This window comes from Ruegeria sp. YTSA108 (assembly GCF_059610185.1).
In genome coordinates this window covers 1-111,755 of the sequence record NZ_JBXWND010000007.1, presented here as the reverse complement: position 1 = coordinate 111,755, position 111,755 = coordinate 1, and the positions used below count along the sequence as shown (strand labels likewise).

Here is a 111,755-nt window from a genome sequence, read left to right as displayed (position 1 = left end):
GTCAAAAAGCCCTTTTCGCAACGGTTGCTGGTAGAACGGATACGGGCCTTGCTGCGCCGTCAGGAAGCGACCTCGGGTGATCCCGTGGCTGCCAACACAGGCGACGCCAAGGTGATGGAACGGGGCGAATTGCGGATGGACCCCTTGCGCCACGCGGTGAGCTGGAAGGGATCGGATGTCTCTTTGACAGTGACCGAGTTCCTGCTGCTGCAGGCCTTGGCGCAGCGTCCGGGATTTGTCAAAAGCCGCGATCAGCTGATGGATGTTGCCTATGACGATCAGGTCTATGTAGATGACCGCACGATCGACAGCCACATCAAGCGTCTGCGCAAAAAGATGCGCGCTGCTGATCCGGAGTTTTCGGCCATCGAAACGTTGTATGGTATTGGGTATCGGTACAACGAAGAATAAGCGTGGCCTAAGTTAAGGGGTTACTGGGTCTCGTGCGCGATACTGAGCAAGAAAACGAGTTACGCGACGGTGACGTCGTTCTGGGGGATGACTGGGTCATCCCCCAGAGCGACGATTCCGCCGAACTCAGGGCCACACGCGGCCGCCGCAATCTGTTTTCCCTGCGGGGCTCGCCTCTGGCGCGCAAGATCATCACATTCAACATGATTGCATTGGTGATTCTGGTCACCGGATTGCTATATCTGGATAATTCGCGAGAAGAACAGGTGCAGCAGACCGCCCGGAACCTAGTTGGGGATGCGCAGTTGGTCAGTAACGTATTTGAAACCCAACTGCGACAGAATGTGACTGGCATTACCCGCGACGCGGCCATCCTGGATGTCAAAGATACGTTGGCTGGTCTCAGCCTGCCGGTCGGCGGTGAAGTCTTTGTTTACGATGCTCGTGGGACGCTGATTGGTTGGACGCGCGGCGCGCCTGCGGTCTCAGAGATGCCGGTCATGCTGCGCTCAGAAGCTGATGCGCAGACTGGAAGCACACTGATCAGTGATGCCTTGAACGCGGTTTGGACCGGGCTGTCCAAAGTGTTCAAGCAAGATGAAACCAGCGAAGCGCCAACCTTGGCCCAACGCGTTCAGGCCATCATTCCACAGGCGCTGACCGGGCATATTCAGGTTCAGGCGGTTCAGGATGACGCAGGCGAAACGGTTATCGTTGCTGCGGCCCCGATCCAACTGGATGGAAAGCCCGTTGGCGCAGTTGCCATGGCCGGTCCCGCCGGAGAAATCGACGCATTGGCCCGCCGTGATCAAGAGCGGATCCTGCGCATGTTCGTCGTGGCGCTTTTGGTTTCCGTTGGCTTGAGCCTTGTCCTTGCATCGACCATCGCCAACCCGCTGGCCGATCTGGCATCCGCCGCCGAGATGGGCAAAGACCGCGGTGCGGGGGTCAACCCGGGCCGCATCCGCATCCCCGATCTGAGCGCGCGACCGGACGAAATCGGACGACTCAGCCGAGCTTTGCGCGGCATGGTTACAGCGCTGTACAACCGGATTGATGCAAACGAACAATTCGCGGCAGATGTGGCGCATGAGATCAAAAACCCCCTAGCCAGCCTTCAATCTGCTGTGGGCACGTTGCGCATGGTTAAAAGAGACGACCAGCGCGACAAGCTGTTGGGGGTGATCGAACATGATGTCCGTCGGCTGGATCGTCTGGTCAGCGACATTTCGAACGCCTCGCGCCTGGACGCCGAACTGGTCAAGGAGGAAGAACAGCCATTTGATTTGTTGAACCTGATCGGAAACCTCGGTCAGTATCTGGGCGAGGATGCGCGCGCCAAGGGAATCGATTACATCACTGATCTGCCGCCCGAACCAATCACCGTGACCGGGCTTGAGGCGCGATTGGCGCAGGTGTTCGTAAACCTGATCACCAATGCGATTTCCTTCTGCGAAGAAAGCGATGCCATACGTGTGTGGGTACGCCGGCGCGAGGATCGGGTTCTGGTTGTTGTTGAAGACACCGGCCCAGGCATCCCCGAGCAGGCCCTGACCAAAGTGTTCAAACGGTTCTATTCCCAACGTCCCGTTGAGCATTTCGGCAATAACTCGGGGTTGGGTCTGGCGATCTCGAAACAGATTGTCGAGGCGCATGGCGGGGTGATTTGGGCCGAGAATATCCGCCCGACCGAAGCGGACATAACTTCAGACCCTCAGGGCGCGCGATTCGTCGTGGGCCTGCCGGTTTGACGCGGTGAGCACGTCCGCACTCTCCTCTGTTGAACACAAAGATACTGCCATCGTTCACGCCTCTTGCGTCGCGATAGCAGACCGTGCTGTTTTGATCGTGGGGCCTTCGGGCACCGGGAAGTCAGCGCTGTCTTTGCAGATGATGGCGTTGGGGGCCGATCTGGTCGCGGACGATCGGGTTCGGTTGTATATGGATGGCAATCTCGCCCTGGCAGAGGCGGCTCCAAATATCGGTGGACTGATCGAGGCAAGAGGTCTTGGCCTGTTGCGGGCAGTCTCGGTTGGGCCGGTGCCGGTTGGCTTTGTGGTGGACATGGCGCAAGAAGAACCCGAGCGCCTGCCAGAACCCCGTTCAATTCTTATCCTGAGGCAAACTGTTCCCTTGCTTCGGGGCGCTGGCGTCTCCAATTTACCAGCAGCGCTCTTGCTACTGATGAAAAACGGGTGCGCAGACCCGGAATGGCCCAATCAATGACGACCCAAAGACGCATCGTACTTGTCACCGGCCCATCCGGCGCAGGCCGGTCCACCGCAATCCGTGTGTTAGAGGATCTGGGGTTCGAGGCCATCGACAACCTTCCCATGGGTCTTTTGCTGCGTCTATTAGACGGGCCAAAAACCGACCGTCCCATGGCGCTTGGTATTGATGCGCGCAACCGCGATTTTTCCACGATTGGCGTCATCGAATTGCTGGCTAAGCTTCGGTGGATGGAACAGGTTGACCTGACCACGCTTTATCTCGATTGCAGCGATGAAGTCCTGCTGCGCCGGTATTCGGAAACCCGCAGACGTCACCCGGTGTCTGCGGATGCCAGCCCTGAAACCGGCGTGCGCCAGGAAAAAGAGTCGCTGGCCCCAATTCGTGAACTTGCAGATACGTTGATCGACACCACGCCACTGAATGTTCACCAACTGCGCGAAGAGGTAGAGCGTTGGTTTGCACCTCAGGGTGGGCGGCATCTGGCGGTAACCATCGAATCATTTTCCTATAAGCGTGGTTTGCCTCGCGGATTGGATATGGTCTTTGACTGCCGTTTTCTCACCAACCCGTACTGGCGTCCCGAGCTTCGGGCCGAAGATGGTCGCAATTCGGATGTGGCGAGCTATATTCAAACCGACGCGAACTATGCGCCTTTCTTCGAAAGGGTGGTTGACCTGCTGACTTTGTTGTTGCCCGCTTACCGGGCCGAGGGCAAAGCCTACCTGTCCGTGGCCTTTGGCTGTACCGGAGGGCAACACAGATCGGTTGCAATGGCCGAAGCGGTTGCAAGGGCCCTTGCAGAGGGGGGGCAGCAAGTGGCAATTAGGCATCGCGAAATGGAAAGACGATCGTTGAATGTGAGGCCGGATTGATCGGGATCGTACTCGTAGCACATGGTGGGCTGGCCAAAGAATATTTGGCCGCGATGCAGCATGTGGTCGGCAATCAGCCCGGCCTGGCCGCGATCTCGATCGAGGCCGATCATGATCGCGAAGCGAAGCAATCGGAAATCTGTGCGGCCGCCGACAGTGTTGATGTTGGTGACGGTGTTGTCGTCGTGACTGATCTGTTTGGCGGAAGCCCGTCGAATCTCAGCCTGCGTGCCTGCGCGCCGCAGGATCGCCGTATCCTTTACGGCGCAAATCTTCCCATGTTGATAAAACTGGCCAAATCCCGCCACCTGCCGATTGGCGAAGCCGTGCGGCAGGCAATGGAAGCTGGACGTAAGTATATCAATGCGCAAAATGTGACGTTTGACGAGAACCGGACAGATAAAGAATGACCACCCGAAGCTTGAAAATTATCAATGAAAAGGGCCTGCATGCCCGCGCCTCGGCCAAGCTGGTTGAGTTGGTAGAAGGGTTCGACGCTCAGGCCGAGGTGTCGAAAGACGGGCTTTCCGCATCCGGCGACAGCATTATGGGTCTTTTGATGTTGGCAGCGTCTCGTGGAACGACTATTGACGTCGAGACGTCCGGACCGGATGCTGAGGCGTTGGCTGATGCGTTGGAGACTCTGGTGAACGACAAGTTCGGAGAAGGTTTCTGACCGCACCCGCCGTGATACGAAGAACGGGATAACCAGGAATTGGCGGAAACAACGCACGAGACCAAGACAGGCCCGGTGGTGGATGGGACCAAGGACCAGGGCGAGATCTATGATCGTAAGACCCTGACCTACGCAAACTCGTTCGACGACCCTTGGACTGCAACAGCGATCCGCACCATTGAATGGTGTACGGGTAAGTTGACCATTTTGGGTATGGTTAACAAGTTCGAGAAGCAGAATGAACAATTCCGCGGCCAACGGTTCTGGGCAGGTGCGCTTAATATAATGGGCATCGACCTGACCACACCAGAGGAACAGATCGCGCGTATTCCAAAAACGGGGCCCGTGGTCGTCGTAGCCAACCATCCCCATGGCATGGTCGACGGCATGATTCTGGCAGAGCTGATCGGCAGGGTCCGCAGCGACTATCGGATCTTGACCCGTTCGGTTCTGACAGGTTTGGACGAGGCGGCGACGTCGTTCATGATTCCGGTGCCCTTCCCGCACGATCCCGAGGCACAGGCCAAGATGCTTGAGATGCGCGGCAATGCGATGGAGCATCTGAAAAACGGGGGCGTTGTGGCCTTGTTCCCTTCAGGCGTTGTGATGTCTTCGGATGACTGGTTCGGGCCGGTGATCGAGCGTGAGTGGAACGTGTTCACGGCCAAAATGATCCGTCGATCCGGCGCGCAGGTCCTGCCGATCTTTTTCCCTGGCAGGAATTCGCGTGCCTACCAGATCGCCAACAAACTTTCTGCGATTCTGCGCCAGGGTTTGTTGCTGCACGAGATCGTTCGATCCTGCAACAAACCGCAATCCCCGGTGATCGGAGAACCGATCTCGGATGAGGATATGCAGCTGCTGGAGCGAGATCCGCGCGGCTTTATGGCTTGGCTCAGAAAGCACACGCTGGGTCTTGGGCAGGCAACCAAGCTCTGACCTGCAATTTCACCTGATCAGGACAATCTCGTGGCTGCGCCCGGATGAATTCCGGGCGGTGGCCTTTACCGGGTCGGCACTGGCGCCTCGCCCCGATAGTCATAAAAACCACGCTGCGTTTTACGTCCCAGCCAGCCCGCTTCGACATATTTCGTCAACAGCGGACAAGGGCGATATTTGGTATCGGCCAATCCATCATGCAGCACGTTCATAATGGCCAAACAGGTGTCCAGACCGATAAAGTCAGCCAGTTCTAGTGGTCCCATCGGGTGGTTTGCGCCCAATTTCATCGATTGGTCAATCGACTGAACATTCCCCACGCCTTCATACAGGGTGTATACGGCCTCGTTGATCATCGGCATCAGGATGCGGTTGACAATGAAAGCCGGGAAATCTTCGGCGCTGGCGGCGGTTTTGCCAAGGCGGTCTACAACGGCCTTACAGGCAGCAAATGTTGGTTGATCCGTAGCAATGCCCCGGATCAGTTCAACCAGTTGCATCACCGGAACTGGGTTCATGAAGTGAAAACCCATAAAGCGTTCGGGCCGGTCTGTTCGGCTCGCCAAACGTGTGATCGAAATAGATGACGTATTTGACGTCAGGATTGTATGCGGTTGCAGATGTGGCAGCAAACTTTCGAAAATGGCTTGTTTGACGGTCTCACGCTCGGTTGCGGCCTCGATCACCAGGTCAGTCTGGCCCAGCTGTGGCAGCTCCATTGTGGTCGTGATGCGTTTCAGCGCGGATTGCATCTCCTCATCCGAAATTTTTCCGCGCGATGCCTGGCGCGCCATATTTCCTTCAATCGTCGCCATGGCGCTGTTCAGCGCGTCCTGGCTAACGTCGTTCAGCAGAACGTCATATTCCGCCAAAGCCAGTACGTGGGCGATACCATTGCCCATTTGGCCTGCGCCAATCACTCCGACTGATTTTACATCCATTTTTTGATGCCTCTGTGCCACGGGGTAGGATGACACTATCGGCAGATCGGGGCGGGCGGCAAGGGGATCAGACCGTTCGACTTTGCTTCAAATGCGCACATTAGGAGATTCTCAAGACTTGCGGCTGCAAGATGGCATCCGGGTGAAAATTGGGTGAGTGATATGAGCTATCATCAAGCTGGCTCGGGGCGACTCGAGCATGACGTGTGCCAATACGGTGAGTCACGATTGTGGTTTCGTGGGCCAATGCGTTCGCTGGAGAAGTCATTTGTGGCCTGCGCAGGTGGGACCGAAACATTCGGGCGATTCGTCGAGCAGCCATTCGCGGCAGTTCTCGAAGAGAGGTTGGACAGACGGTGCCTGAATTTCGGAAGCCTTTTTTGCGGCGTAGATGCGCTGTGCGATGACACGGAGTTGAGGGGTTTACTGAACCAAGCAGAGCTCTGCTTGGTGCAGCTTAGCGACATATTGGGGCAGTCCAATCGATTCTACCGGGTTCATCCCCGACGCAACGACCGTTTTCTGGCTCCGACAGAGGATCTGAAATCTCTCTATCCCGAGATCGACTTTGCCGATGTCCATTTCGTACATCACCTGATGAATTTGTTGCAGGGCCGCAATGATGCGCGGTTCGAGGTAATCGCAGAAGAGCTGCGACGGAATTGGATCGACCGCATTGGGGGGCTTGTTGAGGCGCTTGAAGTGCCTGTTGTCTTGTTGAATTTGCAGGTCCTGCGTGAGGCAGAAAGTGATCAGCCCAAGCACGGTGCTGATATTCGGATCACGCCACAGATGATCGAGGCCCTGCGCCCTCTCAGCGCCGAGATCGTTGAGGTGACGGTCAGCGTGTCGGGGCAGTCCGATGAGCTTGAAGATATGCTGTTTGGAACACTGCAACAGCCCATGGCGGAATATATGATAGGTCCTGCGGCACACAGGTCGATTGCTGACGCCTTGGTCGGTCCGATCAGAAACCTGCAATGAAAAGGGCCCGCCGATGGCGGGCCCAATGCAAGATTCTTCGTGGAAAAGTCTAGCCCGTTGATCAGCCGAGTTTCTCGGTCAGTTCCGGAACGGCCTGGAACAGGTCGGCGACCAGACCGTAATCGGCAACCTGGAAGATCGGCGCTTCTTCGTCTTTGTTGATCGCCACGATGATTTTCGAGTCTTTCATACCTGCCAGATGCTGAATCGCACCCGAGATGCCGACAGCGACATACAGATCCGGGGCAACAACCTTGCCGGTCTGACCCACCTGCCAATCGTTCGGAGCATAGCCCGAGTCGACTGCGGCGCGCGATGCGCCAACTGCGGCCCCCAGTTTGTCAGCGAGACCTTCGATCAGCTTAAAGTCCTCTTCAGAACCGACACCACGGCCACCCGACACAACAACGCCAGCCGAAGTCAGCTCGGGGCGGTCGCTTGTGGCTACCTTGTCTTCGACCCAGGACGATAGACCGGGGTTCTCGCCGACCGAGATGGTCTCAACTGCTGCCGAGCCATCTTCGCCCGCAGCATCAAAACTTGCGGTTCGGAAAGTGACGACTTTTTTGGCGTCCACAGATTTGACGGTCTGGATCGCGTTGCCCGCATAGATTGGGCGTTCGAAGGTCGAGCCGTCGACGACACCGGACGCGTCCGAGATGACCATGACGTCCAGCAGCGCGGCAACGCGCGGCATAACGTTCTTGGCATCGGTGGTGGCGGGGGCAACGATGTGCTCATAACCATCAGCAAGACCTACGATCAGCGCAGCAGTGGATTCTGCCAGGCGATGGCCCAGCGATTCGTCCTCGGCGACCAGAACCTTTGAGACGCCGGTGATCTTGGCGGCAGCTTCACCGGCAGCAGCAGCGGAACCGCCTGCGGCCAGAACGGTTACATCACCCAGTGCCTTTGCTGCGTTTACAGCTTTGGCGGTTGCGTCCAGCGCCAGTTCACCATTGTTGACTTCGGCGAGAAGAAGAACAGCCATTACACAGCCCCCGCTTCTTTGAGTTTCGCGACAAGCTCGTCTACCGAGCCGACGATGATGCCAGCGGCACGTGCCTGTGGTTCTTCGGTTTTGACGACTTCCAGGCGCGGCGAGACGTCGACGCCGTAATCGGCGGCGGTTTTCTCGTCCAGCGGCTTTTTCTTCGCCTTCATGATGTTAGGCAGCGACGCGTAACGGGGCTCGTTCAGGCGCAGGTCCACGGTCACGATTGTCGGCATTTTGACGCTGATGGTTTGCATGCCACCATCGACTTCGCGAGTGATCTTTGCGCTGTCGCCGTCGATGTCGATGTCGGACGCAAAGGTGCCTTGTGACCAGCCCAAAAGAGCTGACAACATCTGACCAGTTGCATTCATGTCGTTGTCGATAGACTGCTTGCCGCACAGAACGATACCGGGCTGCTCTTCTTCGACCACTTTGGCCAGGATCTTGGCAACGGCCAGGGGTTCGATGTCCTGATGGACATCATCTGCAGCAATGACCAGGATGGCACGGTCCGCGCCCATGGCCAGCGCAGTGCGCAGTGTTTCCTGGGCTTGTTTTACGCCGATAGAAACAACGACGACTTCGTCTGCCTTGCCGGCTTCTTTCAGACGGATTGCCTCTTCGACAGAAATTTCGTCGAACGGGTTCATCGACATTTTGACATTGGCGAGATCGACACCGCTGCCATCCGCTTTGACGCGAACTTTAACGTTATAGTCAATCACGCGTTTGACAGGCACGAGTACCTTCATTTTGCGCTAGCTCCTCACAAAAAACGGCAAGCCGCGTCGCGACTCCACCAATGTTCATGAGGGCTTGAATAGCGATTCAATTCAGGCGGCAACAGGGCAAAATCGTCACGTCATCTGCAACGGACGTCGCGTTTTGCTATTTTTGACGTGACCAAGCACCACACATCCACCCAAAAGGCAGGAAGCTATCGGTTTGCGCCCGCCCGTCGGGCCGGGGCTTCGCCCTTCCGGTCGCCGCCGCGTCCACTGGACGCGACGCCGCTTTCAGCGGTTCGCGCCCGGAACCCACAGAACATCTTGGGTTCCGTTTTCATTGGCACAACGGGCTGCGACGAAGAACCAGTCGCTCAGACGGTTCAGGTACTTGACTGCGGTTCCGTTGACCGGCTCCATGTTGGTCAGCTCAACCGCAAGCCGTTCGGCCCGGCGCGATACGGTTCGACATACATGCAGATGCGCCGCAAGACGCGAGCCACCGGGCAGGATGAAACTGCGCAGTGGTTCCAAGGCTTCGTTCATCGCGTCGATTTCAACCTCCAGCCGGTCAATCTGCGAGGGCACGATGCGCAGAGGCGGATAGTCTGCTTCGGCATCCTTTTCCATGTCGGGACGACAGAAATCCGCGCCCAGATCAAACAGGTCATTCTGAATGCGGGCGAGTGCAGCTTCGACATCCCCATCTGCCTCGGTCCGGGCGACGCCGACAAAGGCGTTCAACTCGTCCACGGTGCCATAAGCGGTGACGCGGCCCGAGTATTTGGCAACGCGTTCGCCATTGCCGAGTGCGGTTTTGCCATCATCACCGGTGCGGGTGTAAATCTTGTTCAATACGACCATTTACTGACCTCCCTGACCGCGCAGCCAGACGTAAAGCACGATCAGAATCACGGCGATGAACTGAAACAGGATACGCAGGCGCATATACTTGTTGCTTTTCAGTGCCGCGTCCCTGCCGCTTTTGCCAAAATTCGAGATGCCAAGCGCCAATACGACGACAACCGCCGCCATGGCCAAAAGCAAAATGACCATCATTAGGTCCATGAGTACACCGTCCGTGTTTCTGTTTGCCTAGGGCTATCATCTAGCCCCGTGCGTGCCAAAAGCGAACGGGTTATTTCGCCTCAGACCCCTGCAAGGATGCGGTCAATCGCACGTGTCGATAGAATGCGGCGCAAACAACCGGCGATAAATGTAGGTGTTGTCACATAGTATCGGGGGCGCGGGCGCTTGGATTCTACGGCGTGGGCCAGCTTGGTCGTAACCGCTGATGCGGGCAGTTCAAACCGATCCGGCCCCGACGATTCGTACAGTCTTTTCAACAAAGAGGACTCATACCGCTCGCGCAGGGCCGAGTTTTGCCAGTTGATGAACCGCTCGAAGAATGGGATTGAGTTTTCGCGGATTTTAGATGTGATCGGGCCAGGTTCGATCAAAATGACCTTGATCCCCGTATCAGCCAGTTCCAGGCGCAGTGTATCCGTCAGCCCTTCGATTGCATATTTCGTGGCCACATAGGCGCCGCGCCACGGATAGGCCACCAGACCCAGCACCGAAGAGTTCTGAACGATTCGCCCGTGTCCTTGACTGCGCATAATCGGGATGACCTGCCTGGTCAGTTCGTGCCAGCCAAAGAAGTTCGCCTCGAAAATCTGACGCAGGCCTTCGGTCGGCAGGTCCTCGACCGCGCCGGGCAGGCCATGTGCGCCATTGTTGAACAGCGCGTCCAGGGTGCCTCCGGTGGCCTCCAACACTTCGTTCAAACCCGACGATATGCTGGCCGTATCGGTATAATCAATGCGCGGGCTTTCAAACCCCTGCGCCCGCAACCGGTCGCAATCGCGCTGTTGTTTGCACGAGGCAAACACGCGCCAACCCCGCGCGCGCATCCCATGCGCCGCATCCAGTCCGATGCCCGATGAGCAGCCAGTAATTAGAATGGTCTTCTGCATGATTTTCCCGATTCTGAACCAGCCCCAAGCTAGTGTGCACAGAGTATGGGGACAATCATTGCTCCACGTCAGTCTGGTGTTTTTCTGACCAAAGAGGTCGAAATCCACCCCACCTGTTGCTGCGGCAACACGCGCAGTCGCAACCATCCGGTGCCCGAGTCACTTAGCACCTCGACCTTCTGGCCGATGCGCGCTTTGCCAACAATCGGGTAGATCGTTCCAGGGCCGTCACGCATGTTCACGCGGGTCCCGGAGATTTCCCGGATATCTTTCCTGGGTTCAGGCTGGGCGGCGGGTTCAGGCTGCACGTCCTTGGTGATTTGCTTCAGGCCAGTTACACCGTCTTCCAGGGACGCAAGCGTGATGCTGGCAGTCTGATCGTCAAACACCGAAAGCGCGTTGAAAGTGTCCAGACTGGCGGGTTCTGCGACAATCGCTGCGACTGCTGGCTGGGGATCAATCGGGCGCTCGCGCACGACCGGCGAGCGCATAGCGACATTTGTCACAAGCTCTTTTGCCGGAGACGGTGCTACGGTTTTGGGGGCCGCTTTCGAGGCGACTCGCACAGGCTGTTCTGACCGCACACCGCGCGGCTCGAAATTAGGCCCGCCACTCATGACGTAAAAGCACCAGCCAAGTGCAGCGAAACTCATTACAATCAGGCGCGTCATGGCGCATCCCCCGGTCGATCAATCGAAACAAAAAAAGGCAGCAGACTAATGTCAGACATCCTAGCATAATTCGCGACCCAAGTCGAAAAACGGGGGAAATCGGGGGGTTGCCTCCCCCTGTTGCAAAAAGCGCCACTTGTCCCCAGTAAAATATGTCTTGCTTGCTTTACCCGCGCGCCCTTGCGTCGTATCACATCATCTATGAATGATACGATCGACGACCCCAATATGGTGGCCCCCGAAAACGGGGGCGAAGTAGCCGAACCGCTGCGCCGCGCGATTGGTGAACGTTATCTGACCTATGCGCTGTCCACCATCATGCACCGGGCCTTGCCCGATGCACGGGATGGTTTGAAGCCGGTGCATCGGCGAATCCTCTATGCGATGCGCGAGTTGCGACTCAGTGCAACGGGCGGGTTCCGTAAGTCGGCGAAAATCTCGGGCGATGTGATGGGTAACTATCACCCGCACGGCGATGCCGCGATTTATGACGCGATGGCGCGTTTGGCGCAGGATTTTAATGTGCGCTATCCGCTGGTCGACGGGCAGGGGAATTTCGGCAATATCGACGGCGATAACCCGGCGGCCTCTCGTTATACCGAGGCTCGGATGACCATCGTGGCCGAGGCTCTGCTTGAGGGTCTGAACGAGGATGCTGTCGATTTCCGTGACAACTATGACGGCACGCTGACCGAACCGGTGGTTCTGCCCGCGCAATTTCCGAATCTGCTGGCCAATGGCTCCAGCGGTATTGCGGTGGGCATGGCGACGAATATCCCGCCACATAACATCTCGGAACTGTGTGACGCCTGTTTGCATCTGATCAAGACGCCGGATGCGCGCGACGATACGCTTCTGAACTACGTGCCCGGACCGGATTTCCCAACCGGCGGCGTAATCGTTGAACCGCCTGCGAATATCGCGCAGGCCTATCGCACCGGGCGCGGGTCATTCCGCCTGCGCTGTAAGTTCGAGGTCGAGGATCTGGGCCGCGGTCAGTGGCAGATCGTCGTCACCGAGATTCCCTATCAGGTTCAGAAATCGAAGCTGATCGAAAAGATCGCCGAGCTGATTCAGACCAAGAAAATCCCGATCCTTGGCGACGTTCGTGACGAATCCGCAGATGACATTCGCCTGATCCTTGAGCCGCGTTCCAAGAATGTGGACCCCGAGGTTCTGATGGGAATGCTTTATCGTAACTCAGACCTTGAGGTGCGGTTCAGCCTGAACATGAACGTGCTGATCGACGGGGTGACACCCAAAGTCTGCTCGATGAAAGAAGTGCTTCGCGCTTTCCTGGATCACCGGCAAGAGGTTCTGCTGCGCCGGTCGCGCCACCGGATGGCCAAGATCGACCATCGGCTGGAGGTGTTGGAGGGCTTTATCGTTGCCTTCCTGAATCTTGACCGCGTGATCGACATTATCCGCTATGACGATGACCCCAAGGCTGCGCTGATGCGCGAAGACTGGGGCATCGACCATGTCCGCGCCACCAATGAGGCCGACTATGTCTCGCCCAAACCGGGCGAGGGCGAGCTGTCCGAGGTCCAGGTCGACGCAATTCTCAACATGCGTCTGCGCAGCTTGCGTCGTCTGGAAGAGATGGAGCTGGTTCGCGAACGCGATGAGCTGATGTTGGAACGTGCCAATCTCGAAGATCTGCTAGCCGATGAAAGCCTGCAATGGGCCAGTATCGCCGAGCAGTTGAAAGAGACCAAGAAAACCTTCGGCAAGGACTATGAGGGCGGCGCGCGGCGCACCCAGTTTGCCGAAGCCGGTCAGGTCGAAGAGGTCCCGCTTGAGGCGATGATCGACCGCGAACCGATAACGGTTGTCTGCTCTCAGATGGGCTGGATTCGCGCCATGACCGGCCATATCGACCTGAACCGCGAGTTGAAGTTCAAGGATGGCGATGGGCCACGGTTTATCTTCCATGCGGAAACCACCGATCGGCTGCTGGTCTTTGCCTCGAACGGTCGATTCTATACCATCAGTGCCGCGAATCTGCCCGGCGGTCGGGGTATGGGCGAGCCGCTGCGCCTGATGGTTGACCTGCCGAATGAGGCGCAGATAATCGACATCCTGATCCACAAGCCGGGGCGCAAGCTGCTGGTGGCCTCGGATGCGGGTAACGGCTTCACCGTGCCCGAGGATGATGTGCTGGCACAGACCCGAAACGGCAAACAGGTGCTGAACGTCAAAGGCGACGAAACAGCGATTATCTGTAAACCGATCGAAGGTGACCACGTTGCAGTGGTTTCTCAGAACGGCAAGTTTCTGGTCTTCCCGACCGAGGAACTGCCTGAAATGACCCGCGGCAAGGGCGTTCGCCTGCAAAAATACAATATGGCGCGCGGGCGGCAGGGGACGCTGGAATTGGACGGCGGGCTGTCAGATATCACCACCTTCAACTGGGAAGAGGGCCTGAAATGGTCCATGGGTGGCGACAAGACCCGGCACGAGGCAGATCTTTCGCAATGGCTGGCCAAGCGTGCCAGCGTCGGGAAAAAGCCGCCATACGGCTTCCCGCGTGATTTTAAATTCTCCTGATCAGGCCCGGTCACAGAGGATTTATGCCGATACCGCTTGGCACAAGCCGTATCGGTGCGTTAGATCAAAGAAAAACAGGCCTATCGAGACGAGATATGTTGCGCATTTTGACACTGATCACCGGATTGGCCCTGATGGGCGCCTGCACCCAAACGCAGGTTTACGAAGAGCCTGAGTCGCTGGGCGAATTCAAGTTGCGGGTAAACTATGCCTTTGCCGATAAGGCGGTGCAGGGACCGGTAAGCCGGGATGCGACGCCCGACGAATGGACTGCTGCCATTCAAAACGCGGTGGACATCCGCCTTGGGCGCTATACGGGCGCTCAGGAATACGACATCGGCATCAGCCTCGAGGGCTACATGCTGGCCCCTCCCGGCATTCCGGTGATCTATAACCCCAAGAGCACTGCGATTGTTCTGGTCAACGTTTATGACGTGAACAAGAAAGAGTTTCTTGCCAAAGGTAAGCAATTCCAGGTGCTGGAAGACACAACCGGCGGCAGTGCCCTGAAAGGGTCGGGCCATGAACGGACAAAGCAAGAGCAAATGAGCGGGCTGGCTCTGAAAGTTGCGGACCGAGTCGAAGAATGGTTGGCCGAGGAACATTTGGAAAACGGTTGGTTCGACCGGCGTCCCGAACTGATCCAGCCACTCGATTCAGGTGTAGCAACGCAAAATCCGGCTTAAAGAACGGCATTTCCCGCAGGATGTGCTTGATTTTCTCCTTTGAACCCAATATCTCGCGCGCGCAGATGTAACCACGGGACCAAGGGTCCCCCAAAGCACAAAAGGGCGCCTGAGGAATGGCAAAGGAAAAGTTTGAGCGTAATAAGCCGCACGTCAACATTGGCACGATTGGGCACGTTGACCACGGCAAGACGACGCTGACCGCAGCGATCACCAAGTATTTTGGTGACTTCAAAGCGTATGACCAGATTGACGGCGCGCCGGAAGAGAAGGCCCGCGGCATCACCATCTCGACGGCCCACGTGGAATACGAGACCGATGCGCGTCACTACGCCCACGTTGACTGCCCCGGCCACGCCGACTACGTCAAGAACATGATCACCGGTGCGGCGCAAATGGACGGCGCGATTCTGGTTGTGAACGCGGCTGACGGCCCGATGCCTCAGACCCGCGAGCACATTCTGCTGGGCCGCCAGGTTGGTATCCCGACCATGGTCGTGTTCATGAACAAAGTTGACCAGGTTGACGACGAAGAGCTGCTGGAGCTGGTGGAAATGGAAATCCGCGAGCTGCTGAGCTCGTATGATTACCCTGGCGACGACATTCCGATCATTGCCGGTTCGGCTCTGGCCGCGATGGAAGGCAACAACCCGGAAATCGGCGAAGAATCGATCCGCAAGCTGATGGCTGCCGTCGACGAGTACATCCCGACGCCTGAGCGTGCTGTTGACCAGCCGTTCCTGATGCCGGTCGAAGACGTGTTCTCGATCTCGGGCCGTGGTACAGTTGTGACCGGTCGTGTTGAGCGTGGCGTGATCAATGTTGGCGACGAGATCGAAATCGTCGGCATCCGCGACACCAAGAAAACCACCTGTACCGGTGTTGAAATGTTCCGCAAGCTGCTGGATCGTGGCGAAGCGGGCGACAACATCGGCGCGCTGCTGCGTGGTATCGACCGTGAAGGTGTTGAGCGTGGCCAGGTTCTGTGTAAGCCGGGTTCGGTTACACCGCACACCAAGTTCGAAGCCGAAGCCTATATCCTGACCAAGGAAGAGGGTGGCCGTCACACGCCGTTCTTCGCGAACTACCGTCCGCAGTTCTACTTCCGTACAACTGACGTGACCGGCACCGTGACCCTGGCAGCTGGCACCGAGATGGTTATGCCCGGCGACAACGTGTCGTTCGAGGTTGAGCTGATCGCACCGATCGCGATGGAAAACGGCCTGCGTTTCGCCATCCGCGAAGGTGGCCGCACCGTCGGCGCCGGCGTTGTGTCGAAAATCGTCGAGTAATTCGCGCAAGCGAATGATCAAATGGAAAGGGCGCCCATCCGGCGCCCTTTCTCGTTTGATCTCGACAAGCCCGCGACGCGCCCATGTCGTACACCAAAGAGTGTTGAGTGATCGGAGGCGGTGATGAGATCGTTCGCCGAATAGTCTCAGACCTAACCGTCGAAACAAAAAAGCCCGCCCCAAACCGGGGCGGGCTTTTTCTGTTTGGAATGCATCTTTATTTCTGGGACTGACTGCGCCTGCGCGCGGTCATTGCCCGTCCGTCACGGATACTCATACCCATCAATGTCAGATTGGTGGCACCAGCGACCAATTCGATGACCTGAACAAGGTAGAAGCTGGTGTCGAAGGCCCCGGCTCCGGCCTTTGCTTTCAGGTAGAGTGCTGCGGGTACCAGAATAAGCAGGCCGTTGGCTGCGATGATCGGCATTCTTTTCTTTTTGGCCAATGCCGAAGCATCTTTGCGCCGGCTTCCCATCGACATTCCTGTGGCGCCGACTATTACCATGGCCGGGACCAGCAAGAACAGGCCATAGACGATCATGGTTTTTACTGATGCCACGGTCGCGTGGGAAGCGAAGATCTCGCTGTACAAAGTAGATGTCCAGAATGTCAGGATTGTTAGAAATCCGATAACTCCAGCGATGGGGTGGATTGTTCTGATCATGGGTCGCCTCCACTTTTTGCCTTAGGCAACACAGTGGTTGTCGACCGTCAGCTTGCGCAGAAGATGTGGTCGCGTCACTGCGCTGTCCGGGTAGTCGGCGATACGGCTTTGGAATTCAGGATTGGTAAAGGCCTGACGGAAACTCTTCACATCTTGCCAGACAGCATAGTTCACGAAGGTCGCGCTGTTGGCGATGCCTTTGTGCAGTTGCGTCGAGATGTATCCCGGTTGCGATTTCATGAAATCCGCGTCGTGGGACCAGGCGGTCAGCAGGGCGTCTTCGTCCTTGGCGTCAACCGTGAACAGGTTGATCAGAACGACGGGGCCTTCCTCGGTTTCCATCTGGTCAGCCAGGGTTGCGATTTCGTCCAGTTCTACGATGCGTGCCATTCTTTGATCCTCTTTCAGAAAATAACATAGCAAGCTATATAATATTGCATAGCATGCTATGCAAGTGTATTTATCCGACATGGATTTCACGAAAGAAGACTCTGCCGGATATCTGGTCAATCACATGGCGCGCTTGTTTGCCCGGGACCTGCAGCAGCGTATCTCTCCTTTGGGGATCGTCGTTGGGCAATTCCCCATTTTGCTGGAGCTTTGGCAAAAGGACGGCGTGTCGCAAAAAGAGCTGCTTGGCAAAATCGACGTCGAGCAGGCGACGTTGGCCAACACGCTCAACCGGATGGAGCGGGACAGTTTGGTCAAGAGAACCAAAAACCCAACCGATGCCAGAGCTCAGCTGATCTGGTTGACCGAAAAGGCGTCAGGGATACGCGCGGAGGCATATGAGGCCGCCCAGACCGTAAACGCGCAGGCGCTTGCGGGGCTGAGCGCCGAGGAACAACGTCAGTTTCTGGACCTCATGCACAGGGTGATTTCGGGCATGCGCCAGGAATAATGAGTTACAGCGCGGAATTCGCAGCGGCCCGCACGGCGCGGATGTTGTCGCCATAGACCCCGGGCTGATCTACCGATCCACCTTTGAACACAGCTGAGCCGGCAACCAGAACGTCGGCGCCTGCGGCCGCGACCAGCGGGGCGGTGTTTGGATCAACGCCGCCATCAATCTCAATATGGACGGGACGGTCGCCAATCATCTGGCGCAGGCGGCGGATTTTGCTGGTCATGTCGATAAACTTCTGGCCGCCAAAGCCGGGGTTTACGGTCATAACGCAGATGAGATCGGTCAGATCCAACAGGTGCTCCACCGCTTCGGCCGGAGTGCCCGGGTTCAGCGCGATACCGGCCTTCATTCCTGCAGCGCGGATGGCCTGCAAGGTGCGGTGCGAATGCGGCCCTGCCTCGATATGGGCGGTCAGGACATCGGCCCCAGCATCCGCATAGGCCTGAATGTAGGGATCGACTGGGGTGATCATCAGATGCACGTCCATCACCGTTTTGACATGCGGACGAAAGGCTTTGACGGCGGGTGGACCAAAGGTCAGGTTGGGGACAAAATGGCCATCCATCACGTCAATATGCACCCAGTCGGCGCCCTGAGCCTCAATGGCCTGAATCTCGGCGCCGAAATTGGCAAAATCGGCGGACAGGATCGACGGGGCGATCTTGATGCTGCGGTCAAAGCTCATGGTTGCCTCGTGTCATCTGAACAGTTGAGGATGCGTATAGCGTTGAGGTCAGTTGATGGATAGCCCCCGCGACAATCGCGCCGTAACAAAACTTTCACCTTACTGACACACAGCCGTTGAACAGTGCCTGTAGCTCACCGCCAAGACGAATTGGGGGTGGCCTGTGCTGCGTATCGACAAACTGACCAAACGCTTCGGCGAAAACATAGCCGTGGATGCGGCGACTTTGGATGTAGACAAGCCGTGCATGATCGGCATCATCGGGCGATCCGGCGCCGGGAAATCCACCCTTTTGCGGATGGTCAATCGCCTGACCGATTCCAGCGAAGGCAAGATCCTGTTCGAAGGCCGCGATGTCACCCAGTTGAAGGGGCGAGAGAAGCGGGCGTGGCAGGCCGAATGCGCCATGATCTTTCAGCAGTTCAATCTGGTGCCGCGCATGGATGTGGTGTCGAACGTGCTGCATGGCACACTGAACCGCCAATCGACACTGGCCACCATGTTCAACCTGTTCCCGATGGAGGACATCCACCGCGCCATCGACATTCTGGATCGTCTGGGCATCGCCGAACATGCGCCGAAACGGGCCGAGGCGCTGTCGGGTGGACAGCAGCAGCGTGTCGCCATCGCGCGGGCTTTGATGCAGGACCCCAAAATCATTCTAGCGGATGAGCCGATCGCATCGCTGGACCCGATGAATGCCCAGGTGGTGATGCAGGCCCTGCGCCGTATCCACGAAGAGGACGGCCGCACGGTCATCGCCAACCTGCACACGCTGGACACCGCGCGCCGCTATTGCGACCGCGTTGTCGGCATGCGCGACGGCCGCATCGTCTTTGACGGGTTGCCCGAACAACTGACCACCGGCGTCGCCCGCGAGATCTATGGGGCCGATGCGAGTTTCTCGGAAGAGGCAACCTCGACCGAGATCGAAACGCTCGACGCCACCCAGAAGGCCCTGATGGAAGCCGAAGCCACCATCTGAGCCACCCCAACCACCTTTCATCGCCCGACCCGATGAGAGGTCGGGGACATCAACCTGGAGAGAGACAGATGAAAAACCTAATTGCTGCCCTTGTTGCGACCACTGCCATGGCCGCGCCCGCTATGGCGCAGGAAATCAGCGAATTCCGCATTGGTATTCTGGGCGGCGAAAACGCCCAAGACCGAATGAGCAAAAACGAATGCCTGCGCGAATACACCGAAGAGTTGCTGGGCGTTCCGACCAAGCTGTTCGCCCCTGCCGATTATAACGGTGTGATTCAGGGCCTGCTGGGTGGCACGATTGACGTCGCTTGGTTGGGTGCGTCGGGTTACGCCAAAACCTATCTGAGCGATCCCGAAGCGGTTGAGCCGGTTCTGGTCAAGGTCAACACCGACGGTGGTTATGGCTATTACTCGGTAGGCTTTGCCCGCAAAGACAGCGGCATCGCCTCGCTGGATGACATGAAGGGTAAGGCCTTTGGTTTTGGTGATCCGAACTCGACCTCGGGCTACCTGATCCCTTCGATCGAGATCCCACAGGCCACCGGCGCCACCATGGACTCGGGCGATTACTTCGGTGAGGTCAAGTTCACCGGCGGTCACGAACAGACTATCGTTGCGGTAAACAACAGTGACGTTGACGGCGGCGTGACCTGGGCCGACGGCCTGGGTGATTGGGAAGATGGCTATCAGTCGGGCGCGCTGCGCCGCGCTGTTGATGCCGGTCTGGTCGACATGAACGATCTGGTCGAGATCTGGAAATCGGCGCCGATCCCGGAAGGCCCGGTCGTTCTGCGCAAGGCCTTGCCCGAAGATGTCAAAGTTCAGGTCACTGAACTGTGGAACACGCTGGATGAAAAAGACCGCGAGTGTTTCTACGGCGTGGCAGCAGGCGAAGCCAAGAGCTTTGATCCCATCACGCATGAGGCCTACGAGGTCATCATCGAAGCGCGCAAGCTGAAGTCCAACTAAGCCTGCACATCACATGATCGGGGTCCGGCGTCTTGCCGGGCCCCGTTTTCTCAGGAGCATTCCATGACAGACCTGACCGCAGGGTCCCACAGCGTCGACCAGATCCGCGACGAATACTCAGCAATGACCCGGCGCAAACGGGCCTATGGTGGCATTCTCCTGATCCTGTTTGTGGCCCTGATGGCCGCAGGGTTCCGCACCGCCGATGATCGAAACGCAGGCAGTTTTGTCGATGGCTGGCACAGGATTTTCGACTATCCGGCCGAGGTCCTCTCGGAAGCGTGGGAAAAGATCGGCGCGATGCCGGAAAATCTGGTTCGGTTCTTTCCGGCCTTGATCGAAACGATCAATATCGCGGCAGCATCAACCCTGATCGGTACGATTGCGGGGACATTTCTTGCCCTGATGTCGACACGGGGCATGGCGCAGTGGCCATCTCTGATCCCATTGTTTCGTCGGATTTCCGATATCTGCAGGGCCATCCCTGAAATCGTTATCGCGCTGGTTTTGATCTTTATTCTCGGCGGCGGTCCGGTTCCGGCAATGATTGCGATTGCCATCCATACCGCCGGTGCATTGGGCAAGCTGTTCTCGGAAGTGAACGAGAACGCTTCGCTGAAGCCGATTGAGGGGCTGCATTCGGTGGGCGCGAACTGGTCGCAACGGATGTATTTGGGCGTGATCCCACAGGTCGGACCGAACTATGTCAGCTATGCCTTGCTGCGGTTCGAGATCAACATCCGTGCCTCGGCCATCCTTGGCTTCGTCGGTGCTGGCGGGCTGGGCTATGAGCTGCGCAACGCGATGTCATGGGGGCAGGGGCGCTACGACGAGGCCGCGGCCATCTTCCTTCTGCTTTTTGTCACAATCATGGTCGTGGATCAGCTGTCCGGCTATCTGCGGGATCGCCTGACCCACGGGTCTGAAAAAGGAGCTTCGGCATGACGACCTTTGCCACTGATCTGTCGACAGATGACCTCAAGGTCGAGGCCGGTCGTCTGTTCAACCGCAAACGGATCGTGAATTTCGGGTTGCCCGGCCTTGTCGCTTTTTACCTGATTTACGTGTTCTTTGCCTTTGACGTGCCTGGTAATGCCGGGCGTGCAAATTGGGAAAACGGCAAGACGCTTGTTGCCGACAGTTACAGCTACAAAACCCATGTCACGCGGGATAACCGCAATGGTGATGTGTCCGTTGCGGTCGAAGGGGACCGCAAAGGCACCTATCCTGACGGGACCGCACCCGACTGGGTGGCGTTGGGCGAAACCACGATCATTGACCTGGAAGATGGTCACGTGGTGCGTTTCGGCCCCGAGACAATCGAATACGATATCCCTGGCTATGGCGTCGTGCGCGCTACGCCCAGCCGGGCCTCTGGGGTGCAAGCCGAGTTACCGGCGGGCGATGTTCCAGACTGGATCAATGTCTCGAAAAATCGGCTGGCGATCACCACCGATGCCGGGCGTCTGACCGTGACCCGCAACCGGTCCGAAGTGTTTCGCTATTTCCCAGGGTGGGAGCTGTTTTGGTTCACCCTCGACAGCCCGTATTATGGCAAATCCTTCCCCGAGTTGGTCAGCCGCGCCACCGCCGGTGAGGCCGGTGCCATTTTCAACGATTTCTGGACCAACAAGATCTGGCGGCATCAGGATGTGGCCTGGGCCATCTTCGAGACGATCCTGATGGCGTTTCTGGGCACCATTGGGGCAGGGATTATCGCCTTGCCACTGGCGTTCCTGGCGACGCGGAACTTTAACCCCTTGCGGTCGGTGCGCTTTGCCACACGGCGGGTGTTCGACTTTGTACGCGGTGTGGACGCCTTGATCTGGACCGTTGTTCTGGCACGGGCCTTCGGCCCAGGGCCGTTGACCGGAGCGCTGGCAATTCTGGTGACCGATACCGGGACATTCGGCAAGATATTCTCAGAAGCGCTGGAGAATGTGGATGAGAAGCAGATCGAGGGCGTGCAGTCGACCGGTGCGAATGCGCCGCAGCGCTATCGCTTTGGGGTGATCCCACAGATCACTCCCGTGCTGTTGAGCCAGCTTTTGTACTTTCTCGAATCCAACACCCGCAGCGCGACCATAATTGGCGCGATTACTGGCGGCGGCATTGGTCTGTTGCTGACGCAGGCGATCATCACTCAGAAAGATTGGGAAGAGGTCGCCTATTACATCGTTCTGATCATTCTCATGGTGATGTTGATGGATTGGTTCTCGGGCTGGTTACGGCGTCGTCTGATCCAGGGCGACAGCGGCAAGAAGAGCAAGCCGAGCAACGCGAAAACCAAAGATTTTATTCTGCCGTGAGCGCAGCTTGAAAGGTCAGGACTATGGCACGATTGCGCGCGGATGAACCGTTCATCCATCCCGATTGCCAGATTACCAACAGCAGCTTTGGTGCATTTGTCGAGATTGGCACCGGCAGCCGGATCGCCAACGCGGTCTGGGGCGACTATTCCTATTGCGACCGGACCTGCGACATCGCTAATGCAAGGATCGGCAAGTTTTCGAACATTGCCAGCTTTACCCGGATAGGCGCTACTGATCACCCGTTGCAAAAGGCCTCGCTGCATCATTTTAGCTATCGGTCGGCTGACTATTGGGACGATGCCGAGGATGATGCGGAGTGGTTTGTCCATCGCGCAAGCCGGCTCGCATATATCGGGCATGACACATGGATCGGTCACGGGGCGATCATCAAGCCCGAGGTGACAATCGGTAATGGTGCGGTCATCGCATCCGGGGCGCTGGTGACCAAAGACGTGCCGCCCTACATGATCGTTGCTGGGGTGGCGGCCCAAATACTCCGCCCCAGGTTCCCACAAGCGGTTGCGGATCGGATGGAGCAGTTGGCCTGGTGGGACTGGGACAACAGCCGCTTGCGTGACGCATTGCCGGATTTTCGCAAACTAGAGGCTGAGGCGTTTTTGGAGAAATACGAATAGCTGGCCCTGTGACCCCAGGTGCTCCGCGCCCGCAGAAGCATCGGTTTCGCCGATCCCCCTTTTGCGGCCTTGGGCCGGGCGCCGCGCTTTGCGCGGCGCTACGCCCAACGGGATGAAACCTCCGATAGGAGGTTGAAGACGGGCGGGAGGCTTACGGGATCAATCCTCGTTCAGGGTCAGCGTAACTCGTTCCCCGGCAAAGGTTGTTCTCCCGTACTCGACAGGATTGCCCTCGGGGTCTGCATTGATGCCGATCGAAAACAAGACTGGTGCGCCCTCGGGCAGGTGCAGGTGCAGAGCTTGAGTTGCCGTGGCGGCGCGCGCGGTCAGGCGGGTTGAGATGCGCGTGTAATCCGGCACATCGCATCTTTGCAGGGCTTTGGTGACGGATTGGGTTTCGGTCAGAATCTGCAGAATGTCAGGAAATCGCTTGGCCGGAAAAACGCTTTGAAACAGGCCGATGGGTTGCCCGTCGGCCAGAGACAGACCGTCATAGACATGCACCGTGTCGCCTGTATCAAGCCCCAATGCTTCGGCCTCGGCTTCATCCGCGGCCCGTGTGGTCAGGGCGAGGATCTTCTTGCCGGGCATCTTGCCGCTGGCCGAGATGCTCTTGTGGTATCGCACCCGCTTACCAATCGGATACTCGGTTGGTCGGGTGGCGACGAATACACCGGCCCCGCGCCTAGAATGGACCAGCCCCTGGTCGGCCATGTCAGACAGCGCCCGACGAACCGTGTGGCGGTTAACGCCATGCGTTGCGGCCAGTTGCGCTTCGGTCGGCAGCCGGTCACCGGTTTGATATCGCCCTTCGGCAATGTCCGACGTCAGGCTTAGGGCGATGCTTTTCCAGATCGGCGTTTTGTTCATGTCACCAAAAATTCACACAGTTGCGATTGCGAGTCGCCGGGCGGCGGTCTATGATTTGTATAGTTGTATAGGATAAGTAGACAACCCCGCCAAGAGGCTTTGATGACACAACAGACAGATTCCGCGACCGAGGCGCGTAAGACCTGGATGGGCCTGCTGGCCCGCGCGCCAGATGAAGCCACGTTGGCGCTGTGGGAGGGTTTCACGGACCGTCCCGGCTTTGAATGGCTGCGCAGCCCCGAAGTGGGCGGCGTGATGGTGCGCGGACGTACCGGCGCCACCGGGGCGCCGTTCAACCTGGGTGAAATGACGGTCACGCGCTGCTCGGTGGTCTTGCAGGATGGCACGGTCGGACATGGCTATGTTCAGGGCCGGTCAAAGCCCAAGGCCGAAGCTGCAGCTGTGATTGATGCGATGATGCAGACTGCGGCAGCAGACCATGTGCGGGAAAACCTGCTCGGTCCGCTGGAACAGAAAATGCAGGCGGTCAAAATCGCGCGGGCGGCAAAGGCGGCGGCAACCAAAGTAGAATTCTTCACGCTGGTTCGGGGAGAAGATTGATGACTGCGCAAACTCAATTCTCGGGCGGGTTCCAGAACATACCGGTTGATTCCGCACATGTTTTTCGCGCGGCGATGACGGTGATGGCACGCCCTGGCGAAATCCGCAGCCTGTCAGGGGCCGTGCCCCCAGCGCCTTTGTCGGTAGCAGCGGGCACCTTGTTGCTGACATTTTGCGACCCGGAAACCAAGGTACATCTGGCGGGTGAGCTCGACACCGACGCTCTGCGCGAATGGCTGACTTTCCACACCGGCGCGCCGCTGGTTCCTGCTGTCGAGGCGGATTTCGCCGTCGGCACTTGGGGCGAACTTGGTGGGCTGGATCGCTATCGCATCGGAACTGCAGAGTATCCTGACCGGTCAACCACTCTGATTGTTGAGCGTGACGGCCTGGATCAGTCCGGTGCCATTTTGCACGGTCCCGGTATCAAGCAGAGCGCAGGCTTGAACCTACCCGATATCCCTGCGTTGCAACGTAATGCGGCTCTTTTCCCTTTGGGATGTGACTTCTTCTTTACCTGCGGTGACAAGGTCGCGGCCCTGCCGCGCAGTACCCAGATCAGCGCGGAGGGTTAAGCGATGTATGTTGCCGTCAAAGGAGGCGAAAAGGCGATTGAGAATGCCCATGCCTGGTTGGCCGAAGAGCGCCGAGGCGCCCCGGATGTGGCCGAGCTTAGCCTGGTCCAGATCCGGGAGCAGCTGAGCCTGGCGGTGAACCGGGTGATGGCAGAAGGATCGCTGTATGATCCGGACCTTGCCGCACTGGCGATCAAACAGGCGCGTGGCGATCTGATCGAAGCGATCTTTCTGATCCGCGCCTATCGCACGACATTGCCGCGTTTTGGTTATTCCGAACCGGTTGAAACGGGCAATATGGCCTGTGACCGTCGGATTTCGGCGACGTTCAAGGATGCGCCGGGCGGGCAGGTGCTGGGCCCGACATTCGACTACACCCACCGCCTGCTGGATTTCAAACTGGCTGCGGATGGCGAAACTCTACCCGCGCCCGAAGGTACGGCGCGACACGAGCCGACCCCGCATATCACCGAATTCCTCAAGGGTGAGGATATCATTCAGGACGAGCCGGTCAGCGATGCTACGCCCGGCGACCTGACCCGCGAGCCGCTTGAGTTTCCGGCGGGCCGTCCGCTGCGGTTGCAATCGCTGGCGCGCGGGGATGAGGGGTTTGTGCTGGGCATGGCCTATTCGACTCAGCGCGGCTATGCCCGCAACCACGCCTTTGTTGGCGAGCTGCGGATCGGCAAGGTCGCGGTCGAAATGGACATTCCCGAACTGGGCTTTGCCATCGAGATCGGCGAAGTCGAGTTGACCGAATGTGAGACGGTGAACCAGTTCCAAGGCTCAAAGACTGAGCCGCCACAGTTTACACGCGGCTATGGGCTCGTCTTTGGCCAGTCTGAACGCAAATCCATCTCCATGGCTCTGGTCGACCGGGCGCTGCGGTGGGAGGAGCTGGGCGAGGACAATCTGGGCGCACCTGCACAGGACGAGGAATTTGTCCTGAGCCACTCAGACAATATTCAGGCAACGGGTTTCCTCGAACATATCAAGCTGCCGCATTACGTGGATTTTCAATCCGAACTGGAACTGGTGCGCAAGCTGCGCCGCGAGGCCGAGGAACGGACTGCATCGAGGGAGGCTGCGGAATGAGCTCTGTACGCTTTGCCCTACAGGCTCGTCCTACGGTTCAAAAACCAGTCGTTGCCCTGATTGGGCGATTTCCTGCCGAATGCTTCGCGCGAATTCACGATTTCAAGCGATTCCCATTCGCACGAAAGGTCGCGGGCCATAGCCCCGAGGCGCCACTTTGCGCGAAAATTGCGCCAGATAAAATAGAGCATAATCGCCAAAAAGAGCGAACAAATACCAAATACGTTCATAAAAACACCAGAAACAAAATAGTTACATCAAATGACTGAATATAACTTCGCATATCTGGACGAACAAACCAAGCGGATGATCCGTCGGGCGATCCTCAAGGGGTTGGCTATTCCCGGATATCAGGTGCCATTTGCCAGCCGAGAGATGCCGATGCCTTATGGCTGGGGTACCGGAGGCGTGCAGGTATCTGCCGCAACTTTGACCCCGGACGATACGTTCAAGGTGATTGATCAGGGCGCGGATGATACGACCAATGCTGTGTCTATCCGTAAGTTTTTCGAAAATACGGCGGGCGTCGCCACCACCGAGGAAACAGAGAAGGCAACGGTCATCCAGACCCGCCACCGCATCCCCGAGGCGAAGCTGCGCGCGGATCAGATTCTTGTCTATCAAGTGCCGATCCCGGAACCGCTGCGGTTTCTGGAACCGCGCGAGACCGAGACACGCAAGATGCACAGCCTCGAAGAATACGGGTTGATGCACGTGAAACTGTACGAAGACATCAGCCAGCATGGTGCGATCTCAACCGCTTATGCTTATCCTGTGATGGTCTCGGACCGTTATGTGATGGACCCGTCCCCCATCCCGAAATTCGACAACCCAAAGCTTGAGATGGACGCGATCCAGCTGTTTGGCGCGGGCCGCGAGCAACGCATCTACGCGGTGCCACCGCATACCAAGGTCGTCAGCCTCGATTTCCAGGACTACCCGTTCGAGGCCACCAAGGCCGACCATCCCTGTGATCTGTGCGGGGCCGAGGACAGCTATCTGGATGAGGTCATCATGGATGATGCAGGTACCCGCATGTTTGTTTGCTCGGACACTGATTATTGCCGGTCGCGCCGCGAGGCGGGCCATATGGGCCGTTTGGCCAGAGAGGATGCCGCATGAAACGAGAAGATGTGCTTGGAATTGACCACCTTGGCCTTACGGTTTCGGACCTCGACGCCACGCGGACGTTCTTTGTCGATGCGCTGGGTTGGGAGGTCTTCGGCAGCAATCCGGATTATCCGGCGGTTTATGTGACCAATGGCGCGGCGAAGCTGACGCTTTGGCAGCAAAAAGGCAAGGGGCTACAGGGGTTTGACCGGCACAAGAACGTCGGGTTGCATCATGTTGCCTTGAAAGTTCCCGATGAAGAAGCGCTGACTGCGGTTTTCGATGCGGTCAAAGACTGGCCTGCCGTCGTTGTCGAGTTTGCACCTGAACCCTCGGGTTCAGGTCCGAAACTCCATTTCATGATCCGAGAGCCGGGCGGCAATCGGATCGAGTTTTCATATGACCCAAGGTGAATGAAATGACACCGCTGCTGAGTGTACAGGATATCAGAAAATCCTACGGGGCCCGTATCGGCTGTACCGATGTGAGTTTTGATCTCTATCCCGGCGAGGTGATGGGGATCGTGGGTGAGAGTGGTTCGGGCAAGTCAACCCTGCTGAACTGTCTGGCGGGTCATCTGGTGCCGGATGCGGGGCAGGTGATCTTTGACACTCGTGCAGACGGTCCGGTGGATACCGTGACCATGTCGGAACCTGAACGCCGGATGCTGAGCCGCACCGATTGGGCATTCGTGCACCAACATGCGCGCGATGGCTTGCGCATGTCTGTCAGTGCGGGCGGAAATATCGGCGAACGACTGATGGCCGTAGGTGACCGCCACTATGGCGATATCCGCGACAAGGCGATCGACTGGCTGGGTCGGGTTGAGATCGAAGCGGAGCGGGTTGATGATCGTCCGTCCGCGTTTTCCGGTGGCATGCAGCAGCGCCTGCAGATCGCGCGGAATCTTGTGACCGGCCCCAGGCTGGTCTTCATGGATGAACCGACTGGTGGTCTGGACGTCTCGGTACAGGCTCGCCTGTTGGACCTGTTGCGCGGGTTGGTTCGGGAAATGGGGCTGAGCGCCATCATTGTCACCCATGATCTTGCCGTTGTCCGTCTGCTGGCGGATCGGCTGATGGTGATGAAAGCCGGTCATGTGGTCGAGGCCGGATTGACTGATCAGGTTCTGGACGATCCGCAGCATGCCTATACGCAACTGCTGGTGTCCAGCGTGTTGCAGGTATGAGGGCCGGGACAATGATTGAACTGAACAATGTCAGCAAAAGCTTTACCCTGCACAATCAGGGGAGCGCGGTGATCCCGGTCATGCAGGGCGCTACGCTCAGGGTTGAACCGGGTGAGTGTGTGGCGCTGACCGGCGCGTCGGGGGCAGGTAAATCCACCTTGATGCGGGTGATCTATGGCAACTATCTGGCTGCCTCGGGTCAGGTTCTGGTCGGTGGTTTAGACGTCGCCAAGGCTGAACCGCGCGAGATCTTGACCCTGCGGCGCGAAACGCTGGGCTATGTCAGCCAGTTCCTGCGCGTTGTGCCCAGAGTGCCGACGCTTGAGGTCGTGGCCGAGCCGCTTCTTGCTGTTGGTTGCGAAAAACAGATGGCACTGGACAAGGCTGCGGGTCTGCTCGAGCGTCTGAATATTCCTGAACGGCTCTGGCCCCTTAGTCCGACGACTTTTTCGGGCGGCGAACAGCAGCGCGTGAACATCGCGCGCGGCTTTGCCCATGAATACCCGGCCATGCTGCTGGATGAACCCACAGCCAGTTTGGATGCGCTGAATCGCGAAACCGTCCTGTCCCTGATCCTTGAGGCGAAAGAGCGCGGAACGGCGATTATCGGCATCTTCCATGATGTTGACGGGCGGAAGCAGGTTTGCGATCGCGAGATCAACGTTTCGCAATTCACGCCGGGAATTGCGGCATGACGCTTGCCCCGGTCATAGCGGTTGTCGGTCCGTCAGGTGTCGGCAAAGACAGTGTGATTGAGGCGTTGGAAGCCCGCGCAAAAGGTATCCAGCGGCTGCGCCGTGTCGTCACCCGCCCCGAAGGCGAAGCGGGGGAAGATTTCAGACGGGTCACAGATGACGCGTTTCGACAGATGGAAGGTGAGGGCGCATTCGCGCTCAGCTGGCATGCACATGGGTTGCTCTATGGTGTGCCGAAAGAGATTGCGCAGCAACGTCAGGTGGCGGAGGCAGTTCTGGTCAACCTGTCGCGTGCTGTGTTGTTGCAGGCGCAAGAGATCTTTGGCGATCTGATTGTTATCTCGTTGACTGCAGACGCGAGCGTTCTAGAGCAACGCTTGTCATTGCGCGGGCGCGAAAGTGACAGCGAACAGGCGCGTCGGTTGGGCCAGGCCAAGACCCCTTTGCCTAAGGGGCTGGTCCGGGTGATCGAGGTCGACAATTCTGGTGCTCTGCAGGATACGGTGGCCAAAATTTTGTCCCGCCTTCAGTTGGAAAGCGCATAGCGATGGATCAGGTGAAACCGTCCATCCTCGGCCTCGCCCATCAGGGCCAGATCCGCAATTCGAAAGGGTTTTGGCAAAAGCGGCCCCAGATGGTTTTCCAGGGTGCGCTGGACCGAATCCAGCACGGGCTTGTCCAACCTGCCGCTCAAGGTGATGTGAAACCGAAACGCGTTCAGCACATAAGGGTAACCCCATTTGACCAGGTTGGCGTCCTGATCCGGTGTCAGTCTGGAGGCGCGGCGATGGTCAAGTTCAGCCGCCGACGGTGGGGACCGGAACATATCAAGCTCTTGAACACAGGCGGCGGCCAACGCGTTCAGCGCGGCTGTGTCGCCCAGTGGTCGCAGGGCCAGAAACCGGCCAAGGCGGGCAATCTCAAGACCTTCCATCATGATTGCGCATTGGCTGGCAGCAAGGGTGGCGCAGGCCTCTTGCAACGCTGTGACGGATTGCCCCTCGCGCAGGCGGAACGGGGGTTTCATGGTCGCGTGCAGCCCGTATTTTCGCGGTACCTCCGTAACCGCTGCAACATCCACACCATCCAGCCCAGGATGGGCGACCTCGGTGCCAGCCTCCATGTCCCAGCCCAGCCAACGGGTTGCGAATTGCGTCCACTCCGCCGTGGCGGGTGGCGCAAAATAGATCGCGTATCGCGTGAATGTCACATTGGCCTCCTATTGCGTGGCCTTCCAATACCTCAAACTGTGTGAAGTTCAGATGACAGAAGAATTGATCCTTGCCAATGCCACGCTGATCCTGCCCGACGAAACCATTAACGGCAGCGTCCGGGTTCAGGGCGACAGCATCACCGAGATCGATACAGGCGCGGCGGTTCCAAGCGGTGCAATCGATTGTGAGGGTGACTATGTCAGCCCCGGTCTGGTCGAGCTGCACACAGACAATCTGGAACGTCATATCCAGCCCCGCCCCAAGGTCGACTGGCCCCATGCGGCGGCAATTCTTGCCCATGACGCCGAACTGGCCAGCACGGGCATCACAACCGTGTTCGATGCGATGCGCGTCGGGTCGATCCCGACTGGTCCGCGCTACAACAAATACGCACGTGGCCTGTCCCGCGAGCTGTGGCAGTTACGAGAGCAAGACGCCTTAAAAATCAGCCATTTCTTGCATTTGCGGGCCGAGTTGTGTTCAGAAACGCTGGTCGAAGAACTGGATGAATTCGGCCTCGAGGACCGTGTTGGGCTGGTGTCACTGATGGACCACACGCCCGGTCAGCGTCAATTCCGTGATATCTCAAAGCTCGAAAGCTATCTGAAAGGAAAGCTGGGGTTGGAGGGCAAGGAATTCCAGCAGCATGTCACGGACCTCAAGGCGATGCGGGACAGGAACGGCGAAAAGCACGAGGTGGAAACCGTAAAAGCGGCCAAACGTTTTGGGGCCATGCTGGCCAGCCATGACGACACCACCCGGGAACAGGTACATGTGTCAGCGGGCCACGGTATCCGGCTGGCCGAGTTCCCCACCACGGTCGAGGCGGCGCGGGCCTGCCATGATCACGGGATCAAGGTGATGATGGGCGCTCCAAACGTAATCCGGGGCGGGTCACATTCCGGAAATGTCGCTGCAAAAGAGCTGGCCGATCTGGGTCACCTGGACATTCTGTCCTCGGACTATGTCCCCGCCGCGTTGTTGCTGTCGGCGGCACGGCTGGGTGAGATTTGGGGCAACATGGCCCGTGGTCTGCGCACTGTCACGATGTCCCCGGCGCAGGTGGTCGGGCTGGATGACCGAGGCGAGCTGTGCGCAGGCGCGCGCGCCGATATCATACGGTTCCGGATGCGCGAAGGGGCGCCTGCCCTGAACGGAGTGTGGTCGCGAGGGCGACGTGTGGCCTGATCAGGCCCTGTAGAAAAGGTATCGGTCGGGTGCGATGGTCTCCGGTCCGGTGATCTGTTCAAACCCAACCAGTGGTTGGCCGGATATCAGCAGCCCACCGGGCAGCATGACCTGAGAGATCAACGGGCTGAGTATCGCCGCCTCTGCCACGTCATCCTGCTTGATACCGCGCCCGAAATCGTAATGTGCCAATGCTATTTTCGGGCCCCCGGCTGCAAGTTTCTTTAACATAGGACCCGCTTCGCCCTGCAGAAAATCCTCTGCCGGAGGGGTGCTGGACGGGTGGCACTGTAAAATCCGGTCCATGACCCAGATGCGCCGGTCTGGTAGAATTTCACGTAGGTGATCATAGGTGCGGCCATTCCCCAAACCCATGTCCAGTATATCGCCGCTCGTATCTGTAATCTGATCGACCGCCCAGTTCAGCCCGTCGCGTTGGGCCGTCAGGCGGCGCAGCATGGAATCCAGTCGGCTCATTCGGGTCTCCGTGATTTATCGTTCTTTGGGGCGGTCCAGATGGTCCCCGGACCATCCAGCAACCGGGTCAGAAGGTCCTGCGTAAAGGACCAGATATCTTCGTCATGCACCAGGTGATGCGTCAGGATGCCAAACGGCTCGGTATTATCCGCAGGTCCTTCGCGCCTGTCCCGCAGCAGATCTGTGGCCTGAGCGATCAGCTTGTCCCGAGGGGCCAACCCCCGTGACCCGCGCCAGTCGATCGGGTCCAGATGCGTGTTGACCTGCATAAGGCCAGGTGCCGCCATCTTTGCCTTTCGGGGGGTGGCGGTGGACAGGATGCGATATCCCAGGCCCGGCAATTCCTGAACCATCTCTGACGCGATCCGGTTCCAGGGTGGCACAAACATAGGGCACAGCTTGTCTGGGAACAGGCTCTGTAACCGGGTCAGCCCGGCCCGTGCATCGTTGCGGATGTCCTGAAAGGGGCGATGCAGTCGAAACTCTGATTTCTTCTCGTTTGTCGGAGCGTGGTTTTGATGGGCCCAGCCATGGACCACCGGTATCAATGCGGGCGAGCCTTCGACATGGGTAACCAGATCTTCATCTGCGTCACGCGGAATAATCGCCAGATGAACCGGCAGTTCCAGTGATGCGGACAGCGCCTCCAAACGTTCCAACTGTGGCGTGACACAGACCGCGTCATCATCCCTCCACCACAGCGGCAGAGACAGCCCGTCCCGCCGCCACATATCAAGCTCGGTCATCAGGGGGTGCCAATCACCGGTCATGGGCGTGATCCAAAAGTGATTGTACAATCTCGACAGATTTTGCGGCCCCGTCAAAACCCTGACCGGCACTTGGCCGCGCGGGGGCGGCTAGAACGGCCTCGACAGCCTGCGCCAGGGTATCTTCGGTCAACTTGTCGCTTGGCAATACGTCTATTGCGCTCAGCTTCGACAGGCTTTGGCCGCGCAAGGTCTGTTCGACTTCGCTTCCGTCGTCGAAGGGGATGAAAACCGAGGGTACGCCAGACTGCAGAATGTCCAACGCCGTGTTGTAGCCGCACATGCTGACCGATGCGGCGGCCAAGGGCAGCATTTGTCGAAAGTCCGGGCGCACCGGTTCCAGCGTGACAGGGGCGTCGCCAACACCTGCTGTCAGGCGTTCTATGCGTGCTGCGGAGTCCAGCCCGCCTACCAACAGGCGCCAGCGCCTGTTGGGCATCTTTGGTGCGGCCTCGATGGCCGCCTGAAAGATAGGCTCGCCCACCGACCCACCGCCAGCGCTTACCAGAATCTCACCTTTACCAATCCCTTCGGGATGCGGGGTCGGTGCCGAAGGGGCCACGAACCCGGTATAGAACAGGCGATGCGCCAGGCGTTCCGAGACTGGCCAGCTTACACTCAGCGGGATCATGCTTGGGTCTGAATGGACAAGGACACCGTCAAAGAGGTCAAGAATGATTTCCTCGGTGCGCTGGGCTTTGGCAGGTTTGGACGGGGGCGCCAGTATGTCCCTGACTGATCCCAAAATAACCGGACGGCGACCCTGTGCGTGGGCAGCATCCAACAGGGCGTCAAACTCATCCGCCAGGGATCTGCGGCCAAAGGGGTAAAGCTCAGTTATCAATACATCCGGAGCAAAGCTCCGCAGCGCCTCTGTCAGGGCAACCTTGCGGGCGTCGAAATAGGCAGGATGCGCGGCCTCATCCGCTTGCGTCAGCAACCGCGTAAAATTGGTGCCGTCCGAGCGTAGTGGCGGCAGACCCAGCACGTCGACCCCGGTATGATCCAGTTGCGGCGCGGGCATTCCGCCCGAGACCAGCAAGACCTTGTGACCCTCAGCGGCAAAGGCCCGGCCCAATGTAAGCGCGCGGCTCAGATGTCCGGTGCCCAGCAGATGGGTCACAACGATCATCACCCTCATATGCGGGTCTCCTGCCGGATCAAACGGATAGGGTCAGTTTCGGGGCGCATGGACACCATGTCCACGATATAGAGGCGGTTGCGCTTGATCTTAAAGGGGGCGGGGCCGTCAAAATCCCATCCCCAGGCGCGGGCCAGAATGACCCGCATGATACCGATATGGCAAACGGCTACGGTATTTTCGCCAAGACTTGTAAGCCAAGGTTCCAGCCGCTGCCAGATTTCGGCGGGGCTTTCACCTCCGGGGGGTAGGAAATCCCAACCCCAATCCTCGATATGGCGATAACCGCTTGCGGGATCGGCAATGAGATCGGTGCCGTGCTGCCCCTCCCAAGCGCCCCAGTTCATTTCCATGAGGGCCTCGGACTTCAACGGTTCGCGCCCTGAAACCAGTTGTGCCGTCTGGGCCGCACGCGCCAAGGGACTGGACCAGACCATAGCCTGATCCCAAGGGGAGGGCAGGGAATAGCATGCCAGTTCTGTCTGTGCCTGTTCATCCAATGGAATATCGCTGCGCCCCTGAATGCGCCCGGCGCGGTTCCACGCCGTATGCCCGTGGCGCAATAGGGCGAGCTTGCTCATGTGGATGCCTCCAGCAAAGGATCAACAGCCGTCCAGAACCGATCAGTTGCATCTGGCATCAGGTGGCGCGCGGCTATATATGCGGCCGATTGGCTGCCCAGGAAAGACCGTAATGCCGGATCGTCCAGAAGAGTGCGCAGCCTTAAGGCCAGCCCCTTGGCCCCTTCAGCAACCAAAGGATAGTCGGACGGCATCAGCACATCCCGGACGCCCGGCCTGTCTTGCGCAACCACCGGGATACCATGTGCCTGGGCCTCTAGATAGATCATGCCATAAGCCTCATTCACGCCGGGCCAGACCATCAGGGATGCAGTAGCATAAGCCTTGCGCAGCGCGTCGCGATCAAGCTGCCCCAGAAACCGGACTTTCGTGCCAAACTTGGCCATCAGCGCTTCGATTTCGGCGCGGGCGGGACCATCGCCCGCAATAGACAGGGACCAATCGCCCTGCAGGTGGCGCAGTGCCTGTTCAAGCACCCGGTAAGAGGCCAGCTTGTCGCCGTGTCGCATCATGCCCACGGCCAGCATCGGGCCATCGCAGCTAGAGGCCTGCGGCAGCGAGGAGGCGGGAAGAAACGGCGGAAGCTCGACAAGCGCCTGATTTCCGAACTGCTCGCGTTCCAGCGTGATGAGGTCATTGGCGGTGTGATAAAAGATCACCCGGGCCGCGTCGCAGGCCTGATGGGCCGCTTGGGCAAACCCTGACCATGGCCCCTGAAGGCGGCTGTAGGCACGGGTGCTTTCAAGCTGAACATAGGGTATGTTTCGCGCCGTACTTACACGGGGTCCAATCAGATCAGGGGCCTTGTAATAATTGTGATAGGTCACCCATAGTGCAGTGTCAGCAGGCAGGTCGCAGGTCAGGCGCAGCACCTCGGCATCAGCCTCATGGCGCAGTTTGGCCTGGACCTCTTTGTCGCCGTGCTTGTCGAATACGCGCAGGTCCGAGGCCAGATCCACCGCATCCCCTCGGGCTTGGATTGCCAGAAGAAGATTTCGGGCCATTTCCCGGTCCCCCGACGGCACCGGGCTATTGGGGGATTTCATCGGGGCGTAGAAGGCGATGCGCGGCATCAGCTCTTATGCGCGCCCAGCGCGCTTAACCTGGAAGACAAAAGCGCTATGCCCGGGTCCATGCGGAAGTCGGCGATCAGACGATCATAGGCAGCACCCGCCATTGCTGCAGCCTGCGCGGGGTTGGCCGCCAGCTGTGCAATCGCATTTGCCAGCGCGTCCGGATCGTCATCCGTCAGGACGCCATGCGTGCCTGTCTCGATAAACTCGGGAATCGCAGAAACGGAGGTCGACAGGATCGGCAGATATTGCGAGGCGGCTTCCATCAGCACATTGGGCAGGCCATCCCGGTCCCCATCTGCGGCGATCCGGCTGGGCAGAACAAACAGGTCTGCTGTGCGCATCGCGGCGATGACCTCGGGTTGGTCACAGGCCCCTTTCCAGGTGATGCGCCCGGACAACCCGGCCCATGCGGCCCGGTTCTGCAAAGTATCACTCAGGCTTCCTCCGCCGATATGCGTCCAGTGCCAGTCAAGATCGTCCGGCAGCATGGCGAATGCATCAATCAGGCGATCGAAGCCTTTCTTTTCGACCAACCTCCCAACGGACAGCATATGAAAAGGGCTGTCAGCGGGGCGTAAGCCGCGTTCCGGCGGGGCTGGAAAGCGGCCCAGGTCCAGCCCGTGATAGATCAGTTCAACCCGTGCCGGATCGTCGGCGAGGCTGCGCAGATGCTGGGCGCCGATCGCGGTGCAGGTTGCACCAAAAGCTGCTCCGTAAGTGTCGGAGTGCAACTTTTCCGATTTTTCCCAGTCCGGTGACGTCCAGATATCTTTTGCATGGGCTGAAAAGCTCCACGGAAGGCCGCGCATGATCGCGGCATAGCGCGCGACCGACGAGGGCGTATGCATGAAATGCGCATAGAGAACCTGTGTGCTGGCGGGCAATTCCGCAGCCAGAACGCAGGCCTGACCGAACCGACGGATGCGGTTGTTCGTGGGATCGCGGCGCAAATCAGCGCGCCAGACCTTATAGGCCGCGCCGTATCCCGGCAGACGCTGCGCTTGTTCGCGGGCAGCCCATATGCGCTGAGGTTCTTGATACAGATATTCCGGCAAGTACCGAACCTGGCCACGAAACCTGTCGTGCAGCGGATGCCGTTTCATATCGGTTGGATGACGCAGGGACCAGATGTCGAACTCATGGCCGGCCTCTTGCAGAGCAACAAGTTCCTGCGCGATGAACGTTTCGGACAGGCGCGGCCACCCTTTGACCAACACCGCCAGATTGGGCGCGCCTGCGGTCATCCGGTTGCCCGTTCCTGTTCCTGATTCAGCAATACCTCAATGCGCCCGGTGACATAGTCCAACCCGTCCAGCAGGCCCTGTTCAATGGCCTGAGACGGCAATGGCTGATGTGGTAGATCGCGAATGGCACGGACCATGGAATCGGTTGTTAGCCCGTCACGGAACTCGTCCAACATCCGGATCAGTCCTAGATCCTCGGCGCGTGAGGCACGGATCCACTGTTCCATACGCGGACTGGTCCGTGGAACAATGACGGCGCGTTTGTCAAAGGACAGGACCTCGCAGAACGTATTATACCCACCCATACAGACGACGCCAGCCGCGCCGTGGAACAGCGTTTCGATCTGGGATTCAAAGCCGACGGCGGTCACACGCCCGTTCAAGGCGGCCACACGTGTTTCGAATTCGTCCCGCAGATCACCAGACAGGAACGGGCCATAGACCAATACCGCGCGTGGTGACAGGTCGGGGTCCTTTTCGTAAGCCGAAAGAACCAGGTTCACCATCGCCTTGCCGTCCCCACCACCACCTGGGGTAATCAAGATATAGGGCTGTTCCGGTGGGGTACCGATTGGCCCCAGATCACGACGCAAATAGCCAGTCCAGTGAATGCGCGACTGGGCCGCGTGATTCAGAGGGAGCCCCTTGGTCGGATCATAGATCGAACGCAGCCCGTAAACCCAGATTTCATGATAGAATCTTTCGGTCGCTGCAGTTGCCTCTTTCCGTTCCCACTCTGCGGCCAGAACTTCGGGTTCATCCAGAACATCACGCAAACCCAGCACCAGTTTGGTGCGCTGCGAGAGCAAAAGGTTTTCGAGTGTTGGCAATAGCTCGCCGCGGAACCCGGTGGGTTCTTTGTCTACGATCAGAATGTCCGGGTCAAACTGCTGAACGGCGGTCTGAATCAACCCCGATCGCAACTCGGTCACCTCGTCGATCCCCATCCCGATTGTCTGAGACGCGTATGACCCGTCCGCCCGTTTGGTCACGCCAGGCAGACGCACGTGGTCGACCCTGCGCGGAAATGTGAACCGGCCAGCGACAGGCGATCCGGTCAGGATCAGGGATGATGCCGTTGGATCCGCCTGCGTAATTGCGGCGGCCAGTGCACGAGACCTGCGCAGATGGCCCAGCCCGAACGTGTCATGGCTGTAGAACAGGATCCGTGGCGCGCGGCCAGTAGTATCGTTTTGTCTTCCTAGGCTCATGCCTTCGCCTGTCTTAAGTGTCTTGGTGTCGGTCCGCGCATCGGCACCTGTTAGCTTATCGTCTTTCACCCGTCTTGCCAAAGGGCCTTGTGACCCGCCGACTGGAAGGGACTGCGTAAAACGTCAGCCATTCCTCGGGTAAGCCGCAAGGTGCCTTTTCGTTTTTGCGCAAAGACCTTAGCTGCTTGCCCGAAAGTGTATGCCCAGCCCGTCATATTCAGTTTTGAAGCGGATGAAAACATCCGATTCCAACTCATTGCACCCGGAACACGCCTGTGCACTTTATCGGGACCGCAGCAGCGCACAAATTGAAGTGTTCGGAAAGCTTCTGTAACCTGCGACAACATGCGACCCGGAAGCGAGAATTCATGAGATTTAACCTATTGGCTGCAATGGCCCTGTTCGTCTGGGTGGCTATGCTATCTCTGGGGTCGGAAGCGACGGCGCAGACTTCGCTTATACCCGGGTATGGTTCGGGGTCTGGCACGACATCTGAAGCAGATAAGGAAAGCGAACTGGCTGACGCGATCCGATCAGCCACCGAAGCGGGTGCAAGCGTCATCGTCATCGACAGCGCCGGTCAGCTTGTCTCATCTGGTGGCAATACCGCCTCGACGCACGACGATATCGCCCATGACCCGATGTCCGAAGGGTCACAGTTGATGAAGGCGCAAGAGCGGTTCTCGAAGTTCCGCGAGTCGATGGAGTCGCGCCTGCAGGCTTTGCCGTATTCGATCTTCGAAGTGCAATATGTTTTGCGAGAGACCAGCCCAGACGGCCGAATACAGACCTATGTCGAAGTGTTGGGCTGGAATATACTCTTCCTTCTTCTGGGGCGCTGGCTGTCGATAGAAATCTACGGCAAGCGTCTTGCAAAAAGGCTGGTGGTGGCGCGGTCAAAAGAAGATCCGCAGGGCTATCGCGAAAAAATGCCCTTTCTGGTCTTTCGCTTTTTCATGGGTGTTGGGGCCACGATCTTCGCGATGCTGATGGCCCTGATCGTGGGCTATCTGATCTTTGGCGAGGCTGAAGATCTTTCGATTCAGTTCACGACCACCGCCATATTTACGGCATTCTTTCTTGCACGCACAGTTTCCGATCTTTGGCGTATGGTGTTGTCTCCTTACCTCAGTCAATACCGGCTGCCGCCCTTTTCCGACCGGGAGGCAAAACGCCTTTACGTCTGGGCCTCGGCAATCGCGACATATGATATCTCGGTGGTATTGTTTTCTACCTGGGTTGCGGATTTTGGTCTGAACTACAATGTCTATGCGATGGTCTATGGCGGCCTGACCATGTTTGGCGCCTTGGGCAATGTTCTGATGATTCTGTTCAACGCGCGCGCCATCTCGAACGCGATCCGAGGCGGGCGGTCAAAGGAACAGGTATCCTGGATTTTGCGCCTGATATCGATTGCCTGGGCGCCGGTTCTGGCAGTTTATATCGTGTTCAGCTGGTTCAAACTGGCTGTTGATCTGGTGCTTGAGAACGAGAATTCCATTCCGATTGTTGCCAGCAGCTATGCCATCTTCATGTCTGTGGTAATTGCCTATGGCGCGATGAACTATCTGCTTGAACGCTACTTCGTCCGCAATCGCCAGATTGAAGAGCTGAACGCAGAGACTGGTGCCGGTGTTGAAGAGGATGAGGTTCCTCAAACCCCACAAGCGGAAAAGAGAAAGCACTCGATCGTCACCTATGAGGATCTGGCGCGACGTGTGGCCGGTATCCTGGCATTTGTCGTCGGGTTATATGCTCTGGTCGTAATCTGGAATCCGGACGCAAGCTGGAGCGAAGACCTGCCTATTGAACGGGCTCTGGACGTGATGGTTATCCTGTTCATGGGCTACATCTTGTTCCATTTCTTTCGTGTCTGGATTGATACCAAGATTGCTGAGGAAGAAGACGTAGCCGGTGGAGAGGTTGAACTGGGCGACGAGGGCGGGGAAGGCGGGCAAAGCCGTCTTGCGACACTGCTGCCGTTGTTCCGTGGCGCAATTCTGGCGGTTGTTGTTGTGACCATCGTTCTGATTGTCCTGATGGAATTGGGTATCAATGTCAGCCCGCTGTTCGCCGGTGCCGGTGTCGTGGGTCTGGCCGTTGGGTTCGGGTCGCAAACGCTTGTCCGGGATATATTCTCGGGCGCGTTCTTCCTGATGGATGATGCCTTCCGCAAAGGCGAATATATCGACATTGGCGATGTGAAGGGGACGGTCGAGAAAATCTCGGTCCGGTCGTTCCAGTTGCGGCACCATCTGGGCGCACTGAATACGATCCCCTTTGGCGAGATCAAGGTTCTTACCAACTATTCGCGTGATTGGGTGATCATGAAGTTGCCCCTGCGGGTGACCTATGACACCGATGTCGAAAAAGTACGGAAACTCATCAAGAATTTGGGCCAAGAGCTTTTGAGCGATCCGGTGATTGGGGATAATTTTATCCAGCCGTTGAAATCGCAGGGCGTGATCGAAATGCAGGATTCGGCGATGATTATTCGGGTCAAGTTCATGACCAAGCCGGGCGATCAATGGCTGGTGCGTAAGAAGGTCTATCAGGATATCCGCGAATTGTTTGCCCGCGAAGGGATCAAGTTTGCGCATCGTGAGGTGACCGTCAGGCTTGCTGACGGAAAAGAGGCCGAAAACCTGACACCGCAGGAACGCGAAGCGGTGACCGGTGCGGTGCATGCGGCCATCGACGAGGATTATCTGGACGATATCGGTCCTGGAGGCGACGACCGCTAGGGACCGCTCCCGCCTCTTTGGGCTGCGTCTCTGACGAGACCCCTTCCAAAGCGTTGGGCCGGACCGCGCGGCTGCCGGCGAGGGCGTAGGCGTAGGGCTATGACCAGGAGGCGCTCGACGTGCCCAGTTTGCTTGCGGGTAGGTCCCACGACATCTGGGCCGGACCAACCGAGAGTGCGGGCTTCAACCTGTGGCCAGGTCCCCATCCAGAGGTTTCGGTCTTGGTCGTGAAATCCGCAGGAACCGAAGCGCCAATTTCTGTCTTGGTGTCGAACTTGCCTAGAATGGTCAGCAGGTCAGCCGTGCGTGCCAGCGACAATCGGGCCTGCATGATCGGCGCACCCATCGCGGCTTCGGACAATGCTGACAGGACGGCGGCAGCCATCAGATATCCAGTCGCGTGGTCCAGCGCCTGCACCGGCAGGGGTGTCGGCTTGTCTGCACCGGCCCATACCCGACCTGCATCGGCAATCCCGCTGCTCATCTGTACGAGGCTGTCAAATCCGCGCCGCGAAGACCAAGGGCCTTGCCAGCCATAGGCATTCAGCGTGACTTCTACTCTGTTCGGGGCAATCTCGTCCCGTTTGGCTTGGGTGAGGCCCAGCGCGTCCAATGCGCCAGGGCGATAGCCGTGAATGAAGACATCCGCCTGGGTCAGCAAGCCGTGTAGCAACTCGATCCCTGCGGGGGATTTCAGGTCCAGATAGGCACAGCGCTTACCCAGAGAAATATCCGGGATCACACCCGGCTCGTCCCAGTCCGGAGGATCAATGCGCAAGACCTCTGCCCCGAACCCCGCCAGAGTTCTAGTTGAAACCGGACCGGCTAGAACGCGGGTCAGATCAAGCACGCGCAGACCTGCCAGCGGGCGCTTGGCGGTTGCCTCTGGCCGGTCGCGAAGCTTAATCTGTCGGGGTTTGTGCCACCCGATCAGCGGGTCCCGTGAAACCGCGCGCCCCTGTGGATGATCTTGCCATTCCCCACGGCTGCGCATGGCGGCTGCCACACCACCCTCAGCCACGACAGCGTTTTCAAGATTGGCCGCCGACAAAGTTGCAACGGCCTTTGTAACCACGTCCCGATCTCCTTTGACCTTCAGGACTTTCAGGGCGGCCGCACGGTGCTGAGGCAGGTTCGTGTGCAGCCTGATCCAACCATCATTGGCAAGGTAATCACCGGCGATACTGTCCCAGAGGTTGGGCATTTCCCAGCCATCGGGTTTGAAAGAATATCCGTACCAAAGAGACGCCAACCGGTGATCGACCAAAATCTCGGGCGGGCTTTGGGTCAGGTTCAGCGCGCCCATCAGGCGTGCCAGTTCCTGACCAACAGCCGCAAAGCTGGCGGTCGCCAGTTCGGAGACTGCATACACGCTGGGTCGCGCTCCGGTGCCGGTTGTCCGATACCCTTCCGGTGATGGCAGTACTGATAACAGCGTCATTGCTGATACGGATCCAGGCTGTCACGAAGCCCGTCACCCAGAAAGTTGAATGCCAGCACGATGACAATGATTGGCAGCATCGGGATGGCCGTCCAGGGGTAGATCTCGATCGACGCAAGGTTCTGCGCATCATTCAGCATCACACCCCAGCTGACGGCCGGGGCGCGCAGCCCAAGCCCAAGGAAGCTGAGCGCTGTTTCGCCCAGGATCATTGCCGGTATCGACAGGGTTGCCGATGCGATCAGATGCGACATGAAGTTGGGCAGCAGGTGCTTGCGGATCACCCGGCCCGAGCTTGCTCCCATCATTTCGGCTGCACGTACGTATTCTTCTTCGCGTAACGATAGGAATTTGGCACGAACGGATCGCGCAAGGCCAGGCCAGTCGAGAATCCCCAGGATAATCGAGATGATGAAGAATACCGCGACCGGGCTCCAATTCGAGGGGACCGCCGCTGATAGCGCGAGCCAAAGGGGCAATTCAGGTAGTGAGCGCAGAATTTCGATTATACGGTTAATCACCCAGTCGATTCTGCCGCCAAAATATCCCGCAATCGAGCCGAACAGGATACCAAGAAAGAAGGACACTGAAATCCCGATCAGACCCACCGTCAATGACAGCTGGGCGCCAAAGAGGATACGGCTGAATACATCACGGCCCAGACGATCCGACCCCCAAAGGAACAAAGTCGCGTCTTCAGGTGCGCAGAACAGATGGGTGTCGGACTTGATCAGACCCGCCAGCTTGTACTCGGCCCCTTCGCAGAAAAACTTGATTGGCCGCGGGGTGTCGGTGTCGGCGACAAACTTCCACTGGAAGGTCTCCAGATCCGCCTCGGCCACCATCGAATAGACATAAGGCCCGATGAATTCGCCCTCATGGAACCAGTTGATGCTTTGCGGCGGGGCATAGAGATGCTCGTCATTACGTTCATTCGGGCCATAAGGCGCGATGAAACCCGCAAAGGGCAGCATGAGATAGCACAGCAATAGGAAGACGCCGGAAATCAGGCCCAGCTTGTGGGTTCGGAATTTGCGCCAGACCAGAATCCAGTTCGGAGCATCCAAATCGGCGCGCTCAAGCTGTTGCAGGGCGGCATCGGGATCGAATGGGGCGTCGTCGACATAGCGACCATCAGGATGTTGGGTCATGCTTCACGCCCCTCATATCGGATGCGCGGGTCCAGCATGACCAGCAGAATGTCAGAGATCATCGTACCGATCAGTGTCAGCAAAGCCACAAACATTAGGATGAAGGCGGACAGGAACTGGTCCTGGGTTTTCAGCGCGGTCAGCAATGTCGGGCCGATTGTCTGAAGGCCCAGAACAACCGATACCAGAACAGAGCCGGAGACCATCGAAGGCAGCAGGTTTCCGATATCCGCGACAAAGGGGTTGAAGGCCACGCGCAGCGGATATTTGGTCAGCATCCGCGACGGGGCCATGCCTTTGGCAATGGCGGTTTCCACATAGGGCTTGCCCAGCTCATCCAGCATGTTCGCCCGTAGTCGCTGCATCATCGCCGAAGCGCCAGATGTGCCGATCACAAAGGTCGGTACGATCAAATGGACGAGGATGGATTTCAGCTTTTCCCAACTCATCGGCAGCCCTTCAAAGGACGGGTCCATCAGGCCTCCGATTGGTAGGTTGAAATAGCGGTGCCCATAGTAGAACAGGATCAGTGCCAGTAGAAAGTTCGGCGTTGCCAGACCCAAATAGCCCACAAAGGCCGAGGTATAGTCGATCCAGGTCCGCGACTTCGCGGCTGCAAGAACACCCAGGGGCAGGGCCACTGCATATACGAACAGGATGGCGGCCAGATTGACCACGACGGTCAGCCACAGCGTGTCGCCCACGATTTCTGCGACAGGGCGGTCAAATTCAAAGGACCAGCCGTAGTTGCCTTGCACCAGCCCATCGAACCCATGCGGGCCGGGCCAGAAACCGATCCAGATCAGATATTGCTCCCACATGGGGCGATCCAGCGCATATTCCGCGCGCAGGAATTCTGCCTTGGCCACACCCGCCGATTGTCCGGACGCCTGTAGTTCAGCGATCTGATTGCTGAGATAGTCGCCCGGGGGCAGGTTGATAATCACGAATACCAGAACCGACACCACAAGAAGGGTCAGCAGCATCGTGAAAAAGCGATAGACTGCATAGCGCAGCATGACCATGTAGCTGCTCCTGATCAGTCGGCGAAAAAGAATTCGTCCGGCCGGTGAATGCCGAAATGTGCGCCGGGTTCCCAGGCCCACATGGCCTGCTCGGGGACGTTGCGCAGGCGGTTCGATACGACGATAGGCTGAGGCGCACCGTTCAGAATGCCAATGGCATAAAGTTGGTCAGCGTGGATTTTCAGCATCTCATCCCATGCGGCCTTGCGTTCCTCATCAGTCGAGGCGACCTCCCAGTTATGGGCCAGTTCCATCAGGCGCTCGGCCTCGGGCATATCGGGTTTCTCACCAACATCGCCTCCGGTCTGATAGTACTGCCCCCATTTTGGCCAGGCCAAAAACACCTGATCGGTAGGGGCAAGATAAGCTGGTGAGGTGTGGTGTTGCGGGATGCCGTCATCCCAGCCGTACCAGACGGACGCCATTGTGCTGCCGGCAAACACCCGGTTGCGCAGAATGTCCCTGTCCAATGGGCGCATAATAAGATCGACGCCAATGTCGCGCCATGTGTCCGTGACGATTTGCAAGGCGTTTTCGACCTCTTGCCGCTCACCTGCAGTTTCGATGACCAGTTCCATCGGGCGGCCATCCGGCAACAGCCGCGTGCCGTTCTTGTCACGTTCGGTCAGGCCGGCCTCGTCCAGCAGCGCATTCGCCAATTCGATGTCGTACTGTGCCCATGCCTTTGCGTTTTCTTCGTTGAAGAAGGGCGAAGCAGGCAAGACCGACATCGCGGCGGGATGGGCCAGTTTGAAATACAGCGCCTGATTTATCGTTTTGCGGTCGATTGCCAGAGACAGCGCACGGCGAACACGCGCGTCACGCAAAACGGCACGCCATGCTTCGTCTTCGTAGTTCAGATTGGGGTAAATCGCGATCTGTGAGGCAACCCCGGTTTTCCACAGCAAGGTTTTGTAGTCTCCACCGGCCTCGCCTTTTTTCAAGATCGAAGCGTCGCGGAACGCCAGTCCGCGCCCCTGTAGATCGGATTCGCCAGCATTGGTTTTTGCAGCAACCAGACCCCCGGCCACGATCTCCATCTCGACCACGTCGATATAGGGAAGCTGCACCCCATGGCTATCGATGCGATGAAAATAGGGATTGCGAACAAAGTTGTGACGGATCTTTTTGCCCGAACTTGCATTCAACCAGGGCTGCAAGGTTGGCAACTCGTGGTTGTCAAACTTGTAAAGGTTGTCGAGTTTGTTGTGTAAAGCTGCCCAGCTTTTGACGCGGGCATCTTCAACCTGAAAGGCAAGCTTTTCTGCGTCAGCGTATTTCTCGTGGTACTGTTTCAGGAACTCGGAAGGGCGGTAGATGAAAGGCGGGCGCGCTTGTGCCAGAGCCTGCAGGAAGCCGGGGTTGGGATCTTCCCATTCAAACACAACGGTCGTTTCATCGGGGAAGGTCACGGTCGGAGTCTTGCCTTCGACGATCAGAAAATCCGGTGGTCCCGACGGGCTGAGCAGTTCATTATTTGCCACATCCTCCCACCAGTATCGGAAGTCCTCGGAAGTGAACGGAGAGCCATTCGACCATTTGTGACCTTCTCGCAGGTTGAGGGTGTATTTGCGGTTGTCGTCGTTCTGGAAGGATTCAAGCAGGTCTGGAACGACCTGATAGGTCTGGTCGAACCCAACAAGGCGGGCATATCCGTAAACCACCATCTGCCGGATGTCTTTGGACCGAGTAATCATTGTGCGCAAAGTGCCGCCCTGTTTGCCGAATTCCCTGCCTTTTGCAGCAAGATCCACAATCAGGGGTTCGGCGGGAATTCGGTCCTGTATGGGCGGAAGGTTCCCCGCATTCACTTCGGTTTCCCAGAAAGTACTTTCTTGCAACTCGGGCATGTCTGCCGTGGCGGGCAGGGCCCATGTTGCGGCCAGCGCAACGGCCAGTAACAGCGGGCGAGTGGTCTTAAACATGGCATCGTACCTTATGGCCGGGCTCCATCTCTACCAATGAAGGTACCACGGAGTCGGTAAATCGGAAGGCGTCATCCCAACTGTCAGGTGAACCAGCACCCAAAGCAACCAAATTCAGGTCGATGGGGCGGTTGATGTCGGGCTCTGGCTGCGCTGCAATCAGTGCCTTGGTGTAAGGGTGACGAGGGTTGTAAAACAGTGTCTCGGGCGGGGCCTGTTCCACGACAAGCCCACGACGCATCACAGCAACTTCGTCGGCAATGCGTGCAACGACCGCAAGGTCGTGCGAGATGAAGAAATACGACAAGTTCAGGCTGTCCTGCAAATGTTCCAGCAATGTCAGGATTTGTTCCTGAACCGACACGTCCAGAGCCGAAGTGGGTTCGTCACAGACAATAAGCTGAGGGTCGAGCATCATTGCGCGGGCAATCGACAGGCGCTGTCTTTGGCCGCCGGAAAAAGCATGGGGATAGCGTTTCAGCATATCGGCGTTCAGGCCAACACGTGTCAGCATCTCGGCCGCTTTTTCGCGCTGCTCGGCGGTCGATCCGATACGGTGAATCTCCAACGGTTCGGTCATCGCATCCTGAATGCGCATGCGAGGGCTGAGCGAGCTGTAGGGATCCTGAAACACCATCTGCGCCTTGCGCTGAAACGCGGTGCGCTGGGTCCGGGTCATCTTGTGAACGGTGATCGCTTCTTCATCGGGGGAGGTTCGAAACAGAACCTCTCCGCCCGGATCAGGCGGCTCAGCCCCTAGTGCGATGCGGGCGGCCGTAGTTTTGCCCGAGCCGCTTTCGCCGACGATCGCCAGCGTCTTGCCCCGCGCAAGGTTCAGATCGACTCCGCGGCAGGCATGGATCAGGCGTTCGCCCTGCCAGCCCTTGCTGGATCGCATCGTATAGGTTTTCGACACGGCCTTCATCTGAAGGATCAGATCTTCGTCGGGCATCGGGATGCCAACCGCGTCCTGATCCGGAATCTCGGGCGCGGCGTTGAACAACTGTTGGGTATAGGGGTGAGCAGGGCTGGTCAGGATCGGTGCCGCTGCTCCAGCCTCCATCACGCGGCCTTTGTGCATGACCACGACCTGTTCGGCCATATTGGCGACGACCCCCAAATCATGGGTCACAAGGATCAGCGCCATTCCCGTTTCACGCTGAAGCTCTTTGATCAGCCCCAGCACCTGGGCCTGTGTCGTAACGTCCAATGCTGTCGTCGGCTCGTCCGCGATCAGTAATTCCGGTTTGGAAACCATGGCCATAGCGATCATGGCGCGTTGGCGCATCCCGCCGGACAGCTCGAACGGGTAAGAATCATAGGCGCGCTGAGGGTCTGGAAAACCCACGCGTTCGAACTGTTCCAGAACCGTTTTGCGGGCCTGTGCCTCGGAGGCATTGCGATGCAGCCAAAGAACTTCGCTGACCTGATTGCCAATTTTGTGCAGGGGAGAGAGCGAGCGCATCGGCTCTTGAAAGATCATCGAGATCCGATTGCCGCGAATGCCGCGCATCTGACGCTCGCTGATCTGAGTCAGTTCCTCTATACCTTTGGAATCATTTAGAGTAATCGTGCCGCTTCGAATTTGGGCTGCTCGGGGAAGAATGCGCAAAGCAGCCCGGCATGAGATCGTTTTCCCCGACCCTGATTCACCCACAAGCGCAAGTGTCTGTCCCGCTTCGACGTCGAAGTTGACGCCTTGAACCACAGACTCTCCGGCACCAAATCCGATGCTGAGGTCCCGGACAGACAACAACGCAGTCATGCGGGTATTCCACCCGTTAGGCCGTAGCTCGGCATAGGCTTGATCAACTCCCTGTGTTTTTTGTCGCAGTTTCGCGCGGTTGTGCCTGTATAGTCAAACCCGTTCTTGGGGTGAAATGTCGCGAAAACGTGAAACTGAGGCCGATTTGCCTACACAATGCCTTGAGGATTTGTCATCACATGCGATGTCGGTCACAGGTTATGTGTCGTCAAATATCAAGGAGAGATTTCCCAGTGCCCGATCCCCAAAGCCGTCTTGACCTGTTCATCGACCGTATGGTGTCGCAGCGTGCCTGCCTGGACCATGCCATTGCACAGACAAGTACCATGTCCGGTCCGGTGTTCGAGCTGGGATTGGGGAATGGTCGTACTTATCATCACATGGTTCAGTACATTCAAAACCGTCCGGTCTATGTGTTCGAGCGCGCCGTGGCCTCCCATCCGGACTCTACCCCGCCCGAGGATCTGGTGATTCTGGGGGATGTGCGTGAGACTCTGCCTGCGGCGCTGGAACGGTTTGGGCCGACGGCCAGTTTGATCCATGCGGATCTTGGCGGCCATAACAGGGACAAGAACGATGCTTTCGCGCGGTTGGTTTCCCCCCTGATAGAACCGTTGTTGGCAGAAGGTGGGCTGATGGTGTCCAGCGACCGGATGTATTTCGAAAACCTGACCGAAATCCCGCTGCCTGAACATGCGGTGGACGGACGTTGCTTTATCTACCGCCGCTAAGCGCAAGAAGGATACCAAATGCTTTTCTATGATTGCACGACCGCTCCAAACCCGCGCCGCGCGCGCATGTTGATCGCTGAAAAAGGGCTGGAGATTGAAACGCGCAATATCTCGATTGCAAAGGCGGAACAGTTGGATGGCGCTTTCCTTGCGGTAAACCCCAATGCGACGATCCCTGTTCTGGTGACGGATGAGGGCGCAACGCTGACCGAAAACCTGGGCATTGCCGCCTATCTTGAGGCGCGCTTTCCCGAACCACCTTTGATGGGACGTACGCCAGATGAAAAGGGGCTGGTCCTGATGTGGAACAGCATTGTCGAGCAGCAGGGTGGAGTGCCTATTGCCGAGGCTCTGCGCAACACCCATCCCGCGTTCAAGGATCGGGCGATTCCGGGCCCGGCGAACTATGCGCAGATACCCGAGCTGGCACAGCGTGGCATGGACCGGGTTGGCCGGTTTTTCGATTTGCTTGAAACGCGGCTGAAGGATAGTGCGTTTGTTGCGGGGGCTGAGTTCACGCTGGCCGATATCTCGACCTTTGTGTTCGTTGACTTTGCCCGCGTGATCAAGATGCGGATTCCACAGGAAAATACCGCGACGCTGTCTTGGTTCGACAAGATCGCATCGCGTCCAAGCGCACAGCTTTAAGGCGTTGAAATTGAGCTGTCTGAACTTGCTCACTTGCACTGTACAGAAATGTCTAGACAGGTGTGAACAGTATCACTAGCGTCTCCCTCGAGTCATGCAGGGGAGAGCATAATGAAATCTCAGTATCGCGTTGTGGTCATCGGTGGCGGCGTTGTGGGCGCCTCGGTTCTGTATCACTTGGCCAAATTCGGCTGGTCAGATGTGGTCATGCTGGAACGGCGGCGATTGGCGTCGGGATCGTCCTGGCACGCGGCGGGCGGTATTCACGCGCTGAACGCGGATCCGAACATGGCATCGCTGCAGGCCTATACAATCGACCTTCTCAGCGAGATCGAAAAGGAATCCGGGCAGAATATCGGCCTGCACATGACTGGTGGCCTGACTTTGGCTGGAACGCCCGAGCGGTGGGAGTGGCTGCAGGCCAACTATCGTATCTTCCAGTCTATCGGTATCGAAGACTGCGAATTGCTGACTCCACAAGAGGCGCAAAAGCGCTGTCCCATCATGTCGACTGACGGCGTTCTGGGCGCGATGTGGGCCGATCGAGAGGGCTATATCGACACGACCGGTACGGTTCAGGCCTATGCAACCGCCGCCAAGAAACGCGGTGCCGAGTATTACGAGGAGACCAAGGTCGAGGAATTGATCCAGACCGATGATGGCTGGCAGGTCGTGACCGACAAGGGCACCATCACCTGTGAACACGTGGTCAATGCCGCGGGGCTTTGGGCCAAGCAGGTCGGGCGCATGGCTGGGGTTGAGCTGCCAGTATCGCCGCTGAAACATCACTATCTGATCACGGATACAGTGCCCGAAGTGGCGGCGGCGGATTTTGAAATGCCGATGACCGTGGACCTCGAGGGGTTCACCTATATGCGGCAAGACCAAAAGGGCGTTCTGGTCGGTATCTATGAGGTCGACCATGAACATTGGGCCATGGACGGCGCGCCGTGGAATTATGGCGAGGAACTGTTTCAGGAGCAGCTTGACCGGATCGAGAATGAACTGACGTTGGGCTTTGAACGCTATCCGTCGATCCAGAATGTCGGCATCAAAACCTGGGTCAACGGGGCGTTTACATTCTCGCCTGATGGTAACCCGCTGGTCGGGCCGGTTCCAGGCAAACGCGGGTATTGGACCGCCTGCGCTGTCATGGCCGGGTTCCTGCAGGGCGGCGGCGTTGGCAAAACGCTGGCTGAGTGGATGATCCATGGCGAGCCCGAGGCCGATGCATGGCCGATGGACATTGCCCGCTATGGCGATTTTGCCCAGAACAAACGCTATATCCGTGAAACCACCGGGCAATTCTATTCCCGCCGTTTCGTGATGAATTATCCGAACGAACAGCTGCCTGCCGGTCGTCCGCTGAAGATGGCGCCAGCTCATGACGCGATGACTGAAGCGGGATGCAAATGGGGTGTCAGCTGGGACCTTGAGGTGCCGCTGTACTTCGCGCCGAAAGGGTTCGAAGAAACGCCGACCCTCAAGCGATCCAACGCGCATGACATCGTGGCCAAGGAATGCAAGGTGATCCGCGAGGGCGTCGGCCTGATGGACATCTCTGGCTTTTCCCGGTTCGAGGTCACCGGACCAAATGCCGAGCTGTGGCTGGATCACGTGATGGCTTCGAAACTGCCCGCGCCGGGACGGGCCAAGTTGGCACCAATGCTGGGTGAGAATGGGCGGCTAAAAGGGGATCTGACCGTTCTGAATTGGGGCGATGGCACCTGGTGGATCATGGGCAGCTATTACCTGCGCGCCTGGCATATGCGCTGGTTCGACGATCATATGATCGACGGAGTCGAGGTTCGCGATCTGGGCGAGGAGTATTGCGGGTTCGGTCTGGTCGGGCCGAAATCGCAGGAGGTAATCCAAAAACTGGCCGAGCAGGACGTCTCGGGCCTGAAATTCATGGGCTGTGGTGATTTTGATATCGGTCTTGTCAGGGCTCGCGTTGCACGCATGTCAGTCACTGGTGAAAAAGGCTATGAGATCAACTGCCGCTATGGCGATCACATCAAGCTGCGCCGGATGTTGCTTGAGGCCGGGGCCGACGCGGGCATCCGCGAGTGCGGTTTCAACGCGATGCTGTCCACGCGGCTTGAGAAGAGCTTTGGCATCTGGTCGGCGGAATTCACGCAAGCGTACACGCCGGGCATGACAGGTATGGATCGCTGGATCGATTGGGACAAGGATTTCGTCGGTAAAGAGGCCGCCTTGGCCGAACGCGATGGCAATGGTCCTGCGCAGGTTCAGGTGACGCTTGAGGTTGATGCTTTGGACGCAGATGCCAGCGGATACGAACCTGTCTGGTCAGGGGCAGAGCACGTGGGTTTTGTCACCTCGGGCGGCTATGGCCACTCCACCGGCAAGTCCCTGGCGATGGCGCTGGTCAATCGTGACAAGGCCGCACCAGGCACTGAACTGTCTGTCCATGTGGTTGGGGTCGAACGACCTGCGCGGGTCATCGCGCCGTCGCCCTATGATCCACAGGGCAAAGCGATGCGGGGCTGACAATGACCAACCCCGAACGTGGACGGCGAAGGCGAGGGCGTGGCGCTGATGCCGCGCCTGCGACCAACCGCAAGGTCGACTACCGCCAGCTGAGGAATCCATTCCCGGTGATGGAGGTGTTTCCGGCGGATCAGATCGCTGACATGCACGAAACCGCGCTGCGTTTGTTGCAAGAGTTGGGCATCAAGGTGCTGCTGCCTGAGGCGCGGAGCATTTTTGCCAAAGCTGGCGCGCGCGTTGATGTCGATAGCGAAATGGTTTTTATTGGTCGCGACATGGTCGAGGCCGCCGTTGCCTCGGCCCCGAAATCCATCACCTGCCGAGCCGGTGCGTCGCACCGGGATTTCACGCTGGAACTGGGTAGCCTTGTGTTTCAACCGGGGGCAGGGGCCCCCAATGCCACCGATCTGGTGCGCGGGCGTCGCCCGGCGACGGGGCAGGATTATCTGGAGTTCCTGAAACTCACCCATCATTTCGACGTCTTTCAAATGATCTCGCCGCAGGTCGAACCGCAGGATGTCCCAACCCCTCTGCGGCACTATTTCACCACGCAGGCGCAGATGGAGCTGACAGACAAGTTCCCATTCTTCTTCTCGCGCGGGACACCGCAGGTGATGGATTGCTTTGAGATGCTGACGACCGCGCGGGGCCTGTCGGATGACGAATTTAGGACCCACCCGCACAGCTATACGATCATCAACACGAACAGCCCGCGCACGCTGGACATTCCGATGGCGCAGGGGCTGATCGACTTTGCTCGGCACGGGCAGATGTCAATCATCACGCCCTTCACGCTGATGGGGGCGATGGCACCGATCACGGTGGCGGGGGCCATCACCCTGTCCCATGCCGAGGCGTTGGCCGCACTGACCCTGACGCAATTGGCACGTCCCGGTGCGCCTGTGTGCTATGGCACTTTCACCAGCAATGTGGATATGAAATCCGGTGCTCCGGCCTTTGGAACGCCCTCGCATTTTCAGGCCTCACTGGCGGCCGGGCAGTTGGCGCGGCATCTGGGCCTGCCGTGGCGCTCGGCTGCGGGGTCGGCTTCAAACATCAATGATGTGCAGGCGGCAAATGAAAACCAGTTTGGCCTGTGGGGGTGCCTGATGGCTGGGGCGACGGTGATCATTCACTCGGCGGGATGGCTAGAGGGCGGATTGACCGTGTCCTTTGAAAAACTGGTCTGCGACGCCGAAGTGTTGAACATGGTGGCCGAGCTGTGCGCCGGGGTGCAGGCTGGCGAGGCTGAAATTGGGTTCGACACTGCGCTAAGCGAGGTTGAGCCCAGCGGACATTTCTTTGCATCCAGCCAGACGATGGAACGCTACAATACAGAATTCTACGAGCCACATGTCCATGATTATGCCAATTTCGGCACCTGGGCCGAGCGTGGATCGTTGGACGCAAACAGTCGTGCGACCGGTGTATGGAAGGAAATCTTGGCCAATTTTCAGCCACCTGAGCAAAACAGCGACCAGATTGGCGCGCTGAAAGATTTTATTGCCAAACGTACCGAAGAGGGCGGCGCGCCGCCGGAGAGTTAAATGAATACGAAACCCATCCTGCACCGGGACGACCCGGAAGCTGAACCGCTGATCGGCAATATCAAGGTCACGCGCGACGACTGGCTGAACGTGGCGTTGGATGTGCTAATCTCGGACGGGGTCGATCAGATCAAGGTGATGAATCTGGCGGAACGGATGGCCGTGTCTCGGTCGTCCTTCTATTGGTACTTCAAATCGCGCCAGGAACTGCTGGATGCTCTTCTGGCACGGTGGCAGGCCACCAATACCGCGGCATTGGTCGCGCAGGCCGAAGCTCCGGCAAAGACGATAACCGGTGCGGTGTGCAATGTGCATCGCTGTGTCGTCAATACCGACCTGTTTGACACCGCACTGGATTTCGCGGTGCGCGACTGGGCGCGCAAATCGGGCAAGGTGCGGCGCGCGCTGGACCAGTCTGACGCCCGACGGTTGCTAGCGCTGCACGCCATGTTTGCCCGCTTTGGCTATTCCGAGGTCGAGGCGGAAACCCGTGCGCGCGTGCTGTATTACATGCAGATAGGATACGATCTGGCGCAGCTGAATGAACCGATGTCCACGCGGATATCAATGGTGCCGCATTATCTATATGTCTTCACCGGGGTCGAGCCGAGGCCAGAGGAAGTAGAAGAATTCAGCGCCTATTCGCGCCATCACTGGAAAGGAGAGCCATCATGAGTCAACCAGATGCAATCATCATCGGAACCGGCGTGATCGGGGCGGCCATCGCATTTGAAATGGCCAAGGCCGGGTGGAAAACCGTATCTCTGGACCGAAACGCTCAGGTTGGCCATGGCTCAACCGCCGGATCCTGCGCGATCATTCGGATGCATTATTCCACCTTTGACGGCACGGCATTCGCCTGGGAAGGCTATCATTATTGGCGCGACTGGGCCGAGTATCTTGGCCTGCCGCAAGGCGCCGATCTGGCCCAATTCCGCGAAACCGGCTGTCTGGTCATGAAGACCGAGGCGAACGGGCTGCTGGAAAAACACATGAGGAACAGCTCCGCGCTGAATTGCCCGTTCGAGGAATGGTCCCCCGAACAGGTCACCGACCGGCTGCCGGTCTATTCGCAGGACAGTTTTGCCCCCGCTCGTCGCATGGATGACCCCGAGTTTGGGCAGCCCAACGGACGCAAGATGCAAGGCGGCGTTTACTGGCCTCAAGCCGGGTATGTCACCGATCCGGCCCTATCCGCACAGAACCTGATGGATGCCGCCAAACAGCACGGGGCCGAAGTGCGGACCGGGGCCGAAGTGGTCGAGATTTTGACTGATGACGGGCGAGTTTCTGGTGTCAGGTTGGCATCGGGAGAAGACATTCATGCGAAAGTTGTGGTTAACGTAGCCGGGCCGGGTTCGGCCATCATCAACGGGATGGCAGATGTTCTGGATGACATGACCATTCAGACCCGCCCCTTGCGCCAAGAGGTCGTTCACGTCCCTGCGCCCGAGGGGTTTGACTTTGAAAATGACGGGACAATCGTGTCGGACAGCGATATCGCCTGCTATTGCCGGCCAGAGCATGGCAACCACATCCTGGTGGGCTCGGAAGACCCCGAATGCGACCCACATCAATGGTGCGAAGATGACGTAACCTATAATCGTGACTTTACCGACCAGTGGACGACGCAAGCGATGCGCTATGCCCAGAGAGTGCCCAGTCTTGGCATTCCTTCCAAGACCCGCGGTGTGGTGGACCTGTATGATGCGTCTACGGATTGGATTCCGATCTATGACAAATCCAGCCTTCCCGGTTTTTATATGGCCTGCGGATCCAGTGGAAATCAGTACAAGAACGCGCCGATTGCAGGCAAGATGATGACGGCGCTGATCGGGTATTGCGAAGACGGCGCGGATCATGACAGTGCGCCGCTACAATTTGAACTGCCCTATATTGGACGCACAATCGATGTCGGTTTCTATTCCCGCAAGCGCCCGATCAACAAAGAAAGCAGTTTTTCCGTTTTGGGCTAGCCGACGCGTCCTGATGCACTAGCATTCACGGGATCGAGTTGAGCCCGGACGCATAATGACCAAATCGAAGAACAAGGTTCTGATCCTCGGCAGCGCCCCCACCGCGCTGCGTGCGCGGGACTGGGCGCGTACGCCGTTCACGCATATCGTCGCTATCAACAATGCCTGGCGGGTCCGCGCAGACTGGGATTTTCTGATCCACCCCGAGGATTTCCCGACCAAGAACATGCCCACATCTGTCAGTGACATCCAGCGTATAGTCACTGCAAATGAATACGTTCCGATACAGAATGGTTTCGGTGGGTTTGTCTATGCCGGGGGAACGATGGCCTTTACCGCCGGATACTGGGCTTTGTCTGCATTACAGCCCTCGGTTCTGGCTTATTGCGGTTGCGATATGATCTATTCCGGACAGGGTCGGACGCATTTCTACGGCAACGGAGCCGCAGATCCGTTGCGATCCGATGTGACCTTGCGACTGCTTGAGGCGAAGTCGGCGCGACTAGGATTGTTTGCTGCGGCGCAGGGCTGTCGCACAGTGCGATTGTTCGAAGGGCCAAGCCGACTGGTTTACCCCCCGGTCGACAGCGAAGATTTGTCTTCGGTCGAGATGCCTTCTACATCGGGGATGGCTGAGATCATACGGTCGGAGTCGGATCTTGGATATTTCGTGGAGTCTGGCCGGTACTGGGAAGTTGAGACCGAGTTCGACCCGCAGAAGATCGATGCCATAGACCAGCGGTGGCTATCGCTCTATCCATCGGCCACTCAGCTCTGAATTGCTGTGGTAATTCTGGTTCAGGCCGCGAATGTCGCCCAGGCCCAGACCATTGCCACATAGGTCAGATTATGCATGCACTGATCCAGCCCGGCTGCCCGCCAAAAGGCTGCCTGGGTTGGCATAAGCTGTTTTTTGTCGGAATAGCTGGCTTTGGCAAAGTCGATGTTGAAATGAACGATCCACTCTAGCCCGGCAATGATTACGATAAACGGCAGCGGGGTGCCGAATACCAAGAAAACCAACACCGACCCAATAACATGCACAGCGGCATGTTGGGCGCGTCCCCAGTGAAAATATTCGCCTCGGCCGGACAGCATCTTAGGCGTCTGGAGGTAAAAATCTGCAAACATATGTTTGATCTGCAATAAGCAGAGCATCAATAACACAGTGCCTAGAGTGGCAGGCAAATGAATCCTCCCGATATCGTCCTGAAGCAAACAGTAGGGGCTAATGTGAGGTTGCGCAAATGAACTTGTTCACATTCGGCAAATATCTGTTCAATTCGGAAACTATTTGCGTCTGCAGGCTTGATTGCGGTAAATTCAGACTGTTGAATTTACGAGAATTTCGTAAAGACCGGGTCAGTGATCCGCAGCAGGGGCAGGTTCCATAGAACGCACGATTTTCCGTTTTATCTGGAAATATTCAAAGCGCGACCAGCTGATTTTGCTGGCCGTAACCACGTCTTTGTTTCCGCTGCTATACCTGACGCTGGAACTGCCCAAGCGCATCATCAATGACGCGATCGGGGCTGCGACCCCTGTTGTTGATGTGCTGGGCTACAGCCTGTCGCAAACGAATTTTCTGATCATATTATGCATTGGGTTTCTGCTCGCCGTTCTGGCGCATGGTTTGATGAAAATGCGCATCAACACCATGAAAGGCGTCCTGAGCGAACGGATGCTGCGCCGATTCCGGTATCAGATGATCAGCCGCGCCTTGAGATTTCCGCAACCCTATTTCGAACGGGTCAGCCAAGGCGAAATGGTGTCGATGATCACCGCTGAAAGCGAGCCGATGGGTGGGCTGATGGGCGATGCGATCAGCCAGCCGGTATTGCAGGCGGGACAGATGATCACGATACTGTCCTTCCTGTTCCTACAGAGCTTTTGGTTCGGGCTTGCTGCCGTTTCCCTGATCCCGTTACAGGCCTGGTTGATCCCAAAGCTGCAGCGCCAGATCAATCTGTTGAACAAAAGCCGCATCCAGGAAGTGCGCGTGCTGGCTGCACAGATTGGTGAAAACGCAGCAGGTGCGTCAACGCTGCGGGCAAATGGCGGCTGGCGGTATCGCCGGGCCATGATCTCGGATCAGCTGGGCCGGTTGTTTGAAATCCGCTTCGATATCTACCAGAAAAAGTTCTTTATGAAGTTCATCAACAACTTCATTTCGCAGCTTACCCCATTCCTGTTCTATCTGGTTGGCGGCATTCTGGTCTTGCAGGGCTCGGTCTCGTTGGGGGCGTTGGTTGCGGCTTTGGCGGCTTACAAGGACCTCAGTTCGCCTTGGAAAGAGTTGCTCACATATTACAACCAGACACAGGATATGTCCCTGCGCTGGGATGTTGTGATCGAACGCTTTGCACCCTCTGGAATGCAGGACGAAAGCCTGTTCGAAGGCGAGCCCGACAAACATCCCAGGCTGGACGGGGATATTGTTCTGAAACATGCGTCTGTTCGTGACATGGACGGGAATCTGGTTCTGGACGACCTCGATCTGACATTCCCAGGCGGTAAAACCATCGGAATCGCTGCGCCCAGCGAAGAAGACCGGCGCGCGATTTCGGAATTGCTGACCCGAGAGATCCTGCCCAGTTCCGGCAGGGTAACGGTCGGGCAGGAAGATTTGTCAAAGCTGCATCAGGGAGTCATTGCTGCGCGGATCGGTTTTGCCTCATCGCGACCGGTTATGTTCCAGGGAACTTTGGGCGACAATGTGATGATGCCGATGCGTCTTCGTCCTCTGTCGACAGAATCAGACGACCCCGGCTTTGCTGAAACAAGACGAGCGGGCAACAGTACCGACCCGTTTAGAGTTGATTGGCTGGACCCGTCGCTGGCTGGTTTGAACACCGTGGAAGACCTGCGCGACTGGTGGTTACAACTGATCGACGGTCTAGGTTCGGGCGCTGCCCTGTTTCAGCGCGGTGCTGAACAGACATTCGAAGCCAACGAGCACCCCGAGTTGGTCAGAAAACTGGTTGAACTACGGCCCAAAGTTCAGGAGGCGGTGGTCAAGGCTGGGCTGCAACAGCAGGCTCTGATCTTTGACCGCAATGCATATAATGCCGCCTTGCCGGTCGCGGAAAACCTGCTTTTCGCGACACCCTGCGTTCCGGTCACTCAGGAAATACTGACCCGTCAGGGCGTGTTTTTGGGGCAGCTGCGCGAGCTGGGCTTGGACGAAACCCTGGTCAGCCTGACGCGCGATGTCATTGATATGTTGCGCCAGATATTTGGGTTGGACGGCACGGACCACCCGTTGTTCCGCAAGCTTGGCCTGCAGGCCGAAGTCTACGAAGCTGCAGTCGAACTGGTAGAGCGCACCCGAAACGAAGGTGTCAGCGGTCTGGATGATGGGCAACTGGCCAACCTTCTGGCGGTTCCGTTTGTCATCTCGGCAGAACAGATTGGCCCCGCGTTTACGGATGAATTGAAAAACCGCATACTTGAATTGCGGCAAAGCCACTCCGAAAAGCTGCTGCAACATCTGAATGATGTCTTCGTGCCGCTGAAGGAAACCGAGTTTGCCCCCGGTCTGACCGTGATGGAGAACGCTTTGTTCGGTAAGGTCAGCCAGATCGGCGGCGCGCGATCAGATGAGGTCCGTAAGCTGATCGTTGATGTCCTTTCTGAAAACGGAGCCCGACCTTTGGTGGTCGAGCTGATTTACGATGTACCGGTCTCGCTGGGCGGGCAGAACCTGCCTGCGGTTTTCGCCGAACCTTTGGCCTTTACGCGGGCTACGATCAAGAAACCCGACATTCTGATCCTGGATAATGCCTTGGCAAGCTATGACATGGAAACTCAGATTGCGGTCTATAAGAACCTGCGCGCCCTGTTGCCAAATGCGACGGTGATTTATCTGAACGATCAGTACGAAAACCCTGACGTATTCGACATGTTCATAGAAATAAGGCAAGGTCGTGTGGTTTCAGACGAAGGACCCGCCGACGTGGAAGAAGATAGCGCAGCATCAGCCGATTTGGCGCGCAAGCTTCGTGCGCTGGAACAGACGCCGCTGTTTTCCGGTCTTGACCGCAGGCAGCTGCGCCTTCTGGCATTTGGTGCGCGCTGGTTCCAGGCTCAACCGGGAGAGGTGGTGTTCCTGAAAGACGACCAGCCCACCGATGGGGCCTATGTCGTTTTGGAAGGCGAGGCAGGCCTGTATTTGCCGCAACCAGAAGGTCCCGATCAACTGATCGCAACGGTTGGCTCTGGCGCATTGGTCGGAGAGTTGGGGTTGATCCGAAAGGAACCCCGCGCCCTGAGCATGATTGCGGAAACCGACCTGTCTTGTCTGCGTATCGGTGAGGAAGAATTCCTGGCCGTGGTCGAAAACGATGCCGCAACCGCTTTCAAGCTGATGCAGGTGATCGCCGGCTATGTTTCGAACTAGGGGTTGGCTTCAGGTTTGCAGAACAGGTCGTATAGCAGCTGGATGACTTTCGCTGTATTTCCGTCCTGCAGGGAATAGTAGATGGTTTTGCCATCGCGCCGTGTCGACACCAGCTGTTCTTCTCGTAGGCGTGCCAACATCTGACTGACTGCGGCCTGCCGGATTTGCAGCAGTTTTTCCAGCTCACCAACCGATTTCTCGCCATCACCCAGATGGCACAAAATCATCAGGCGGCCTTCATGCGCCAGCGTCTTAAGGTACGCGGCGGCACGTGCTGCACTTTCCTGCATGCCGGGCGGAGTTTCGTCCGAATTCAGTGTTTCGTGGTCTTGAACTGTCACGTGCGTATTGGTTCCAAACTTGGCTTTGGCGCAATATGACTCAGAATTTCAGTACTTGTCACCCCTTTGCAGCAGGGGCACCGCCCTGAAAGGCGTTGCCGTTGGCATAGTCGCAAGGTTCTTCCTGCATCTGAAGGTGCAACCCATCGCCGGTATAGGGGTGTGAGCGGGCCAGATCTTCGTCCACTTCGATCCCCAACCCTGGCGCATTAGGTGCCACGACAAAGCCATTTTCAACGCGCAGTGAACCTTTGATCAAAGCGTCGTGATACGGCGTATCAATGGTTTCCAGCAACAGCAGATTTGGGATTGAGGCTGCCAGATGGATGTTGGCGGCCCATTCAACTGGACCAGCATAGAGATGCGGAGCCATTTGGGCGTTGAATATCTCGGCCATGGCTGCGACTTTCTTCATCTCCCATATCCCACCTGCACGCCCAAGGGCGGGTTGCAGGATTTCTGCTGCACCTGCGCGCAAAACTGCACCGAATTCGGCTTTGGTGGTCATGCGTTCCCCGGTTGCCACGGGTATTCGCACGTTGCGAGCGACGCGGGCCATGTCTTCGATCATGTCAGGTGGGGTAGGTTCTTCGAACCAAAGCGGTGAATAGGGTTCCAGCGCCTGACCCAGCCGGATTGCGCCTGCGGTGTTGAACTGACCGTGGGTGCCAAACAACAGGTCGGCCCTGTCGCCGACCGCTTCACGGATCGCTTTGCAAAAGGCAACTGACATCGAGATGTCGGACATAGCAGGCATATGCCCGCCACGGATCGTGTAGGGACCAGCGGGATCAAATTTTACTGCCGTGAAGCCGCGGCTCACCATTTCAGCTGCACATTCCGCGGCCTGGTCGGGCGAAGTCCAAAAGTCGGCCAGGTCATGCCGGGGCAGGGGGTAAAGGTAGGTGTAGGCCCGGATGCGTTGATTAACCAGCCCACCCAAAAGCGCATAAACCGGACGGTCGCGATCTTTACCCAGAATGTCCCAACACGCGATTTCTAGCCCTGAAAACGCACCCATTACGGTCAGGTCGGGGCGCTGGGTAAATCCGCTGGAATAGACGCGGCGGAACATAAGCTCGATGCTCTCGGGGTTCTCGCCGAGCATATGCCGTTCAAAGACATCCCGGATTACGTGACACATAGCTTCAGGTCCAATGGATGAAGCATAGCATTCGCCCCAACCGGTGACGCCTGTGTCGGTGGTAACCTTTACCAGTATCCAGTACCGGCCACCCCAACCCGGAGCAGGGGGGGCCGTGACAATGATATCGAGATCCTGCAGTTTCATAGGATATACTCCAGCCGGGGCTGCTTAGGCCCTGTCAAACATGATGACGTTTCGTTTGGCCGATCCGGTTTTGGTATCCGCAATCGCCTCGTTGATTTGCGACAAGGACCAGCGGCCCGAGATCAGTTCATCCAGCCTCAGCCGCCCCTGTTCATACAGGTCGATCATCCAGGGAATATCACGTTGGATCACCACATCCCCCATCTTTGACCCGATCAGCCCCTGACCAAGTGCGGCCAGGACAACAGGTTCATAGCTTGCCATGTCGCCGGAATGGGGCATCCCGATCATGATGGCCTTACCGCCTCGGCCAAGATAGCGAGCGGCCTGGTCATAGGCCGGGATTGCACCGACTGTGATCAGCACGGCATCGGCCCCTCGACCGCCAAGTGCGCGGTAAGCTGCCTTCCATGGTGCGTCCAAAGTGGCCAGAACGCCGTGGGTTGCACCAAATTCCTTTGCAATGGCCAGTTTGTCCTCGGTCATGTCGACCGCAACGATACGCCGGGCACCCGCAATCCGTGCGCCTTGTATGGCGTTCAGGCCAACGCCTCCGGCCCCGATCACGACGACATCCTGACCCGGGCGCAGACCGGCGGCATTCACGGCAGCGCCCACACCGGTGATTACCCCGCAAGACAGCAGACTGGCCACATCCTTTGGCAGGGCCTCGGGAATTCTCACGATCTGCCGGTGGCTGACCACGACTTTTTCGGCAAAAGCCCCGCACGCCATTGCTTGCTCCAGCGGGCCCCCGTCAGCGGTGCGCAACGGACCTTTTACAGTGTCGTGGGGTGTTTCACATAAGGTTGGCTTGCCACCCGCGCAGGAGGGGCAGGAACCGCATGCACGGATAAGCGTCACCACGACGGAATCGCCAACCTCGAACCCTTCGGTCATGCCGCCCGTTGCGGTGATCACACCCGCTGCCTCATGGCCATAAACAGCGGGCAGGAATCCACCCCAGGCGCCGCTGGCGAAAGAAATGTCGGAATGGCAGATCGCAACTGCATCCAGGGTGACCTCGACTTCGCCGGCGGCGGGCGGGGCGATCAGCACGTCTTCTATGACCAGGGGTTTGTCGAATGCCCGACATACGGCCGCCTTGATGGATTGCATGTTGTCCTCGTATTCGGTTTGAATCACGGTGGCGCGGTTCGGAATGTCCTGCAAGGCCGAAACCGTCATCGTCATGTCGTTGTTATGCAGAAATGGGGCGAGATCTGTAAAAGAGGATAAGGCCGACAATCATAAGGCACATGGCCAGAAGAAACGGCGCGCCGGGAAAATAGATGGCGGTGCCGGGCTTTGCGAACCAGGCAAATACGCTGCTCATGACCAGAGGGGAAATCACCATGGAAAGCGCGTGCAGTGAAGTTAGCACGCCCTGAAGCTCTCCTTGTTGCGAATCTGGTGTTGCGCGCGAGGCCAGAGCCTGGATTGCCGGGGTTGCGACTGCGCCGATAGCCGTGATCGGGATCAGCATCAGCGCGATTATTCCATTAGTCAGAAAAGCCAGAAGCAGAAAGCTGACAATCTCGAACACCATCCCGAGAAGGATTGTTACGCGTTCGCCGAGAAAACGTGTGGCGGGGCGTATCAATCCGCCCTGAACCGCGGCCATTCCAATTCCATAAAGACCTAGCGACACACCAATCATCTGGGGTGACCATCCAAAACGCTCGGCGGTGAAATAGGCCCAAATGGCCGGATAGACGTAGATTGAGACTGAATAGAGGAAATAGACCCACAACATCGGACGGATTCCCGGCAGCGCCGCGATGGCACGCAATGAATTCAAGGGGTTAGCGCGGCGCAGGCTGAACGGGCGCCGGTTCTTATCGGTCACCGTTTCAGGCATCACCATCAAACCGACGCCGAATGTTATGGCCGAAAGCGCTGCGGCAGCCCAGAAGGGCGCACGTGTTCCATATTCGCTCAGCAATCCGCCGATGACCGGACCCAAGACAAAGCCAACCCCGAATGCCGCCCCTAACAGACCGAAGTTCGCAGCTTTTTCGTGGGGTTTCGACACATCCGCCATGAACGCCGCGGCGGTGGAATGAGTTGCGGCTGTGATCCCGCCGACGATCCGACCGGCAAGTAATAGCCAAATACTGCCAGCAAGCGCCATGACCACATAGTCCAGCGACATAACAAACAGCGATACCAACAATACACCCCTGCGCCCGAAAGCGTCAGACAGGTTGCCCAGGATCGGTCCAAAGATAAATTGCATCGCTGCAAAAGCGGTGCTTAGGACGCCGCCCCAGATCGCCGCGCTGGCCAGCGTACCACCCTGAACATCAATAATGAGCTCGGGCATAATGGGCAGCACAAGGCCAATCCCCATTGCATCAATCATGACAGTGGCAAGAACAAACAGGAAAGGTAAGCGCATGGGAACCGACAAAGAAAGTTTCGGGCACCCTATCGGGGGTCAGGTTCAGAGGAAAGCCGCAAGATTTCGCAGATCAGTCAAGAGTATCAAAGCCCTGCGCGATGTCGTCCAATAGATCGGCCAGTTTTTCAGGGTGCGAAAAGAATGGCGAATGAGAGCTTTGGATGGAATGGCGCATTCCCTCGGGCATGCTGAGGCTCATGATGTGCTGGTATTCAGGCGGGATGGTATGGTCGTCGAGTGTTCGGATATATGCTTTGGGCATATCCTGAAAATGTGCTGTCAGGGTAAGCCGTGTCTCCTGAGGTGCAATGGCCTGCGGGCAAAGCCGAGCCAGCGCATAGAGCAGGACCTCTTCCGGGCAGTCGTGGTAAAACAAGGCCTTCACGCTATCGGGTTTGACCGTATAGGACAGCCCGTCAGTCGATTTTTCGACGGCATCAACTATTGTTTGCCGCGGTGATTTCCGGCGCATCTCGACCATCGACAATCCGTTCTCGGGGACGTAGGCGGACAGGAAAATAAGTCCGCGCATCGCATCCGGTCTCAATTCGGCGGCGGCACTAATGGGGTATCCCCCCCAAGAATGGCCGACGATGATCGTATCCGATCTGCTCGCAGCCAGAACGGCGTTCCGGCAACTGTCCAGGGTCACCTGGTCGATCGACGTCGGGTCAGATCCGTGGCTGGGCATATCAATTGCGCGGACCGAATGGCCGCGTGTTTCAAGTGCTGGGATCAAATCTCTCCAACACCAGGCACCATGGCATGAGCCATGGACCAACAGAAAATCCGCCAAAGCAATGCTCCTTCAGATATGACCGATGCCAGTCAAAAAGTCTTTTAGTAGGGCCGCGTATTCAATGGGTTGTTCGACGCAGGGCAGATGGCCCGCTTTGCGTATCAATTCGAAACGGGCACCGGGAATAAGATCAATGGTTTCTTTTACTAGATCCGGCGGGGTAGAGCCATCCTCGCTGCCCGCAATGCCCAAAGTCGGCAAACGCAGGCCACTTGTCGGCGTGTAAAAATCGGTTCCGGAAATGGCGGCGCAACATCCCAGATAACCTTCAACAGGTTGCCGCACCATCATGTTGCGCCATAGCAGGTGCTGGGGCGACGCGTGGAAAGCCCGCGAGAACCAGCGCTCCATAGTTGCGTCGGCTAGCATTTCGATGCCGCCGATCCGGACGGCTTCTATACGGTCCGCCCAAATCGCCGGGGTGGCTATTTTGGCCGCTGTATTTGATAGAACCAGCCCGCGAATCAAATCCAGGCGTTTGACGGCCAGACCCTGCGCGATCATCCCGCCGATGGACAGACCGACAAAAACGCAATCTCGGACCTTTAGGTGATCCAGAAGGCCTTCGGCATCGCGGATCAGCGCCCCCATCGAATAGGGCGCCTGAGGCGCCGAGGACAGGCCATGCCCGCGTTTGTCGTATCGAATGACTCGCAGCCCATCAGGCAGGTATGGCAGCATCGCATCCCACAGGCGCAGATCGGTGCCCAGCGAGTTCGCGAATACGATCGGCGCGCCTTGTGGGGCGCCGTCGATCCGGTAATGAAGCTGTACATCCCCAAGGTCAGCTATCTGCATAAAAATCCTTTGTCTTTGCATGCTGAACTGACACGCTGCCGGAACCGACGGCGGTTGTCAGGTCAGGAACTCCATAGCTTTGGCAAAGACGTCCGGGTCCGCATTGCCACCCGATGCGACAATGATAACGGCGTCTCCTTGAATTTCGGACCTGCGAAACAACGCTGCGGCCAGGGAAACCGCACCGCCCGGTTCCAGCACGATCTTCAGGCGCAGAAAGGCCAAAGCCATGGCGCGCATCGCCTCTTCTTCGGTCACAGACAGGCCGGGACCGCACAGCCGTTGCAGGATCGGAAAGGTGATGTCGCCGGGTTGCGGGGTCAGAATGGCGTCGCAGATATTGCCAGATGTGGCCGCGTTGTTCTGTATTCGTCCCAGTGCCAACGAGCGTTTGACGTCGTCAAACCCTTCGGGCTCGCAGGGGCGAGCGCGCAGACCGGGTGCGTGCCCCTCGAGCGCAAGCGCAATACCCGAGGTCAGCCCCCCGCCGCCGCAACAGACCAGCACATCGGCCTGTTCCACACCCAGAGCAGCCGCCTGACGCGCGATTTCCAGCCCGGTTGTTCCTTGCCCGGCTATCACCAGCGGTTCATCATAGGGGCGGATCAGGGTCAAGCCACGCTTGGCCGCCACGGCCTCCCCGATTTCTTCGCGGCTTTCATTGGAGCGGTCATACAGAACCACCTCGGCCCCCAGAGCGCGCGTGTTGTCGATTTTGAGCTTTGGGGCATCCGAGGGCATGATGATAACAGCCGAAATACCATGCTGTGCGGCGGCATAAGCCACGCCCTGAGCATGATTGCCCGAGGAATAGGCGATCACACCTTTCTTTCGGTCTGCTTCACTGAGGCCCGAAATGGCCGACCACGCCCCGCGAAACTTGAAACTGCCGGTGTGCTGCAGGCATTCCGGTTTTACCAACACGCGGCGACCCGCGATTTCATCCAAAAACGGAGAGGTCAGGATTGGTGTTTCTCTGACGTGCCCTTGCAGACGCAGGGCTGCGGCTTCGATCATTTCAAGTGTGCTCATGCCGCGTCCAGTACTTTGCGAATAACGCCCAATGATTGAGGTTCGTCCAGAAACGGCACGTGTCCGCGATCGGGCACGGTAGCCGAGATCAACCCTGGATGCCGGTTCTGCATCTCGGCCAATGTCTGCGCGCTCAGAAGATCGGAATTTTCACCGCGAATGACACCCGTTGGGATGTCGTGCAGGGCCTCGAAGAATATCCACATATCCGGGATTGCCCCGGCTGCGGCCTGTTCCAGCAGCGCTGTGCGCAGGGCCGGATCATAGCGCAGGGTCAAACCCTCTGTCGTTTCCTGATTTTGAAATTCAGCCATCTGCCGCCATCTTTCCAGCGAAATCCCTGGAAACTGCGGGCCCATCATGTGCTGAAGCGCCTGCGCGGCCTCGTCATACGTTTTCGAGACCGGTTGCTTGCCGACATATTCCATTATTTTGGCGATGCCCGATGGGTTAAAGACCGGACCAACATCATTGAGCACAACAGCCGCCAGCCGCTTTGGGTGGGTGGTGGCCAAGGTCATCGCGATCAGGCCTCCACGTGAGGTCCCAATCACGGTCACCTGATCCAGGCCAAGATGATCCAGCAGATCAATCACGTCTTGAGATTCGCGTAACAGGCTATAGTTCCCGTGATCCGAGTCATGCTCGGATTGCCCGCGCCCGCGATAATCCATCGCGATCATCCGCCAATCGGTTATGTGCGGGGCAAGAAATGAGAAATCCCGGCTGTTTCGGGTAAGGCCAGCCAGACACAGGACCGGCTTGCCGCTGCCGGTGTCTTCGAAATAGAGGCGTTTGCCGTCGTTGGTCGAAAAAAAGGGCATCAGAGTCCTGCAAGTTCCGGAATGGAGGTCAGGTCGGACAGTACATGCGTTGGCTGCCATGGCAACCGATCCATTGGTTCGTTCGCACGGTTGACCCAGGCGGTGACGAAACCATAGCCACTGGCCCCCGCCGCGTCCCAGCCATTTGAGCTGACGAACAAGACTTCGTCGCGCTCGCAGCCGAACCTCTGCGCGACCAGATCGTAAACCTTGGCATGCGGTTTGAAGACGCCGACGCTTTCGACCGACAGAATATCATCCAGAACGCCGCTTATACCTGCGGATTGAACCGCACCATCCAGCATCGGCGGTGATCCGTTCGACAAGATCGCAGTCTGCATCCCGCCGGCTTTCAGGGTGGCCAGCATTTCGGGAACCTCGGGATAGGCCTGTAATTCCCAGTAGAGATCAAGCAGGCGCTGGCGTAGGGCAGGGTGCTGGTCCAGCCCCGTTGCCTCTAGTGCCCAATCCAGACCGTCCTGGGTGACGTCCCAGAAATCTGCATGTGCATCGGCCACCGCACGCAGCCAGGTGTATTGCAACTGTTTCAGGCGCCAGTGATTGGCCAGATCCGGCCATTTCTGCTGTAACGCCTCAAAGCCGGGTTCTGATGCAGCTTGCCTTGCGGCTGCGGCCACATCGAACAACGTGCCGTATGCATCAAAAATGCAGGTTGTGATCGGCATCAATTCCCCTCCGTTCATTCGGTGCAGGTTTGCAAAAGTGCTAAGGGTTTACAATGTTGCTTCATTGCCTAGGTTTGACCGCTCAATTTTTTATCGGCCGGAGGCCAAAATGACAGCGATAAAACAGGGCGACACAGTTTGCATCCACTATACCGGTACGTTGCAGGACGGGAATGTCTTTGACAGTTCACAAGGGCGCGATCCACTGGAATTCGAGGTGGGGTCCGGGCAGATTATTCCCGGATTGGACAGTGCTATGCCTGGTCTGGTGGCCGGGGACAAAAAACGTGTCGAGATCGCCTGCGTTGATGCTTATGGGCCGATCAATCCCGAAATGCGCCAGAGCATTCCACGCGAAGGTATTCCGGACGACATCCCGCTTGAACCCGGCACCCAGTTACAGATGCAAACGCCCGAAGGGCACGCATTGCCGGTAACTGTTGTCGAGGCTGATGAGGTGACCGTCACGCTGGACGCGAACCATCCTCTGGCCGGAAGGGACCTGATTTTCGAAATCGAAGTGGTTTCGGTGAATTGAGTTTCGTGATCTGGATCAGCCTGAAAACAGGCTGGTCCATGATGCAAAGATCTCGCGTACATGCGGCTGAGTGAAGAATACAAACAGCATCAGCAGCATTGTTAGGGTCATCAAGGCGACGCGGCCTCTAAACCCCAGAAAACCCGGTTTTCGGCGGGAAACCCGCTTGCTGCTGGCGATGATTTGCTCTGCTTTGTTCATGCAATTATCCCTGCCTGCGAAAGATGGTCAAATCTTGGCACTGACAGGGAAAGAAATGGTCACATATGGTCCGGTTGAGGCATTCCCAGAACGTGGAAGCCACCATCAACACGAATAACTTCGCCCGAGGTGCATGCTCCCGCATCCGAAGCCAGATAAACCGCGGTGCCGCCGACAGCCTCAAGCGTGGCATTGCTGCGCATCGGTGCGTTCTGGTCGCAGAACTTGAAGGTCTTGCGGGCCCCACCGATGGCCGCACCGGCCAGAGTTTTCATCGGACCCGGAGAGATTGCGTTCACCCGGATTCCGTCAGGTCCAAGATCGTTGGCCAGATAACGGGTCGCTGATTCCAGCGCAGCTTTGGCCACACCCATTACGTTGTAGTTGGGCACAACCCGGTTAGACCCCTGATAGGTCAGCGTCAGGATCGTACCGCCGTTTTCTTTCATCATCGGATAGGCGCGGCGGGCCACTTCGATCAGCGAATAGGCCGAAATATCCATCGAATTCTTGAAATTCGCCCGGCTGGTGTCCAGGAACCGGCCTGTAAGCTCGGACTTGTCGGAATAGGCGATGGCGTGGACCACAAAATCAATGGTCGGCCAGCGCTGGGCCAACTCGTCAAAGGCACGATCCAGCGACTCGTCATCAGTGACGTCCGCATCGACCATGAAATCGCTGCCAAGGCTCTGCGCCAGCGGTTCCAGCCGCTTTCCGAATGCCTCGCCCTGATAGGTGAATGCCAATTCAGCGCCCGCTTCGTGCATGGCCTTTGCGATGCCCCATGCGATCGAACGGTCATTCGCCACGCCCATAACGAGGCCGCGTTTGCCTTTCATTAGATCTGACATTCCATTCACCCGTTATACTTTGAAAGAACCATGGACCCGTTCGTCCCACCAAAGCCGAAGCTGTTGGTCATGACGCTGTCCAAACCTGCATTTTCAACTAGCTGAGTTGCAATTTCTCCGGGCTGGATGCCCTCGGCAAGCGTGTCGACGTTGATCGACGGCGTTATAAAATCATGTTCCAGCATCAAAAGGCAGAAAATAGCCTCCAGCGCGCCAGCCGCACCTTGTGCGTGACCTGTCATCGACTTGGTCGAGGAAATCGGCGGCACGCTTCCCACGCCAAAAATACGGCGCACAGCTTCGACTTCGCCGACATCTCCGACCGGGGTCGAGGTGCCATGGGCATTGATGTAGTCGACCTTGCGGCCTTCGGGCAGGGTGTCCAGCGCCAGACGCATGGCGCGTTCGCCACCTTCGCCAGAGGGGGCTACCATGTCGTGACCGTCGGAGGTTGCTGCAAAACCCGTCACTTCAGCATAGATTTTGGCGCCGCGTGCCAATGCGTGTTCCAGATCTTCCAGCACGACAATACCGCCTCCGCCGGATATCACGAACCCGTCGCGGTCTTGGTCGAATGCACGAGAAGCTTTTTCGGGCGTATCGTTGTATTTCGACGACATGGCACCCATTGCATCGAACAGACAGGACAAGGTCCAGTCCAGCTCTTCCCCGCCGCCCGCGAACATAATATCTTGTTTGCCCATCATGATCTGCTCTGCGGCATTGCCGATGCAATGCAACGAGGTCGAACAGGCCGAAGTGATCGAGTAATTGATGCCCTTGATCTTGAAGGCGGTCGCAAGGTTGGCCGAAATGGTTGAGCACATGCATTTAGGAACTGCAAACGGGCCGATCCGCTTGGTCGCGCCGTTTTTCAGAACGGTCTGATGCGCAGTCAGCATGGCGCTGGTCGACGGTCCGCCCGATCCGGCGACAAGGCCGGTACGTGGGTTGGCAACCTGGTCTTCGGTCAATCCTGAATCGGCAATCGCCTGGCTCATCGCGATATGCGCATAGGCCGCTCCGGGACCCATAAAGCGCAGGGTGCGCTTGTCCACATGTTCGCTAACGTCGATTTTGAGCGACCCGGCGATCTGGCTGCGAAAGCCATGTTCGACCATCTGGTCATTGGCCACGATGCCGGACTTGCCGGCCTTGAGTGAGGTCAGAACCTCTTCGGCATTGTTCCCGATGGAAGAGACAACTCCCAAGCCGGTGACAACTACTCGACGCATGTGCGTGCTCCTTATTTGGGGCCGGTCAGGCTCAGGCTTCGGACAGAACTACTTTCATGTCCTTGACATCGTAAATCATCTCACCGTCGGCTTCGACGATACCATCTGCGACACCCATAGTCAGGCGGCGGGTCTGGATCGCTTTCTTGAAGTCGATTTTATAGGTCAGCATCTTGCGGTCCGGGCGTACCATACCTGTCAGCTTGACCTCGCCCACTCCAACGGCCATGCCGCGCCCTTGCCAGCCGCGCCAGCCCAGGTTGAATCCGGTCAGCTGCCACAAACCGTCCAGGCCCAAGCAGCCGGGCATGATCGGGTTGCCGGGGAAATGGCAATCAAAGAACCAAAGGTCGGGCGTAATGTCGAATTCAGCGAGAATATGACCTTTGCCATGGGCGCCACCATCGGCCGAAATCTCGGTGATCCGATCCATCATCAACATCGGCGGGGCGGGCAACTGTGCGTTCCCGGGGCCGAATAGTTCGCCGCGGGCGCATTTCAGCAGATCGTCCTTGTCAAAGCTGCTTGGGAATTGGGCCATTCTGCGCCTCTCCTGCCAGGGGTCTTTCCATCTAATTTGGTCTCGTCTAGCACCCGTATGCAAGGTCCTGCAAGAGCAGTGGCCTACATCATGTTGTGTTTACATTATTCTCTGCGAATGAAATTCATTTGAAATTACCTGACTACAGCACTTATATATACCTCAGCAACAAATTGGTATTGGACTGATGACAGCAGATTGCCAGAGCATAGCCACAGGTTGGTTGGTTCACGCCGGATTGCGTCCGACGCGTCAGCGCGTAGCATTGGCAGAGCTGCTGGTCGGTGATGGCCGCCATCGCCACGTCACCGCCGAAAGCCTGTTTGAATCGGCCAAACAGAACGGAGATGCTGTTTCTCTGGCGACGGTTTACAACACGTTGCGCGCCTTTTGCGATGCCGGGGTTCTGCAAGAAATTACCGTTGACGGATCGAAAAGCTATTTCGACACCAACACGCATGATCATCCGCATTTCTATTGGGAAGATGAGGGCCGGCTCAGCGATGCTCCGTCCGAACAGCTGGTCATCCAGCGACTGCCCGACGCGCCTGAAGGGGTTGAGATCGCGTCAGTCGACGTTGTGATCCGTCTGCGTAAAAAGTAAATTTACGTCATCAGTCCGGTCAGGATGTGCTGTGCCTTTTCGCTATGCGGATCCATAGGGCCTGTTCCATGCCGTGCCACAACAACGGGTTCTGCTGCGATTTCATCTGACACAGGTATGCTGACCAACGGCATCCCGTCATAGCTGGTCTTGGCAGGAATGTTGGCATAGCTGATGGCAACGCCTTCGCCATGCGCCGCGAGGCTGCGTTGGATCTCGGGCGACGCGGCCCGATGTGCGACATTGGGGTTCTGCCCAAGTTGACGGAAGAGACTCAGGAAATGCTGCGCAGATAGTCCCTCGTTCGACAGGATCAGGGGGTAGGCCACGACATCCTGCAATGATACCTGCGCCCGATTGGCCAAGGGGTGGCCTTTTGTCATAACCGCGATTGGTCGATTGGTGAACAAGGTGGTGGTGGAAAAAGCCGCATCCAGTGTCAGACCATAAGTCAAGGCAAGGTCGATCTCACCATTGACGAGGCCGGAAATTAGGCCCTGAAATTCGTCTACGCGATACGTGATATCAACTTCGGGCATGTTCTGTCGCAGGCTATGCAGAGCCTTTGCCAGCAGGAAAGGCGCGAGGTCGTCGAAACAGCCCAGACGCAGGCGCGTGGTTGCGGTCCCGTCTGTACCAGAATTTTCCAAACGTGCGGCACGTGTTAGCAGGGCCTCGGCGTTTTCAATAAAGCTGCGTCCCTGCGGTGTCAGCGCCATGGCCGCTCCGCGCTTTCGGATAAACAGCGGATAGCCCAACTGGTCTTCGACCCGGGTCAACGCATTCGACAGGGCTGGTTGCGAAACGTTTAGATGCAACGCTGCAGCAGACAGGCTGCCATGCCGTCCGATGGCGCAGACATATTCATATTGGCGTAGGGTAACGTATAACATAAAGTTAACTATACATTTCAAATATATTATTTGAATAGATGAAAATTTCATGAGCAAATTCAGGTTAAATTCGAACGGAGGCGCAGATGGCACACCCCCTGGTTACGCAAGAGATGATTGACACATACCAACAGGACGGCGTGGTTCTGATCAAAGATTTGTTCGCCGACTACGTGGATACGCTGCGTGACGGCATCGCGGCCAATATGGCTGAACCCGGACCATATGCGTCGGACAACCAAAAACAGGGCGAAACCGGTCTGTTCTTTGATGATTACTGCAACTGGTCGCGTATCGAACAGTTCCAGAACGTGATCCACAATTCACCGGCAGCCGAGGTCGCAGCGGATCTGATGCAGTCGCAAACCGTACAAATGTTCCATGACCATGTTCTGGTGAAAGAACCAGGCACGTCGATGGCAACGCCGTGGCACCAGGATGGGCCATACTATTTCGTCGAGGGCAGTCAGACGATCAGTTTCTGGTCGCCATTGGACCCGGTGACACAGGCCACCCTTCGTTGTGTGGCAGGTTCACATAGATGGGAAAAAGAGGTTCTGCCCACGCGTTGGGTCTCGGAAGAAGGGTTTTTCGCGGATGAAGGCCAGTACATCCCCATTCCCGACCCCGATGCCGAAGGTATGAGGGTGGTTGAATTCGAAATGGAACCCGGTGACGCGGTTGCCTTCAACTACCGTACGCTGCATGGCGCGCGTGGAAACCAGTCTGACAGCCGCCGCCGTGCTTTTTCCTTGCGGTTGGTTGGGGAGGATGCGCGATATGTGGAACGTCCGGGGCGCACTTCGCCTCCGTTTCCGGGCCACGACATGCAGCCCGGGCAGCGTTTGCGGGAAGATTGGTTCCCGGTTCTGCTGCGACGCTGAGCTGCCTAGAACCACTGCCCCGATTCGATGAGCCCCAGTTCCAACAGCTGCTGGGATGACCACTGGAACCGAGCCGAGTTGCGCCAGCGGAAACTGGGGATGTCGAAGGTCGACCCCGCGTTGCTTTTAAGCGCCTTGGCTGCGCGGAAGGAGCAGATCGCAGCCGTCAGATTGTGGTGCCAGGGGCAGGAATAGGTGTTGTACTCGGGCTCATTGAACGTGTGGTCGGGCAGTAACAACAGATCATCTCGCGATTTGAACAACCCGATTCTGTCGATGCGGCGGCGTTCATAGGGGATGTGATCTTCGAACCGCCAGCGCAAACCGCCGGATATGTCCAGCTGTCTTTCCAGCGGGTGTCCTTCAGCATTGTGTCGGGCATGTGCGTAATACCCGGTGCGGTCCAGCATGGACTGATCCGGGGCAACCCCGTTTGGAAAGGCGCCAAGGTCATCGGCATAGAGGTCGATCACATGGGTCAACATGGCGTTGCGGCGTTCTTCGGTGTGAAAAGCCAGCAACTCTCCGATCGTGCGCGTTTCACAGAAAGGAAAGAACAGGTATTCGGCATTATAGCAGTAGTACATCCAAAGATCCGGGGCGGCCCGGATGACCTGATTAACCGTGTCAAAGACGACGGTTCTTGGTGCGCAGGTCAGTGTCACTCTGTGGATACGCTCGGTCAGTTCAGGATCCAGCGTAAAGGCTTCGGGCATAAACACGATCAGTGACTTGAAGCCAAGGTTCAGATGGTGCCGGATGGTGCCGTCGATCTCGACATCGTCTTCGGCGAAGATCATCGCAACCGGACCTTTGGCCAACGTGGCCTTGCCGGATTGAATGAAAGAAGTGAGACTGTCGTACTGCATTGCCTGTCCGGCCCCGTCCAACTGGAGTTTTCGGTCAAAATCGGGTAATCGCGCTGGCATTGCAAGCGGCGTTCGTTGGGTATAGATGACGCCGATCCCGCGAACGCAAAGGCCCAACCCCATGTCAGAACCCAAAAAGCTGTACATCAAGACCTATGGTTGCCAGATGAACGTCTATGACAGCGAGCGTATGGCCGAGACCCTGGGGGGGCAGGGCTATGTCGAAACCCAGAGCCCGGATGACGCGGATATGATTCTGCTGAACACCTGTCACATCCGGGAAAAAGCAGCCGAAAAGGTCTATTCCGAGCTGGGGCGTTTCAAAGGGTTGAAAGCCGAAAAACCCGATCTCAAGATCGGGGTCGCGGGCTGCGTCGCGCAGGCCGAGGGCGAAGAAATCATGCGCCGTCAGCCCCTGGTCGATCTGGTGGTTGGCCCGCAAAGCTATCACCGTCTGCCTGAGATGGAAGCCAAGACGCGCGAAGGCGCCAAAGCACTGGACACGGATTTCCCCGAAGAGGACAAGTTCGAAAAGCTCAAGAATCGTCCCAAAGCCAAACGTGGCCCCACCGCTTTTCTGACCGTTCAGGAAGGCTGCGATAAATTCTGTGCCTTTTGTGTCGTGCCCTATACCCGAGGCGCCGAAGTCAGCCGTCCGGTGGACCGTATCATCCGCGAGGCACAGGATCTGGTCGAACGTGGCGTGCGCGAGATCACTCTGCTGGGTCAGAACGTCAACGCCTATCACGGGGCTGGGCCGAACGGCGACATGACGCTGGCGGGACTGATTTGGGAGTTGAACAAGGTCGACGGGCTAGAGCGCATCCGCTTTACCACGTCGCACCCGAACGACATGGCCGACGACCTGATCGAGGCGCACGGCACCTGCGAAAAACTGATGCCCTATCTTCATTTACCGGTCCAGTCGGGTTCGGATCGCATTCTGAAGCGGATGAACCGCAGTCACACAGCCGAAAGCTATTTGCGTCTGATTGAGCGTATCCGCGCTGCGCGTCCGGATATTGTCATGTCTGGTGATTTCATCGTTGGGTTCCCTGAAGAAACCGACGAAGATTTTCAGGCCACCATGGATTTGGTCGAGCAAGTCAAATACGGCTATGCCTATTCGTTCAAGTATTCGACGCGCCCGGGAACGCCCGCAGCCGAGCGGTCTCAGGTTGATCCTGGGGTGGCGGATGACCGCCTACAGCGGCTGCAGGGATTGATCACGCGTCATCAACGCGAAATTCAGGATGCCATGGTTGGACGCAAAGTCCGCGTTCTGTTCGAAAAAACCGGCCGGTTGCCGGGACAGATGGTGGGAAAATCTGAATATCTTCATTCGGTTCACGTCTCTGATGCGGATGTGGAAATCGGCGCGTTGCGGGACGTTTTGATCATCGGATCAGGTGCGAATTCTCTGGCGGGGCAGTTGCTCTGACCCGTCCTTTATCTGTGATGCGGATACCATCGCTGGTATTTGTTTCCAAGATTTACCCTTGATTTATCACTTGGAATTATGTTCCGAGAAAAGTCAGGTTTTTTCGGGGCCTAGGCTAACGCCTCCTGAAACGGCATATCAGTGCTGATCCTGGTGTCGGATCGGGATGACGGAGGGTGCGAGTGAAAAATTTGAGATTTAGTGCAGGGTCTAATATCAGGGTTGCCCTTCCCGCAATGGCCGCGTTGTTTCTGGTACTCAATTCCGCTGCCGCAGGGAATCTGGATCCGGATTTATCTGAACCGCCGGTAATATCGTCAGCACGTTATGGCAGCGATGTTAGCGCCTTCTATCTGGGCTTGACAGCCGGCTATTCGACCAGCGGCTCGGACCGCTTTGGCCTGACGACGCCTACAGATACGTTTGCTGTCGGCGAATTGGACCTCACCGGCAGTTACGGTGGTATTCGGGGCGGTTGGCGCGGTCTCCTGCCCGCAAAAGGCGGGCGTGACTACGTCTATGGGGTCGAGTTGGGCTATGATTTCGGATCTCTGGACGATGAAGTGTCGACGCAGATCGGAACCTCGGTCGTCAATGGCGGTTCAGAGATTTCGGATGTCATCTCAATTCGCTTTCGGAACGGTCTGACAAACCCAAGTGGCAGAGTGTTATACTTTATTTCCGTTGGTTACGTGCATGGCGATATAACCACGACCAGTTCGATTACATCCGGGGCAACAACCCAGTCCTTTCAGGATAAAGACAGTCGAAAAGGGTTCTCGGCCAGCATTGGCGCCGAGCACAAACTGAATGAGAACTGGTCGATCACTGGGGAATATGAATACGTCCGGTTCGATTCTGAAACCGTCGAATTTGACAACGGGTTTACGACCAAATCGACGCCCCGTTACCGTGGTTTGCGGTTTGGCCTGAACTATCAGTTCTAGGTTTGCCTGTATGGAACGTTCGCGGTGCCTCCAACTTGATCGGCGGTTTTACCATTCTGTACGGAAAATTTGAATCTCTGGCTTGCGCCCACCAAGAAATGTTGTCTACGCTTGGGGTGAAACGCCCAGACAGGAGAGCGGATTGGCCATTGGTGCCCTGAACCCACCGCAAAATGAAACGCCCCAGCGGGAAGCGTTTGTTGAATTTCCAGACAATCGGTTATTGATAGATCTTTGCGGCGAATATGACCGCAACCTGACCGAAATCGAACAGAAGCTGACCGTGCAGATCGTGCGCCGTGGCAACCAACTGGTTGTCATGGGTGACGACGAATCCCAAAAACAGGCGATCGAAGTTCTGCAAGCGCTGTATACCCGCCTGGAAGGTGGTCGTGACGTAGAAGCAGCGGATGTAGACCGCGAACTTCGCATGGGCGGGTCGGAGACAGGAACCGGCAGCCGGGATGGCGATCAGCTTGAGATGTTCAAGGGTGGTTCGGTTGAGATCAAAACCCGCAAAAAGCTGGTCGAGCCGCGTACTGACGCCCAAAAGGTCTATGTTCAGTCCTTGTTCAACAATGAGCTGGCCTTTGGCATAGGTCCGGCGGGCACAGGTAAGACCTATCTGGCCGTGGCCGTTGGCGTATCGATGTTTATCGGCGGGCATGTCGACCGCATCATCCTCAGTCGTCCCGCCGTCGAAGCGGGCGAAAAGCTGGGATATCTACCTGGCGACATGAAGGACAAGGTCGATCCCTATATGCAGCCGCTCTATGATGCGCTGAATGATTTTTTGCCCGGGAAACAACTGGCCAAGCTGATCGAGGAAAAGCGCATCGAGATTGCACCTCTGGCGTTCATGCGTGGCCGTACGCTCGCGAACGCCTTCGTTGTGCTGGATGAGGCGCAGAACGCCACGACCATGCAGATGAAAATGTTCCTGACCCGTTTGGGCGAAGGCAGCCGCATGGTCATAACAGGCGACCGGTCACAGGTTGACCTGCCGCGCGGAGTTCAGTCGGGATTGGCGGATGCAGAACGGCTGTTGAGCACGATACCAAATATCAGCTTCAACTATTTCACCTCCAAGGATGTTGTCCGGCACCCACTTGTCGCCGCGATCATCGAAGCGTATGAGGCCGATACGGGCCGTGAAACGGGTTGATCTTCTGGGTCCCGGTATCGGGATTTTGGACATGGTGGCATGAACCTGGAACTATCGGTTGAAGACCCGCGCTGGGACGGGCTCGAATTTTTGGCAGAGCGCGCCACAAGGGCGGTTTTGGATCATTGCGATCTTGATGCGGACCAGTGTGAGGTTAGCCTGCTGGGATGCGACGATGCACGGATCGCCCAGTTGAACACGGAATTCCGCGAAAAGGCGTCACCGACCAATGTGCTTAGCTGGCCAGCCGAAGATTTGGCTGCGGATTCCGCCGGGCAGACTCCGATACTCCCTGAACCCGATTTCTCAGGGGAAATTGCTCTGGGCGATATCGCGATTTCTTATGATACTTGTGCTCGCGAGGCGGCGGAGGCAGGGAAAAACATGGATGATCATGTCACACATCTGATCGTTCACGGCCTGTTGCATTTGCTGGGTTATGATCACATTCGTGATCTCGACGCCACGCTGATGGAGGGTGTTGAGGTGGAGATACTTGGCAAACTGGGTATTGATGACCCATATAATGCTTAGAGCGAGCCTTTCGGCTTATCATTTGGAATGGGAAAATGGGCGAAACAGACGGCAGTTCTATGGCGGCGCAGGGCGCGCAACCGAAGGACGGCAACGAAAATGTCACTGAGAGACCAGGACTTTTCTCTCGAATAGTGGATGCGTTCTCAACGCAGAGTGAAGACTCGGCTTCTGAGGTCAATGGGCAAGAGGTCGATCCGGCTCAACCTCGCGGCATGATTAACCTGCGCCGGATGCGGGTCGAGGACGTGGCGATTCCTACGGTCGAGATCGTGTCAGTACCGTCGACGATATCTAAAGATGAGCTGGCCCAGGTTTTCCGGGAAAGCGGTCTGTCCAGGATACCTGTATATGAAGGAACGCTGGATACGCCTTTGGGCTTTATCCACCTGAAAGATTTCGCTTTGACGCACGGGTTCAACGGCGGCTCGACTGAGTTTGATCTGGTGTCGATGTTGCGGACATTGCTGTTCGTGCCGCCATCGATGCCGATCGGTGTGCTGATGACCAAAATGCAAACCGAGCGCCGCCACATGGCATTGGTGATCGACGAATATGGTGGTGTCGACGGGTTGCTGACGATCGAAGACCTGATCGAACAGGTTGTTGGTGAGATCGCGGACGAACATGACGCGGATGAAAGCCAACTTTGGGTTCAGGAAAAACCTGGATGTTATGTGGTGCAGGCGCGGATACCCCTTGAAGATTTCGAAGCCGAGATCGGGCGATCCCTAACCAGCCACGAGGATGTCGATGAGGAAGAGATCGACACGCTTGGCGGGTTGGTCTTCATGTTGTCCGGACGGGTTCCAGCACGAGGAGAGGTTGTTCTGCATCCGGAAGGGCCTGAATTTGAGGTGATTGATGCGGATCCGCGGCGCATCAAACGGCTGCGTGTCATGCTGCCGGATATCGTTGCATGAACCTGATACGGGCTTGGCCCATTTGGCTTAGATTTGTCCTTTCTGGTTTGTTGGGAGGGCTGGCTGCATTTGGTCTGGCTCCCTTTGGGTATTGGGTGGCTTCTGTATTGGCGTTGGTGTTGGTCGCACCGATATTTCAGAGCACCGAGACACGTGCGCGTGCGGCGTGGATCGGTTGGGCGTTTGGGACCGGGTATTTCGCCCATGCACTCAGCTGGATTGTCGAGCCGTTTCTGGTGGACGCCGATCGTCACGCTTGGATGGCTCCGTTTGCTTTGGTCTTCATGGCTGGTGGTTTGGCGCTGTTCTGGGGGCTGGCATTCTGGGTTGCTCGCAGGCCCGGCACGCGCGGGGTTTCACAGGCGTTGTTTCTCGCCTTGGCAATCTCCTTGGCGGAATGTGCCCGCGGTTATGTTCTGACCGGGTTCCCCTGGGCCGGGCTGGCGCAGGTCTGGGTCGAGACCCCTGTTGCGCAGCTACTGTCACTTTTTGGGCCTTACGGGCTTGGGGCGCTGACCTTGGTGTCGACGCTGCCACTAGGGGCGGCTTTGGCGCTGCGTTCCGGAGTATTCGTGCCCTTGGGCATCAGCGTGGCATCGGTCGCATTGGCTTTGGGCTATGCGGGGACGCGGCCCGCTGTGGTCGAAACGGGACATATCGTTCGCTTGGTTCAGCCCAATGCGTTGCAACATCAGAAATGGGATCCAGAGTTTGCACCTCTGTTCTTCGCACGTCAGATCGAGTTTACTGCCGCCGAACCACAGCCTGACCTGATCGTTTGGCCTGAAACCTCGGTTCCCGCCTGGCTGGGCAGCGCGCAGCCGTATCTGGATGCCATCGCCGAGGCGGCGCGAGGCACGCCGGTTGTTCTGGGAATTCAACGAGGCGACGGGCCGCGTATCTACAACTCGATGATCTACCTTGATGTGGATGGGGCTCAGCAGGGGCTGTACGACAAACATCATCTTGCGCCTTTTGGCGAATATGTTCCGTTTGGCGACGTGATGGCGCGGTTCGGGATCTATGGCATGGCTGCAACCACCGGACATGGGTTCAGCGCCGGGTCGGGGGCGGCGCTGCTGGATGCAGGCCCATTGGGTAAAGCGCTGCCGTTGATCTGCTACGAAGCTGTGTTCACCCAGGATGTCCTATCCGCGCCGGGGCGCGCTGATTTCCTTCTGCAAATCACCAATGATGCGTGGTTCGGAACGCGCTCGGGACCGTATCAGCACCTGGCTCAGGCACAGATGCGCGCCATCGAGCAGGGGCTGCCCATGATGCGTTCGGCCAATACCGGCGTCTCTGCCATGATTGACCCGCTGGGCCGGATCACCGAGGCCCTGCCGCTTGGGCAGGCGGGCTATATTGATGCCGGACTTCCGGCGCCTCAGTCGGCGACAGCATATTCCCGAATGGGGGATAATCCTGTCTTTGCCGTGCTATTGGTGCTGTTTAGCCTGTTATGGTACGGGCTGCGGCGGCGAAACCTATGATTTCGCATTGACCCTCGGTTTCGGGGGGCTTATCCCCTCTTGTGCCCATCACAACGGCTTCCTGGCGTGACGGGGTAATCTTAATGGAGCACTTGTATGTCCCGACAGAACTATACCTTTACTTCGGAATCCGTTTCCGAAGGGCATCCGGATAAGGTTTGTGACCGTATTTCCGACGCCGTACTAGACGCATTTCTGAACGAAGAACCCGAGGCACGCGTTGCGTGCGAGACCTTTGCGACAACGGATCGCGTGGTGATCGGCGGCGAAGTGGGGCTGTCTGATCAGGACAAGCTGCATGACTATATGGGCCGCATCGACGAGATCGCCCGCGCCTGTATCAAGGATATCGGCTATGAGCAGGATAAGTTCCACCACGAGACGGTAGAAGTTACGAACCTGCTGCATGAGCAATCTGCACATATTGCGCAGGGCGTAGATGCGTCGGGTGACAAGGACGAAGGTGCTGGTGATCAGGGCATCATGTTCGGCTATGCTACCACCGAGACACCCGCGCTTATGCCTGCGCCGATCCAGTATTCCCACGCAATCCTGCGCCGTCTGGCCGAGGTGCGCAAGAACGGGACCGAGCCTGCGCTGGGCCCGGATGCGAAATCGCAGCTGTCAGTGATCTACCAGGATGGCAAGCCGGTTGGCGTCAGCTCGATCGTTCTGTCGACCCAGCATCTGGATGAGACGCTGAGCTCGGCTGATATTCGTGCCATTGTTGAGCCGTATATCACCGAAACTCTGCCCGAGGGTTGGCTGACCGATCAGACCGATTGGCACGTCAACCCAACCGGCAAGTTCGTCATTGGCGGTCCGGACGGAGATGCCGGTCTGACCGGTCGTAAGATCATCGTGGACACTTATGGTGGTGCAGCGCCTCATGGTGGCGGAGCGTTTTCGGGTAAAGACCCGACCAAGGTGGACCGTTCGGCGGCTTATGCCGCGCGTTATCTGGCTAAGAATGTCGTAGCCGCGGGGATGGCCGAGCGTTGCACGATCCAGTTGAGCTATGCCATTGGCGTTTCCCGGCCTCTGTCGATCTATGCGGATACGCATGGCACGGGGCAGATCGCGGATGATCGGATTGAAAAAGCCGTCGGCCAGGTGATGGACCTGACCCCACGTGGCATCCGTCAGCATCTGGAGCTGAACAAGCCGATCTATCAGCGCACAGCAGCCTATGGCCATTTTGGCCGCCAGCCGGAAGCGGATGGAGGTTTCAGCTGGGAGCGCACAGATCTAGCAGACGCGTTGAAAGCGGCGGTTTGATCTGACTGTTATTAATAGGTGCGCCCTTGCGGGCGCGCCTATTTCTTGGGAAATGGAAGAGAGGCGGCGGCTATTCTGCTCTGCCGCCGCCCCTTGCCTCTGAGCCGTCCCCGCAGTATGGGCACCGCCATGAGCACCCAGACCCCCCAACGCCCCCGCAGAAACTTTTATGGCCGCTTCAAAGGCAAGACCCTGAAGCAAAGCCAAAAGACGTATCTAAGCGAAGACCTCGATGCGCTGTCTCCGGGTGCTGTGGACTGGGAAAGCAATCCTGAACGCAGTCCGCTGGATCTGAAGGCCCTGTTCGGTGGCAAGGATGTCTGGCTTGAGATCGGCTTTGGCGGCGGCGAGCATCTGGTGCATCAGGCGGCCAGCAATCCCGATATCGGTATCATTGGGGCAGAACCCTATATCAACGGTGTCGCCATGCTGTTGGGCAAGATTCGCAAGGCTGGGGTCGAGAATCTGGCGGTGCATCCCGGCGATGCGCGCGATCTTTTTGATGTCTTGCCCGAAGCCAGCATATCACGCGCCTTTCTTCTGTACCCCGATCCCTGGCCCAAAACCCGGCATCACCGCCGTCGGTTCGTGACCCCAGAGCATCTGGAGCCGTTGGCGCGGTCGTTGAAACCGGGCGCGATCTTTCGCGTTGCCACAGATATTCCCGACTATGTCCGCCAAACGTTGGAAGAGGTGCCGGGCGCTGGTTTCGAATGGTTGGCGGAACGCCCCACCGATTGGCGTGAGCCTTGGGAAGACTGGATTTCCACGCGCTATGAGCAGAAGGCCCTGCGCGAAGGGCGGACACCGCATTACCTGACCTTCCGCCGCAACGACTGATTGCGGCTGGACCAAGCGCCCCCAATTCGCTAATCGGCTTGGGAACTGATAGCGAAAACAGGAGCCCCCATGTCCGGACACGGCACGCCCATCCCGATGACCTCGCACCCTTGCGGTCCGCTGACCGGAGCGGCCGAGGTGCCTGGTGACAAGTCGATCTCGCACCGATCGCTGATCCTGGGCGCGATGGCCGTGGGTGAAACCCGGATCACCGGTCTGTTGGAGGGTGAGGACGTTCTGGACACCGCAAAGGCGATGCGTGCCTTTGGGGCTGAGGTGACAGATCACGGGGGTGGCGAATGGTCAGTCCATGGTGTGGGCGTCGGTGGCTTTGCCGAACCCGATCAGGTTATTGACTGCGGCAACTCGGGCACCGGCGTTCGGTTGATCATGGGTGCGATGGCGACCTCTGCGATTTCCGCGACATTCACGGGGGATGCCAGCCTCAACAAACGCCCTATGGCGCGGGTAACCGATCCTCTGGCGTTGTTTGGTGCGCAATCTGTGGGACGCACCGGGGGGCGCCTACCTATGACGATTGTGGGTGCAGCAGACCCTGTCCCAGTAAAGTACGAGGTTCCTGTTCCCTCCGCACAGGTGAAATCTGCCGTTTTGTTGGCAGGTCTGAACGCACCGGGCAAGACCGTGGTGATTGAGGCCGAAGCGACCCGGGACCATTCCGAGCGGATGCTGGCCGGATTCGGGGCTGAAATCACGGTCGAGGATACCGATGAGGGGCGGGTGATCACCCTGACCGGTCGCCCTGAGTTGAAACCGCAGATCATCGTTGTGCCCCGTGATCCCTCCAGCGCGGCCTTTCCGGTCTGTGCTGCGCTGATCACGCCCGGATCTGATGTTCTGGTTCCGGGCATCGGCCTGAACCCGACCCGCGCGGGTCTGTTTACCACTCTGCGTGAGATGGGTGCTGACTTGACCTATGAAAATGAGCGCGAAGAGGGTGGTGAACCGGTCGCGGATCTACGTGCCCGGTATTCCCCCGATATGAAAGGAATCTCGGTTCCTCCGGAACGAGCGGCCTCGATGATTGACGAATACCCGGTTCTATCTGTGGTCGCGGCAAATGCCACAGGCACCACAATGATGGGTGGCGTAAAAGAACTGCGCGTCAAGGAAAGCGACCGTATTGATGCGATGGCCCGCGGCCTGCGCGTTAATGGCGTCACCGTCGATGAGGGCGATGATTGGTGGTCTGTGGATGGTTTGGGAATTGGCAATGTTCCCGGCGGCGGCACCTGTGAGAGCTTTCTGGATCACCGGATCGCGATGTCCTTTATGGTTATGGGTATGGGGGCGAAAAATCCGGTCGGAGTCGACGATGGCGGCCCGATCGCAACGTCTTTCCCGATCTTCGAACCGTTGATGGCTGGCCTTGGTGCGCGGCTGCAGCGAAACAACCGGTAAATGCGATGGCAGTTGCCAGTTTCACCATAGCAATCGATGGCCCGGCAGCAGCGGGGAAGGGCACGATTTCCAATGCCGTTGCCGCCCATTTCGGGTTTGCGCATCTCGATACCGGCCTGCTTTACCGTGCGGTTGGCCGCAGAACGCTGGAAGGTGCCGACCCGGTTAGTGCCGCGCAAACGCTGACTGCCGAGGACCTGGATCAGGGTGATCTGCGCACGGCTGAAATCGCGCAAGCGGCCTCGAAAGTTGCAGTTATCCCCGAGGTGCGGGCTGCATTGGTCGATTTTCAGCGCGCCTTTGCGCGCCGCGCGGGCGGTGCAGTGTTGGACGGTCGTGACATCGGAACCGTTATTTGCCCGCGGGCCGAGGTTAAACTGTTTGTCACCGCCAGCGCCGAAGTGCGCGCTGAGAGACGGTTTCTGGAACTGGACGCCAAGGGCCATGAGGTTACACGCTCACAGGTGTTGGCCGATGTGCGTGAGCGGGACGCTCGGGATGCCGAACGCAGCACGGCACCTATGAAGCCAGCTGAGGATGCGGTCATACTGGATACCTCGGACCTGAGCATTGACGCAGCTCTCGCCCGCGCGATTGAGGTCATCGAACCAGTTCTGCCCTAGGGCCGTTTGCCAGAGCAAACACAACTTTGTTCACTAAGCTTTGTTTGGCCAGCGCCCGAGGCGTCGATTACCTTTGTATCGACATCTGCCGGAGGTAATCGATGTTCCGCCTGATTTTGATTTTTACCTTTCTCGCCAGTGCGCTTTCAGCGCAAGAGGCAGAACCGCCAATGACCTACGAGCGTTTGGGCAAGATATTGTTTGCGCTTGACCCCGAGACAGAGCCTCTTGGGCCAGGCTTTCAGCTTACCATCGCGGAGGTTCCCGTTCTGGTGATTACCGACGTCAATGCGGACCGGATGCGGGCCATGGTGTCGATCCAAAGTGTCGAAGATCTGAGTGCTCAGGACATGCAACGGATGATGCAGGCGAATTTCGACAGTACCCTGGATGCGCGATATGCGATTGCCAATGGCACCTTGTGGGCTGCGTTCATCCACCCCTTGTCGCGGCTAGAAAGGGATCAGTTGATCTCGGGGCTGGCCCAGACGGTGAACATCGCCAACACCTACGGCACCTTGTATTCCAGCGGAGTTGCGGAATTTGGCGGCGGCGATAGCAATGATCTTCAGCGCGCTCTGATCGAAGAGCTTCTGAAAAAAGGCGAGGATATCTGACGCAGGGCCGGTACTTGCGCATTTCCTTTCTCGCAGCATCCACCATCCTAAAGAAAGTCGCGCAGTGGCGAGCGGCCTGTGTTGCCGGGTCTGATGACCCGGCATGTATGCAGGTTCGGCCGTCATAGTGCCTAGCTGGATGCAGGAAAGCTGTTATAGTTTCTCTCAGGCAAAAAGGGAAAGCTGCTTTACAAGCCCCAAAATCAAAAAGGGCAGGCGGCTAAAAAACCCCAAAACCAACAGGGACAGAAAATATGAATAATCGTTTGCGCAAGATCACCATTGTGGGTGGCGGCACGGCAGGTTGGATGACCGCGATGATCCTGGAAATGGTGTTTTCACGCACGTCAGCACCCAAGGATCGCCCGCGTATCTGCCTGATCGAAAGCCCCAATATCTCGACTGTGGGCGTCGGCGAGGCCACGGTTCCACGGATGCCGGTCACGCTGCGCCAGGCCGGCATTTCAGAGCGGGATTTCTTCCGTGAGACCAACGCCTCGTTCAAGCTGGGCGTGAAGTTTTGTAATTGGAACAAGGACGCCAAGGGCAATCGCATTGATTACGTGAACCCTTTTGCGCATGGCCAGTTGTTAGAGGGGTTAGAGCCCGCAGAATACTTCCTGCGCTTTGGCAATGGCGATAGGGATTTCACGCAGTCCATCTCGCCCCATGATGATCTGGCGCGCCTGTGCAAAGGTGGGCGGCCACTGGGTCAGCCAGAGTTTGAGCAGCGGTTCGGCTATGCCTATCATCTGGATGCTGTGAAGTTTGCAGGCATGTTGACCAGGGTTTGCACCAAGCGCGGCGTTGAGCACATCCAGGACGAGGTGAAATCGGTCGAGCTGGATGAGCAGGGCAATGTCAGTCATCTGATGCTGGAAAAGAAAGGCCGCCATGACATTGAGATGGTCGTGGATTGCACCGGGTTTCGCGGCTTGATTATCAACAAGGCGCTGGGCGAGCCATTCATGGATTATTCTGACTATCTGCCCAACGACCGCGCCATGGCGTTGCAGATCGAGCACCCGGATCCAGAAAAAATTGAAAGCGTCACACGGTCCACCGCACTTGGTGCGGGGTGGACCTGGCGGGTGCCGCTCTTTAACCGTGTGGGCACGGGCTATGTCTACTCATCCGCGCATCGCACGGATGAACAGGCGGCGGATGAATACCTCGAATGGCTGGGCGATAGCGGCAAAGGTGCGACGCCGCGTGTGATCCCGATGCGTATCGGACGAGTGCGCAATGCCTGGGTCAAGAATTGTGTGGCGATCGGACTGGCCGGAGGGTTCATCGAACCGCTGGAAAGTACAGCGATCCACATGATTGATCATGCGGTGCGCTGGTTCGCCGAGCATCTGCCCACGCGGGACATCGAACCGTCGCTGCGGGCGAGATATAACAAGCAAATGGACAAGCTCTATGACGAGGTTCTGGATTTCATTTGTCTGCACTACCGCTTGGGCAACCGCACGGATGATCAATATTGGATCGACGCGCGGACCGAAATGAAGATACCGGATCGGCTGGCCGAGAACCTTGAGCTGTGGCAGCACCGCCTGCCTTTGGAACGAGATATCGAGTTTGCAACGCTTTTCGATTTCCGCGTCTATCAAACGGTTCTTTTGGGTAAGCAGGTCTATGATACGGGCTATGGTGCCGGCATCCGCGATCGCTTGCGGCCGTTGAAGAAACCGATCTGGTTCCAGTGGTGGAAAGGCGCGAAAGTGGATCTTGCGCAGATACTCAGATCAATGCCTGATCACAAAACCCTGCTGCGCGATATCCGGGGTGAGCTAGAGCGCCCAGCCTTTGGAAAGGCCGCAGCAGCGAAGCCAACAGTCGCGATGCCGGGCGCGGCCCCGGTACCTTTGGCGGTCCAGAACATGCCGAATTTCGCCGAAATCCAAAGCGGTTCAAAAGACCTGCAACTGTTTTAGGCGCTCTGTCCTTTCGGAGCTGAAGAAGAATACAAATCGACCCGACCTCAGCCATGCAAGGCTGGGGTTTGCGTGTTATTTTGTGATATGCACGGTAAAACTTGCAGCGCCTGTGCGAACCCGTTATAGAGCGCGCGTCGACAAGGCGATTTGAGCCATAAAACAATGAGACGAGCAGGGTCGGACCAACCGGCCCTCTTTGTTTTGCGGTATATGTCAGATCGTCTGACCAATCCACTAAGACCGGCGGAGACAACCGCTCGGCCAGCAAAAACGTTATGTAAAGGAAAACACTGCCAGATGGCTGATACAACCATGGAGGAATTCGAAGCCCTCCTTAATGAAAGCTTCGAAATGGACACGCCCGAAGAGGGTTCTGTTGTCAAAGGTAAGGTTCTGGCGATCGAAGCCGGCCAAGCCATCATCGACGTCGGCTACAAAATGGAAGGCCGCGTTGATCTGAAAGAATTCGCAAATCCTGGCGAAGCCCCTGAAATTACTGTTGGTGACGAGGTTGAAGTTTACCTGCGCGCCGCAGAAAACGCCCGTGGCGAAGCTGTCATCTCACGTGAGATGGCCCGCCGTGAAGAGGCATGGGACCGTCTGGAAAAAGCATATGCCGACGACCAGCGCGTCGAAGGTGCAATCTTTGGTCGTGTCAAAGGTGGCTTCACCGTCGATCTGGGTGGTGCAGTTGCGTTCCTGCCCGGCTCGCAGGTTGACGTGCGCCCCGTACGCGACGCTGGCCCTCTGATGGGTCTGAAGCAGCCGTTCCAGATTCTGAAAATGGACCGTCGCCGTGGCAACATCGTTGTTTCGCGCCGCGCAATCCTGGAAGAATCGCGTGCCGAACAGCGCGCCGAGGTTATCGGCAACCTGACCGAAGGTCAGACCGTCGAAGGCGTCGTCAAGAACATCACCGAATACGGTGCGTTTGTTGACCTGGGCGGCGTTGACGGCCTTCTGCACGTCACCGACATGGCATGGCGCCGTGTGAACCACCCGTCCGAGATCCTGACGATCGGCGAGACCATCAACGTTCAGGTCATCAAGATCAACAAAGAGACCCACCGCATCAGCCTGGGCATGAAGCAGCTGCAGGAAGATCCGTGGGATCTGGTTGCAGCCAAGTATCCGCTGAGCTCGGTTCATCAGGGTCGCGTCACCAACATCACCGACTACGGCGCGTTCGTCGAGCTGGAAGCCGGTGTCGAAGGTCTGGTGCACGTGTCCGAGATGTCCTGGACCAAGAAAAACGTCCACCCCGGCAAGATCGTTTCGACCAGCCAGGAAGTCGACGTCATGGTTCTGGAAATCGATGGCGCCAAGCGTCGCGTGTCTCTGGGCCTGAAGCAGACTCAGCGCAACCCGTGGGAAGTGTTTGCAGAAACACACCCCGAGGGCACCGAAGTCGAAGGCGAAGTCAAGAACATCACCGAATTCGGTCTGTTCATTGGCCTCGAAGGCGACATCGACGGCATGGTTCATCTCAGCGATCTGTCCTGGGACGAGCGTGGCGAGGATGCCATCCAGAACTACCACAAGAACGACGTGGTACAGGCCGTTGTGTCTGAAGTGGATGTCGAGAAAGAGCGTATCTCGCTGTCGATCAAAGCCCTGGGCGGTGACAAGTTCGCCGAAGCCGTGGGCGGCGTGAAGCGTGGCTCGATCATCACCGTTGAGGTCACCGCGATCGAAGATGGCGGCATCGAGGTCGAGTACGAAGGTATGAAGTCGTTCATCCGTCGTTCCGACCTGAGCCGTGACCGTGCCGAACAGCGCCCAGAGCGTTTCTCGGTCGGTAACAAGGTCGACGTCCGCGTCACCAATGTCGACAGCAAGACCCGTCGTCTGGGTCTGTCGATCAAGGCACGTGAGATCGCCGAAGAGAAAGAGGCCGTGGAACAGTACGGTTCTTCCGACTCGGGCGCATCGCTGGGCGATATCCTGGGTGCAGCGCTGAAGTCGGGCGACTAAGTCCGAGCCTCAGTCAAGCCGAATTTACGGCCCCGTGTGAAAGCGCGGGGCCGTTTTTGTTGCGAATCAACATGTTCGCATTTTCAGGCTAATTGGGTCTTAAGTTCATACATTTGTCAGGCAAATTACATGAACTGGCAAAAAATCGCGTTACTTAACTGTAATTTTCAACCTTTGCCCGCAGAGTTTACGTTCCCCCGAACCCAGTTTTTTCCTATACTGTTCAGAATAATAGGCAAGGTTAACCGGTCGCCTGGGAGGGTAACGCACATGATCCGTTCAGAACTGATTCAGAAAATCGCCGACGAGAACCCGCATCTTTATCAGCGTGACGTCGAGCGAATCGTGAATACCGTGTTCGAAGAAGTAACGAATGCGATGGCGCGAGGGGATCGGGTTGAACTGAGAGGCTTTGGGGCGTTTTCAGTGAAACAGCGCGATGCCCGTGTGGGTCGTAACCCGCGTACCGGCGAAACTGTGCAGGTCGAAGAAAAATGTGTTCCGTTTTTCAAAACTGGCAAGTTGCTAAGGGACCGGTTGAACGGTAAAGCCTAGGCCATGATGCGCTACCTTCGATATGCTTTTCTCGCGGTCCTCGGGATCGTCTTGATTTCAGTCTCTCTGGCCAACCGCGAAGCGGTTGAGCTGACGCTTATTCCCTCGGCTATAGCCGATTTGCTTGGCTTCAATTTCAGCGCCTCGTTGCCGCTGTTCGTGGTGGTTCTGGGTGGCATCGTCGCTGGCTTGGTCATTGGCTTTCTTTGGGAATGGCTGCGCGAACACAAGCACCGCCGCGATGCTACCGCCAGCAAAGGTGAAGTGCGCAAGCTTGAGCGTGAGGTCAAGAAGCTCAAGAAAGCGCAGAACGAAGGACAGGACGAAGTTCTCGCCCTGTTGGATGAGGCCAGCTGAGGCCCGGAATGTCGGATGTATCGGTTAAAATCTGCGGCCTGACTGCACCAGATCACGTGCGCGCAGCAGCTGATGCGGGTGCACGGTATCTTGGTTTCAACTTCTTTCCGAAATCGCCTCGATATGTTTCGCCTCAACAGGCAGCAGCTTTGTTCGAGCATGTCCCCGTTGGGGTTGCAAAGGTCGCCTTGGTTGTGAACGCCACGGATGAGTTGTTGGACAGTATTACCGCAGTCGCCCCTTTTGACATGTTGCAGCTGCATGGCTCAGAATCTGTCGAGCGGGTGCAGGAAATCAAGGCGCGCTATGGGTTGCCTGTTATCAAGGTGGTTGGTGTTGCAGATGCCGAAGACCTGGCCGCCATTGATACTTATTGCGATGTTGCCGATCAGTTGCTGATAGATGCCAAGGCGCCAAAGAGCTCGGTTCTGCCGGGTGGAAACGGGCTGGCGTTTGACTGGCGTTTGCTGGCTGGGCGCAAATACTGGCGCAAGCCCTGGATGCTGGCCGGTGGGTTGAACCCCGGAAATGTGGCCGAGGCCATCCGTATGACGGGCGCGCGTCAGGTCGATGTCGCCTCGGGCGTGGAAAGTGCACCGGGCATCAAGGATGCCGCGATGGTTCGTGCGTTTGTAGACGCTGCAATTCGGGCCGGTTAAGGTATCACATCTAAGGATTCCCATGTGCGTTTTGCCATGGCAAATCCCGCCGCTACCTCCTATGAACAACGGGTACGACGATGGAGACACCCATGGCCAACGATCTTTTCAATTCCTTCATGTCCGGCCCAGACGAGCAGGGCCGTTTCGGCATTTTCGGCGGGCGTTTTGTCAGCGAAACGCTGATGCCGCTGATCCTGGCGCTGGAAGAGGAATATGAAAAGGCCAAGGACGATGCCTCATTTTGGGCCGAGATGGATGATCTGTGGGCCAACTATGTGGGACGCCCCTCGCCACTATATTATGCCGAGCGCCTGTCCGAGCATCTGGGTGGCGCCAAAATCTATCTGAAGCGCGATGAGCTGAACCACACCGGCGCGCACAAGATCAATAACGTATTGGGCCAGATCATTCTGGCGCGGCGCATGGGCAAGACCCGGATCATTGCCGAGACCGGCGCCGGACAGCATGGCGTGGCCACAGCCACCGTTTGCGCCAAGTTCGGTTTGAAATGCGTGGTCTATATGGGCGCGCATGATGTGCAGCGACAGGCCCCGAACGTGTTCCGCATGCGCCTGCTAGGGGCCGAAGTGATCCCTGTGACGTCAGGTCGTGGCACATTGAAAGACGCGATGAACGATGCGTTACGTGACTGGGTGACCAACGTGCGCGATACGTTTTATTGCATCGGTACAGTTGCTGGCCCGCACCCGTATCCGGCGATGGTGCGCGACTTTCAGTCGATTATCGGCAAGGAAGCAAAGGAACAGATGCACAAGGCTGAGGGCCGTTTACCCGACACGCTCATCGCCGCCATCGGTGGTGGATCGAACGCAATGGGTCTGTTCTACCCGTTCCTGGATGATAAATCCGTCAACATCATCGGTGTCGAAGCCGGTGGTAAGGGCGTGAACGACAAGATGGAACATTGCGCCTCGCTGACCGGCGGCCGCCCGGGTGTTCTGCATGGCAACCGCACCTATCTGCTGCAGGATGATGACGGGCAAATCCTCGAAGGATACTCGATCTCGGCTGGTCTGGATTACCCGGGCATTGGCCCTGAACATTCATGGCTGAATGATATCGGCCGCGCGCAATATGTGTCGATCACCGACAAAGAGGCGCTTGAGGCGTTCCAGCTTTGCTGTGCAACCGAAGGCATCATCCCGGCGCTTGAACCTAGCCATGCGCTGGCTCATGTGATGAAGATCGCACCGGATCTGCCCAAGGATCACCTGATCTGCATGAATATGTGTGGACGTGGTGACAAGGATGTTCAGACTGTGGCGAAATATCTGAACTTCGACATGTCGGATACCGAAGGCCGCAGCGCCGATTGACCAGGCGGTAAAATTTGAAATTTCTGACAAAAGCTGTGTGCCTTTGAACGGTGTGCAGCTTTGGTTTCCAGCCTGCGGCTTTTCGAATGTTGCGCAGCTGGGTAATTTTGTTGCGCACCCGCCACAGGTGCATTTCCACCTCTCAGAATATCATTGAGCGAATCCTGCCCCTTCGCCTAAACCCGCCGTTACCGGTCAAAACGGGCCGGACCCTAGCGAGCAGAGGTGATCACTCTCTCGGTGCGGACGGCGCTGCCGAAACCGTATGCCAGGGCCGAAACCGGGGATTGGTACATGCTTTGTAGCTCAGGTGGAAGAGCGGCAGATGGCAAGTCTGTGAGCGAAGGTTCGACACCTTCCAAAGCTCCAAATGTAGCTCATTTTGGTTAGAGCAATCGACTGTTAATCGATGTGTAGCGGGTTCGAGTCCCGCCATTTGAACAAACGCTGTTAGGTCAGCACCGGCCTTCAACGCCGGTCCGTGAAAACGGTCCAAATCATTAAGGTCCGGGTGTTCCCCAGCAGGGGTGGCACCGCGCTACGTCAGGCTTTGGCCGGGCGGGGCAGGGGTCTTCGCTGCTCTGGTCTTGGGCCGGAGGGCAGATGACGGTGTCGCCGGATTGGCGCCCCGCTTGATCCCTTGGGAACAGGCGGCGCATTGGTCCCGTGCCCCTCTCTCTGACCCTCTCGCAAAAGGGCACGGCGCGGGGGATGCCCGGTCTTTCACAGCCTTTATCCGAAGGCTTCACACCTGTCACCCAATCGGGGTGCAACCCACTGAAAACATGAAAAGGAGTTCGCTTTTGCGACGACGATAGAGCGAGACGAAAAGGAGAAATGAAATGACACTATTCCAAGATCTGATCGACCGGCTGACCGGTCATCAACGGCTGACCCTGACCGAGACCCGGCGGATGCTGGTTTTGCGCAAGGGGGTAATTGACACCATCCTCGGCCCCGGGAAACACCGGCTGCCACGCAGGGATGTGCTGACCGAGCTGCACGATCTGGAGGCTCTCTTTTTCGTGTCGCCCTATGAGCGGGCGCTGATGCAGAACCGGCCCGAACTGGCCGAGGCGCACCTGACCGAGTTTCGGGCAGGGCCCGACGAGGTTCTGGTTCTGCTTCGGGATGGCGTGCCCGCTCGAGTGCTGATTCCCGAAGTACGGGCGCTAGTTTGGAAGGATGCCGGCCCCTGGGCCGTTGAGCAACACGCGCTGACCGAGTCCATGGTTGTGCACAAAGCGGTCGCGCAGCGGCTGGTTCGGGTGGGGCTGCAGATGCACCTGACGCGGGTCGAGATTGCCGAAGGGCATGTCGGTTTGCTGACCGTGGATGGCGTACTGGTGGATCGGCTGAACCCCGGCGCCCATGCCTTCTGGAAGGTGGGCCGGTACGTCGAGGTCAAGCAGATCGACCTGCGGCAACGAACCCATGAGGTAACGGGTCAAGAGATTCTGACCAAGGACCGGGTGACCATCCGGGTCAACCTCAGCGCCGATTACCGGGTCGTCGATCCGGTCAAGGCGATGGGGGCGGTGAAGGATTTTGATCAGGCCCTGCACCGGGCCCTGCAACTGGCGTTCCGGAAGACCCTTGGGTCGATGACGCTTGACCGGCTACTTGCCGAGAAGGTGGGCGTTGACGCCGAGGCTGCGGATCGGGTGCGGACACAAATGGCCGGGATCGGCATCGAAGTGGGTGAGATCGCGTTGAAAGACGTCATCCTGCCCGGCGAGATGCGCGAAATCCTGACCGCCGTAGTCGCTGCCGAGAAACAGGCCGAGGCCAACGTCATCCGGCGGAGGGAAGAAACCAACGCCACGCGGTCTTTGCTGAACACCGCGAAAGTGATGGCGGAAAACCCGGTGATGCTGCGACTGAAAGAGCTGGAAGCGCTGGAAACCATCGCCGGCAAGGTCGAGCGGCTGACGGTTCATAACGGAACCGAGGGTCTGATGTCTGATCTTGTGAAATTGCGGGATTGATCCCGAATAAGGGCTGGTCCGGGTGATCCCGGGCCGGTCTGCCTAGTCCTGAACCGCGTGTTGGTTGAGAATGCGCAGAGGCACGATGTCCAGCGCCCGTTGATGTGTCGCCTCAAGATGAACCTTGGGCGCGCATCCTTCGTCATGGGCTTGCAGGAAGCGACCCGCACATAGACACCAGCTGTCACCGGCACGCAGCCCGGGAAAATTAAACTCGGGGCGCGGCGTGCTGAGGTCATTGCCGACATATTTCGAATAGGCCAGAAACTCGACCGTCATTACCGCGCAAACCGTGTGGCTGCCCTGATCCTCGGGGCAGGTATTGCAGGCGCCATCGCGAAAGAACCCGGTCAGCGGATCGCGGGAGCAAGGGGAGAGCACGCCCCCCAGAACATTTATGCTTTCCTGTTTCTGCATAAGAGCATCTTACAGGCTTTGCGCAATCTTGCGGAACATTTCTATGTTGATCTCATTCACGCCAGGGTCTCGAAACTTGCGATCGGCTCCGGTGGACACGATCAGCACCCCGCGCGGCTGGTCGAAATAGATATACTGACCATAGACGCCGCGGGCCATGAACTCGCCCTCATGCGCGCCCACGGGAATCCACCACTGATATCCATAGCCGATCTTGCCCGATGCGGTCGGGGCACTGGGCAGGACCGAAGCGGCGATCCATTCAGCCGGTACCAGTTGCTGCCCATCATGAACCCCGTTTTGCAGGATCATCTGACCGAAACGCGCATAATCGCGGGTGGTGAAATTCAAGCCCCCCAGAACAAAGGCAACTCCGGCCCCGTCGGTCACGTAATAGCCATCCCGCTCCAGCCCAAGTGGCTGTACAATGCGCTCTGTAAGCAGTTCGGCCACGCTGCGACCGGTTGCTCCTCGGACCACCATACCGATAACATGGGTGTCGATTGACACGTATTTCCAGATTTCTCCGGGTGTTGCGAAACTGTCCTGCAGCGAGGCGGCAAAATCGTCCAGTTCTCGGCCTAAGGCGACCACTCGACCCATCCGGTTGATGTCAGAATTGTAATCCAGATAATCCTCGTTGAAGGTCACACCGCTGGCCATGTTCAGCACGTTGCGGATCGTCGTACCATCATAGGCCGTGCCTTGCAGTTTGGGTACGTATTGCACGACAGGATCGTCCAATGAGGCGATTGCGCCTTCGTCCAGCAATATGCCGAACAATGCAGAAAGATAGCTTTTGGCAACCGACCACGAAATGCGTCGATCGTCTGGTGTGGTGCCCAGATAGTATTCCTCAAACCGGATCTGCCCGCCCTGCATCACAAGCAGGGATGTGACCGACCGGTCTTCGATCCATTGATCCGTGCCTGCTGGCAGGTCAAACCCGGGCCCGTAAGGCAATTCCCATGTGGCCCCATCCCCGCGCGGCAAGTTGACGGTTTTGAAAGCTGCATCCATATGCGAGAAATTGTGAACGATCTTTTCGGGGGAAAACAATGAGTTCACCGCCATCAAGCGTTGTATTTCCTCGCGTTTCCAGAACCCGACAACGGCGGCTGCCAGCACAAGCATCAGCGCGATACGCAGCACCCATTTAAACAAAGCTCTCATTTGTCGCCTCCCATGATTGCCGGTATTGGAGCCTGCCCGGGAAAATTCCGCAATCCGGACGTAGGGGCAACGGCAAAGGGCGCTATCTGAACTTGTCCATCAGCTTCTGCATGGCTGACCTGCTGTCCCCGGCGGGTTCGGTAATGGTCTGAGCCGTTGGTTTTGGGTGCTCGGACGGTGACTTGGACGAACGCGGCGGTGCCGTTCGCAGGGCAACGGCGTTCATGAACTTACCGCCATCGCCATTGGCCAGGTGCCTTGCGCCATCTGCAACGCCGCGCAGGACATCTTCCAACCAGTCGCTGTCAGCCTTTGCGAAATCGCCCAAGACATATGGCGAAACCAATTCTTTCCGCCCGGGATGACCGATCCCAAGGCGCACCCGATCATAGGCTGGGCTGATATGTTCGTGGATCGACCGAAGCCCGTTGTGACCGGCATGGCCTCCGCCTGCCTTGACGCGGACCTTACCCGGCGCCAGATCCAATTCATCATGTAGGACAGTGACGTCGGTCGAATCCAACTTGTAAAACCGCATGGCCTCGCCCACCGATTGACCGGACCGGTTCATGAAGGTCTGAGGCTTGATAAGCAAAACCTTTTCTTGACCAAGCCGCCCTTCGGCGATTTCGGCCTGAAATTTGGATTTCCAAGGACCAAAGCCGCAATCCTCGGCGATCCGGTCAACGGCCATAAAGCCAATATTGTGCCGGTTTCGAGCATATTTTGATCCGGGATTTCCCAGGCCGACAAACAGCTTCATCGTCATGTCCTTGTCTCAAGCGCGATATCGCAACTGGTTGATGGCACGGATCGGGGCCGATTTTCCAGCCCAACGGGCAAAAGAAAACGGGACCCCAATGGGGCCCCGTCACAAAAACCGAAACTTTGGGTCCGGCCTTATTCTTCTTCGCTTCCGACGACTTCGACTTCATCGGGTGCGACATCACCCTCTTCGCCCTCTTCGTCATCGCTTGTGGCCAGGCCGGTTGGGGCCGAGATGTTGGCGATCACAAAGTCACGGTCGATGGTCGGCTTGGTGCCAGCAGGCAGATCGACCGACGAAATGGTGACAACGTCGTTGATGTTCAGACCGGTCAGATCAACGGTGATCTTCTCAGGAATCTCACCAGCGGTACACATCAGCTCGACCTCAGGACGGACAACGGTCAGAACGCCGCCTTTCTTGATGCCGGGGGCCTCTTCCTCGTTGATGAAATCAACCGGAATAAACAGTGCGATCTTGGTGGTCCGACGCAGGCGCATCAGGTCCAGGTGGGTCGGCAGGTCTTTGACAACGTCACGCTGAACGTCGCGGCAGATGACGCGAACGTCTTCCTGGCCTTCAACCTTCAGGTTCCACAATGTCGACTTGAACCGGCCCGCTTTCAGGCGCTTGAACAGTTCGTTGAACGGGATCTGGATCGGCAGCGGCTCTTTGTCGCCACCAAAAACAATGCCCGGAACCATGCCGTCGCGGCGTGCCTGACGAGCGGCGCCCTTGCCTGTCCCCGTCCGTTCCAGAGCTACGAGATCAGGAATCTCTCCAGCCATGATATTTCTCCAATGTTAGGGCGGGTATCCTCCAAGGCTGTATACCCGCGTGAAGCCGCGTCCTTAGCTTGATTCATTGAGTTTGGAAAGGGGTTTTTGCAGCTCGTCTATTTTGCGAGGCTCTGTCCCGCGCTCCGAGGTATTTTCGGCCAGATGAAGCAGGGAATCCTTTCTTCAACTGGCTCTAAGTATCTCGGGGGAGGCGGCCAATCGGCGACAAGGACAGAGCCCCCATGCGCGCGATCAATCTGTCCAGCTCCCTCCGAAGTCTTTCGGGACAAGCAAATTGTGCCGGCCTAGATCGCTCACATTGCGTTCACCGCAAAGCGCCATGGTCGTATCAAGTTCTTTCTGAATGATCTCAAGTGCCGTGGTCACGCCTTTCTGGCCCATTGCGCCAAGACCGTAAACAAAGGCGCGCCCGATAAAGGTGCCCTTCGCGCCAAGTGCCAGTGCTTTCAGAACGTCCTGGCCAGATCGGATGCCACTGTCCAGATGCACTTCGATGTCGTTTCCGACAGCGTCCATAATCTCGGGCAGGACACGAATGGAGCTGAGCGCCCCGTCCAACTGGCGTCCGCCGTGGTTTGAAACCACGATGGCATCGGCGCCCAGCTTGGCGGCCATCTTGGCATCCTCGGAATCCAGGATACCCTTGAGGATCACCTTGCCGCCCCATTGGTCCATCAGCTTTTCAACCTTGCCCCAATCCAGGCTGGGGTCGAATTGTTCCGCCGTCCATGTGCCCAGCGATCTTGTATCAGTGATATTATCAACGTGGCCAACAATATTGCCGAAGTTCCGCCGTTTGGCGCCTAACATTTCAATGCCCCAGGCCCATTTTGTCATCAGATTGGCGATGGTCCTAGGCGTCAGCTTTGGCGGCGCGGACAGACCATTCTTTAGGTCTTTGTGGCGCTGCCCGAGTATTTGCAAGTCCAGGGTGATCACAAGGGCCGAACATTTTGCATCCTTGGCGCGTTGGATCAGTCGAGAGACATAGTCCTGGTCCTTCATGGTGTAGAGTTGGAACCAGAAGGGCGCAGTGGTGTTCTCGGCCACCTCCTCGATAGAATTGATTGACATCGTGGACAGGGTAAAGGGGACGCCAAAAGCCTCGGCTGCTTTGGCGGCTTTGATCTCACCATCCGCGTGCTGCATGCCGGTCAGACCAACGGGGGCAAGGGCAACAGGCATGGTAACATCCTGTCCGATCATCTGCGACGCCGTCGTGCGCCCGGTCATATCAACCGCTACTCGCTGGCGCAGGCGGATATCTTCGAAATCCGAGCTGTTATCGCGAAAGGTCTGCTCGGTCCAGCTGCCGCTTTCGGTATAGTCAAAGAACATGCGCGGGACGCGTCGTTCATAGATGTGTTTGAGGTCTTGGATATTGGTGATGACGGGCATGAGATGCGGCTTTCGAAAGATTGGTCCTTTTTCTTTACCAATTTTTCGAAAGCCTCGCAACGCCACGTTTCTGTGCGCAACGTTAGGTGCAATAGAAAAACCGCAGCCGGGTTGCGCCGACTGCGGTCAAGATTGCGAAACCGGTCGTTGGATCAGGACGAATGTGCCCCATCTGCCAGCGATTTGACAAAATCCAGAACTTCACCAACCGACTTCCCGGCGGCGATCTGGCTGACAATGGCCGAGCCGACCACAGCGCCATCGGCAACAGTTGCGATTGCCCGCGATTTTTCCGGGGTATTGATTCCAAAGCCCACGATCACTGGCAAATCCGTGGCGGATTTGATCCGAGAGACCTCGGGGCCTACATTCGTGGCCTGGGCTTCGGCTGCACCTGTGATCCCCGTGATCGAGACGTAATACACAAATCCCGAAGTGTTCTGAAGAACGCGCGGAAGCCGTTTGTCATCCGTTGTCGGCGTGGCGAGGCGGATAAAATTCAATCCAGCCGCCTGTGCAGGCAGACAAAGTTCGTCATCTTCTTCGGGGGGCAGGTCAACGACGATCAGGCCGTCGATGCCAGCCTCAGTAGCGTCCGCCAGAAACCTTTCCACGCCGCGGCTGTAGATGGGATTGTAATACCCCATTAGCACAATAGGCGTTGTATCATCCGTTTCCCGAAAAGCACGTGCAAGATCCAGTGTGCGTTGCAGGGTCATCCCGCCCTCTAGGGCGCGTTGTCCTGCTGCCTGGATGGTCGGACCATCCGCCATCGGGTCGGTGAACGGCAGCCCAAGTTCGATCACGTCGACACCGGCACCGGGCAAGCCCCTGACGATCTCAAGCGAGGTGTCGAAATCGGGGTCACCGGCCATGATGTAGGATACGAAGGCCTTTTTGCCCTCGGCCTTGAGGGCGGCGAACTTGGCGTCGATACGGGTCATCTGCGGTCCTTGCATACGGATTTGAACCTGATGTGCAGAAACTTTGCCCGGAAATCAATCCCGCTGGGCCAGATTGCTTCAGAACCCGTAGTGATAACGCATGAACACTGAGTTGACGCCGGGATTGAAACTGTCCGTGCTCGCGTTCGAATTATGGGTGATGGCCAGCGAGAGCTTGTTTCCGTTTTCCAGGGCATATCCAATTCCGAAAAGGCTGCGGATCTGGAAATTTCCGCCGAGATCATTGTCATCATTTGAGGCGTTGTAGTAGCCAGGCATCACGCTGGCCTCTGCGAACCACCGGTCAGAGATCGTATAGAGACCGACCAAACCGGCGCCAATATGCGTGTCGGCATCTGCATCCACCGTCAGAGCCACACCCCAGCCAGCACTGAGGCGCGTGGCTTCGTGAAACGGGCTGTGCTGGTATTCCAGTGACACGACCGACTGATCATTGCTGCTGGTGTGGGTGAAATCCGCATATCCTGCTCCCAATACGATGGACCGCCCGTGTGCCATGGTCGTGGTGGCCAGCAAAGTGCTCATTAAGAAAAGTGTTTTCATCTCGGTACTTCTTGGTTTTCTCAACTCCCTGTCAGTTGGTGACGTGGCAGTGGCAGAATCAAGTATTCGAAGTACACGTTTGATTAACAGATAAGTGATGTTGCAACTGGGACTCGACCTGTTGCCGCCGTCCGGGTTGCGCATTTGCCCGGACGTGAATAGAAGACGCCGTCGTATCGCTTCAGGAGGCCGAGATGGGCTTTAAAATGGGAATCGTGGGTTTGCCGAATGTGGGCAAGTCGACTCTCTTCAATGCGCTGACCAAGACAGCGGCTGCTCAGGCGGCGAATTTCCCGTTCTGCACCATTGAACCCAATGTGGGTGATGTGGCGGTGCCCGATGACCGGCTGGACAAGCTGGCGGCGATTGCAAGTTCAAAGCAGATCATCCCGACGCGAATGACGTTTGTGGATATCGCGGGCCTGGTAAAGGGCGCGTCAAAGGGCGAGGGGTTGGGCAACCAGTTTCTGGCCAACATCCGTGAGACTGACGCCATCGCTCATGTGTTGCGCTGCTTCGAAGATGGTGATGTGACCCATGTCGATGGCCGCGTCGATCCCGTGGCGGATGCCGATACGATTGAGACCGAACTGATGCTGGCCGATCTGGAAAGTATCGAAAAGCGCCGTGCCAATCTGGTGCGCAAGCTGAAGGGCAACGACAAAGAGGCACAGCAACAGGAACGTTTGCTTGCCGAAGCGCAGGCCATGCTGGAAGACGGCAAACCCGCGCGTCTGGTCGAAGTTAGCGACGAAGACGACAAGGCGTGGAAAATGCTGCAACTGCTGACCACCAAACCGGTTCTCTATGTCTGCAACGTCTCGGAAGAAGAGGCCGCCGAGGGCAATGAATATTCAGCCCGTGTGGCTGAAATGGCCGCAGCGCAAGGCAACTCGCACGTCATTATCAGTGCCAAGATCGAAGAAGAGATTAGCCTGCTGGAAGAGGACGAAGCGCAGATGTTCCTCGAGGAAATGGGGCTGGAAGAGCCCGGTCTCGACCGTCTGATCCGCGCAGGCTACGACCTGCTGAAGCTGGAAACCTATTTCACCGTCGGCCCGAAAGAGGCCCGCGCCTGGACCATCCGCACCGGCACCGCCGCGCCGCAGGCTGCTGGCGTGATCCATGGCGATTTCGAAAAGGGTTTCATCCGCGCTGAAACGATCGCGTATGACGACTATATTACGGCAAACGGAGAGCAAGGCGCCAAAGAAGCGGGCAAGATGCGGGCCGAAGGCAAGGGCTATGTCGTCAAGGATGGCGATGTGATGCACTTCTTGTTTAATACCTAAGCGCCTTGGCATTGCGAACTGCAGAAAAGTCAGATGCGTCCAGTATCGCTGCCATCTCGATTGAAGTATGGATCGGAACCTACCTCAAACATGGTGTCAGTGGGATTTTTGCAGATTTCGCCTTGTCGGAATTCACAACAAGCAAAGTATTAGAACAGATTCAAAACCCGGATGAATTCATTCTGGTGTCCGACAATAATCAGGGGATTGACGGGTTCATCCGTGTTTCCCCTGCACGCATCGCCCCTGTTTCCGGGTGGTGGGGCATGGAGATATCGACATTCTACGTCCAGCCGCGCCATCACGGGAAAGGTATCGGAAGGCGTCTTTTGGCAGCCGCGCTGGAACATTGCCGGGATCAGGGGGCAGATGTGGTCTGGCTGATGACCAATGCTGAGAACGCCTCGGCCATCAAGTTCTATCTGGCCAAGGGTTTTGAGTTCATTGGAGAGACCCACTTTCAGATCGACGATCAGAAGTATTTGAACAACGTCTATGCGTTGCACTTTTCCTGATCAGGGAATGAGGCCACTTTCCAGACCAAATATTCTGTAAGATGGTCTTCTTTCCCTCTGCTTCAAGCGTTCATGCGCTTTGTGGCATCTTCCAGAATGAGGTCCGCGCCGCGCGCGGCCAGCATCATCACAGGCGCATTGGTGTTGCCTGAGGTGATGCTTGGAAACGAGGAGGCGTCGACCACCCGAAGGCCTGCCACCCCATGCACCCGCAGTCGAGAATCCAGAACTGAATCCTGTTCCGATGTCCCCATGCGACATGTACAGCTTGGATGAAATATAGTTCCGGCGTTGGCGCGGAAATTTTCCAACAGCTGGTCGTCATTCATCCGCGTAACATCTGGTTCTATCCGGGTCCGCGTAACACTGCGGATCGTCTCAGTCTGCGCCAGCTTCTGTAACACCCGACCCGCTTTGATAGCCATGTCGCAGTCATGGTTTGTGGAGAGAGAGTTTGGTTGGATGGCGGGTGCATCCATGGGATCTGCCGAACGGATGTTGATCTCCCCTCTGCTTGTCGGCCTGCAGGGCTGGGCGCACAGAAGAAAGCCTGCTTCGGTATCAACGCCCGGTTGTCCTTTGGTGTCGGTCTTATAGGACATCGGATTGCAATAGATTTGCATATCAGCAAATTCGGCGGTTTCGTCCGAACGCACAAAGCCGCTGACCTGGTTGACGGGGACGCTGAGTGGCCCGCTGCGGGTCAACAGATAACGAATACCGGACAACATCTGTCCCAACCGATTGCCAAGCGTATTATTCAATGTCGGCTCGGTCGCATGAAAGAAATGGGATATGCCAAGATGATCCTGCAATCCCTGTCCAACCTGCGACAGGTTATGGCGCACTTTGATGCCGTGCCTTTTCAACAGGTTCGCAGGCCCGATCCCCGAAAGCTGCAAGAGCTGTGGCGAGTTTACGGCTCCCGCAGACAGGATGACTTCACGGATCGCGAAGGACGTAACCACCTGACCCCCAACGTGATAGCGGACACCGGTGGCTTTGCCCTGATCCAGAATGACGTTCTGCACCAGAGCATTGGATACTACCCGCAGATTGCTGCGTTTCAGCGCAGGGCGCAGGAACGCGGCTGCTGATGACCAGCGGCGGCCGTTTTTGACGGTGCTGCGCAGGTTCATCATCCCTTCGGCGTCCTGACCGTTCAGATTGTCCGAAACATGCCAGCCCATCTGCCGTGAGGCCTCCAGAAAGTGGCGCGAAAACGGGTGCATGCCCTCACTGACATCACTGACCACAAGGGGTCCGTCCGTTGACGAAGGTGTTTGGCCTCTTTCGACATGGGTCTCGATCGCCTCATATGTCTGGCGAACCGTTTCCCAGTTCCAACCCTCTGCGCCTGCCTTGGCCCAGTCATCAAAATCATGCGAGAGGCCTCGCAAATATGCCATGGCGTTGATCGAGCTTGATCCGCCAATAACCCGCCCGCGCGGCCAATAGGCCTGACGGTTGTTCAACCCGGGATCAGCCTGGGCAGAGTAACACCAGTTCACCTTGGGATCGTTGAAGGTTTTGCCGTATCCCAGCGGTACATTGATCCAGAAACGGCGATCGGTTCCACCGGCTTCTATCAGCAACACTTTATGGCTGCCACACGCGCTCAGCTTGTTTGCCAGCACGCAGCCGGCAGATCCGGCGCCCACGATGATATAGTCGAAGGTCTGCGTCATCTCGAACCGTTTTGGGTAATAGGCCCCATGATTTGCACGCAAAGATTGTCAATTCAAACAATGTATATTACCCATTAGGCATAATTTTCATTGAAGGTAAGAAATGGCGAAATTGCCCCATGTCACCTGGTTGCGGGCTTTTGAAGTTGCCGCGCGTCACAACAGTTTCTCTGCGGCAGCAGAAGAGCTGGGGCTGACATCAGCCGCCGTCAGTCAGCAGATACGGTTGTTAGAGAAGCACCTAAACGTATCCCTGTTCGAACGCTTGCCGCGCGGGGTTGCCCTGACCGAAATCGGGCGGGCCTATGCGATGCCGGTTCAAAAGACGTTTTCCGAGTTAAGAGACGCAACCAGCGGCCTTTTCACCAATTCCCGCAGGCGGGTGGTCAAAATACGGGCCTCCATCTCATGTGCGGGGCTGGTAATCGCACCAAGACTGTTTGAGTTTGAAAACCTGCACCCCGACATCAAAGTGGACCTCTCCACCTTCGTCTGGGCGAACCGGTTTGGAGAGGAAGAAAGCGATATTGATATCCGGTTCGGCTATGGTGACTGGGATGACGGGATCGTCTCGCATCTGGGCCATGAATGTGCGGTGCCGGTCTGCCATCCCGATTATGCGGCATCTTTTGGCGCAGATCTGAGCATTCAAAATCTGGCCCAGGGCCGGGTCGTCGCAATCAAAGGGTCCGAGAATGACTGGATGAGATTGTCCGATCAATACACGCTCAATTTGGGCGCGCCCTCCAGAACGCTTCGAATGGATTCGTCACTTTTGGCTTTGCAGGCCGTCACGGCGGGGCAGGGCGCGGCCATGGTATTAGAGAGCTTTGCCCATGAGTACATTAAGCAGGGTTTGCTGGTGGCACCCTTTGATTACCGTCTACCCATTCAGCCTTCGCACTATCTGGTTAAACGCAAAGGCGCTGAAGACCGCATCGAGGTACAGGTTTTCGCAAGTTGGGTGACGTCACTCTATTAGCGGGCTATTCCAGTGATACCCAAAGCACACGGGCATCTTCGGTACTGGTTGAAATACAGCCGTGCCCCATTCCACTGTCATAATAGAGCGAGTCCCCGGCTTTCATCGGCAGCGGTCGGTAGTGTTCCGACACAAAAGTCAGCTCTCCGCTGAGGACAAACATGAACTCTTCTCCAGAATGGCGAATCCAGTTTTCAAATTCGGAAATGTCGCGCGCCTTGATTGTCGCGATATAGGGCAGCATCCGTTTGCTGGTCAGCTCTGAACACAGCAATTCATGGATATATGTGGAGGTGTCCTTGATCTCACCGTCGCCCTTGGGCGTATAATCGCGACGGCCTGATATACCCGATTGACCGGACTGTAGAAACAGCTGCGGTGTGCTGAGGTCAAGCGCCTGTGTGAGCCGCCGAACAATATCAAAGCTGGGCTTTGTCTGGTTGTTTTCGATTTTTGACAGGGTTGATCGACCGATCCCGGCAGCACGACCGGCTTCTTCCAAAGTCCAGCCTTTTGCACGGCGCGCGTCGCGGATCGAGCGGCCCAGAGCCATACCCTCGTCCTGTTCGTCCATTCCGGAAACATCCGTTAAATTCTCTTCTGCCACGTGAAATCCCCCTGTTTTATCGATGCTTGCATAATTTCCAATCAAAATCAAATTCACCATTGTAAGAAAAATGTTGCCTTAAGGATGAAAATTCCACTATAGGAAACAAAGTTTCGCGAATTGGATTCGGAACCTTGGGAGGAGACCATGTTTAAAACGTCGCTGGCTGAGGCCGATCCGGTAATCTCTGCGTCGATTTCCCGTGAGGGTGCCCGTCAGGCGGATCAGATCGAACTGATCGCATCTGAAAACATCGTCTCGCAGGCGGTGATTGATGCGCAGGGGTCTGTGCTGACCAACAAATACGCCGAAGGGTATCCCGGTCGCCGGTATTACGGTGGCTGCGAATATGTCGACGAGGTCGAATCAGAAGCTATCGAGCGGTTGAAGAAACTGTTTGGGTGCGAATACGCAAACGTTCAACCTCATTCCGGCGCTCAGGCGAATGGAGCGGTCAAGCTGGCGCTGCTTAGCCCCGGTGACACGATATTGGGAATGTCGCTGGATGCTGGCGGGCACCTGACCCACGGCGCGAAACCCGCGCAATCGGGCAAATGGTTCCGTCCGGTGCAATACGGTCTGAACGATGCCGGGCTGATTGATTATGATCAGGTCGAGGCATTGGCAGAAGCTGAGAAGCCCAAGCTGATCATCGCGGGCGCATCGGCCTATTCGCAAAAAATCGACTTTGCGCGCTTTCGGGCAATCGCTGACAAGGTTGGGGCCTGGCTGCTGGCAGATATGGCGCATATCGCGGGGCTGGTGGCGACTGGGCTGCATCCGTCGCCTATTGGGCACGCTCATGTGGTGACGTCGACCACTCATAAGACCCTACGTGGACCACGCGGTGGGATCATCCTGACCAATGATGAAACACTCGCCAAAAAGATCAACTCGGCAGTGTTTCCGGGTCTGCAAGGTGGCCCGCTGATGCATGTGATCGCGGGCAAGGCTGTAGCCTTTGGTGAAGCTTTGAAGCCTGAGTTCAAAACCTACATGCAGCGCGTAGTCGACAGCGCGGCGGCTTTGGCGAATGTGATGATGGCGCGAGGCTGTGACATCGTTTCCGGCGGAACTGAGAACCATCTGATGTTGGTCGATCTGCGCCCCATCGGCGTGACTGGCAAAGATGCCGAGGCCGCGCTTGAGCGTGCAGGTTTTACTTGCAACAAAAACAGTGTTCCCGGCGATCCGCAAAAGCCAACGATTACCAGTGGTATTCGTCTGGGCACCGCTGCCGGATGCAGCCGTGGATTTGGCCCCGAAGAGTTTACAACGATCGGTCATCTGATTGGCAACGTGCTGGACGCTTTGGCTCAGTCGTCTGACGGGGATGCGACCGTCGAAAAAGAAACTCGTGAAAAAGTCCGCGCCCTGTGCGCGAGCCATCCGATCTACTGAGGTTAAATCATGAGCACCTATGACCTGATCGTTATTGGCGGTGGCCCCGGCGGATATGTAGCGGCCATTCGTGCCGCTCAGCTGGGCATGAATGTCGCTTGCGTCGAGGGGCGGGGTGCTCTTGGCGGGACCTGTCTGAATGTGGGGTGCATACCCTCCAAAGCGTTGCTGACCTCCTCGGCCAAATATGCCGAGATCAGCCATCTCTCCTCCCATGGCATAGAGGTCGAGGGGGCCAGCATCGACATCGGCGCGATGATGGGGCGCAAGGACAAGATCGTTGGTGACCTGACCAAAGGGATCGGATTCCTGTTCAAAAAGAACGGTATCGACCTGTTCGAAGGTTGGGCCAGCATTCCGGCTGCAGGGCAGGTTCAGGTCGGCGACACGATCCATGAGGCAAAGAATATCCTGATCGCCACCGGATCCGAGCCGACCTCGCTGCCGGGGATCGAGATTGACGAGCAAGATATCCTCAGCTCGACCGGGGCGATTGCGCTGGACACCGTGCCGGATCATCTGGTGGTGATCGGTGCCGGTGTCATCGGATTGGAACTGGGTCAGGTCTGGGCGCGTCTGGGTGCCAAAGTCACGGTGGTTGAATATCTCGACCGTGTTCTGCCCGGCATTGATGGAGAGATCGCCAAGCTGGCACAGCGCGCCCTGTCAAAGCGCGGGCTGAAATTCCAACTGGGCAGGGCGCTGAAATCGGTCGGGAAAACCGACGCGGGCCTGTCCCTGATCGTGGACCGGGTTGGCAAGGACAAGGAAGAAGTGATCGAGGCCGACAAGGTCCTGATCGCCGTAGGCCGTCGCCCTGTGACGCGCGGACTGGGGTTGGATGATCTGGGCGTTGCCATCAACCAACGCGGTTTTATCGAGGTCGATGGAGCGTTCCAGACCTCGGTGCCCGGTATCTATGCGATTGGTGATTGTGTGCCAGGGCCAATGCTGGCGCATAAGGCCGAAGAAGATGGCGTCGCCTGTGTTGAAATACTGGCCGGACAGGCTGGACATGTGGATTACAACACTGTTCCGGGCGTGGTTTATACTGACCCCGAAGTTGCCTCGGTCGGATTGACCGAAGAAGCGCTTAAAGAAGCGGGGGCAGAATATTCCGTGGGCAAGTTCGCCTTCATGGCCAATTCTCGGGCGCGTTCGACTGGTGAAACGGATGGTGCGGTCAAGGTTCTGGTTGGCGATGACGGTCAAATTCTGGGCGCGCATATCTGCGGCGCGCATGGCGGCGACCTGATTGCCGAGCTGGTTCTGGCCATGACGAAAGGCGCAACAGTTGCTGAAGTTGCCGCAACCTGTCATGCGCACCCTGCCATGGGCGAGGCGGTCAAAGAGGCCTGCCTTGACGCCCTGGGCCGTGCGATTCACGCTTAACGAGGATCAGCCAGATGACCATCCAGCTTCGCCCTCGTCACCCGGAAAAAGCCAAAAAGGCTGACAGTGTCATTCCGCGTAAACCGAAATGGATTCGGAAGAAACGGGTTGAAAGCGCAGAATTTTACGAAACCCGCCGCCTGATGCGTGACCATAATCTGGCGACCGTTTGCGAAGAGGCGGCTTGCCCAAATATCGGCGAATGCTGGTCCAAGCGCCACGCCACCATGATGATCATGGGCGAGGTCTGTACCCGCGGCTGTTCCTTCTGCAACGTTGCCACTGGCCGCCCCGACGCTCTGGACCAGTTCGAACCCGGCCGTGTGGCCGTTGCGGTGAAAAAGCTGGGCCTGCGTCATGTCGTGATCACCTCGGTTGACCGGGATGATCTGGCTGATGGCGGCGCTGAACATATTGCCCAAACCATCCGTGCTGTGCGCCACCAGAATCCCGGCACAACGGTAGAAGTTCTGACCCCCGACTTTCTGGGCAAAGGGGACGCGGCCGATCTGGTATTTGCGGCCGCCCCCGACGTATTCAATCACAATCTCGAAACGGTTCCGCATCTGTATCCCACGGTGCGTCCGGGCGCGCGGTATTACACTTCGCTGCGTCTGTTGGACGATGCCAAGCGCACCAACCCCGAGATCTTTACCAAATCCGGCCTGATGGTCGGGCTGGGTGAAAGCCTTGTCGATGTGCGGCAGGTGATGGATGACCTGCGCGCAGCGAATGTCGATTTTCTGACAGTGGGGCAATACCTACAGCCGACCGCAAAACATCACCCGATTGACCGGTTCTGGACACCGGAAGAATTCGCCCAGCTTGAGCAGATCGCACGCTCAAAGGGCTTTCTGCACGTGTCAGCCACGCCGCTGACCCGTTCGTCGTTCCACGCGGACGAAGACTTTGCCGCCCTCAAGCAAGCTCGCCAAAGGGCGATTGCTGCCGGGGCATAATCCAAACGCGCTAGGGAGGAATACCATGGAAGCGTTAAATTCAATCGTAGGGGCCATCAATGGCGTCGTGTGGGGCCCGCTGATGCTGGTCCTCATTCTTGGCGTTGGCTTCTTCCTGCAGGTGGGGCTGAAATTCATGCCGATCCTGCGTATCGGCACGGGCTTTAAGCTGCTGTTTGCCGGTCGAGAAAGTCAGGGCGATGGGCAGATCAGCCCGTTCAACGCACTGATGACGTCGCTGTCGGCGACCATTGGTACGGGTAACATCGCCGGTGTTGCTACTGCTGTCTTCCTGGGCGGTCCGGGCGCTTTGTTCTGGATGTGGATGACCGCCCTGGTGGGCATGGCCACCAAATATGCCGAGGCTGTTCTGGCGGTGAAATACCGTGAGAAGGACGAGCTGGGCAACTTTGTCGGTGGTCCGATGTACTACATCAAGAACGGTCTGGGTGCGAAATGGGCCTGGCTGGGTGTTGCATTTGCCCTGTTCGGCGCAGTTGCAGCCTTTGGTATCGGCAACGGTGTGCAAGCCAATGGTGTTGCACAGGTTCTCGAAGCCAATTTCGGCCTGAATACTTCGGTCACCGGTATCGTGCTGATGGTCCTGACCGCAGCCGTAATCCTGGGCGGTATCACGCGTATCGGTGCCGTTGCCGGTAAACTGGTTCCGTTCATGGCGATTGCCTATATCATCGCGGGTCTGCTGGTTCTGCTGATCAATATCGGTGAAATCGGCAATGCTGTGTCGTTGGTCTTCACCTACGCCTTCACACCCTCGGCCGCCGAAGGTGGTTTTGCGGGCGCAGCCGTTTGGGCCGCCATCCGCTTTGGTGTGGCGCGCGGTGTCTTCTCGAACGAAGCCGGTCTGGGTTCCGCCCCGATCGCGCACGCAGCAGCAGAAACCAAAGGTCCGGTAAACCAGGGCCTGATCGCGATGCTGGGAACGTTCATCGACACTATCATCGTCTGCTCGATCACCGGTTTGGCAATCATCGCCTCAGGTGCATGGACCACGGGTGAATCCGGTGCCGCGTTGACTTCGGCCGCCTTCGAAATGTCGTTGCCGGGCATTGGTGGCTATTTGATCGCCATCGCGCTGTCGATCTTTGCCTTTACCACCATCCTCGGTTGGTCGTTCTATGGCGAAAAATGCGTCGAGTTCCTGTTGGGTGTGAAATCTTTGGTGCCGTACCGCGTCTTGTGGATTATCATGATCTACTTCGGCGCAACCGCGGATCTGGGCTTTATCTGGCTGCTTGCAGATACGCTGAACGCCATGATGGCTATCCCGAACCTGATCGCCTTGGCATTGCTGAGCCCAATCGTCTTCAAATTGACGAAAGAGTTCTTTGCCTCCGGTGGCAAGTCAGAAGAGCCGGGCGGCACGCCTGCCGAATAAACCGGGCACTGAAAACCTACGGGGGGCCATTCCGGCCCCCCGACTTGAAACAGAATTCCTATCTCGAGGAGAGGCGTGATGGCCACGAAAATCCTGCTGCCGATTGATCACTCTGACGACCGTTCCTGGAAACAGGCATTGCCGGTCGCATTGGAACAGGCGAAATTCTACGGTGCCGAGCTGCATGCGGTCGCCGTCATCCCCGAGATCATCCAGCTGCCGAACCTGCCCGCCAATTATGGCGCCGGTGCCAAAGAGCATGTGCGCAACGCGGTTCAGGCCATCTTGGATAATGGTGACGCCGCGGGCGTTGCTGTCCATGTCCAAGAGGGCAGCGTCTACCGCGAAATTCTGAAGCTCGCTCACAAAGAGGGCTTCGACATGATCGTCATGGCGTCGACCAAGGGCGATTTCCCGAATTATGAAATTGGTCCGAACCTGGCACGTGTGGTGCGCAATGCGCATTGCACCGTCATGGTTGTTCGTGACCAATCCCGCTGATCGAAAGGTACCTGAAATGACGGATATTAGGCGCACGCCTTTGCATGGTTTGCATGTTGAGTTGGGTGGGAAGTTGGTTGATTTTGCGGGCTG

114 protein-coding genes, 1 tRNA gene and 1 riboswitch (1 of these 116 running past the window's edge) are annotated in these 111,755 nt (G+C 57.4%); of the genes, 65 read left to right on the top strand and 50 right to left on the bottom strand.

Translation table 11 applies throughout. The features are described 5' to 3' along the window. The 7 genes in view from AC2FHW_RS11850 to AC2FHW_RS11820 are tightly spaced (at most 39 nt apart) and all read left to right on the top strand, a layout consistent with a single transcriptional unit that may run on beyond the window. On the top strand, positions 1 to 411 hold the 3' portion of the coding sequence (locus AC2FHW_RS11850) for a response regulator transcription factor (RefSeq protein ID WP_142639269.1). 294 nt of this gene lie to the left of the window's left edge; the window shows 411 of its 705 coding nt (coding positions 295-705); its start codon lies beyond the left edge, outside the window; it ends in the stop codon at positions 409 to 411. A 32-nt stretch (positions 412 to 443) separates the two neighbouring features. Then, entirely contained in the window at positions 444 to 2,162 is a 1,719-nt protein-coding gene (locus tag AC2FHW_RS11845; RefSeq protein WP_281973490.1) for a sensor histidine kinase, read from the top strand. A gap of 4 nt (positions 2,163 to 2,166) precedes the next feature. After that, complete coding sequence (locus AC2FHW_RS11840; protein ID WP_142639273.1) at positions 2,167 to 2,637, top strand: HPr kinase/phosphorylase; 471 nt, start codon at positions 2,167 to 2,169, stop codon at positions 2,635 to 2,637. Further along, a complete protein-coding gene (gene rapZ / locus AC2FHW_RS11835) occupies positions 2,622 to 3,515 on the top strand; it encodes an RNase adapter RapZ (RefSeq protein ID WP_246097304.1) in 894 nt (297 codons plus the stop codon). The genes AC2FHW_RS11840 and rapZ overlap by 16 nt, the downstream gene beginning before the upstream one ends. After that, a complete protein-coding gene (locus AC2FHW_RS11830; RefSeq protein WP_142639275.1) occupies positions 3,512 to 3,925 on the top strand; it encodes a PTS sugar transporter subunit IIA in 414 nt (137 codons plus the stop codon). The genes rapZ and AC2FHW_RS11830 overlap by 4 nt, the downstream gene beginning before the upstream one ends. Then, positions 3,922 to 4,191: an HPr family phosphocarrier protein gene (locus AC2FHW_RS11825; RefSeq protein WP_142639277.1), complete on the top strand. Its 270-nt coding sequence runs from the start codon at positions 3,922 to 3,924 to the stop codon at positions 4,189 to 4,191. The genes AC2FHW_RS11830 and AC2FHW_RS11825 overlap by 4 nt, the downstream gene beginning before the upstream one ends. Positions 4,192 to 4,230: 39 nt before the next feature. Continuing rightward, on the top strand, positions 4,231 to 5,130 hold the full coding sequence (locus AC2FHW_RS11820) for a lysophospholipid acyltransferase family protein (RefSeq protein WP_271951305.1): 900 nt from the start codon (positions 4,231 to 4,233) through the stop codon (positions 5,128 to 5,130). A gap of 65 nt (positions 5,131 to 5,195) precedes the next feature. On the opposite strand, the gene AC2FHW_RS11815 is transcribed toward AC2FHW_RS11820, so the two are convergent. Continuing rightward, positions 5,196 to 6,071, bottom strand: a complete 876-nt coding sequence (locus tag AC2FHW_RS11815; protein ID WP_142639281.1) for a 3-hydroxybutyryl-CoA dehydrogenase — start codon at positions 6,069 to 6,071, stop codon at positions 5,196 to 5,198. Positions 6,072 to 6,233: 162 nt separating this feature from the next. Between AC2FHW_RS11815 and AC2FHW_RS11810 the strand changes: the two genes are divergently transcribed. Then, a complete protein-coding gene (locus AC2FHW_RS11810) occupies positions 6,234 to 7,055 on the top strand; it encodes a DUF6473 family protein (protein WP_496821959.1) in 822 nt (273 codons plus the stop codon). Positions 7,056 to 7,116: 61 nt separating this feature from the next. Here AC2FHW_RS11810 and AC2FHW_RS11805 read toward each other — a convergent pair whose 3' ends face one another. The 6 genes from AC2FHW_RS11805 to AC2FHW_RS11780 all read right to left on the bottom strand — a co-directional run bounded on the left by AC2FHW_RS11805 (position 7,117) and on the right by AC2FHW_RS11780 (position 11,424). Next, complete coding sequence (locus AC2FHW_RS11805) at positions 7,117 to 8,046, bottom strand: electron transfer flavoprotein subunit alpha/FixB family protein (protein WP_142639283.1); 930 nt, start codon at positions 8,044 to 8,046, stop codon at positions 7,117 to 7,119. After that, positions 8,046 to 8,804: an electron transfer flavoprotein subunit beta/FixA family protein gene (locus AC2FHW_RS11800; protein WP_271951297.1), complete on the bottom strand. Its 759-nt coding sequence runs from the start codon at positions 8,802 to 8,804 to the stop codon at positions 8,046 to 8,048. The genes AC2FHW_RS11805 and AC2FHW_RS11800 overlap by 1 nt, the downstream gene beginning before the upstream one ends. Before the next feature lie 264 nt (positions 8,805 to 9,068). Then, positions 9,069 to 9,641, bottom strand: a complete 573-nt coding sequence (locus tag AC2FHW_RS11795) for a cob(I)yrinic acid a,c-diamide adenosyltransferase (protein ID WP_271951294.1) — start codon at positions 9,639 to 9,641, stop codon at positions 9,069 to 9,071. Further along, positions 9,642 to 9,845 (bottom strand): twin transmembrane helix small protein, encoded by a 204-nt coding sequence (locus tag AC2FHW_RS11790; protein ID WP_142639289.1) that lies wholly within the window; start codon positions 9,843 to 9,845, stop codon positions 9,642 to 9,644. Between the two features lie 80 nt (positions 9,846 to 9,925). Continuing rightward, a complete protein-coding gene (locus tag AC2FHW_RS11785) occupies positions 9,926 to 10,753 on the bottom strand; it encodes an SDR family NAD(P)-dependent oxidoreductase (protein ID WP_271951289.1) in 828 nt (275 codons plus the stop codon). A gap of 68 nt (positions 10,754 to 10,821) precedes the next feature. Continuing rightward, positions 10,822 to 11,424: an SH3 domain-containing protein gene (locus AC2FHW_RS11780; protein ID WP_246097307.1), complete on the bottom strand. Its 603-nt coding sequence runs from the start codon at positions 11,422 to 11,424 to the stop codon at positions 10,822 to 10,824. Positions 11,425 to 11,625: 201 nt separating this feature from the next. Between AC2FHW_RS11780 and AC2FHW_RS11775 the strand changes: the two genes are divergently transcribed. From AC2FHW_RS11775 to tuf, 3 genes are all read left to right on the top strand, one after another. Then, positions 11,626 to 13,974 (top strand): DNA topoisomerase IV subunit A, encoded by a 2,349-nt coding sequence (locus tag AC2FHW_RS11775; RefSeq protein WP_281995885.1) that lies wholly within the window; start codon positions 11,626 to 11,628, stop codon positions 13,972 to 13,974. A gap of 95 nt (positions 13,975 to 14,069) precedes the next feature. Continuing rightward, complete coding sequence (locus AC2FHW_RS11770) at positions 14,070 to 14,660, top strand: hypothetical protein (RefSeq protein ID WP_496708269.1); 591 nt, start codon at positions 14,070 to 14,072, stop codon at positions 14,658 to 14,660. A gap of 116 nt (positions 14,661 to 14,776) precedes the next feature. After that, positions 14,777 to 15,952 (top strand): elongation factor Tu, encoded by a 1,176-nt coding sequence (gene tuf / locus AC2FHW_RS11765; protein ID WP_142640426.1) that lies wholly within the window; start codon positions 14,777 to 14,779, stop codon positions 15,950 to 15,952. Positions 15,953 to 16,169: 217 nt separating this feature from the next. On the opposite strand, the gene AC2FHW_RS11760 is transcribed toward tuf, so the two are convergent. Both AC2FHW_RS11760 and AC2FHW_RS11755 read right to left on the bottom strand, forming a co-directional pair. Beyond that, positions 16,170 to 16,619: a hypothetical protein gene (locus tag AC2FHW_RS11760; RefSeq protein ID WP_142639317.1), complete on the bottom strand. Its 450-nt coding sequence runs from the start codon at positions 16,617 to 16,619 to the stop codon at positions 16,170 to 16,172. 21 nt (positions 16,620 to 16,640) lie between these two features. Continuing rightward, entirely contained in the window at positions 16,641 to 17,009 is a 369-nt protein-coding gene (locus AC2FHW_RS11755; protein WP_142639319.1) for an antibiotic biosynthesis monooxygenase family protein, read from the bottom strand. Positions 17,010 to 17,088: 79 nt separating this feature from the next. On the opposite strand from AC2FHW_RS11755, the gene AC2FHW_RS11750 reads away from it, so the two are divergent. Beyond that, a complete protein-coding gene (locus AC2FHW_RS11750) occupies positions 17,089 to 17,520 on the top strand; it encodes a MarR family winged helix-turn-helix transcriptional regulator (protein WP_142639321.1) in 432 nt (143 codons plus the stop codon). A 4-nt stretch (positions 17,521 to 17,524) separates the two neighbouring features. On the opposite strand, the gene rpe is transcribed toward AC2FHW_RS11750, so the two are convergent. Further along, complete coding sequence (gene rpe, locus AC2FHW_RS11745) at positions 17,525 to 18,211, bottom strand: ribulose-phosphate 3-epimerase (protein WP_496678889.1); 687 nt, start codon at positions 18,209 to 18,211, stop codon at positions 17,525 to 17,527. A 163-nt stretch (positions 18,212 to 18,374) separates the two neighbouring features. Between rpe and phnC the strand changes: the two genes are divergently transcribed. The 5 genes from phnC (at position 18,375) to AC2FHW_RS11720 (ending at position 23,114) form a co-directional block, all read left to right on the top strand. Further along, the gene (gene phnC, locus AC2FHW_RS11740) at positions 18,375 to 19,196 is read left to right on the top strand and encodes a phosphonate ABC transporter ATP-binding protein (RefSeq protein WP_142639325.1); all 822 of its coding nucleotides are present in this window, start codon (positions 18,375 to 18,377) and stop codon (positions 19,194 to 19,196) included. Positions 19,197 to 19,264: 68 nt separating this feature from the next. Continuing rightward, the gene (phnD, locus tag AC2FHW_RS11735) at positions 19,265 to 20,167 is read left to right on the top strand and encodes a phosphonate ABC transporter substrate-binding protein (RefSeq protein ID WP_271951510.1); all 903 of its coding nucleotides are present in this window, start codon (positions 19,265 to 19,267) and stop codon (positions 20,165 to 20,167) included. Positions 20,168 to 20,230: 63 nt separating this feature from the next. Next, complete coding sequence (gene phnE / locus AC2FHW_RS11730) at positions 20,231 to 21,112, top strand: phosphonate ABC transporter, permease protein PhnE (RefSeq protein WP_271951512.1); 882 nt, start codon at positions 20,231 to 20,233, stop codon at positions 21,110 to 21,112. After that, positions 21,109 to 22,476 carry a phosphonate ABC transporter, permease protein PhnE gene (phnE, locus tag AC2FHW_RS11725; RefSeq protein WP_496821956.1) on the top strand — a complete coding sequence of 456 codons (1,368 nt, stop codon included), beginning with the start codon at positions 21,109 to 21,111 and terminating at the stop codon, positions 22,474 to 22,476. The genes phnE (AC2FHW_RS11730) and phnE (AC2FHW_RS11725) overlap by 4 nt, the downstream gene beginning before the upstream one ends. 23 nt (positions 22,477 to 22,499) lie before the next feature. Beyond that, on the top strand, positions 22,500 to 23,114 hold the full coding sequence (locus AC2FHW_RS11720) for an LbetaH domain-containing protein (protein ID WP_496821954.1): 615 nt from the start codon (positions 22,500 to 22,502) through the stop codon (positions 23,112 to 23,114). Positions 23,115 to 23,273: 159 nt separating this feature from the next. Here AC2FHW_RS11720 and phnF read toward each other — a convergent pair whose 3' ends face one another. Next, a complete protein-coding gene (gene phnF / locus AC2FHW_RS11715) occupies positions 23,274 to 23,984 on the bottom strand; it encodes a phosphonate metabolism transcriptional regulator PhnF (protein WP_271951515.1) in 711 nt (236 codons plus the stop codon). Positions 23,985 to 24,086: 102 nt separating this feature from the next. Here phnF and phnG point away from each other — a divergent pair, with 102 nt between their 5' ends. From phnG to AC2FHW_RS11700, 3 genes are read left to right on the top strand one after another with little or no spacing between them, the layout of a single operon-like run. Next, positions 24,087 to 24,545 (top strand): phosphonate C-P lyase system protein PhnG, encoded by a 459-nt coding sequence (gene phnG / locus AC2FHW_RS11710; RefSeq protein WP_271951516.1) that lies wholly within the window; start codon positions 24,087 to 24,089, stop codon positions 24,543 to 24,545. After that, the gene (gene phnH, locus AC2FHW_RS11705) at positions 24,545 to 25,120 is read left to right on the top strand and encodes a phosphonate C-P lyase system protein PhnH (RefSeq protein ID WP_496821953.1); all 576 of its coding nucleotides are present in this window, start codon (positions 24,545 to 24,547) and stop codon (positions 25,118 to 25,120) included. The genes phnG and phnH overlap by 1 nt, the downstream gene beginning before the upstream one ends. 3 nt (positions 25,121 to 25,123) lie before the next feature. Further along, positions 25,124 to 26,215: a carbon-phosphorus lyase complex subunit gene (locus AC2FHW_RS11700; protein WP_271951518.1), complete on the top strand. Its 1,092-nt coding sequence runs from the start codon at positions 25,124 to 25,126 to the stop codon at positions 26,213 to 26,215. A 17-nt stretch (positions 26,216 to 26,232) separates the two neighbouring features. On the opposite strand, the gene AC2FHW_RS11695 is transcribed toward AC2FHW_RS11700, so the two are convergent. Next, positions 26,233 to 26,445: a hypothetical protein gene (locus AC2FHW_RS11695; protein WP_271951519.1), complete on the bottom strand. Its 213-nt coding sequence runs from the start codon at positions 26,443 to 26,445 to the stop codon at positions 26,233 to 26,235. Positions 26,446 to 26,476: 31 nt separating this feature from the next. Between AC2FHW_RS11695 and AC2FHW_RS11690 the strand changes: the two genes are divergently transcribed. From AC2FHW_RS11690 to AC2FHW_RS11670, 5 genes are read left to right on the top strand one after another with little or no spacing between them, the layout of a single operon-like run. Beyond that, entirely contained in the window at positions 26,477 to 27,337 is an 861-nt protein-coding gene (locus AC2FHW_RS11690; protein ID WP_271951520.1) for an alpha-D-ribose 1-methylphosphonate 5-phosphate C-P-lyase PhnJ, read from the top strand. Continuing rightward, positions 27,334 to 27,738 (top strand): VOC family protein, encoded by a 405-nt coding sequence (locus AC2FHW_RS11685; RefSeq protein ID WP_271951521.1) that lies wholly within the window; start codon positions 27,334 to 27,336, stop codon positions 27,736 to 27,738. The genes AC2FHW_RS11690 and AC2FHW_RS11685 overlap by 4 nt, the downstream gene beginning before the upstream one ends. A 5-nt stretch (positions 27,739 to 27,743) precedes the next feature. After that, a complete protein-coding gene (phnK, locus tag AC2FHW_RS11680) occupies positions 27,744 to 28,514 on the top strand; it encodes a phosphonate C-P lyase system protein PhnK (RefSeq protein ID WP_271951522.1) in 771 nt (256 codons plus the stop codon). 11 nt (positions 28,515 to 28,525) lie between these two features. Further along, positions 28,526 to 29,209: a phosphonate C-P lyase system protein PhnL gene (gene phnL, locus AC2FHW_RS11675; protein WP_281973437.1), complete on the top strand. Its 684-nt coding sequence runs from the start codon at positions 28,526 to 28,528 to the stop codon at positions 29,207 to 29,209. Further along, positions 29,206 to 29,754 (top strand): ribose 1,5-bisphosphate phosphokinase PhnN, encoded by a 549-nt coding sequence (locus AC2FHW_RS11670; protein WP_142639351.1) that lies wholly within the window; start codon positions 29,206 to 29,208, stop codon positions 29,752 to 29,754. Before phnL ends, AC2FHW_RS11670 begins: the two co-directional genes overlap by 4 nt. Here the strand turns inward: AC2FHW_RS11670 and AC2FHW_RS11665 are convergent. Continuing rightward, positions 29,736 to 30,419, bottom strand: a complete 684-nt coding sequence (locus AC2FHW_RS11665; RefSeq protein ID WP_271951524.1) for a DUF1045 domain-containing protein — start codon at positions 30,417 to 30,419, stop codon at positions 29,736 to 29,738. The two genes, AC2FHW_RS11670 and AC2FHW_RS11665, sit on opposite strands and share 19 nt — an antisense overlap. Before the next feature lie 52 nt (positions 30,420 to 30,471). On the opposite strand from AC2FHW_RS11665, the gene AC2FHW_RS11660 reads away from it, so the two are divergent. Then, complete coding sequence (locus AC2FHW_RS11660) at positions 30,472 to 31,611, top strand: alpha-D-ribose 1-methylphosphonate 5-triphosphate diphosphatase (RefSeq protein ID WP_496821950.1); 1,140 nt, start codon at positions 30,472 to 30,474, stop codon at positions 31,609 to 31,611. Here AC2FHW_RS11660 and AC2FHW_RS11655 read toward each other — a convergent pair whose 3' ends face one another. Genes AC2FHW_RS11655 through AC2FHW_RS11625 form a run of 7 tightly spaced genes read right to left on the bottom strand, consistent with a single transcriptional unit; the run spans position 31,612 to position 38,108 of the window. Beyond that, entirely contained in the window at positions 31,612 to 32,088 is a 477-nt protein-coding gene (locus AC2FHW_RS11655; RefSeq protein ID WP_496692920.1) for a class I SAM-dependent methyltransferase, read from the bottom strand. After that, on the bottom strand, positions 32,085 to 32,858 hold the full coding sequence (locus tag AC2FHW_RS11650) for a polysaccharide deacetylase family protein (protein ID WP_496821948.1): 774 nt from the start codon (positions 32,856 to 32,858) through the stop codon (positions 32,085 to 32,087). Before AC2FHW_RS11650 ends, AC2FHW_RS11655 begins: the two co-directional genes overlap by 4 nt. After that, positions 32,848 to 33,996, bottom strand: coding sequence for a glycosyltransferase family protein (locus tag AC2FHW_RS11645; protein ID WP_271951530.1), 1,149 nt, complete (start codon positions 33,994 to 33,996; stop codon positions 32,848 to 32,850). Before AC2FHW_RS11645 ends, AC2FHW_RS11650 begins: the two co-directional genes overlap by 11 nt. Then, entirely contained in the window at positions 33,993 to 34,577 is a 585-nt protein-coding gene (locus AC2FHW_RS11640) for a histidine phosphatase family protein (protein WP_496821946.1), read from the bottom strand. The genes AC2FHW_RS11645 and AC2FHW_RS11640 overlap by 4 nt, the downstream gene beginning before the upstream one ends. Next, positions 34,574 to 35,650: a glycosyltransferase family 4 protein gene (locus AC2FHW_RS11635; RefSeq protein ID WP_496814380.1), complete on the bottom strand. Its 1,077-nt coding sequence runs from the start codon at positions 35,648 to 35,650 to the stop codon at positions 34,574 to 34,576. Before AC2FHW_RS11635 ends, AC2FHW_RS11640 begins: the two co-directional genes overlap by 4 nt. Then, positions 35,650 to 36,897, bottom strand: coding sequence for a glycosyltransferase (locus AC2FHW_RS11630; RefSeq protein ID WP_496821944.1), 1,248 nt, complete (start codon positions 36,895 to 36,897; stop codon positions 35,650 to 35,652). The genes AC2FHW_RS11635 and AC2FHW_RS11630 overlap by 1 nt, the downstream gene beginning before the upstream one ends. Further along, the gene (locus tag AC2FHW_RS11625) at positions 36,894 to 38,108 is read right to left on the bottom strand and encodes a glycosyltransferase family protein (protein WP_185956733.1); all 1,215 of its coding nucleotides are present in this window, start codon (positions 38,106 to 38,108) and stop codon (positions 36,894 to 36,896) included. Before AC2FHW_RS11625 ends, AC2FHW_RS11630 begins: the two co-directional genes overlap by 4 nt. 368 nt (positions 38,109 to 38,476) lie before the next feature. Between AC2FHW_RS11625 and AC2FHW_RS11620 the strand changes: the two genes are divergently transcribed. After that, positions 38,477 to 40,852, top strand: coding sequence for a mechanosensitive ion channel family protein (locus tag AC2FHW_RS11620; RefSeq protein ID WP_281973444.1), 2,376 nt, complete (start codon positions 38,477 to 38,479; stop codon positions 40,850 to 40,852). Between the two features lie 97 nt (positions 40,853 to 40,949). On the opposite strand, the gene AC2FHW_RS11615 is transcribed toward AC2FHW_RS11620, so the two are convergent. The 5 genes from AC2FHW_RS11615 to AC2FHW_RS11595 are packed head-to-tail and all read right to left on the bottom strand — an operon-like array spanning position 40,950 to position 48,159. Further along, a complete protein-coding gene (locus tag AC2FHW_RS11615) occupies positions 40,950 to 42,293 on the bottom strand; it encodes a CoA transferase (RefSeq protein WP_281973446.1) in 1,344 nt (447 codons plus the stop codon). Beyond that, the gene (locus tag AC2FHW_RS11610; protein ID WP_142639373.1) at positions 42,290 to 43,444 is read right to left on the bottom strand and encodes an ABC transporter permease; all 1,155 of its coding nucleotides are present in this window, start codon (positions 43,442 to 43,444) and stop codon (positions 42,290 to 42,292) included. Before AC2FHW_RS11610 ends, AC2FHW_RS11615 begins: the two co-directional genes overlap by 4 nt. Next, positions 43,441 to 44,469 (bottom strand): ABC transporter permease, encoded by a 1,029-nt coding sequence (locus tag AC2FHW_RS11605; RefSeq protein WP_271951540.1) that lies wholly within the window; start codon positions 44,467 to 44,469, stop codon positions 43,441 to 43,443. Before AC2FHW_RS11605 ends, AC2FHW_RS11610 begins: the two co-directional genes overlap by 4 nt. A gap of 14 nt (positions 44,470 to 44,483) precedes the next feature. After that, positions 44,484 to 46,394, bottom strand: a complete 1,911-nt coding sequence (locus AC2FHW_RS11600) for an ABC transporter substrate-binding protein (protein WP_496678916.1) — start codon at positions 46,392 to 46,394, stop codon at positions 44,484 to 44,486. Beyond that, entirely contained in the window at positions 46,387 to 48,159 is a 1,773-nt protein-coding gene (locus AC2FHW_RS11595) for an ABC transporter ATP-binding protein (RefSeq protein ID WP_271951542.1), read from the bottom strand. The genes AC2FHW_RS11600 and AC2FHW_RS11595 overlap by 8 nt, the downstream gene beginning before the upstream one ends. Before the next feature lie 200 nt (positions 48,160 to 48,359). Between AC2FHW_RS11595 and AC2FHW_RS11590 the strand changes: the two genes are divergently transcribed. The 7 genes from AC2FHW_RS11590 to AC2FHW_RS11560 all read left to right on the top strand — a co-directional run bounded on the left by AC2FHW_RS11590 (position 48,360) and on the right by AC2FHW_RS11560 (position 56,353). Beyond that, positions 48,360 to 48,890, top strand: a complete 531-nt coding sequence (locus AC2FHW_RS11590; RefSeq protein WP_271951544.1) for a class I SAM-dependent methyltransferase — start codon at positions 48,360 to 48,362, stop codon at positions 48,888 to 48,890. Between the two features lie 18 nt (positions 48,891 to 48,908). Then, positions 48,909 to 49,538, top strand: coding sequence for a glutathione S-transferase (locus AC2FHW_RS11585; RefSeq protein WP_271951546.1), 630 nt, complete (start codon positions 48,909 to 48,911; stop codon positions 49,536 to 49,538). A gap of 111 nt (positions 49,539 to 49,649) precedes the next feature. Then, positions 49,650 to 52,052 carry a GcvT family protein gene (locus AC2FHW_RS11580; protein ID WP_271951548.1) on the top strand — a complete coding sequence of 801 codons (2,403 nt, stop codon included), beginning with the start codon at positions 49,650 to 49,652 and terminating at the stop codon, positions 52,050 to 52,052. A 2-nt stretch (positions 52,053 to 52,054) separates the two neighbouring features. Beyond that, positions 52,055 to 53,599, top strand: a complete 1,545-nt coding sequence (locus AC2FHW_RS11575; RefSeq protein WP_271951550.1) for a trimethylamine methyltransferase family protein — start codon at positions 52,055 to 52,057, stop codon at positions 53,597 to 53,599. Next, positions 53,600 to 54,274 carry a TetR/AcrR family transcriptional regulator gene (locus AC2FHW_RS11570; RefSeq protein WP_271951552.1) on the top strand — a complete coding sequence of 225 codons (675 nt, stop codon included), beginning with the start codon at positions 53,600 to 53,602 and terminating at the stop codon, positions 54,272 to 54,274. It begins immediately after the preceding gene. Then, positions 54,271 to 55,575, top strand: a complete 1,305-nt coding sequence (locus tag AC2FHW_RS11565; protein WP_496678922.1) for an NAD(P)/FAD-dependent oxidoreductase — start codon at positions 54,271 to 54,273, stop codon at positions 55,573 to 55,575. The genes AC2FHW_RS11570 and AC2FHW_RS11565 overlap by 4 nt, the downstream gene beginning before the upstream one ends. A gap of 55 nt (positions 55,576 to 55,630) precedes the next feature. Then, entirely contained in the window at positions 55,631 to 56,353 is a 723-nt protein-coding gene (locus tag AC2FHW_RS11560) for a hypothetical protein (protein WP_496678924.1), read from the top strand. Positions 56,354 to 56,373: 20 nt separating this feature from the next. On the opposite strand, the gene AC2FHW_RS11555 is transcribed toward AC2FHW_RS11560, so the two are convergent. Further along, complete coding sequence (locus tag AC2FHW_RS11555; protein WP_416383939.1) at positions 56,374 to 56,763, bottom strand: DUF3307 domain-containing protein; 390 nt, start codon at positions 56,761 to 56,763, stop codon at positions 56,374 to 56,376. 214 nt (positions 56,764 to 56,977) lie between these two features. Between AC2FHW_RS11555 and AC2FHW_RS11550 the strand changes: the two genes are divergently transcribed. Further along, entirely contained in the window at positions 56,978 to 59,974 is a 2,997-nt protein-coding gene (locus AC2FHW_RS11550; RefSeq protein WP_185956734.1) for an ABC transporter transmembrane domain-containing protein, read from the top strand. Here AC2FHW_RS11550 and AC2FHW_RS11545 read toward each other — a convergent pair. The 9 genes from AC2FHW_RS11545 to AC2FHW_RS11505 form a co-directional block, all read right to left on the bottom strand. After that, complete coding sequence (locus tag AC2FHW_RS11545; RefSeq protein ID WP_142639497.1) at positions 59,971 to 60,264, bottom strand: ArsR/SmtB family transcription factor; 294 nt, start codon at positions 60,262 to 60,264, stop codon at positions 59,971 to 59,973. The genes AC2FHW_RS11550 and AC2FHW_RS11545 overlap by 4 nt on opposite strands. Positions 60,265 to 60,373: 109 nt before the next feature. Further along, on the bottom strand, positions 60,374 to 61,606 hold the full coding sequence (locus AC2FHW_RS11540; protein ID WP_271951557.1) for a mandelate racemase/muconate lactonizing enzyme family protein: 1,233 nt from the start codon (positions 61,604 to 61,606) through the stop codon (positions 60,374 to 60,376). 24 nt (positions 61,607 to 61,630) lie between these two features. Then, positions 61,631 to 62,725, bottom strand: a complete 1,095-nt coding sequence (locus AC2FHW_RS11535; RefSeq protein ID WP_271951619.1) for a zinc-binding dehydrogenase — start codon at positions 62,723 to 62,725, stop codon at positions 61,631 to 61,633. Between the two features lie 82 nt (positions 62,726 to 62,807). Further along, positions 62,808 to 64,007: a TCR/Tet family MFS transporter gene (locus AC2FHW_RS11530; protein WP_271951559.1), complete on the bottom strand. Its 1,200-nt coding sequence runs from the start codon at positions 64,005 to 64,007 to the stop codon at positions 62,808 to 62,810. Positions 64,008 to 64,080: 73 nt separating this feature from the next. Then, on the bottom strand, positions 64,081 to 64,806 hold the full coding sequence (locus AC2FHW_RS11525) for an alpha/beta fold hydrolase (protein ID WP_142639401.1): 726 nt from the start codon (positions 64,804 to 64,806) through the stop codon (positions 64,081 to 64,083). 12 nt (positions 64,807 to 64,818) lie between these two features. Beyond that, positions 64,819 to 65,607 carry a 3-oxoadipate enol-lactonase gene (gene pcaD, locus AC2FHW_RS11520; protein ID WP_496821941.1) on the bottom strand — a complete coding sequence of 263 codons (789 nt, stop codon included), beginning with the start codon at positions 65,605 to 65,607 and terminating at the stop codon, positions 64,819 to 64,821. Positions 65,608 to 65,664: 57 nt separating this feature from the next. Then, positions 65,665 to 66,639, bottom strand: a complete 975-nt coding sequence (locus AC2FHW_RS11515) for a threonine ammonia-lyase (RefSeq protein ID WP_281973455.1) — start codon at positions 66,637 to 66,639, stop codon at positions 65,665 to 65,667. Next, positions 66,636 to 67,463 carry an alpha/beta fold hydrolase gene (locus AC2FHW_RS11510; RefSeq protein ID WP_281973456.1) on the bottom strand — a complete coding sequence of 276 codons (828 nt, stop codon included), beginning with the start codon at positions 67,461 to 67,463 and terminating at the stop codon, positions 66,636 to 66,638. The genes AC2FHW_RS11515 and AC2FHW_RS11510 overlap by 4 nt, the downstream gene beginning before the upstream one ends. After that, complete coding sequence (locus tag AC2FHW_RS11505) at positions 67,463 to 68,149, bottom strand: haloacid dehalogenase type II (protein ID WP_496692939.1); 687 nt, start codon at positions 68,147 to 68,149, stop codon at positions 67,463 to 67,465. Before AC2FHW_RS11505 ends, AC2FHW_RS11510 begins: the two co-directional genes overlap by 1 nt. Positions 68,150 to 68,258: 109 nt before the next feature. On the opposite strand from AC2FHW_RS11505, the gene AC2FHW_RS11500 reads away from it, so the two are divergent. After that, a complete protein-coding gene (locus AC2FHW_RS11500; protein WP_281973458.1) occupies positions 68,259 to 68,687 on the top strand; it encodes an FKBP-type peptidyl-prolyl cis-trans isomerase in 429 nt (142 codons plus the stop codon). Between the two features lie 15 nt (positions 68,688 to 68,702). Here AC2FHW_RS11500 and AC2FHW_RS11495 read toward each other — a convergent pair whose 3' ends face one another. Genes AC2FHW_RS11495 through fabA form a run of 4 tightly spaced genes read right to left on the bottom strand, consistent with a single transcriptional unit; the run spans position 68,703 to position 71,515 of the window. Continuing rightward, on the bottom strand, positions 68,703 to 68,888 hold the full coding sequence (locus AC2FHW_RS11495) for a hypothetical protein (protein WP_142639413.1): 186 nt from the start codon (positions 68,886 to 68,888) through the stop codon (positions 68,703 to 68,705). A gap of 59 nt (positions 68,889 to 68,947) precedes the next feature. Beyond that, a complete protein-coding gene (locus AC2FHW_RS11490) occupies positions 68,948 to 69,739 on the bottom strand; it encodes an enoyl-ACP reductase FabI (protein WP_271951566.1) in 792 nt (263 codons plus the stop codon). Positions 69,740 to 69,744: 5 nt separating this feature from the next. After that, the gene (fabB, locus tag AC2FHW_RS11485; RefSeq protein WP_496821938.1) at positions 69,745 to 70,974 is read right to left on the bottom strand and encodes a beta-ketoacyl-ACP synthase I; all 1,230 of its coding nucleotides are present in this window, start codon (positions 70,972 to 70,974) and stop codon (positions 69,745 to 69,747) included. 31 nt (positions 70,975 to 71,005) lie between these two features. Continuing rightward, on the bottom strand, positions 71,006 to 71,515 hold the full coding sequence (fabA, locus tag AC2FHW_RS11480; RefSeq protein ID WP_142639419.1) for a bifunctional 3-hydroxydecanoyl-ACP dehydratase/trans-2-decenoyl-ACP isomerase: 510 nt from the start codon (positions 71,513 to 71,515) through the stop codon (positions 71,006 to 71,008). A 187-nt stretch (positions 71,516 to 71,702) separates the two neighbouring features. Here fabA and irrA point away from each other — a divergent pair, with 187 nt between their 5' ends. Beyond that, positions 71,703 to 72,119, top strand: coding sequence for an iron response transcriptional regulator IrrA (gene irrA, locus AC2FHW_RS11475; RefSeq protein WP_142639421.1), 417 nt, complete (start codon positions 71,703 to 71,705; stop codon positions 72,117 to 72,119). 2 nt (positions 72,120 to 72,121) lie between these two features. On the opposite strand, the gene AC2FHW_RS11470 is transcribed toward irrA, so the two are convergent. Next, positions 72,122 to 73,012: a LysR family transcriptional regulator gene (locus tag AC2FHW_RS11470; protein WP_271951570.1), complete on the bottom strand. Its 891-nt coding sequence runs from the start codon at positions 73,010 to 73,012 to the stop codon at positions 72,122 to 72,124. A gap of 86 nt (positions 73,013 to 73,098) precedes the next feature. Between AC2FHW_RS11470 and AC2FHW_RS11465 the strand changes: the two genes are divergently transcribed. Then, positions 73,099 to 73,896: a phytanoyl-CoA dioxygenase family protein gene (locus AC2FHW_RS11465; protein WP_496678936.1), complete on the top strand. Its 798-nt coding sequence runs from the start codon at positions 73,099 to 73,101 to the stop codon at positions 73,894 to 73,896. Positions 73,897 to 73,901: 5 nt separating this feature from the next. On the opposite strand, the gene AC2FHW_RS11460 is transcribed toward AC2FHW_RS11465, so the two are convergent. Continuing rightward, positions 73,902 to 74,765: a glycosyltransferase family protein gene (locus AC2FHW_RS11460; protein ID WP_496821989.1), complete on the bottom strand. Its 864-nt coding sequence runs from the start codon at positions 74,763 to 74,765 to the stop codon at positions 73,902 to 73,904. A 121-nt stretch (positions 74,766 to 74,886) separates the two neighbouring features. Here AC2FHW_RS11460 and miaB point away from each other — a divergent pair, with 121 nt between their 5' ends. The 19 genes from miaB (at position 74,887) to AC2FHW_RS11365 (ending at position 94,864) form a co-directional block, all read left to right on the top strand. Beyond that, on the top strand, positions 74,887 to 76,206 hold the full coding sequence (gene miaB / locus AC2FHW_RS11455) for a tRNA (N6-isopentenyl adenosine(37)-C2)-methylthiotransferase MiaB (protein ID WP_281973461.1): 1,320 nt from the start codon (positions 74,887 to 74,889) through the stop codon (positions 76,204 to 76,206). 236 nt (positions 76,207 to 76,442) lie between these two features. Beyond that, a complete protein-coding gene (locus AC2FHW_RS11450; RefSeq protein ID WP_281973462.1) occupies positions 76,443 to 77,153 on the top strand; it encodes an outer membrane protein in 711 nt (236 codons plus the stop codon). A 142-nt stretch (positions 77,154 to 77,295) separates the two neighbouring features. Continuing rightward, complete coding sequence (locus tag AC2FHW_RS11445; protein ID WP_142639428.1) at positions 77,296 to 78,318, top strand: PhoH family protein; 1,023 nt, start codon at positions 77,296 to 77,298, stop codon at positions 78,316 to 78,318. Positions 78,319 to 78,357: 39 nt separating this feature from the next. Beyond that, entirely contained in the window at positions 78,358 to 78,852 is a 495-nt protein-coding gene (ybeY, locus tag AC2FHW_RS11440; RefSeq protein ID WP_142639430.1) for an rRNA maturation RNase YbeY, read from the top strand. A gap of 35 nt (positions 78,853 to 78,887) precedes the next feature. After that, positions 78,888 to 79,775: a hemolysin family protein gene (locus tag AC2FHW_RS11435; RefSeq protein ID WP_142639432.1), complete on the top strand. Its 888-nt coding sequence runs from the start codon at positions 78,888 to 78,890 to the stop codon at positions 79,773 to 79,775. Beyond that, complete coding sequence (lnt, locus tag AC2FHW_RS11430; protein ID WP_496814393.1) at positions 79,772 to 81,268, top strand: apolipoprotein N-acyltransferase; 1,497 nt, start codon at positions 79,772 to 79,774, stop codon at positions 81,266 to 81,268. Before AC2FHW_RS11435 ends, lnt begins: the two co-directional genes overlap by 4 nt. A 42-nt stretch (positions 81,269 to 81,310) precedes the next feature. After that, positions 81,311 to 81,359: riboswitch (SAM-SAH riboswitch) on the top strand. A gap of 5 nt (positions 81,360 to 81,364) precedes the next feature. Continuing rightward, the gene (metK, locus tag AC2FHW_RS11425) at positions 81,365 to 82,546 is read left to right on the top strand and encodes a methionine adenosyltransferase (RefSeq protein WP_142639436.1); all 1,182 of its coding nucleotides are present in this window, start codon (positions 81,365 to 81,367) and stop codon (positions 82,544 to 82,546) included. Between the two features lie 129 nt (positions 82,547 to 82,675). Next, positions 82,676 to 83,386 (top strand): tRNA (guanine(46)-N(7))-methyltransferase TrmB, encoded by a 711-nt coding sequence (gene trmB / locus AC2FHW_RS11420; RefSeq protein ID WP_185956732.1) that lies wholly within the window; start codon positions 82,676 to 82,678, stop codon positions 83,384 to 83,386. Between the two features lie 69 nt (positions 83,387 to 83,455). Continuing rightward, positions 83,456 to 84,808 carry a 3-phosphoshikimate 1-carboxyvinyltransferase gene (gene aroA / locus AC2FHW_RS11415; protein WP_496814395.1) on the top strand — a complete coding sequence of 451 codons (1,353 nt, stop codon included), beginning with the start codon at positions 83,456 to 83,458 and terminating at the stop codon, positions 84,806 to 84,808. A gap of 5 nt (positions 84,809 to 84,813) precedes the next feature. Beyond that, complete coding sequence (locus AC2FHW_RS11410) at positions 84,814 to 85,431, top strand: (d)CMP kinase (protein ID WP_142639443.1); 618 nt, start codon at positions 84,814 to 84,816, stop codon at positions 85,429 to 85,431. 101 nt (positions 85,432 to 85,532) lie between these two features. Then, positions 85,533 to 86,048, top strand: coding sequence for a hypothetical protein (locus AC2FHW_RS11405; protein WP_271951586.1), 516 nt, complete (start codon positions 85,533 to 85,535; stop codon positions 86,046 to 86,048). 254 nt (positions 86,049 to 86,302) lie between these two features. Beyond that, a complete protein-coding gene (locus AC2FHW_RS11400; protein ID WP_271951588.1) occupies positions 86,303 to 87,988 on the top strand; it encodes a tryptophan halogenase family protein in 1,686 nt (561 codons plus the stop codon). A 300-nt stretch (positions 87,989 to 88,288) separates the two neighbouring features. After that, complete coding sequence (rpsA, locus tag AC2FHW_RS11395; protein ID WP_142639449.1) at positions 88,289 to 89,965, top strand: 30S ribosomal protein S1; 1,677 nt, start codon at positions 88,289 to 88,291, stop codon at positions 89,963 to 89,965. A 270-nt stretch (positions 89,966 to 90,235) separates the two neighbouring features. Next, the gene (ihfB, locus tag AC2FHW_RS11390; RefSeq protein WP_271951590.1) at positions 90,236 to 90,520 is read left to right on the top strand and encodes an integration host factor subunit beta; all 285 of its coding nucleotides are present in this window, start codon (positions 90,236 to 90,238) and stop codon (positions 90,518 to 90,520) included. Between the two features lie 6 nt (positions 90,521 to 90,526). After that, positions 90,527 to 90,877 (top strand): lipopolysaccharide assembly protein LapA domain-containing protein, encoded by a 351-nt coding sequence (locus AC2FHW_RS11385; RefSeq protein ID WP_271951622.1) that lies wholly within the window; start codon positions 90,527 to 90,529, stop codon positions 90,875 to 90,877. Between the two features lie 8 nt (positions 90,878 to 90,885). Continuing rightward, positions 90,886 to 91,536, top strand: coding sequence for a phosphoribosylanthranilate isomerase (locus AC2FHW_RS11380; protein ID WP_142639453.1), 651 nt, complete (start codon positions 90,886 to 90,888; stop codon positions 91,534 to 91,536). A 92-nt stretch (positions 91,537 to 91,628) separates the two neighbouring features. After that, positions 91,629 to 92,876, top strand: a complete 1,248-nt coding sequence (trpB, locus tag AC2FHW_RS11375; protein WP_496821935.1) for a tryptophan synthase subunit beta — start codon at positions 91,629 to 91,631, stop codon at positions 92,874 to 92,876. A 366-nt stretch (positions 92,877 to 93,242) separates the two neighbouring features. Then, a tRNA-Asn gene (locus AC2FHW_RS11370) sits at positions 93,243 to 93,317 on the top strand. A gap of 401 nt (positions 93,318 to 93,718) precedes the next feature. Next, the gene (locus AC2FHW_RS11365) at positions 93,719 to 94,864 is read left to right on the top strand and encodes a slipin family protein (RefSeq protein ID WP_496729382.1); all 1,146 of its coding nucleotides are present in this window, start codon (positions 93,719 to 93,721) and stop codon (positions 94,862 to 94,864) included. A gap of 42 nt (positions 94,865 to 94,906) precedes the next feature. On the opposite strand, the gene AC2FHW_RS11360 is transcribed toward AC2FHW_RS11365, so the two are convergent. From AC2FHW_RS11360 to AC2FHW_RS11330, 7 genes are all read right to left on the bottom strand, one after another. Further along, complete coding sequence (locus AC2FHW_RS11360) at positions 94,907 to 95,281, bottom strand: DUF2237 family protein (protein WP_496729380.1); 375 nt, start codon at positions 95,279 to 95,281, stop codon at positions 94,907 to 94,909. Between the two features lie 9 nt (positions 95,282 to 95,290). After that, positions 95,291 to 96,454 carry a serine hydrolase domain-containing protein gene (locus AC2FHW_RS11355; protein ID WP_142639460.1) on the bottom strand — a complete coding sequence of 388 codons (1,164 nt, stop codon included), beginning with the start codon at positions 96,452 to 96,454 and terminating at the stop codon, positions 95,291 to 95,293. A gap of 82 nt (positions 96,455 to 96,536) precedes the next feature. Next, entirely contained in the window at positions 96,537 to 97,217 is a 681-nt protein-coding gene (pth, locus tag AC2FHW_RS11350; protein WP_271951624.1) for an aminoacyl-tRNA hydrolase, read from the bottom strand. A gap of 137 nt (positions 97,218 to 97,354) precedes the next feature. Continuing rightward, positions 97,355 to 98,008, bottom strand: a complete 654-nt coding sequence (locus AC2FHW_RS11345) for a 50S ribosomal protein L25/general stress protein Ctc (RefSeq protein WP_142639464.1) — start codon at positions 98,006 to 98,008, stop codon at positions 97,355 to 97,357. A gap of 243 nt (positions 98,009 to 98,251) precedes the next feature. Then, positions 98,252 to 99,418: an alpha-hydroxy acid oxidase gene (locus AC2FHW_RS11340; protein ID WP_496690359.1), complete on the bottom strand. Its 1,167-nt coding sequence runs from the start codon at positions 99,416 to 99,418 to the stop codon at positions 98,252 to 98,254. Positions 99,419 to 99,570: 152 nt separating this feature from the next. Further along, positions 99,571 to 100,362: a tryptophan synthase subunit alpha gene (gene trpA / locus AC2FHW_RS11335; RefSeq protein ID WP_496678956.1), complete on the bottom strand. Its 792-nt coding sequence runs from the start codon at positions 100,360 to 100,362 to the stop codon at positions 99,571 to 99,573. Positions 100,363 to 100,440: 78 nt separating this feature from the next. Beyond that, positions 100,441 to 100,926, bottom strand: coding sequence for an acyloxyacyl hydrolase (locus AC2FHW_RS11330; protein WP_496821932.1), 486 nt, complete (start codon positions 100,924 to 100,926; stop codon positions 100,441 to 100,443). Between the two features lie 194 nt (positions 100,927 to 101,120). Here AC2FHW_RS11330 and ychF point away from each other — a divergent pair, with 194 nt between their 5' ends. Then, positions 101,121 to 102,218, top strand: coding sequence for a redox-regulated ATPase YchF (gene ychF, locus AC2FHW_RS11325; protein WP_271951604.1), 1,098 nt, complete (start codon positions 101,121 to 101,123; stop codon positions 102,216 to 102,218). Between the two features lie 11 nt (positions 102,219 to 102,229). Further along, on the top strand, positions 102,230 to 102,733 hold the full coding sequence (locus AC2FHW_RS11320; protein WP_496821930.1) for a GNAT family N-acetyltransferase: 504 nt from the start codon (positions 102,230 to 102,232) through the stop codon (positions 102,731 to 102,733). Between the two features lie 62 nt (positions 102,734 to 102,795). Here the strand turns inward: AC2FHW_RS11320 and AC2FHW_RS11315 are convergent, their stop codons facing one another. Further along, positions 102,796 to 104,421: a GMC family oxidoreductase gene (locus AC2FHW_RS11315; protein ID WP_271951626.1), complete on the bottom strand. Its 1,626-nt coding sequence runs from the start codon at positions 104,419 to 104,421 to the stop codon at positions 102,796 to 102,798. Positions 104,422 to 104,524: 103 nt separating this feature from the next. Between AC2FHW_RS11315 and AC2FHW_RS11310 the strand changes: the two genes are divergently transcribed. Beyond that, positions 104,525 to 105,403 (top strand): LysR substrate-binding domain-containing protein, encoded by an 879-nt coding sequence (locus AC2FHW_RS11310; RefSeq protein ID WP_271951607.1) that lies wholly within the window; start codon positions 104,525 to 104,527, stop codon positions 105,401 to 105,403. A 4-nt stretch (positions 105,404 to 105,407) separates the two neighbouring features. Here the strand turns inward: AC2FHW_RS11310 and AC2FHW_RS11305 are convergent, their stop codons facing one another. Then, the gene (locus tag AC2FHW_RS11305; protein WP_185956736.1) at positions 105,408 to 105,977 is read right to left on the bottom strand and encodes a helix-turn-helix domain-containing protein; all 570 of its coding nucleotides are present in this window, start codon (positions 105,975 to 105,977) and stop codon (positions 105,408 to 105,410) included. 180 nt (positions 105,978 to 106,157) lie between these two features. On the opposite strand from AC2FHW_RS11305, the gene glyA reads away from it, so the two are divergent. From glyA to AC2FHW_RS11280, 5 genes are all read left to right on the top strand, one after another. Continuing rightward, a complete protein-coding gene (gene glyA / locus AC2FHW_RS11300) occupies positions 106,158 to 107,411 on the top strand; it encodes a serine hydroxymethyltransferase (protein ID WP_271951608.1) in 1,254 nt (417 codons plus the stop codon). Between the two features lie 9 nt (positions 107,412 to 107,420). After that, positions 107,421 to 108,803, top strand: a complete 1,383-nt coding sequence (gene lpdA / locus AC2FHW_RS11295; protein WP_496821928.1) for a dihydrolipoyl dehydrogenase — start codon at positions 107,421 to 107,423, stop codon at positions 108,801 to 108,803. Positions 108,804 to 108,817: 14 nt separating this feature from the next. Continuing rightward, positions 108,818 to 109,762, top strand: coding sequence for a lipoyl synthase (lipA, locus tag AC2FHW_RS11290; RefSeq protein WP_271951612.1), 945 nt, complete (start codon positions 108,818 to 108,820; stop codon positions 109,760 to 109,762). 25 nt (positions 109,763 to 109,787) lie between these two features. Further along, positions 109,788 to 111,161: an alanine/glycine:cation symporter family protein gene (locus AC2FHW_RS11285; protein ID WP_281973479.1), complete on the top strand. Its 1,374-nt coding sequence runs from the start codon at positions 109,788 to 109,790 to the stop codon at positions 111,159 to 111,161. 78 nt (positions 111,162 to 111,239) lie between these two features. Beyond that, positions 111,240 to 111,662, top strand: a complete 423-nt coding sequence (locus AC2FHW_RS11280) for a universal stress protein (RefSeq protein WP_142639489.1) — start codon at positions 111,240 to 111,242, stop codon at positions 111,660 to 111,662. Positions 111,663 to 111,755 lie beyond the last annotated feature (93 nt).

Bases quoted from the DNA above. Each gene is read 5' to 3' on its own strand.
- rapZ (WP_246097304.1), top strand. From the start codon at position 2,622: ATGGCCCAATCAATGACGACCCAAAGACGCATCGTACTTGTCACCGGC.
- AC2FHW_RS11825 (WP_142639277.1), top strand. From the start codon at position 3,922: ATGACCACCCGAAGCTTGAAAATTATCAATGAAAAGGGCCTGCATGCC.
- AC2FHW_RS11815 (WP_142639281.1), bottom strand. From the start codon at position 6,071: ATGGATGTAAAATCAGTCGGAGTGATTGGCGCAGGCCAAATGGGCAAT.
- AC2FHW_RS11810 (WP_496821959.1), top strand. From the start codon at position 6,234: ATGAGCTATCATCAAGCTGGCTCGGGGCGACTCGAGCATGACGTGTGC.
- AC2FHW_RS11805 (WP_142639283.1), bottom strand. From the start codon at position 8,046: ATGGCTGTTCTTCTTCTCGCCGAAGTCAACAATGGTGAACTGGCGCTG.
- AC2FHW_RS11800 (WP_271951297.1), bottom strand. From the start codon at position 8,804: ATGAAGGTACTCGTGCCTGTCAAACGCGTGATTGACTATAACGTTAAA.
- AC2FHW_RS11795 (WP_271951294.1), bottom strand. From the start codon at position 9,641: ATGGTCGTATTGAACAAGATTTACACCCGCACCGGTGATGATGGCAAA.
- AC2FHW_RS11790 (WP_142639289.1), bottom strand. From the start codon at position 9,845: ATGGACCTAATGATGGTCATTTTGCTTTTGGCCATGGCGGCGGTTGTC.
- AC2FHW_RS11785 (WP_271951289.1), bottom strand. From the start codon at position 10,753: ATGCAGAAGACCATTCTAATTACTGGCTGCTCATCGGGCATCGGACTG.
- AC2FHW_RS11780 (WP_246097307.1), bottom strand. From the start codon at position 11,424: ATGACGCGCCTGATTGTAATGAGTTTCGCTGCACTTGGCTGGTGCTTT.
- AC2FHW_RS11775 (WP_281995885.1), top strand. From the start codon at position 11,626: ATGAATGATACGATCGACGACCCCAATATGGTGGCCCCCGAAAACGGG.
- AC2FHW_RS11770 (WP_496708269.1), top strand. From the start codon at position 14,070: ATGTTGCGCATTTTGACACTGATCACCGGATTGGCCCTGATGGGCGCC.
- tuf (WP_142640426.1), top strand. From the start codon at position 14,777: ATGGCAAAGGAAAAGTTTGAGCGTAATAAGCCGCACGTCAACATTGGC.
- AC2FHW_RS11760 (WP_142639317.1), bottom strand. From the start codon at position 16,619: ATGATCAGAACAATCCACCCCATCGCTGGAGTTATCGGATTTCTAACA.
- AC2FHW_RS11755 (WP_142639319.1), bottom strand. From the start codon at position 17,009: ATGGCACGCATCGTAGAACTGGACGAAATCGCAACCCTGGCTGACCAG.
- AC2FHW_RS11750 (WP_142639321.1), top strand. From the start codon at position 17,089: ATGGATTTCACGAAAGAAGACTCTGCCGGATATCTGGTCAATCACATG.
- rpe (WP_496678889.1), bottom strand. From the start codon at position 18,211: ATGAGCTTTGACCGCAGCATCAAGATCGCCCCGTCGATCCTGTCCGCC.
- phnD (WP_271951510.1), top strand. From the start codon at position 19,265: ATGAAAAACCTAATTGCTGCCCTTGTTGCGACCACTGCCATGGCCGCG.
- phnE (WP_271951512.1), top strand. From the start codon at position 20,231: ATGACAGACCTGACCGCAGGGTCCCACAGCGTCGACCAGATCCGCGAC.
- phnE (WP_496821956.1), top strand. From the start codon at position 21,109: ATGACGACCTTTGCCACTGATCTGTCGACAGATGACCTCAAGGTCGAG.
- AC2FHW_RS11720 (WP_496821954.1), top strand. From the start codon at position 22,500: ATGGCACGATTGCGCGCGGATGAACCGTTCATCCATCCCGATTGCCAG.
- phnF (WP_271951515.1), bottom strand. From the start codon at position 23,984: ATGAACAAAACGCCGATCTGGAAAAGCATCGCCCTAAGCCTGACGTCG.
- phnG (WP_271951516.1), top strand. From the start codon at position 24,087: ATGACACAACAGACAGATTCCGCGACCGAGGCGCGTAAGACCTGGATG.
- phnH (WP_496821953.1), top strand. From the start codon at position 24,545: ATGACTGCGCAAACTCAATTCTCGGGCGGGTTCCAGAACATACCGGTT.
- AC2FHW_RS11700 (WP_271951518.1), top strand. From the start codon at position 25,124: ATGTATGTTGCCGTCAAAGGAGGCGAAAAGGCGATTGAGAATGCCCAT.
- AC2FHW_RS11695 (WP_271951519.1), bottom strand. From the start codon at position 26,445: ATGAACGTATTTGGTATTTGTTCGCTCTTTTTGGCGATTATGCTCTAT.
- AC2FHW_RS11690 (WP_271951520.1), top strand. From the start codon at position 26,477: ATGACTGAATATAACTTCGCATATCTGGACGAACAAACCAAGCGGATG.
- AC2FHW_RS11685 (WP_271951521.1), top strand. From the start codon at position 27,334: ATGAAACGAGAAGATGTGCTTGGAATTGACCACCTTGGCCTTACGGTT.
- phnK (WP_271951522.1), top strand. From the start codon at position 27,744: ATGACACCGCTGCTGAGTGTACAGGATATCAGAAAATCCTACGGGGCC.
- phnL (WP_281973437.1), top strand. From the start codon at position 28,526: ATGATTGAACTGAACAATGTCAGCAAAAGCTTTACCCTGCACAATCAG.
- AC2FHW_RS11670 (WP_142639351.1), top strand. From the start codon at position 29,206: ATGACGCTTGCCCCGGTCATAGCGGTTGTCGGTCCGTCAGGTGTCGGC.
- AC2FHW_RS11660 (WP_496821950.1), top strand. From the start codon at position 30,472: ATGACAGAAGAATTGATCCTTGCCAATGCCACGCTGATCCTGCCCGAC.
- AC2FHW_RS11655 (WP_496692920.1), bottom strand. From the start codon at position 32,088: ATGAGCCGACTGGATTCCATGCTGCGCCGCCTGACGGCCCAACGCGAC.
- AC2FHW_RS11650 (WP_496821948.1), bottom strand. From the start codon at position 32,858: ATGACCGGTGATTGGCACCCCCTGATGACCGAGCTTGATATGTGGCGG.
- AC2FHW_RS11645 (WP_271951530.1), bottom strand. From the start codon at position 33,996: ATGAGGGTGATGATCGTTGTGACCCATCTGCTGGGCACCGGACATCTG.
- AC2FHW_RS11640 (WP_496821946.1), bottom strand. From the start codon at position 34,577: ATGAGCAAGCTCGCCCTATTGCGCCACGGGCATACGGCGTGGAACCGC.
- AC2FHW_RS11635 (WP_496814380.1), bottom strand. From the start codon at position 35,650: ATGCCGCGCATCGCCTTCTACGCCCCGATGAAATCCCCCAATAGCCCG.
- AC2FHW_RS11630 (WP_496821944.1), bottom strand. From the start codon at position 36,897: ATGACCGCAGGCGCGCCCAATCTGGCGGTGTTGGTCAAAGGGTGGCCG.
- AC2FHW_RS11625 (WP_185956733.1), bottom strand. From the start codon at position 38,108: ATGAGCCTAGGAAGACAAAACGATACTACTGGCCGCGCGCCACGGATC.
- AC2FHW_RS11620 (WP_281973444.1), top strand. From the start codon at position 38,477: ATGAGATTTAACCTATTGGCTGCAATGGCCCTGTTCGTCTGGGTGGCT.
- AC2FHW_RS11615 (WP_281973446.1), bottom strand. From the start codon at position 42,293: ATGACGCTGTTATCAGTACTGCCATCACCGGAAGGGTATCGGACAACC.
- AC2FHW_RS11610 (WP_142639373.1), bottom strand. From the start codon at position 43,444: ATGACCCAACATCCTGATGGTCGCTATGTCGACGACGCCCCATTCGAT.
- AC2FHW_RS11605 (WP_271951540.1), bottom strand. From the start codon at position 44,469: ATGGTCATGCTGCGCTATGCAGTCTATCGCTTTTTCACGATGCTGCTG.
- AC2FHW_RS11600 (WP_496678916.1), bottom strand. From the start codon at position 46,394: ATGTTTAAGACCACTCGCCCGCTGTTACTGGCCGTTGCGCTGGCCGCA.
- AC2FHW_RS11595 (WP_271951542.1), bottom strand. From the start codon at position 48,159: ATGACTGCGTTGTTGTCTGTCCGGGACCTCAGCATCGGATTTGGTGCC.
- AC2FHW_RS11590 (WP_271951544.1), top strand. From the start codon at position 48,360: ATGTGTCGTCAAATATCAAGGAGAGATTTCCCAGTGCCCGATCCCCAA.
- AC2FHW_RS11585 (WP_271951546.1), top strand. From the start codon at position 48,909: ATGCTTTTCTATGATTGCACGACCGCTCCAAACCCGCGCCGCGCGCGC.
- AC2FHW_RS11580 (WP_271951548.1), top strand. From the start codon at position 49,650: ATGAAATCTCAGTATCGCGTTGTGGTCATCGGTGGCGGCGTTGTGGGC.
- AC2FHW_RS11575 (WP_271951550.1), top strand. From the start codon at position 52,055: ATGACCAACCCCGAACGTGGACGGCGAAGGCGAGGGCGTGGCGCTGAT.
- AC2FHW_RS11570 (WP_271951552.1), top strand. From the start codon at position 53,600: ATGAATACGAAACCCATCCTGCACCGGGACGACCCGGAAGCTGAACCG.
- AC2FHW_RS11565 (WP_496678922.1), top strand. From the start codon at position 54,271: ATGAGTCAACCAGATGCAATCATCATCGGAACCGGCGTGATCGGGGCG.
- AC2FHW_RS11560 (WP_496678924.1), top strand. From the start codon at position 55,631: ATGACCAAATCGAAGAACAAGGTTCTGATCCTCGGCAGCGCCCCCACC.
- AC2FHW_RS11545 (WP_142639497.1), bottom strand. From the start codon at position 60,264: ATGCAGGAAAGTGCAGCACGTGCCGCCGCGTACCTTAAGACGCTGGCG.
- AC2FHW_RS11540 (WP_271951557.1), bottom strand. From the start codon at position 61,606: ATGAAACTGCAGGATCTCGATATCATTGTCACGGCCCCCCCTGCTCCG.
- AC2FHW_RS11535 (WP_271951619.1), bottom strand. From the start codon at position 62,725: ATGCAATCCATCAAGGCGGCCGTATGTCGGGCATTCGACAAACCCCTG.
- AC2FHW_RS11530 (WP_271951559.1), bottom strand. From the start codon at position 64,007: ATGCGCTTACCTTTCCTGTTTGTTCTTGCCACTGTCATGATTGATGCA.
- pcaD (WP_496821941.1), bottom strand. From the start codon at position 65,607: ATGCAGATAGCTGACCTTGGGGATGTACAGCTTCATTACCGGATCGAC.
- AC2FHW_RS11515 (WP_281973455.1), bottom strand. From the start codon at position 66,639: ATGAGCACACTTGAAATGATCGAAGCCGCAGCCCTGCGTCTGCAAGGG.
- AC2FHW_RS11510 (WP_281973456.1), bottom strand. From the start codon at position 67,463: ATGCCCTTTTTTTCGACCAACGACGGCAAACGCCTCTATTTCGAAGAC.
- AC2FHW_RS11505 (WP_496692939.1), bottom strand. From the start codon at position 68,149: ATGCCGATCACAACCTGCATTTTTGATGCATACGGCACGTTGTTCGAT.
- AC2FHW_RS11500 (WP_281973458.1), top strand. From the start codon at position 68,259: ATGACAGCGATAAAACAGGGCGACACAGTTTGCATCCACTATACCGGT.
- AC2FHW_RS11495 (WP_142639413.1), bottom strand. From the start codon at position 68,888: ATGAACAAAGCAGAGCAAATCATCGCCAGCAGCAAGCGGGTTTCCCGC.
- AC2FHW_RS11490 (WP_271951566.1), bottom strand. From the start codon at position 69,739: ATGTCAGATCTAATGAAAGGCAAACGCGGCCTCGTTATGGGCGTGGCG.
- fabB (WP_496821938.1), bottom strand. From the start codon at position 70,974: ATGCGTCGAGTAGTTGTCACCGGCTTGGGAGTTGTCTCTTCCATCGGG.
- fabA (WP_142639419.1), bottom strand. From the start codon at position 71,515: ATGGCCCAATTCCCAAGCAGCTTTGACAAGGACGATCTGCTGAAATGC.
- irrA (WP_142639421.1), top strand. From the start codon at position 71,703: ATGACAGCAGATTGCCAGAGCATAGCCACAGGTTGGTTGGTTCACGCC.
- AC2FHW_RS11470 (WP_271951570.1), bottom strand. From the start codon at position 73,012: ATGTTATACGTTACCCTACGCCAATATGAATATGTCTGCGCCATCGGA.
- AC2FHW_RS11465 (WP_496678936.1), top strand. From the start codon at position 73,099: ATGGCACACCCCCTGGTTACGCAAGAGATGATTGACACATACCAACAG.
- AC2FHW_RS11460 (WP_496821989.1), bottom strand. From the start codon at position 74,765: ATGCAGTACGACAGTCTCACTTCTTTCATTCAATCCGGCAAGGCCACG.
- miaB (WP_281973461.1), top strand. From the start codon at position 74,887: ATGTCAGAACCCAAAAAGCTGTACATCAAGACCTATGGTTGCCAGATG.
- AC2FHW_RS11450 (WP_281973462.1), top strand. From the start codon at position 76,443: ATGGCCGCGTTGTTTCTGGTACTCAATTCCGCTGCCGCAGGGAATCTG.
- ybeY (WP_142639430.1), top strand. From the start codon at position 78,358: ATGAACCTGGAACTATCGGTTGAAGACCCGCGCTGGGACGGGCTCGAA.
- AC2FHW_RS11435 (WP_142639432.1), top strand. From the start codon at position 78,888: ATGGGCGAAACAGACGGCAGTTCTATGGCGGCGCAGGGCGCGCAACCG.
- lnt (WP_496814393.1), top strand. From the start codon at position 79,772: ATGAACCTGATACGGGCTTGGCCCATTTGGCTTAGATTTGTCCTTTCT.
- metK (WP_142639436.1), top strand. From the start codon at position 81,365: ATGTCCCGACAGAACTATACCTTTACTTCGGAATCCGTTTCCGAAGGG.
- trmB (WP_185956732.1), top strand. From the start codon at position 82,676: ATGAGCACCCAGACCCCCCAACGCCCCCGCAGAAACTTTTATGGCCGC.
- aroA (WP_496814395.1), top strand. From the start codon at position 83,456: ATGTCCGGACACGGCACGCCCATCCCGATGACCTCGCACCCTTGCGGT.
- AC2FHW_RS11410 (WP_142639443.1), top strand. From the start codon at position 84,814: ATGGCAGTTGCCAGTTTCACCATAGCAATCGATGGCCCGGCAGCAGCG.
- AC2FHW_RS11405 (WP_271951586.1), top strand. From the start codon at position 85,533: ATGTTCCGCCTGATTTTGATTTTTACCTTTCTCGCCAGTGCGCTTTCA.
- AC2FHW_RS11400 (WP_271951588.1), top strand. From the start codon at position 86,303: ATGAATAATCGTTTGCGCAAGATCACCATTGTGGGTGGCGGCACGGCA.
- rpsA (WP_142639449.1), top strand. From the start codon at position 88,289: ATGGCTGATACAACCATGGAGGAATTCGAAGCCCTCCTTAATGAAAGC.
- ihfB (WP_271951590.1), top strand. From the start codon at position 90,236: ATGATCCGTTCAGAACTGATTCAGAAAATCGCCGACGAGAACCCGCAT.
- AC2FHW_RS11385 (WP_271951622.1), top strand. From the start codon at position 90,527: ATGCGCTACCTTCGATATGCTTTTCTCGCGGTCCTCGGGATCGTCTTG.
- AC2FHW_RS11380 (WP_142639453.1), top strand. From the start codon at position 90,886: ATGTCGGATGTATCGGTTAAAATCTGCGGCCTGACTGCACCAGATCAC.
- trpB (WP_496821935.1), top strand. From the start codon at position 91,629: ATGGCCAACGATCTTTTCAATTCCTTCATGTCCGGCCCAGACGAGCAG.
- AC2FHW_RS11365 (WP_496729382.1), top strand. From the start codon at position 93,719: ATGACACTATTCCAAGATCTGATCGACCGGCTGACCGGTCATCAACGG.
- AC2FHW_RS11360 (WP_496729380.1), bottom strand. From the start codon at position 95,281: ATGCAGAAACAGGAAAGCATAAATGTTCTGGGGGGCGTGCTCTCCCCT.
- AC2FHW_RS11355 (WP_142639460.1), bottom strand. From the start codon at position 96,454: ATGAGAGCTTTGTTTAAATGGGTGCTGCGTATCGCGCTGATGCTTGTG.
- pth (WP_271951624.1), bottom strand. From the start codon at position 97,217: ATGAAGCTGTTTGTCGGCCTGGGAAATCCCGGATCAAAATATGCTCGA.
- AC2FHW_RS11345 (WP_142639464.1), bottom strand. From the start codon at position 98,008: ATGGCTGGAGAGATTCCTGATCTCGTAGCTCTGGAACGGACGGGGACA.
- AC2FHW_RS11340 (WP_496690359.1), bottom strand. From the start codon at position 99,418: ATGCCCGTCATCACCAATATCCAAGACCTCAAACACATCTATGAACGA.
- trpA (WP_496678956.1), bottom strand. From the start codon at position 100,362: ATGACCCGTATCGACGCCAAGTTCGCCGCCCTCAAGGCCGAGGGCAAA.
- AC2FHW_RS11330 (WP_496821932.1), bottom strand. From the start codon at position 100,926: ATGAAAACACTTTTCTTAATGAGCACTTTGCTGGCCACCACGACCATG.
- ychF (WP_271951604.1), top strand. From the start codon at position 101,121: ATGGGCTTTAAAATGGGAATCGTGGGTTTGCCGAATGTGGGCAAGTCG.
- AC2FHW_RS11315 (WP_271951626.1), bottom strand. From the start codon at position 104,421: ATGACGCAGACCTTCGACTATATCATCGTGGGCGCCGGATCTGCCGGC.
- AC2FHW_RS11310 (WP_271951607.1), top strand. From the start codon at position 104,525: ATGGCGAAATTGCCCCATGTCACCTGGTTGCGGGCTTTTGAAGTTGCC.
- AC2FHW_RS11305 (WP_185956736.1), bottom strand. From the start codon at position 105,977: ATGGACGAACAGGACGAGGGTATGGCTCTGGGCCGCTCGATCCGCGAC.
- glyA (WP_271951608.1), top strand. From the start codon at position 106,158: ATGTTTAAAACGTCGCTGGCTGAGGCCGATCCGGTAATCTCTGCGTCG.
- lpdA (WP_496821928.1), top strand. From the start codon at position 107,421: ATGAGCACCTATGACCTGATCGTTATTGGCGGTGGCCCCGGCGGATAT.
- lipA (WP_271951612.1), top strand. From the start codon at position 108,818: ATGACCATCCAGCTTCGCCCTCGTCACCCGGAAAAAGCCAAAAAGGCT.
- AC2FHW_RS11285 (WP_281973479.1), top strand. From the start codon at position 109,788: ATGGAAGCGTTAAATTCAATCGTAGGGGCCATCAATGGCGTCGTGTGG.
- AC2FHW_RS11280 (WP_142639489.1), top strand. From the start codon at position 111,240: ATGGCCACGAAAATCCTGCTGCCGATTGATCACTCTGACGACCGTTCC.